Origin of the sequence: Nocardia sp. alder85J, assembly GCF_020176955.2 — a bacterium.
Taxonomy (GTDB): Bacteria; Actinomycetota; Actinomycetes; order Mycobacteriales; family Mycobacteriaceae; genus Nocardia.
This window is the reverse complement of sequence record NZ_JAIUCZ020000001.1, coordinates 1,142,490-1,253,305: the sequence shown is the minus strand read 5'-3', so window position 1 is coordinate 1,253,305 and position 110,816 is coordinate 1,142,490. Positions and strand designations below refer to the sequence as shown.

115 protein-coding genes and 3 pseudogenes (1 of these 118 only partly in view) are annotated in these 110,816 nt (G+C 69.9%); 71 read left to right on the top strand and 47 right to left on the bottom strand.

All coding sequences use genetic code 11. The features are described from left to right. Positions 1-102: 102 nt before the first annotated feature. The 8 genes from LBW94_RS05855 to LBW94_RS05820 all read left to right on the top strand — a co-directional run bounded on the left by LBW94_RS05855 (position 103) and on the right by LBW94_RS05820 (position 8,039). Positions 103-2,751: a nitrate- and nitrite sensing domain-containing protein gene (locus LBW94_RS05855; protein WP_266269989.1), complete on the top strand. Its 2,649-nt coding sequence runs from the start codon at positions 103-105 to the stop codon at positions 2,749-2,751. Beyond that, positions 2,729-3,157, top strand: coding sequence for a roadblock/LC7 domain-containing protein (locus LBW94_RS05850; protein ID WP_225062809.1), 429 nt, complete (start codon positions 2,729-2,731; stop codon positions 3,155-3,157). Before LBW94_RS05855 ends, LBW94_RS05850 begins: the two co-directional genes overlap by 23 nt. A gap of 12 nt (positions 3,158-3,169) precedes the next feature. Then, positions 3,170-3,538: a DUF742 domain-containing protein gene (locus tag LBW94_RS05845; protein ID WP_225062810.1), complete on the top strand. Its 369-nt coding sequence runs from the start codon at positions 3,170-3,172 to the stop codon at positions 3,536-3,538. Beyond that, positions 3,519-4,118 (top strand): GTP-binding protein, encoded by a 600-nt coding sequence (locus tag LBW94_RS05840; protein WP_266269986.1) that lies wholly within the window; start codon positions 3,519-3,521, stop codon positions 4,116-4,118. The genes LBW94_RS05845 and LBW94_RS05840 overlap by 20 nt, the downstream gene beginning before the upstream one ends. A gap of 129 nt (positions 4,119-4,247) precedes the next feature. Next, the gene (locus LBW94_RS05835; RefSeq protein ID WP_225062755.1) at positions 4,248-6,662 is read left to right on the top strand and encodes a sensor histidine kinase; all 2,415 of its coding nucleotides are present in this window, start codon (positions 4,248-4,250) and stop codon (positions 6,660-6,662) included. Further along, entirely contained in the window at positions 6,640-7,065 is a 426-nt protein-coding gene (locus LBW94_RS05830; RefSeq protein ID WP_225062847.1) for a roadblock/LC7 domain-containing protein, read from the top strand. Before LBW94_RS05835 ends, LBW94_RS05830 begins: the two co-directional genes overlap by 23 nt. Beyond that, positions 7,062-7,439, top strand: coding sequence for a DUF742 domain-containing protein (locus tag LBW94_RS05825; RefSeq protein WP_266269984.1), 378 nt, complete (start codon positions 7,062-7,064; stop codon positions 7,437-7,439). Before LBW94_RS05830 ends, LBW94_RS05825 begins: the two co-directional genes overlap by 4 nt. A gap of 60 nt (positions 7,440-7,499) precedes the next feature. Next, on the top strand, positions 7,500-8,039 hold the full coding sequence (locus LBW94_RS05820; RefSeq protein ID WP_225062478.1) for a GTP-binding protein: 540 nt from the start codon (positions 7,500-7,502) through the stop codon (positions 8,037-8,039). Positions 8,040-8,082: 43 nt separating this feature from the next. On the opposite strand, the gene mtnC is transcribed toward LBW94_RS05820, so the two are convergent. The 5 genes from mtnC to LBW94_RS05795 all read right to left on the bottom strand — a co-directional run bounded on the left by mtnC (position 8,083) and on the right by LBW94_RS05795 (position 13,429). Continuing rightward, on the bottom strand, positions 8,083-8,772 hold the full coding sequence (gene mtnC / locus LBW94_RS05815; RefSeq protein WP_225062477.1) for an acireductone synthase: 690 nt from the start codon (positions 8,770-8,772) through the stop codon (positions 8,083-8,085). Beyond that, on the bottom strand, positions 8,769-9,359 hold the full coding sequence (locus tag LBW94_RS05810; protein ID WP_225062476.1) for a 1,2-dihydroxy-3-keto-5-methylthiopentene dioxygenase: 591 nt from the start codon (positions 9,357-9,359) through the stop codon (positions 8,769-8,771). Before LBW94_RS05810 ends, mtnC begins: the two co-directional genes overlap by 4 nt. A gap of 31 nt (positions 9,360-9,390) precedes the next feature. Further along, positions 9,391-11,163, bottom strand: a complete 1,773-nt coding sequence (gene mtnA / locus LBW94_RS05805; protein ID WP_225062475.1) for an S-methyl-5-thioribose-1-phosphate isomerase — start codon at positions 11,161-11,163, stop codon at positions 9,391-9,393. A gap of 105 nt (positions 11,164-11,268) precedes the next feature. After that, positions 11,269-12,510 (bottom strand): KasA/KasB family beta-ketoacyl-ACP synthase, encoded by a 1,242-nt coding sequence (locus LBW94_RS05800; RefSeq protein WP_225062474.1) that lies wholly within the window; start codon positions 12,508-12,510, stop codon positions 11,269-11,271. 64 nt (positions 12,511-12,574) lie between these two features. Continuing rightward, positions 12,575-13,429 carry a glycoside hydrolase domain-containing protein gene (locus tag LBW94_RS05795; RefSeq protein ID WP_225062473.1) on the bottom strand — a complete coding sequence of 285 codons (855 nt, stop codon included), beginning with the start codon at positions 13,427-13,429 and terminating at the stop codon, positions 12,575-12,577. A gap of 300 nt (positions 13,430-13,729) precedes the next feature. Between LBW94_RS05795 and LBW94_RS05790 the strand changes: the two genes are divergently transcribed. Then, positions 13,730-14,320 (top strand): TetR/AcrR family transcriptional regulator, encoded by a 591-nt coding sequence (locus tag LBW94_RS05790; protein WP_225062472.1) that lies wholly within the window; start codon positions 13,730-13,732, stop codon positions 14,318-14,320. A 26-nt stretch (positions 14,321-14,346) separates the two neighbouring features. Beyond that, entirely contained in the window at positions 14,347-14,787 is a 441-nt protein-coding gene (locus LBW94_RS05785) for an SRPBCC domain-containing protein (RefSeq protein WP_225062471.1), read from the top strand. 9 nt (positions 14,788-14,796) lie between these two features. Here the strand turns inward: LBW94_RS05785 and LBW94_RS05780 are convergent, their stop codons facing one another. Beyond that, positions 14,797-15,564: an ArsR/SmtB family transcription factor gene (locus tag LBW94_RS05780; protein WP_225062470.1), complete on the bottom strand. Its 768-nt coding sequence runs from the start codon at positions 15,562-15,564 to the stop codon at positions 14,797-14,799. Positions 15,565-16,061: 497 nt separating this feature from the next. On the opposite strand from LBW94_RS05780, the gene LBW94_RS05775 reads away from it, so the two are divergent. Together LBW94_RS05775 and LBW94_RS05770 are read left to right on the top strand one after the other, a co-directional pair. Beyond that, positions 16,062-17,420 (top strand): MFS transporter, encoded by a 1,359-nt coding sequence (locus LBW94_RS05775; RefSeq protein ID WP_255635297.1) that lies wholly within the window; start codon positions 16,062-16,064, stop codon positions 17,418-17,420. Between the two features lie 326 nt (positions 17,421-17,746). Beyond that, positions 17,747-18,946, top strand: coding sequence for a glycosyltransferase (locus LBW94_RS05770; RefSeq protein ID WP_225062469.1), 1,200 nt, complete (start codon positions 17,747-17,749; stop codon positions 18,944-18,946). Here LBW94_RS05770 and LBW94_RS05765 read toward each other — a convergent pair. Beyond that, the gene (locus LBW94_RS05765; RefSeq protein WP_255635296.1) at positions 18,918-19,043 is read right to left on the bottom strand and encodes a hypothetical protein; all 126 of its coding nucleotides are present in this window, start codon (positions 19,041-19,043) and stop codon (positions 18,918-18,920) included. The two genes, LBW94_RS05770 and LBW94_RS05765, sit on opposite strands and share 29 nt — an antisense overlap. Positions 19,044-19,259: 216 nt before the next feature. Continuing rightward, positions 19,260-20,759, bottom strand: a complete 1,500-nt coding sequence (locus LBW94_RS05760) for an MFS transporter (protein WP_225062468.1) — start codon at positions 20,757-20,759, stop codon at positions 19,260-19,262. Between the two features lie 64 nt (positions 20,760-20,823). Between LBW94_RS05760 and LBW94_RS05755 the strand changes: the two genes are divergently transcribed. After that, on the top strand, positions 20,824-21,264 hold the full coding sequence (locus LBW94_RS05755; protein ID WP_225062467.1) for an NUDIX hydrolase: 441 nt from the start codon (positions 20,824-20,826) through the stop codon (positions 21,262-21,264). Here the strand turns inward: LBW94_RS05755 and dinB are convergent. From dinB to LBW94_RS05735, 4 genes are all read right to left on the bottom strand, one after another. Beyond that, positions 21,250-22,473 (bottom strand): DNA polymerase IV, encoded by a 1,224-nt coding sequence (dinB, locus tag LBW94_RS05750; RefSeq protein ID WP_225062466.1) that lies wholly within the window; start codon positions 22,471-22,473, stop codon positions 21,250-21,252. The two genes, LBW94_RS05755 and dinB, sit on opposite strands and share 15 nt — an antisense overlap. Positions 22,474-22,681: 208 nt before the next feature. Further along, a complete protein-coding gene (locus LBW94_RS05745; protein ID WP_225062465.1) occupies positions 22,682-24,136 on the bottom strand; it encodes an amidase in 1,455 nt (484 codons plus the stop codon). Next, positions 24,133-25,461 (bottom strand): purine-cytosine permease family protein, encoded by a 1,329-nt coding sequence (locus LBW94_RS05740; protein ID WP_225062464.1) that lies wholly within the window; start codon positions 25,459-25,461, stop codon positions 24,133-24,135. Before LBW94_RS05740 ends, LBW94_RS05745 begins: the two co-directional genes overlap by 4 nt. A gap of 38 nt (positions 25,462-25,499) precedes the next feature. After that, positions 25,500-26,039, bottom strand: coding sequence for a GAF domain-containing protein (locus LBW94_RS05735; protein ID WP_225062463.1), 540 nt, complete (start codon positions 26,037-26,039; stop codon positions 25,500-25,502). 214 nt (positions 26,040-26,253) lie between these two features. On the opposite strand from LBW94_RS05735, the gene LBW94_RS05730 reads away from it, so the two are divergent. Beyond that, a complete protein-coding gene (locus LBW94_RS05730) occupies positions 26,254-26,523 on the top strand; it encodes a hypothetical protein (protein ID WP_225062462.1) in 270 nt (89 codons plus the stop codon). Positions 26,524-26,647: 124 nt separating this feature from the next. Next, positions 26,648-27,922 carry a lipoprotein LpqH gene (locus LBW94_RS05725; protein ID WP_225062461.1) on the top strand — a complete coding sequence of 425 codons (1,275 nt, stop codon included), beginning with the start codon at positions 26,648-26,650 and terminating at the stop codon, positions 27,920-27,922. Between the two features lie 142 nt (positions 27,923-28,064). On the opposite strand, the gene LBW94_RS05720 is transcribed toward LBW94_RS05725, so the two are convergent. After that, complete coding sequence (locus tag LBW94_RS05720; protein ID WP_225062460.1) at positions 28,065-28,646, bottom strand: TetR/AcrR family transcriptional regulator; 582 nt, start codon at positions 28,644-28,646, stop codon at positions 28,065-28,067. Positions 28,647-28,740: 94 nt separating this feature from the next. On the opposite strand from LBW94_RS05720, the gene LBW94_RS05715 reads away from it, so the two are divergent. Next, positions 28,741-29,157 carry a nuclear transport factor 2 family protein gene (locus tag LBW94_RS05715; RefSeq protein WP_225062459.1) on the top strand — a complete coding sequence of 139 codons (417 nt, stop codon included), beginning with the start codon at positions 28,741-28,743 and terminating at the stop codon, positions 29,155-29,157. A 207-nt stretch (positions 29,158-29,364) separates the two neighbouring features. On the opposite strand, the gene LBW94_RS05710 is transcribed toward LBW94_RS05715, so the two are convergent. The 3 genes from LBW94_RS05710 to LBW94_RS05700 form a co-directional block, all read right to left on the bottom strand. After that, positions 29,365-29,556, bottom strand: a complete 192-nt coding sequence (locus tag LBW94_RS05710) for a hypothetical protein (protein WP_225062458.1) — start codon at positions 29,554-29,556, stop codon at positions 29,365-29,367. A gap of 57 nt (positions 29,557-29,613) precedes the next feature. Continuing rightward, entirely contained in the window at positions 29,614-30,441 is an 828-nt protein-coding gene (locus LBW94_RS05705; RefSeq protein ID WP_266269969.1) for a transposase family protein, read from the bottom strand. Between the two features lie 1,031 nt (positions 30,442-31,472). Beyond that, positions 31,473-32,186 (bottom strand): recombinase family protein, encoded by a 714-nt coding sequence (locus tag LBW94_RS05700; RefSeq protein WP_225060725.1) that lies wholly within the window; start codon positions 32,184-32,186, stop codon positions 31,473-31,475. Between the two features lie 429 nt (positions 32,187-32,615). Here LBW94_RS05700 and LBW94_RS05695 point away from each other — a divergent pair, with 429 nt between their 5' ends. Beyond that, a complete protein-coding gene (locus tag LBW94_RS05695) occupies positions 32,616-33,338 on the top strand; it encodes an IclR family transcriptional regulator (RefSeq protein ID WP_225060726.1) in 723 nt (240 codons plus the stop codon). Between the two features lie 18 nt (positions 33,339-33,356). Here LBW94_RS05695 and LBW94_RS05690 read toward each other — a convergent pair whose 3' ends face one another. From LBW94_RS05690 to LBW94_RS05665, 6 genes are all read right to left on the bottom strand, one after another. Next, positions 33,357-33,500, bottom strand: coding sequence for a hypothetical protein (locus tag LBW94_RS05690; protein ID WP_225060727.1), 144 nt, complete (start codon positions 33,498-33,500; stop codon positions 33,357-33,359). Between the two features lie 9 nt (positions 33,501-33,509). Continuing rightward, a complete protein-coding gene (locus LBW94_RS05685; protein WP_225060728.1) occupies positions 33,510-33,647 on the bottom strand; it encodes a hypothetical protein in 138 nt (45 codons plus the stop codon). 42 nt (positions 33,648-33,689) lie between these two features. After that, a complete protein-coding gene (locus LBW94_RS05680; protein WP_225060729.1) occupies positions 33,690-34,331 on the bottom strand; it encodes a GntR family transcriptional regulator in 642 nt (213 codons plus the stop codon). 34 nt (positions 34,332-34,365) lie between these two features. Then, a complete protein-coding gene (locus LBW94_RS05675; RefSeq protein WP_225060730.1) occupies positions 34,366-35,274 on the bottom strand; it encodes a hydroxymethylglutaryl-CoA lyase in 909 nt (302 codons plus the stop codon). Beyond that, positions 35,271-36,467 carry a CaiB/BaiF CoA transferase family protein gene (locus LBW94_RS05670; RefSeq protein WP_225060731.1) on the bottom strand — a complete coding sequence of 399 codons (1,197 nt, stop codon included), beginning with the start codon at positions 36,465-36,467 and terminating at the stop codon, positions 35,271-35,273. Before LBW94_RS05670 ends, LBW94_RS05675 begins: the two co-directional genes overlap by 4 nt. Before the next feature lie 524 nt (positions 36,468-36,991). Beyond that, entirely contained in the window at positions 36,992-37,927 is a 936-nt protein-coding gene (locus tag LBW94_RS05665; protein WP_225060811.1) for an aldo/keto reductase, read from the bottom strand. A gap of 102 nt (positions 37,928-38,029) precedes the next feature. Here LBW94_RS05665 and LBW94_RS05660 point away from each other — a divergent pair, with 102 nt between their 5' ends. Further along, positions 38,030-38,608: a TetR/AcrR family transcriptional regulator gene (locus LBW94_RS05660; protein ID WP_225060812.1), complete on the top strand. Its 579-nt coding sequence runs from the start codon at positions 38,030-38,032 to the stop codon at positions 38,606-38,608. A 108-nt stretch (positions 38,609-38,716) separates the two neighbouring features. Here the strand turns inward: LBW94_RS05660 and LBW94_RS44365 are convergent. Continuing rightward, positions 38,717-38,908, bottom strand: a pseudogene (locus LBW94_RS44365) (hypothetical protein); the annotation flags it as partial. A 29-nt stretch (positions 38,909-38,937) separates the two neighbouring features. Here LBW94_RS44365 and LBW94_RS05650 point away from each other — a divergent pair. The 3 genes and pseudogenes from LBW94_RS05650 to LBW94_RS05640 form a co-directional block, all read left to right on the top strand. Next, positions 38,938-39,156, top strand: a pseudogene (locus tag LBW94_RS05650) (MarR family transcriptional regulator); the annotation flags it as partial. 63 nt (positions 39,157-39,219) lie between these two features. Next, positions 39,220-39,729: pseudogene (locus LBW94_RS05645) on the top strand (LLM class flavin-dependent oxidoreductase); the annotation flags it as partial. Positions 39,730-39,803: 74 nt separating this feature from the next. Then, on the top strand, positions 39,804-41,357 hold the full coding sequence (locus tag LBW94_RS05640; RefSeq protein WP_225060733.1) for an MFS transporter: 1,554 nt from the start codon (positions 39,804-39,806) through the stop codon (positions 41,355-41,357). Here the strand turns inward: LBW94_RS05640 and LBW94_RS05635 are convergent. After that, positions 41,336-43,585, bottom strand: a complete 2,250-nt coding sequence (locus LBW94_RS05635) for an MMPL family transporter (RefSeq protein WP_225060734.1) — start codon at positions 43,583-43,585, stop codon at positions 41,336-41,338. The two genes, LBW94_RS05640 and LBW94_RS05635, sit on opposite strands and share 22 nt — an antisense overlap. Positions 43,586-43,664: 79 nt before the next feature. On the opposite strand from LBW94_RS05635, the gene LBW94_RS05630 reads away from it, so the two are divergent. Next, positions 43,665-44,204, top strand: a complete 540-nt coding sequence (locus tag LBW94_RS05630; protein WP_225060735.1) for a MarR family winged helix-turn-helix transcriptional regulator — start codon at positions 43,665-43,667, stop codon at positions 44,202-44,204. Between the two features lie 9 nt (positions 44,205-44,213). Here the strand turns inward: LBW94_RS05630 and LBW94_RS05625 are convergent, their stop codons facing one another. The 3 genes from LBW94_RS05625 to LBW94_RS05615 form a co-directional block, all read right to left on the bottom strand. Then, positions 44,214-45,446 (bottom strand): hypothetical protein, encoded by a 1,233-nt coding sequence (locus LBW94_RS05625; RefSeq protein ID WP_225060736.1) that lies wholly within the window; start codon positions 45,444-45,446, stop codon positions 44,214-44,216. Positions 45,447-45,567: 121 nt separating this feature from the next. Continuing rightward, positions 45,568-46,038, bottom strand: coding sequence for a GNAT family N-acetyltransferase (locus LBW94_RS05620; protein WP_225060737.1), 471 nt, complete (start codon positions 46,036-46,038; stop codon positions 45,568-45,570). Further along, positions 46,028-46,645, bottom strand: coding sequence for a TetR/AcrR family transcriptional regulator (locus tag LBW94_RS05615; RefSeq protein ID WP_225060738.1), 618 nt, complete (start codon positions 46,643-46,645; stop codon positions 46,028-46,030). Before LBW94_RS05615 ends, LBW94_RS05620 begins: the two co-directional genes overlap by 11 nt. Positions 46,646-46,734: 89 nt before the next feature. On the opposite strand from LBW94_RS05615, the gene LBW94_RS05610 reads away from it, so the two are divergent. The 4 genes from LBW94_RS05610 (at position 46,735) to LBW94_RS05595 (ending at position 50,799) form a co-directional block, all read left to right on the top strand. Further along, a complete protein-coding gene (locus LBW94_RS05610) occupies positions 46,735-48,177 on the top strand; it encodes an MDR family MFS transporter (protein WP_225060739.1) in 1,443 nt (480 codons plus the stop codon). Positions 48,178-48,381: 204 nt separating this feature from the next. Then, positions 48,382-48,612 carry an ester cyclase gene (locus tag LBW94_RS05605; protein WP_225060740.1) on the top strand — a complete coding sequence of 77 codons (231 nt, stop codon included), beginning with the start codon at positions 48,382-48,384 and terminating at the stop codon, positions 48,610-48,612. Positions 48,613-48,686: 74 nt separating this feature from the next. After that, a complete protein-coding gene (locus LBW94_RS05600) occupies positions 48,687-50,213 on the top strand; it encodes an MFS transporter (RefSeq protein WP_225060741.1) in 1,527 nt (508 codons plus the stop codon). Beyond that, positions 50,203-50,799, top strand: coding sequence for a TetR family transcriptional regulator (locus LBW94_RS05595; RefSeq protein ID WP_225060742.1), 597 nt, complete (start codon positions 50,203-50,205; stop codon positions 50,797-50,799). Before LBW94_RS05600 ends, LBW94_RS05595 begins: the two co-directional genes overlap by 11 nt. Here LBW94_RS05595 and LBW94_RS05590 read toward each other — a convergent pair. After that, complete coding sequence (locus LBW94_RS05590) at positions 50,789-51,439, bottom strand: hypothetical protein (RefSeq protein ID WP_225060743.1); 651 nt, start codon at positions 51,437-51,439, stop codon at positions 50,789-50,791. The two genes, LBW94_RS05595 and LBW94_RS05590, sit on opposite strands and share 11 nt — an antisense overlap. A 36-nt stretch (positions 51,440-51,475) precedes the next feature. Between LBW94_RS05590 and LBW94_RS05585 the strand changes: the two genes are divergently transcribed. Continuing rightward, on the top strand, positions 51,476-51,751 hold the full coding sequence (locus tag LBW94_RS05585) for a hypothetical protein (protein ID WP_225060744.1): 276 nt from the start codon (positions 51,476-51,478) through the stop codon (positions 51,749-51,751). 211 nt (positions 51,752-51,962) lie between these two features. On the opposite strand, the gene LBW94_RS05580 is transcribed toward LBW94_RS05585, so the two are convergent. After that, positions 51,963-52,619, bottom strand: a complete 657-nt coding sequence (locus tag LBW94_RS05580; RefSeq protein ID WP_225060745.1) for a TetR/AcrR family transcriptional regulator — start codon at positions 52,617-52,619, stop codon at positions 51,963-51,965. A gap of 11 nt (positions 52,620-52,630) precedes the next feature. Then, positions 52,631-53,839, bottom strand: coding sequence for an MFS transporter (locus tag LBW94_RS05575; protein WP_225060746.1), 1,209 nt, complete (start codon positions 53,837-53,839; stop codon positions 52,631-52,633). A 71-nt stretch (positions 53,840-53,910) separates the two neighbouring features. Between LBW94_RS05575 and LBW94_RS05570 the strand changes: the two genes are divergently transcribed. Further along, positions 53,911-54,864: a GlxA family transcriptional regulator gene (locus LBW94_RS05570; RefSeq protein ID WP_225060747.1), complete on the top strand. Its 954-nt coding sequence runs from the start codon at positions 53,911-53,913 to the stop codon at positions 54,862-54,864. Between the two features lie 117 nt (positions 54,865-54,981). Beyond that, positions 54,982-56,103 (top strand): NAD(P)H-dependent flavin oxidoreductase, encoded by a 1,122-nt coding sequence (locus tag LBW94_RS05565; RefSeq protein ID WP_225060748.1) that lies wholly within the window; start codon positions 54,982-54,984, stop codon positions 56,101-56,103. Here the strand turns inward: LBW94_RS05565 and LBW94_RS05560 are convergent. Further along, complete coding sequence (locus tag LBW94_RS05560) at positions 56,090-56,788, bottom strand: carboxymuconolactone decarboxylase family protein (RefSeq protein ID WP_225060749.1); 699 nt, start codon at positions 56,786-56,788, stop codon at positions 56,090-56,092. The genes LBW94_RS05565 and LBW94_RS05560 overlap by 14 nt on opposite strands. A gap of 299 nt (positions 56,789-57,087) precedes the next feature. Between LBW94_RS05560 and LBW94_RS05555 the strand changes: the two genes are divergently transcribed. The 5 genes from LBW94_RS05555 to LBW94_RS05535 all read left to right on the top strand — a co-directional run bounded on the left by LBW94_RS05555 (position 57,088) and on the right by LBW94_RS05535 (position 61,836). Further along, on the top strand, positions 57,088-58,029 hold the full coding sequence (locus tag LBW94_RS05555) for a patatin-like phospholipase family protein (protein ID WP_225060750.1): 942 nt from the start codon (positions 57,088-57,090) through the stop codon (positions 58,027-58,029). 128 nt (positions 58,030-58,157) lie between these two features. Next, a complete protein-coding gene (locus tag LBW94_RS05550; RefSeq protein ID WP_225060751.1) occupies positions 58,158-58,868 on the top strand; it encodes a YoaK family protein in 711 nt (236 codons plus the stop codon). Between the two features lie 200 nt (positions 58,869-59,068). Beyond that, positions 59,069-60,850, top strand: a complete 1,782-nt coding sequence (locus LBW94_RS05545; protein WP_225060813.1) for an MFS transporter — start codon at positions 59,069-59,071, stop codon at positions 60,848-60,850. After that, positions 60,847-61,305 (top strand): MarR family winged helix-turn-helix transcriptional regulator, encoded by a 459-nt coding sequence (locus LBW94_RS05540; RefSeq protein ID WP_225060752.1) that lies wholly within the window; start codon positions 60,847-60,849, stop codon positions 61,303-61,305. The genes LBW94_RS05545 and LBW94_RS05540 overlap by 4 nt, the downstream gene beginning before the upstream one ends. 369 nt (positions 61,306-61,674) lie before the next feature. Further along, the gene (locus tag LBW94_RS05535) at positions 61,675-61,836 is read left to right on the top strand and encodes a hypothetical protein (protein WP_225060753.1); all 162 of its coding nucleotides are present in this window, start codon (positions 61,675-61,677) and stop codon (positions 61,834-61,836) included. A gap of 42 nt (positions 61,837-61,878) precedes the next feature. Here LBW94_RS05535 and LBW94_RS05530 read toward each other — a convergent pair whose 3' ends face one another. Beyond that, positions 61,879-62,391 carry a PASTA domain-containing protein gene (locus LBW94_RS05530; protein WP_225060754.1) on the bottom strand — a complete coding sequence of 171 codons (513 nt, stop codon included), beginning with the start codon at positions 62,389-62,391 and terminating at the stop codon, positions 61,879-61,881. 494 nt (positions 62,392-62,885) lie between these two features. Then, on the bottom strand, positions 62,886-63,314 hold the full coding sequence (locus LBW94_RS05525; RefSeq protein ID WP_225060814.1) for a CBS domain-containing protein: 429 nt from the start codon (positions 63,312-63,314) through the stop codon (positions 62,886-62,888). A gap of 160 nt (positions 63,315-63,474) precedes the next feature. Between LBW94_RS05525 and LBW94_RS05520 the strand changes: the two genes are divergently transcribed. The 14 genes from LBW94_RS05520 to nuoN all read left to right on the top strand — a co-directional run bounded on the left by LBW94_RS05520 (position 63,475) and on the right by nuoN (position 79,804). Further along, on the top strand, positions 63,475-63,894 hold the full coding sequence (locus tag LBW94_RS05520; RefSeq protein WP_225060755.1) for a hypothetical protein: 420 nt from the start codon (positions 63,475-63,477) through the stop codon (positions 63,892-63,894). Positions 63,895-64,229: 335 nt separating this feature from the next. Then, entirely contained in the window at positions 64,230-64,610 is a 381-nt protein-coding gene (locus LBW94_RS05515) for an NADH-quinone oxidoreductase subunit A (RefSeq protein WP_225060756.1), read from the top strand. 28 nt (positions 64,611-64,638) lie between these two features. After that, complete coding sequence (locus LBW94_RS05510; protein WP_225060757.1) at positions 64,639-65,193, top strand: NuoB/complex I 20 kDa subunit family protein; 555 nt, start codon at positions 64,639-64,641, stop codon at positions 65,191-65,193. After that, on the top strand, positions 65,190-65,954 hold the full coding sequence (locus LBW94_RS05505) for an NADH-quinone oxidoreductase subunit C (RefSeq protein WP_225060758.1): 765 nt from the start codon (positions 65,190-65,192) through the stop codon (positions 65,952-65,954). The genes LBW94_RS05510 and LBW94_RS05505 overlap by 4 nt, the downstream gene beginning before the upstream one ends. Then, positions 65,954-67,291: an NADH dehydrogenase (quinone) subunit D gene (gene nuoD, locus LBW94_RS05500; protein ID WP_225060759.1), complete on the top strand. Its 1,338-nt coding sequence runs from the start codon at positions 65,954-65,956 to the stop codon at positions 67,289-67,291. Before LBW94_RS05505 ends, nuoD begins: the two co-directional genes overlap by 1 nt. A gap of 16 nt (positions 67,292-67,307) precedes the next feature. After that, complete coding sequence (nuoE, locus tag LBW94_RS05495) at positions 67,308-68,006, top strand: NADH-quinone oxidoreductase subunit NuoE (protein WP_225060760.1); 699 nt, start codon at positions 67,308-67,310, stop codon at positions 68,004-68,006. After that, positions 68,003-69,343: an NADH-quinone oxidoreductase subunit NuoF gene (nuoF, locus tag LBW94_RS05490; RefSeq protein ID WP_225060761.1), complete on the top strand. Its 1,341-nt coding sequence runs from the start codon at positions 68,003-68,005 to the stop codon at positions 69,341-69,343. Before nuoE ends, nuoF begins: the two co-directional genes overlap by 4 nt. Further along, positions 69,340-71,802 (top strand): NADH-quinone oxidoreductase subunit G, encoded by a 2,463-nt coding sequence (locus tag LBW94_RS05485; protein ID WP_225060762.1) that lies wholly within the window; start codon positions 69,340-69,342, stop codon positions 71,800-71,802. The genes nuoF and LBW94_RS05485 overlap by 4 nt, the downstream gene beginning before the upstream one ends. Continuing rightward, positions 71,795-73,564 (top strand): NADH-quinone oxidoreductase subunit NuoH, encoded by a 1,770-nt coding sequence (nuoH, locus tag LBW94_RS05480; protein WP_225060763.1) that lies wholly within the window; start codon positions 71,795-71,797, stop codon positions 73,562-73,564. The genes LBW94_RS05485 and nuoH overlap by 8 nt, the downstream gene beginning before the upstream one ends. After that, a complete protein-coding gene (locus LBW94_RS05470; RefSeq protein WP_225060764.1) occupies positions 73,561-74,352 on the top strand; it encodes an NADH-quinone oxidoreductase subunit J in 792 nt (263 codons plus the stop codon). The genes nuoH and LBW94_RS05470 overlap by 4 nt, the downstream gene beginning before the upstream one ends. Beyond that, on the top strand, positions 74,349-74,648 hold the full coding sequence (nuoK, locus tag LBW94_RS05465) for an NADH-quinone oxidoreductase subunit NuoK (RefSeq protein ID WP_019926335.1): 300 nt from the start codon (positions 74,349-74,351) through the stop codon (positions 74,646-74,648). Before LBW94_RS05470 ends, nuoK begins: the two co-directional genes overlap by 4 nt. Before the next feature lies 1 nt (position 74,649). Continuing rightward, complete coding sequence (gene nuoL / locus LBW94_RS05460; RefSeq protein ID WP_225060765.1) at positions 74,650-76,539, top strand: NADH-quinone oxidoreductase subunit L; 1,890 nt, start codon at positions 74,650-74,652, stop codon at positions 76,537-76,539. Then, positions 76,536-78,170 carry an NADH-quinone oxidoreductase subunit M gene (locus LBW94_RS05455; protein ID WP_225060766.1) on the top strand — a complete coding sequence of 545 codons (1,635 nt, stop codon included), beginning with the start codon at positions 76,536-76,538 and terminating at the stop codon, positions 78,168-78,170. Before nuoL ends, LBW94_RS05455 begins: the two co-directional genes overlap by 4 nt. Next, a complete protein-coding gene (gene nuoN, locus LBW94_RS05450) occupies positions 78,167-79,804 on the top strand; it encodes an NADH-quinone oxidoreductase subunit NuoN (protein ID WP_225060767.1) in 1,638 nt (545 codons plus the stop codon). The genes LBW94_RS05455 and nuoN overlap by 4 nt, the downstream gene beginning before the upstream one ends. A gap of 233 nt (positions 79,805-80,037) precedes the next feature. On the opposite strand, the gene LBW94_RS05445 is transcribed toward nuoN, so the two are convergent. Then, positions 80,038-80,424 (bottom strand): winged helix-turn-helix transcriptional regulator, encoded by a 387-nt coding sequence (locus LBW94_RS05445; RefSeq protein ID WP_225060768.1) that lies wholly within the window; start codon positions 80,422-80,424, stop codon positions 80,038-80,040. Positions 80,425-80,510: 86 nt separating this feature from the next. Here LBW94_RS05445 and LBW94_RS05440 point away from each other — a divergent pair, with 86 nt between their 5' ends. Both LBW94_RS05440 and LBW94_RS05435 read left to right on the top strand, forming a co-directional pair. Further along, entirely contained in the window at positions 80,511-81,419 is a 909-nt protein-coding gene (locus LBW94_RS05440; RefSeq protein ID WP_225060769.1) for an NAD(P)-dependent oxidoreductase, read from the top strand. Continuing rightward, positions 81,416-82,309 carry an NAD(P)-dependent oxidoreductase gene (locus tag LBW94_RS05435; RefSeq protein WP_225060770.1) on the top strand — a complete coding sequence of 298 codons (894 nt, stop codon included), beginning with the start codon at positions 81,416-81,418 and terminating at the stop codon, positions 82,307-82,309. The genes LBW94_RS05440 and LBW94_RS05435 overlap by 4 nt, the downstream gene beginning before the upstream one ends. Positions 82,310-82,480: 171 nt before the next feature. On the opposite strand, the gene LBW94_RS05430 is transcribed toward LBW94_RS05435, so the two are convergent. Genes LBW94_RS05430 through LBW94_RS05420 form a run of 3 tightly spaced genes read right to left on the bottom strand, consistent with a single transcriptional unit; the run spans position 82,481 to position 84,497 of the window. Then, positions 82,481-82,903, bottom strand: coding sequence for an arsenate reductase ArsC (locus LBW94_RS05430; protein ID WP_225060771.1), 423 nt, complete (start codon positions 82,901-82,903; stop codon positions 82,481-82,483). 41 nt (positions 82,904-82,944) lie between these two features. Then, positions 82,945-84,000 carry an ACR3 family arsenite efflux transporter gene (gene arsB / locus LBW94_RS05425; RefSeq protein ID WP_225060815.1) on the bottom strand — a complete coding sequence of 352 codons (1,056 nt, stop codon included), beginning with the start codon at positions 83,998-84,000 and terminating at the stop codon, positions 82,945-82,947. Between the two features lie 38 nt (positions 84,001-84,038). Then, positions 84,039-84,497 carry an ArsI/CadI family heavy metal resistance metalloenzyme gene (locus LBW94_RS05420; protein ID WP_225060772.1) on the bottom strand — a complete coding sequence of 153 codons (459 nt, stop codon included), beginning with the start codon at positions 84,495-84,497 and terminating at the stop codon, positions 84,039-84,041. Between the two features lie 98 nt (positions 84,498-84,595). On the opposite strand from LBW94_RS05420, the gene LBW94_RS05415 reads away from it, so the two are divergent. Together LBW94_RS05415 and LBW94_RS05410 are read left to right on the top strand one after the other, a co-directional pair. Beyond that, on the top strand, positions 84,596-84,955 hold the full coding sequence (locus tag LBW94_RS05415; RefSeq protein ID WP_225060773.1) for an Rv2640c family ArsR-like transcriptional regulator: 360 nt from the start codon (positions 84,596-84,598) through the stop codon (positions 84,953-84,955). 180 nt (positions 84,956-85,135) lie between these two features. Continuing rightward, the gene (locus tag LBW94_RS05410) at positions 85,136-86,053 is read left to right on the top strand and encodes an SDR family NAD(P)-dependent oxidoreductase (RefSeq protein ID WP_225060774.1); all 918 of its coding nucleotides are present in this window, start codon (positions 85,136-85,138) and stop codon (positions 86,051-86,053) included. Positions 86,054-86,081: 28 nt separating this feature from the next. Here the strand turns inward: LBW94_RS05410 and LBW94_RS05405 are convergent, their stop codons facing one another. Then, positions 86,082-86,630: a TetR/AcrR family transcriptional regulator gene (locus tag LBW94_RS05405; protein ID WP_225060775.1), complete on the bottom strand. Its 549-nt coding sequence runs from the start codon at positions 86,628-86,630 to the stop codon at positions 86,082-86,084. 113 nt (positions 86,631-86,743) lie between these two features. On the opposite strand from LBW94_RS05405, the gene LBW94_RS05400 reads away from it, so the two are divergent. Further along, entirely contained in the window at positions 86,744-87,625 is an 882-nt protein-coding gene (locus LBW94_RS05400) for an esterase/lipase family protein (RefSeq protein ID WP_225060776.1), read from the top strand. Positions 87,626-87,804: 179 nt separating this feature from the next. Here the strand turns inward: LBW94_RS05400 and LBW94_RS05395 are convergent, their stop codons facing one another. Then, on the bottom strand, positions 87,805-88,620 hold the full coding sequence (locus LBW94_RS05395; RefSeq protein WP_225060777.1) for an alpha/beta fold hydrolase: 816 nt from the start codon (positions 88,618-88,620) through the stop codon (positions 87,805-87,807). A gap of 344 nt (positions 88,621-88,964) precedes the next feature. On the opposite strand from LBW94_RS05395, the gene LBW94_RS05390 reads away from it, so the two are divergent. The 4 genes from LBW94_RS05390 to LBW94_RS05375 all read left to right on the top strand — a co-directional run bounded on the left by LBW94_RS05390 (position 88,965) and on the right by LBW94_RS05375 (position 92,467). Beyond that, positions 88,965-89,783 (top strand): SAM-dependent methyltransferase, encoded by an 819-nt coding sequence (locus LBW94_RS05390; RefSeq protein ID WP_225060778.1) that lies wholly within the window; start codon positions 88,965-88,967, stop codon positions 89,781-89,783. Positions 89,784-89,853: 70 nt separating this feature from the next. Then, positions 89,854-90,486: a hypothetical protein gene (locus tag LBW94_RS05385; protein WP_225060779.1), complete on the top strand. Its 633-nt coding sequence runs from the start codon at positions 89,854-89,856 to the stop codon at positions 90,484-90,486. 285 nt (positions 90,487-90,771) lie between these two features. Then, the gene (locus LBW94_RS05380; protein ID WP_225060780.1) at positions 90,772-92,280 is read left to right on the top strand and encodes a glycosyltransferase family 39 protein; all 1,509 of its coding nucleotides are present in this window, start codon (positions 90,772-90,774) and stop codon (positions 92,278-92,280) included. 64 nt (positions 92,281-92,344) lie between these two features. After that, positions 92,345-92,467, top strand: coding sequence for a hypothetical protein (locus tag LBW94_RS05375; RefSeq protein ID WP_255634913.1), 123 nt, complete (start codon positions 92,345-92,347; stop codon positions 92,465-92,467). A gap of 3 nt (positions 92,468-92,470) precedes the next feature. On the opposite strand, the gene LBW94_RS05370 is transcribed toward LBW94_RS05375, so the two are convergent. Beyond that, positions 92,471-93,220, bottom strand: coding sequence for an SDR family NAD(P)-dependent oxidoreductase (locus LBW94_RS05370; protein WP_225060781.1), 750 nt, complete (start codon positions 93,218-93,220; stop codon positions 92,471-92,473). Between the two features lie 91 nt (positions 93,221-93,311). Here LBW94_RS05370 and LBW94_RS05365 point away from each other — a divergent pair, with 91 nt between their 5' ends. After that, positions 93,312-93,920 carry a TetR/AcrR family transcriptional regulator gene (locus LBW94_RS05365; protein ID WP_225060782.1) on the top strand — a complete coding sequence of 203 codons (609 nt, stop codon included), beginning with the start codon at positions 93,312-93,314 and terminating at the stop codon, positions 93,918-93,920. Further along, positions 93,917-94,297 (top strand): nuclear transport factor 2 family protein, encoded by a 381-nt coding sequence (locus LBW94_RS05360; protein ID WP_225060783.1) that lies wholly within the window; start codon positions 93,917-93,919, stop codon positions 94,295-94,297. Before LBW94_RS05365 ends, LBW94_RS05360 begins: the two co-directional genes overlap by 4 nt. Before the next feature lie 137 nt (positions 94,298-94,434). Here the strand turns inward: LBW94_RS05360 and LBW94_RS05355 are convergent, their stop codons facing one another. Then, positions 94,435-95,217, bottom strand: a complete 783-nt coding sequence (locus LBW94_RS05355) for an SDR family NAD(P)-dependent oxidoreductase (RefSeq protein ID WP_225060784.1) — start codon at positions 95,215-95,217, stop codon at positions 94,435-94,437. Between the two features lie 86 nt (positions 95,218-95,303). Between LBW94_RS05355 and LBW94_RS05350 the strand changes: the two genes are divergently transcribed. The 3 genes from LBW94_RS05350 to LBW94_RS05340 all read left to right on the top strand — a co-directional run bounded on the left by LBW94_RS05350 (position 95,304) and on the right by LBW94_RS05340 (position 96,642). Beyond that, entirely contained in the window at positions 95,304-96,155 is an 852-nt protein-coding gene (locus LBW94_RS05350; protein WP_225060785.1) for a helix-turn-helix transcriptional regulator, read from the top strand. Between the two features lie 61 nt (positions 96,156-96,216). Next, positions 96,217-96,435 (top strand): hypothetical protein, encoded by a 219-nt coding sequence (locus tag LBW94_RS05345; RefSeq protein ID WP_225060786.1) that lies wholly within the window; start codon positions 96,217-96,219, stop codon positions 96,433-96,435. Between the two features lie 21 nt (positions 96,436-96,456). After that, on the top strand, positions 96,457-96,642 hold the full coding sequence (locus LBW94_RS05340) for a hypothetical protein (protein ID WP_225060787.1): 186 nt from the start codon (positions 96,457-96,459) through the stop codon (positions 96,640-96,642). 77 nt (positions 96,643-96,719) lie between these two features. On the opposite strand, the gene LBW94_RS05335 is transcribed toward LBW94_RS05340, so the two are convergent. After that, positions 96,720-97,361 carry a DUF4232 domain-containing protein gene (locus tag LBW94_RS05335; RefSeq protein WP_225060788.1) on the bottom strand — a complete coding sequence of 214 codons (642 nt, stop codon included), beginning with the start codon at positions 97,359-97,361 and terminating at the stop codon, positions 96,720-96,722. A 242-nt stretch (positions 97,362-97,603) separates the two neighbouring features. On the opposite strand from LBW94_RS05335, the gene LBW94_RS05330 reads away from it, so the two are divergent. The 8 genes from LBW94_RS05330 to LBW94_RS05295 are packed head-to-tail and all read left to right on the top strand — an operon-like array spanning position 97,604 to position 106,218. After that, positions 97,604-98,470, top strand: a complete 867-nt coding sequence (locus LBW94_RS05330) for an MlaE family ABC transporter permease (RefSeq protein ID WP_225060789.1) — start codon at positions 97,604-97,606, stop codon at positions 98,468-98,470. Further along, entirely contained in the window at positions 98,470-99,324 is an 855-nt protein-coding gene (locus LBW94_RS05325; RefSeq protein ID WP_225060790.1) for an ABC transporter permease, read from the top strand. The genes LBW94_RS05330 and LBW94_RS05325 overlap by 1 nt, the downstream gene beginning before the upstream one ends. A gap of 4 nt (positions 99,325-99,328) precedes the next feature. Next, complete coding sequence (locus LBW94_RS05320; protein WP_225060791.1) at positions 99,329-100,630, top strand: MlaD family protein; 1,302 nt, start codon at positions 99,329-99,331, stop codon at positions 100,628-100,630. Then, complete coding sequence (locus tag LBW94_RS05315; protein ID WP_225060792.1) at positions 100,627-101,664, top strand: MlaD family protein; 1,038 nt, start codon at positions 100,627-100,629, stop codon at positions 101,662-101,664. The genes LBW94_RS05320 and LBW94_RS05315 overlap by 4 nt, the downstream gene beginning before the upstream one ends. A 27-nt stretch (positions 101,665-101,691) precedes the next feature. Further along, positions 101,692-102,738, top strand: a complete 1,047-nt coding sequence (locus tag LBW94_RS05310; protein ID WP_225060793.1) for an MCE family protein — start codon at positions 101,692-101,694, stop codon at positions 102,736-102,738. Then, a complete protein-coding gene (locus tag LBW94_RS05305) occupies positions 102,735-103,841 on the top strand; it encodes an MCE family protein (protein ID WP_225060794.1) in 1,107 nt (368 codons plus the stop codon). Before LBW94_RS05310 ends, LBW94_RS05305 begins: the two co-directional genes overlap by 4 nt. Further along, positions 103,838-104,932 carry an MCE family protein gene (locus tag LBW94_RS05300; RefSeq protein WP_225060795.1) on the top strand — a complete coding sequence of 365 codons (1,095 nt, stop codon included), beginning with the start codon at positions 103,838-103,840 and terminating at the stop codon, positions 104,930-104,932. The genes LBW94_RS05305 and LBW94_RS05300 overlap by 4 nt, the downstream gene beginning before the upstream one ends. After that, positions 104,929-106,218 (top strand): MlaD family protein, encoded by a 1,290-nt coding sequence (locus LBW94_RS05295; RefSeq protein WP_225060796.1) that lies wholly within the window; start codon positions 104,929-104,931, stop codon positions 106,216-106,218. Before LBW94_RS05300 ends, LBW94_RS05295 begins: the two co-directional genes overlap by 4 nt. Here LBW94_RS05295 and LBW94_RS05290 read toward each other — a convergent pair. The 4 genes from LBW94_RS05290 to LBW94_RS05275 form a co-directional block, all read right to left on the bottom strand. Next, positions 106,200-106,862: a DUF308 domain-containing protein gene (locus tag LBW94_RS05290; protein WP_225060797.1), complete on the bottom strand. Its 663-nt coding sequence runs from the start codon at positions 106,860-106,862 to the stop codon at positions 106,200-106,202. The two genes, LBW94_RS05295 and LBW94_RS05290, sit on opposite strands and share 19 nt — an antisense overlap. A 253-nt stretch (positions 106,863-107,115) precedes the next feature. After that, positions 107,116-107,724, bottom strand: a complete 609-nt coding sequence (locus LBW94_RS05285; protein WP_225060798.1) for a hemerythrin domain-containing protein — start codon at positions 107,722-107,724, stop codon at positions 107,116-107,118. 10 nt (positions 107,725-107,734) lie between these two features. Beyond that, positions 107,735-108,577: an NAD(P)H-binding protein gene (locus LBW94_RS05280; protein WP_225060799.1), complete on the bottom strand. Its 843-nt coding sequence runs from the start codon at positions 108,575-108,577 to the stop codon at positions 107,735-107,737. A 276-nt stretch (positions 108,578-108,853) separates the two neighbouring features. Next, positions 108,854-109,540: a TetR/AcrR family transcriptional regulator gene (locus LBW94_RS05275; protein ID WP_225060800.1), complete on the bottom strand. Its 687-nt coding sequence runs from the start codon at positions 109,538-109,540 to the stop codon at positions 108,854-108,856. 143 nt (positions 109,541-109,683) lie between these two features. Between LBW94_RS05275 and LBW94_RS05270 the strand changes: the two genes are divergently transcribed. After that, a complete protein-coding gene (locus LBW94_RS05270) occupies positions 109,684-110,565 on the top strand; it encodes an SDR family oxidoreductase (RefSeq protein WP_225060801.1) in 882 nt (293 codons plus the stop codon). Positions 110,566-110,648: 83 nt separating this feature from the next. Here the strand turns inward: LBW94_RS05270 and LBW94_RS05265 are convergent, their stop codons facing one another. Further along, a protein-coding gene (locus LBW94_RS05265; protein WP_225060802.1) for a hypothetical protein crosses the window boundary here: on the bottom strand, positions 110,649-110,816 show its 3' portion. It continues 705 nt past the right edge of the window; the window shows 168 of its 873 coding nt (coding positions 706-873); its start codon lies off the right edge, out of view; the stop codon is at positions 110,649-110,651.

Sequence of the window (110,816 nt, the reverse complement as noted above, 5' to 3'; positions counted from 1 at the left end):
GCGGGCGTCCATCTCCGCAGAGTGCGGTTTTAATGGACGAAAATGGCATATAACACAACATGCGGTTACACTTCGCCGGTGCAGAGAGTCAGACTATCCGGGGTGCGAACTCGGATTCTCGCCATCGCCTTCGTCCCGAGTCTCGCACTGTTCGGAATCGGCGTCGGCTACACCATCTACCTCGAGGATGAGGCCAGCCACGCCGAGGACTTCTCGCGCTCGATGGCCGGCAGCCTCTCCTTCACCAAGGAGCTGATGGCCTCCGTCGAGGACGAGCGCCTGCTGTCGCTGGCGCAGCTCTCGGGCCAGGACTCCGATCCGCGCGCGCTGGCCGCCGCGCGCGCCCGCGTCGACAAGGCGCTGGGCGGCCTCGGCACCACCGGCCGGTCGATGCAGCGCGTCGGCGGTAGCGGTATGGACGAGAAGGTCGAGGCGTTCAACAAACTGGTGACGGTGCAGTTGCCCGGCCTGCGCGCCGGTGTCGATGCCGGCGCCGTGCAGGCTCCCGATGTGTACGGCTTCTATACCGCACTGCTCGACGGTGTCGACAAGGGCAGCAAGATCGTCGGCCAGAACGCGCCGACCATCGCCGCGGCCATCGGCGAGATGACCTCGCTGAAACTGTTCCAGGCCGTCGAGGCCAGTTCCCGGGCCAACGCGCTGACCGCGCCGGCCAGCGGCGGTGACCTGCCCCCGGCGCTGATGAACGAGTTCCGCAACAACGTCGGCCTCTACCACTCGCTGCTCAACCAGCTGGTGAACGACCTCGACGACGCCGACGCGAAGATCGTCAAGGATCTGCTGGCCAGCCCGGCGCTCGCGCAGGTGTCCGCGATGGAGGACGCGCTGCTGCACCCGGCGCCGACGAAGAACGGCGCCCCGCCGCCGCTGCCGATGTCCCTCGAGGAGTGGCGGACGGCCGCGAACTCGGTGAGCGAGCAGCTGTTCCAGGTCACCATCCAGCAGAACGCCAACTCCATGACCAGCGCCGCCGATCTGGCGCACTCCCGGTCGCGGGCCGTGCTGGTCAGTGGTGGTAGTGCGATCGCGCTGGCGATCGTGGCCTTCGCCATCGCCATCCTGCTCGCCAACCGGATCATCAGCCGGTTGCGCCGGTTGCGGACGGAGACGCTGGCGCTGGCGGAGCAGAAGCTGCCCGAGACCATGCGCAAGATCGACGCCGGCGAGCAGGTCGATCCCGCCGCCGAGGCCGCGCACCTCGACTTCGGTACCGACGAGATCGGTGAGGTGGCACAGGCTTTCAACCGCGCGCACACCGCCGCGGTCTCCGCCGCCATCACCGAGGCCCGCACCCGAGAGGGTGTGCGCGCAGTATTCCTGAACATCGCCCACCGCAGCCAGATCGTGGTGGCCCGGCAGCTGGAACTGCTGGACCAGGCCGAGTCCCGGCAGGAGGATCCGGCGCTGCTGGACACCTTCTTCCGGCTGGACCACCTCGCCACCCGCGAACGCCGCAACGCCGAGAACCTGATCATCCTCGGTGGTGGCAAGCCGGGCCGGCAGTGGCGGCGTCCGGTGCCGCTGATGGAGCTGGTCCGCTCCGCCGTCGCCGAGACCCTCGATTACGCCCGCGTCAACACGCACCGCCTGCCGCGAGTGTTCGTGATGGGCAACGTGGTCGCCGACCTCATGCACCTGCTGGCCGAACTGGTCGACAACGCGACCGCGTTCTCCCCGCCGCAATCGCGGGTGGACGTGACCGGTAACAGTGTCGGCAAGGGTGTGGTCGTCGAGATCAGCGATCAGGGTATGGGCATGCCCGCCGACGAACTCGAGCGCGTCAACGAGATGCTGCGCAACCCACCGGATTTCGGTCTGGCCACGTTGTCGGCGGATTCTCGTTTGGGTTTGTTCGTGGTGGCGCAGCTGGCCACCCGGCACGGGATCTCGGTGCGGCTCACCGATTCCGACTACGGCGGCATCCGTGCCATCGTGCTGATCCCGGTCAGCCTGATCACCACCGACACCCCCGTCGCCGACCACCTGCGCGACCGGGTGCCGGTGCGCTACACCGCGACCCCGCCGGCCGCGGTCACCGGCTCCTATCCGCTGCCGTCGCTCGAATCTGCCAGTGCCGCTCCGGCATACGCTCCGGAGCCGGAACCGTCGGAGGCGCTCGCAGTGCAGGACGATGCCGAATTCGGTTTCGACCGTGCGGTGTTCGATACCGGGCGGCACCGGATCCCCGCCTCCGAGGACACCCGCGACCCCGCGCCCTACGAAACCTCCGCCTACGAACGCCAGACCTACGAGCGCCCGGCGTACGAGCCGCAGGCGTACGAGCGACCGGCGCCCCAGCCGGCCGACACGTCCTATCTGCGGCCGGTCTCGCCGCCCGAGCCACCGCCGTACACTCGGCAGGCGCCGGTCGAGCAGCCCGACACCGCGTATCTGCGGGCGATGTCGCCGCCGCCGCAAGCGGAGCCGGAGGTGCGGCAGACCCGCCCGGCGCCGACCGCCCCGCCCGCGGGCCCCGGCGGCACCCGGCCGCCGCTGCCCCGCCGTCGCCGGCAGGCCAGCCTGGCGCCGGAACTGGCCAACGATCCGGTTGCCGAGGACTACGCCTCGGAACCGTCCCGCTCGGCCGAGCAGGCTCGTGATCTGATGTCGGCCATCGAGAACGGCACCCGGCAGGGGCGGCGCGCTCGTCCCGACCCCTATCCGACCTCCGCGAATCCCGTGCTCCCGAACGAACAGGAAGGCGAAGGTGACTTCTTCTACCGCAGGTGATTTGAACTGGCTGCTCGATGATCTCGTCGACCGTCTCGCCGGTGTCCGCTACGCCGTGGTGCATTCCACCGACGGGTTGCTGCTGGGCCGGTGCACCTCGATGACCCGGGAGGACGCCGAGCATTTCGGTGCGATGTCCTCGACGCTGTACGGTCTGGCGCGCAGTGCCGGAACACGGTTCCGCGGTGGTGCGGTGCGGCAGGCGGTCATCGAGTTGGAGTCGGCGGTGTTGTTCGTGACCGCGGCCGGTGCGAACGCGTGCCTGGCGATCCAGGCCAACGACGACGCGAATCTGGGGATGGTCGCGTACGAGATGAACATCACGGTGCAGCGGTTGGGTAACTATCTGTCGACGGCTCCTCGTTCGCGTGGTCTGGCCGGGCAAGTTCCGCCTCGAATGCCGTGACGGCAGGATGCCATGACGCACTACGACACTTCCTGGTTCGACGAAGACGCTCCGTTGCTGCGTCCCTACGCGGTGACCCGGGGCCGTACCGTCGGTGCTGGTCATGACCTCGACATGCTCACCCTCGTGGTGAGCGCCCCCCGTGCTCCCCGGCTGCGACGCACCGAGCCGGAGTACACGGACATCATGCGCCTGTGCCAGGTGCCGCAATCCGTGGCCGAAGTATCGGCCACGCTGCACCTGCCGCTGGCGGTCACCAAGATCCTCGTCGGCGATCTGATCGGCGAGGGTTTCCTCGATTTCCGGGCGCCGGTGCAGACCGACGGCCCCCACGACGTACATGTATTGCGAGCGGTTCTCGATGGCATTCGTAGACTCTGACCCCGCGGCCGGGCAACAACAGCTGGCCGCTTCCGTGAAGATCCTGATCGCCGGTGGTTTCGGGGTCGGTAAGACCACGATGGTGGCGTCGATCAGTGAGGTGGCGCCTCTGCGTACGGAGGAGTTGATCACCGAGACGTCGGTGGGTGTCGACGATCTCTCCGGTGTGGAGGGTAAGAAGACCACGACTGTCGCGTTGGATTTCGGGCGTATCACGATCGATTCGGGTCTGGTGCTGTATCTGTTCGGTACTCCGGGTCAGGATCGGTTCTGGTTCCTGTGGGATGAATTGGCTCGTGGTGCCCTGGGTGCGGTGGTGATCGCGGATACCCGCCGGTTGGAGAGTTCGTTCGCGGCGATCGATTTCTTCGAGAAGCGGGGGGTGACGTTCACCATCGCGGTGAACTGTTTCGAAGGTGCCCCGGTGTATACCACCGACGAGGTTCGTGACGCTCTGGATCTCGACGGGTACACACCCGTGGTCTTCTGCGACGCCCGCGACCGCAACTCGTGTAAATCGGTGTTGATGACGTTGGTGGAGCATCTGATCGCGCGAGCCACGGCTCAAGCGCTGCCCTGATCGATTCTCGCGCAGCGCAATACATCATCCCGAAGCTTCACTCGGGTATGGATCCGACCGGTTGTTGAGATATGTCTCAAATACCGGGGTTTCGGTCCCACACGGACTGGAACCGGTTACGGTGTGCCGATGTTCAAGCGGACGGTCGGTATTCGCGCCCGAGTGCTCGTCATCGCCTTCGTGCCGAGTGTGGCGCTGTTCGGAATCGGCGTCGGCACAGCGGGTTACCTGCTGAACGAGAGTCACAACTCGCACGACTGGTTGCAGGTGCTGTCCAGCGCCAGCGGTACCAGCCGGGAGATGGTCGCCGCCTTCGAACAGGAGCGGATGCTGTCGCTGTGGCAGTTGGCCGGTGAGCAGCCGGACCCGGTCGGGCTGGCCCAGGCGCGGCAGCGGGTGGATAACGCACTGCGGGCGATAGCGCCCACCCAGAAGGCCATCAACGACAAGTTCGCCAACCGGATGGCTTACGACACAGGCAGTTTCGACACATTGCAGAAGATGCTGCCCAATATCCGGGCCGCCGTGGACGCGGGCGCGATGGCCATCCCGGACGTCTACAGCCTCTACACCCGCATCCTGGACGGCGTGGTGACCGGCAGCCAGGTGGTGATGGAGGGCTCGCCGAGCGTGACCTCGACCCTGGAGACCGACAAGGGCGTGCGGGTGCTGCTGGCGATGGAGTCGATGGCGCGCAGCGCCTCGCTCACCGCCGCCGTGCTCAACGGCCAGACCCTACCGTCGGCGCTGATGGCCGAATACCGGGACAACGTCGGCTTCTACCATGCCGAACTGCCCCGGCTGGTGCACCAACTGGCCGGTTCGGAGAGTCAGGCGGCGGCCGCGATCATCGCCTCCCCGGCCTGGCAGCAGCTGTCGGCCATGGAGGACTACATCATCCACCCGCCGGCCCCGGCCAAGGCGGGCGGACCCACGCCGCCCCCGCCGCTGAGCGTGGCCGACTGGCGCGCGGCCTACGATCAGCTCACCCGGCAGGTGCTGGACCTGTGGCTGAAACAGTCCTCCCGAGGTACCGACGCTGCGCTGGTCGCCGTCAACAAGACCACGCAGAACTCGCTGCTGGCGGGCGGCGGCGCGCTGCTGGTCTCGCTGGCGGCCTTCGTGGTCGCGCTCTGGCTGGCCAACCGGCTCATCCGGCGCCTGAAACGACTACGCACCGAAACACTGTCGCTGGCCGAGGACCGGCTGCCGGAGCTGATGCGCCGGCTCGCCGCGGGCGATGACATCGACGTGGAAGCCGAAGCGGCGCAACTGGATTTCGGCTCCGACGAGGTCGGCGCGGTGGCCCGCGCGTTCAACCGCGCGCACACCGCGGCGGTGTCCGCCGCCATCACCGAGGCCCGCACCCGCGAGGGAGTGCGCGCGGTGTTCCTGAACATCGCCCACCGCAGCCAGGTGGTGGTGCACCGGCTGCTGGAGATCCTCGACGACGCCGAATCGCGGCAGGAGGATCCGGTCATGCTGGACACCCTGTTCCGGATGGATCACCTGGCCACCCGGGAACGCCGCAACGCCGAGAACCTCGTCATCCTCGGCGGTGGCCAGCCCGGCCGGCAGTGGCGGCGGCCGGTGCCGCTGGTCGAGGTGGTGCGCAGCGCCGTCGGCGAGACCCTGGACTACGCGCGGGTGCGCACCTCCCGGATGCCACCGACCCACATCGTCGGCGCGGGCGTGGCCGACCTCATCCACCTGCTCGCGGAACTGATCGACAATGCCTCCGCCTTCTCCCCGCCGGAGTCCCGGGTGGACATCACCGGGGCCGTGGTCGGCAAGGGCGTGGTCATCGAGATCACCGACCAGGGCATGGGCATCCCGTCCGACGCCATGCAGCGGTCCAACGAGATGTTGCGGCAGCCACCGGATTTCGGTGTCGCGACGCTGTCGGCGGACTCCCGGCTGGGTCTGTTCGTGGTCGCGCAGCTGGCCAACCGGCACGGAATCTCGGTGCGGCTCACCGACTCCGACTACGGCGGCGTGCGCGCCATCGTGCTGGTGCCGACCACGTTGATCGCCGCGGAGAGCATGGTGGTCGACCACCTGCCGGATCGTTTCACCCGCATCCCCGATCCACCGATGACCGGCGAGATGCCGGCCGTGGCGGCGCTGACGCCCGTGGCCGCGCCGGTCGCGGCCGGATTCGCGAGTCTGCCGGTCGCCGAACAGTTCTCGCCGCCGCCGCCGGAACCGCCGCGGCGCGCGCCCGCGGGCCCGCACCACGTCCCGCCCGCGCCGCACAGCGCTCCCGCGGCGCCGCACAACCCACCCACGGTGTCGCGCAACGGGTATCCGACCCGGCCGCCGTTGCCGCGGCGGCGCAAGCAGGCCAGCCTGGCCCCCGAACTTGCCGAACAGCGCACCACGGAAGCCGGTTCGCAGCGGCCACGTTCGGCGGAGCAGGCACGAGATCTGATGTCCGCCATCAACAATGGCACGCGTCAGGGCCGTCGAGTCGTCGAGGATGCGACCGCGGCCGTTCGACCGGAAGAACAGGAAGGCGAAGGTGACCTCTTCCCACGCAGGTGATCTGAATTGGCTGCTCGATGATCTGGTGGATCGCCTGGCGGGGGTGCGGTTCGCGGTGGTGCATTCCACCGATGGGTTGCTGCTGGGCCGGTGTACGTCGATGAGCAGGGAGGATGCCGAGCATTTCGGGGCGATGTCGGCGACGTTGTACGGTTTGGCGCGGTCGGCGGGGATGCGGTTCGACGGGGGTGGGGTGCGGCAGGCGGTGATCGAACTGGACCGGGCGGTGTTGTTCGTGACCTCGGCCGGGGATAATGCGTGTATCGCGTTGCAGGCCAGTGAGAACGCGAATGTCGGGATGGTGGCGTACGAGATGAATCTGACGGTGGCGCGGGTGGGCCCGTATCTGGGTACCGAGGCGCGGTCCGGGTTCGGTGAGCATGCGGGGCCGCGGACGTCATGACGCGTTTCGGTCAGTCGTGGTTCGACGACGACGCGGGTCCGCTGGTCCGTCCGTACGCGGTCACGCGTGGCCGGACCCTCGGCTCGGGCCGTGAACTGGACATGCTGACGCTGGTGGTGACCAAGTCGTCGTCGGTGCCGTTGCGGCGTCCCGAGCCGGAGTACCCGGAGATTCTCCGGTTGTGCCATGTTCCGCAGTCGGTCGCCGAGGTGTCGGCGGTGCTGCGGTTGCCGCTGGCGGTGACGAAGATCCTCGTGGGTGATTTGATCAACGACGGGCACCTGAACTTCCGGGCGCCCGCTCGCACCGACGCAGCCGGGGCCGATGAACTGTCCATGCTGCGTGCCGTACTCGACGGAATCCGAAAGCTGTAGAAACACACCGTGCCCGAAGCGTTCTCTAACACCAATGACCCTGCGGCTCTGGCCGCCTCGGTGAAAATCCTGATCGCCGGCGGTTTCGGCGTCGGGAAGACCACGATGGTGGCCTCGGTCAGCGAGGTCACTCCGCTGCGCACCGAGGAACTCATCACCGAACTGTCCTCCGGTGTCGACGACCTGTCCGGTGTCGAAACCAAACGGACCACCACCGTCGCCCTGGACTTCGGGCGCATCACCATCGACAACTCGCTGGTGTTGTACCTGTTCGGCACGCCCGGACAGGACCGGTTCTGGTTCCTCTGGGACGAATTGGCCCGCGGCGCGCTCGGCGCGGTGGTGCTCGCCGACACCCGCCGCCTGGACAACTCCTTCGCCGCGATCGACTTCTTCGAACGCCGCGGGCTGTCGTTCACCGTCGCCGTCAACTGCTTCACCGGCGCCCCGGTCTACACCACCGGTGAGGTCCGCGACGCCCTCGACCTGGACGGCCACGTCCCCGTCGTGCTCTGCGACGCCCGTGACCGCAACTCCAGCAAGACCGTGCTCACCACCCTCATCGAGCATCTGATCCACCAGGCCACCAGCCGCGTCTGAGCGGCCGCCGGTGTGGGACACAAGGAGGTGTCCCGGCGTCCGGTTACGGTGCGGCCGGATCGAGTTCGGCGAAGGAACCGATCCACCGATGCGGTGGCCGTGGCGCATTCGGCTCGCCGGGACGGGTCACGCCGACCGCGTGCCAGCTGGCCGCGGCCGCGGCGTCGATCTCGTCCGGATGGTCGGACAGGAACAGGATCCGGTCGGCGGGCACGCCGACGGCCCCCGCGATCTTCTCGTAGGAGGCGGCCTCGCGCTTCGGCCCGGCATTGTTGAGGTCGAACCAGCCGCTGATCAGTGACGCCAGCTCGCCGCCGCGGGCGTGCGCGAACCAGTCCTGCTGATTGCGCACCGATCCCGAGGAGTAGACGTACAGGGTGATCCCGGCAGCATGCCAGGCGGTGAGCGCCGGCGGCGCGTCCGGGAAGAACTCGCCGTGCAGCGCCCCCTCGCGGAAGCCCTCCGCGCAGATGACGCCCTGCGCGGTCTTCAGCGGTTCGGCCTTCACGTCGGCGTTGAGCCAGCCGACGAGGATGTCGGCGATCTCGGCCGGCTCGGCGTCCGGCCGACCGGCCAGCTCCCGGGTGGCGGCCAGCACCGGACCGGCCGCACCGTCCCGGTTGTCGGCCAGCCACTGCGGAAGTCGTTGCCGGGTATAGCCGTACAGGTCCTCGCGGACCGCGGCCGTCGGGCTGGTGGTGCCCTCGATGTCGACGACGATCGTCGTGATCATCGGCCGGCGGTGGCGTCGGACAGCAGCTCGTCCAGGGTCGGGAACCGCTCACCGATGGTCTCGCCGGTGAAGTCGCCGATCCAGCCGTCCTCCTCCTCGAAGAAGCGGACCGCCACGAACTCCGGCCGGGTGCCCATGTCGAACCAGTGCCGGGTGCCCGCGGGCACCGACACCAGATCACCGGCCGAGCACACGGTGGCCAGCACCTCGTCGCCCAGGTGCAGATAGAAGCAGCCGACACCAGCGGCGAAGAAACGGACCTCGTCCTCGGCGTGCCGATGTTCGGCGAGGAATTTCGCGCGGGCGCCCGCGGCGGTGGCCGACCAGTCCGGATTGCTGTCGTCGGGGTGGATGCGGGCGATATCGATGTGCTTGTACCGGCCGTCGGCGTTGAGTTCGCCCAGACGGTCGGCGTAGTCGGCGAGCAGTTGCTCGTTCGTGGTCGCGGCGGTCACGCTCTCCAGCGCGGGCCAGCGGTCGAAAACGATACCGCGGCTGGTCAATTCGGCGGCGATGACCTCGGCGTCGGTGGTGCGCAGCTTGACGTCGGCAGCGTCGGTGTCGGCCATGATCTGCAACAGCGTCATTGTCGGTTCCTCCTCGGGAACGGCGGGTGGATCAGATCTCGCGGCGGCCGGTGAGCGTCACCAGTTCGCACATCGCCTCCAGGCATTCGGCGCGGTCCCGGGCCTGGGCCAGACTCGCGCCCCACGCGGTGATGCCGTGGCCGACGATGAACAGCACCGGCGGCGCGTCGGGATGCTCGATCAGGTAGCGCTCGATGTCGGCACCGATGCGCGGTACGTCAGGGTGATTGGCGAACACCGGAATGTCAATGGTTTCGCTCGCCCCGAGTCCCTTGATGAGCTCGTAGCCGGTGAACCGCAACGATTCCCCGGCGCCCAGTGACCGCGCGGTGGCGTGCGGCGGGTGCACGTGCACGACCGCCGCGGCGCCGGTCGCCCGGTATACCGCGGTGTGGATGGTGGTCTCCGCCGACGGTTTCCGTGCACCGGACACCTTGGCGGAGTCGGTGATCCGCACCTCGACGGTGTCCGCCGCGGTGAGTTCGCCCTTGGACAGACCACTTCCGGTCACCAGGGCCGAATCCCCCGCCCGCACCGAGATGTTCCCGGCCGTCCCCGGCATCCACCCCGCCGCGTACAACTCCCGGGAGATCACCGCGATCCGCTGCCCGGCCGAATCATGCTCGGCGGCACCGGCATTCGAGGCAAGTGTGCGGCCACTGCCCGGCTCGCGGCCGTTGTCACTGGCGTTCCCCCGGCCGCCGTCACCGGCGGCCCGGTGGCTGCCGTCATTGTCGTCGCGGCGGCCGTTGCCTCCGGTCCTGGGGTCGTCGTCGGCGCGGCCGCCACTACCGGTGTTCCGGTTGCCGCCCTGCGGCGACCGCACGGCGCCGACCGGCCCGTTCTCCGTCACCACGGCGGTGACCAGCTCCGGTGGCGTCACGTCGAAGGCGGGGTTGAAGACCGCGGTGTCCGCCGGTGCGGTGGCGACCCCGGCGACGTGGGTGATCTCGGCCGCGGCCCGCTCCTCCACGACGATCTCGCCGCCGGTGGCGGTCAGCGGGTCGCGGGTGGACTCCGGGGCGACCACCACGAACGGCAGGCCGTGGTGGTGGGCGGCCAGCGCCAGCGCGTAGGTGCCGATCTTGTTGGCCACCGAGCCGTCGGCGGTGACCCGGTCCGCGCCGACGATCACCGCGTCGACCTGTCCGGTCGCCATCGCCCAGGCGGCGGCCGAGTCGATGGTCAGCCGGTGCGGGATGCCGGCCTCGGCCAGCTCCCACGCGGTCAGCCGGGCGCCTTGCAGCAGCGGCCGGGTCTCGTCGACCAGCACCGATTCCAGTGCGCCGCGTTCGTGCAGCACACGCAGCGCGCCCAGGGCGGTGCCGAAGGCGGTGGTGGCCAGCCGCCCGGTGTTGCAATGGGTGAGAACGCGCAGCGGGCGGTCCGGGAGCAGTCGCTGCAACAGGTCGGCGGCGTGGCCGGCCGCGGCGCGGTTGACCCGGCCGTCCTCCTCCAGCATCGCCAGCGCCTCGTCCAGCACGGCCGGAGCGCCCTCGTCCAGCCGGGACAGCGCCCGCTGCACCCCCCAGGCCAGATTCACCGCGGTGGGCCGGGCCGACGCGATGCGCGCGGCCTCGGCCCGGACCCGGTCCGGCTCGTCCGGATGGGTTTGCGCGGCGATCACCACCCCGAACGCGCCGGACACCCCGATCGCCGGGGCGCCCCGGATCGCCAGTGTCTTGATGGCGTCGATGACCTGGTCGACCGTGGTGATCCGCAGTGGCCGCAATTCTCGGGGCAGCGCACGCTGGTCGATGGTTTCCAGGACACCATCCACCCACGCGATCGACACTTCACTCATCGGCAACCTCGGGACCTCGACACAACTACCTCAGGAAACCGTATCGAATCGCACGGTCACGGCCGCCACCAGGTTTATGTTCACCGCGATCGTGACGCCGCCGGATCAGGCGCGGCCGAAAGCCAGCGTGACGTTGTGGCCGCCGAATCCGAACGAGTTGCTCAGCGCGTGCTCGAGCCGTTGCGGCCGGGCCGTGCCGTGCACGATGTCCAGTTCGACCGCCGGATCCGGGCGCTCGAAGTTGAGGGTCGGCGGGACCAGCTGATCGCGCAGCGTGCACAGCGTGAGGATCGCCTCCAGCGCGCCGACCGCGCCGATCGAATGCCCCAGTGCCGATTTCGGCGCGTACACGCTGGCGTCGGGGGTGACGGCGGCGATGGCGTTGGCCTCCGACGCGTCGCCGACCTGGGTGGCGGTGGCGTGCGCGTTCACGTGCCCGATGTCGGCCCGGGTCAGCCCGGCGGTGTCGATCGCCTTCCGCATCGCCCGCGCGGCCCCGGCGCCCGCCGGCTCGGATCCGGTGATGTGATAGCCGTCGGAGGTGATTCCGGCGCCGAGCAACCGGCCGTGCACGGTGGCGCCGCGCGCGGCCGCGAACTCCGCGGACTCCAGCACCAGCAGCGCCCCGGCCTCGCCGAAGACGAAGCCGTCCCGGTCCCGGTCGAAGGGCCGGGAGGCGCGGGCCGGGTCGTCGTTGCGGGTGCTCATCGCGCGCATCATCGCGAAGCTGGCGATGGGCACCGCCTCGATGAATCCCTCGACGCCACCGGCGATCACCACGTCGGCCTCGCCGGTGGCGATCAGCCGCCACGCGTGCGCGAGGGCCTCCGCACCGGAGGAGCACGCGGAGGTCGGCGCGTACACGCCTGCCTTGGCACCGAATTCGAGCCCGACCCGGGCGGCGGGCCCGTTCGGCATGACCATCGGCACCGTCAGCGGTGGCACCGTGCGGTAGCCGCCGGTGCGCATGGCGTCGACCGCCGTGACGAACGCGTCGCCACCGCCGAGCCCGGTGCCGATCGCCACCGCCAGCCGCTCGCCGTCCACCTCGGGGGCGCCGGCGTCGGCCCACACCTGCCGGCCCAGTACCAGCGCCAGTTGCTGGACGAACGAGTGCCGCCGCTGCTCGACCCGGGTGAGCCGATCCCCCGGCGGCTGTTTCAGTTTGCCGCCGATGCGCACCGGCAGATCGTATTCGGCGACGAATTCGTCCTCCAGCACCCCGATTCCGCTCTGCCCGTCGAGCAGCCCCGCCCAGGTCGCGGCGAGATCGGCCGCCAGCGAGGTGGTGGCGGCCATCCCGGTCACGACGACACCGCGCGTTTGTGAAGCAGTCGTTACACCCATGCGGTCCAGGGATACCTGTACCAACCGCTACAGTCAAGCCGCGCGCGGGATCTCGCCGCGCAACCTACATCTCCTGGCTCGGGTCGAAGCCCGGCAGTTTCAGGGCCTGGCCGATCTCCGCGATCGCGCCGACGATGGTGCGGCCGCCGAGGGCGGGGTGGCCGGTCATCTTCTGGTCGGGCGGCAGGCTCGACCGCGAGCCGGGCCCGCCGATCCCGTCGACGGTGAGATCGGCGTGGAAGCTGATCCACTTGAGTATGTCGCCGACCGACACCGGATTGCCGTATGCGTCTGTCAGTGTGTCCGTCAACTGCATGTCGCCTCCCTTGCCGAATACCGACCATTGCCCGAAATCGTCTGTGTGAGCCTCGTTTTCGTCGCACTCCACGCCACCGACCCAGACGAAGCCGATGCGCTGGTACAGATTGACGCGGGAGTCGATGTTGCCACCGGACCAGGCGCCGGTCTGCCATGCCCAGGCCGCCGTGCCGTTGTCCAGCGCCCGTGAGACCGGCCAATAGCCGCCGTAGATACCGACATTCGCGGGCTGCAACACGGTGCCGGCGCCGCGCAGATACGCGTCGATCGGGACCTGTTGCGCGGGTGTGGCGTCGAAGTCGGCGGAGAAGTAGACGGGACGGCCCGCGCTGCCGCCGCACGCGAGTACCTGTGCGAGTGCGGCTTCCGCGTCGTGGGCGCCGGCGTCGTAGCCGTCGAGCATCCGGGTCGCGGTGGTCTCCCAGTTGCCGACGATATCGATGTGGTTGGCGCGCAGATCATCCGCCTCGGCGGGGGTGAGCAGTTTGCCGGGGAGCCCGGGGCCGCCGTCGCTGAGATAGCGGACCACGAACGTGTATCCGGCGGCGGCGATCGCGGCGCCGCCGGGTCGGCCACCGGCATAGTCGAGTCCCAGCCGCATACCGGCCTCCTTCGATGGGGTGGGAGAGGCAGCGGCGGCCGGGGCGCACGCCGGGTGTCCGTCAGCCGACACGGCGTGATCGCGGCAGGATTCGAGAGACGGGTGGCCGCCACTGATGCAGTAGTTCTTTTTTGGTTACCGCAGAGCTGGCCGGCGGACGACGCTGTTGCTGCTGAACCCTACAGCTGTTGATCCCTACAGCGTTGTCGGCGAACCGAAGTCGAGCTGACCCCAGTGTAGCCCATCCGGACCGACCACCGGCGTGTTTCGGCTGGTGACGCGCTTGGTTAGAGTCGACCGGTGCCCCGACCACTCGATCATGCCCGCCGAGCCGAACTGCTGTCCGGCGTCATCGCGTACCTCGCCGAGTACGGTCTCACCGAGTTGTCGTTGCGGCCGCTGGCCGAGTACCTGGGTACGAGTTCCCGCATGCTCATCCACTACTTCGGGACCAAGGAGCAGATGCTGATCGCCGCGCTGGAGACGCAACGGCCCGATATCGCCGGGATGTTCTCCGGCGTACCGGATCTGGACGCGCTCCGGCGAGCGTTGTCCGAATCGTTCTGTGTGAACACCACTTCCGGCTGGATCGCCGGCACCCGGGTGCTGTTGCAGGTGCTCGGCGTCGCCTCGGTGCCGGGCAGCCCGTTCCGCGGATACGCCGAGGACGCGGTGCACGTCCTGGTCGACACGCTCACCGCCACGCTGTCGCGCTTCCACCCCACGGTCGCCGACCCGGAGGCGACCGCCACGGTACTGATCTCCGGCATCCGCGGCCTGCTCCAGGACCGCCTGGTCACCGGGGACGATGCCCGGGTGGACGCCGCGGCCCGGCTGCTGATCGCCCGGGTGCTCACTGCCGACGCGCCGCCGGCCGCGGCGGGCAAATAGAACATGTTTCAGTTAGGGTGACCGGCATGGGATTTGTGATCGACGAGAGCGTCGAGATCGGGGCGAGCGCCGACGTGGTGTGGGGTGTGCTCACCGACTTCGCCGCCTACGGCGAGTGGAATCCGTTCGTCCTGGAGTGCCGGACCACGCTGCGTCCCGGCGAGCCGATCGACATGCTGGTGCAACTGACCGGGCCGCATCCGCGCCGGCAGCGCGAGTTCATCCGATCACACACGCCCGGAACGGAATTCGCCTACACCATGAAGCCGGTCCCGGCCGGCGCGCTGCACAGCCTGCGCACCCAGCGGCTCACCCCGATCGACGACGAACACTGCCGCTACACCTCCCACTTCGAGCTGAACGGCTGGCTGCGCCCGGTGGTGTCCGCGGCCCTGGGCGCGGCGATGCGGCGCGGATTCGCCGGGATGACCGCCGGACTGCGGGAACGAGCCGAGAAACTGGCCTGAGCGCCCCGATCAGGCGGCGAGGTCGACCCCCAGGATCCGATCCAGCGCCCGTGCGCCGCCGTCCGTCAGCCGCAGCGTGCGCCGGGAATCCTGCCGGGTCACCCATCCCGCCGACTCCATCCGGGTCAGCACCGCCGCCCCCAGGGCCCCGCTGAGATGGTGCTGCTGTTCGCTCCAATCCACACAGAAGCGCAGCAGCGGTCGCCGCCGACCGCGCACCTCGGCCAGATCGACCCCGAGTTCCTCGAAGACCGGCCCGGCCGCCGGCCCCAGCCGATAGGGATGCTCGGCCAGCGGTGCCGAGATCGGATCCCCTTCCGCCCGTTCGATTCCCGTCAGCCCGTCGACCCGGACCAGCGCCTGCCTCGCCAGCAATGCGGCCGTCACCGCGACCCCCAGCCGCCCGGCGAGATGGTCGTAACAACTGCGGGCGTGGCGCAGTGCCGCGGCCCGGGTCGACTCGCGCAACGACCGCACCGGCAGCACCGGGGCCAGCACCGCCATCGCCTCGATCACGGTCCCCACCTCCGCACTGGCCAGCCGGTAGTACCGATGCCGCCCCGACCGCTCCACCACCAGCAACCCGCCTCCGACCAGCCGAGTCAGATGTTCGCTCGCCGTCGACGCCGCCACCCCAGCCTCTGCGGCCAGCACCGAGGCGGGCAGCGCCCGCCCGTCGGCCAGCGCCGCCAGTACCCGGGCCCGCGTCGGATCCGCCAGCAGCGACCCGACCGCGGCGATATCGGCATATCCGTGCGGACTTCGATGATCGGACATACTCCGAGTCTGCCCCCGAAACATTTCGGCGCCCACCGAAATGTTGTCGTGGGCTGGATCGGCGGCGGCAACCCGGCCACGGCGGCCGACACCGCTGTCGCGCAGGTGGCTGCTCCGGCGTGGCCCTGATGCGAGGTGGCCCCGGGCCACCGCTGCCGAGGGCCTGCGGGATCCGGAGGAGTCGCGTGCACCGGTCGGTGCGGGGCGGGGTGGCGCAGCGGCGACGCGCGGTCGTCGGCGGGCACCGGCCGACTTCGGGCGATACGGCAGCAGGTGGCGGGGACCGACGGCAGCAGCCCGCCGCCGACTGATCGGCGGCGTGGCGGTCGCCGCACCGATCATCTTGTCCGGCACGGTAATCGGCTGCGACGCGGCATGCGTGCGGTCATGTTTCGGCCGGGGCCGAAGCGTTTCGGGGCAACACTGCGAGCATGATTTCCTCGATTTCACGGAGAACGCCGTCGCGGCATCGCGTGCTGGCGGTGATGTGCGCCGGGATGTTTTTGGTCCTGCTCGATGTCACCATCGTCAATGTCGCGCTGCCCGGGATCGGGCGCGGGCTGCACGCCGGGGTGGCGACGCTGCAATGGGTGGTGGACGGGTATGTGGTGGCCATCGCCGGGCTGCTGCTCGCCGGTGGCACGCTCGGTGACCGGTTCGGGCACCGGCGGGTGTTGCTCGCCGGATTCGCGTTGTTCGGGGTCGCGTCGCTGGCGTGCGCGCTCGCGCCGACGGTGACGGTGCTGGTCGGCGGGCGGGTGGTGCAGGGGGTCGGTGGGGCGCTGCTGCTGCCGAGCACCATGGCGGTGATCGTCGACGTGTTCCCGGAGCGCGGCGAGCAGGCGCGGGCGCTGGGGACCTGGGCCGCCTTCTCCTCGCTGGCGCTGCCCGCGGGGCCGGTGCTGGGTGGGCTGCTGGTGGGGTGGTTCGGCTGGCGGCCGGTGTTCTGGATCAACGTGCCGCTCACCGGGATCGCGATCGCCGCGGCGCTGTGGGCGGTGCCGGATCGGCGCGGGGATCGGCGTGGCCGGCTGGATGTGCTGGGGCTGGCCGGGTTCGTGGCAGGGCTCAGCGGGCTGGTCTGCACCGTGATCGCCGCCGGGCACGGTGCGGGGGCGGGTGTCCTGGCGCCGGTCGGCGGGGGCGCGGTGGCGGCGCTGGCGGTGGCCGGGTGGTCCGCCGGGCGCAGCGAGAATCCGATTCTGCCGCTGGATCTGTTGCGCCGCCGGGCTTTTCTGAGTCCCAATCTGGTGGCGCTGACCGGCAACCTGATCTTCAACGGCATCTTGTTCGTCGGCACGCTGTACCTCCAGGATGTGCGCGGGCTGTCCCCGGCGGCCGCGGGAGTCGCGGTGCTGCCGTTGGCGGTTCCGCTGGTCGTGCTCGCGCCGGTGGCGGGGCGCTGCACCGCCCGCTGGGGTGCGCGCGGGGTGGTGAGCGCCGGATGTGGCTGTGCCGCACTGGGTTCGCTGCTGCTGCTCGGCGCCGCGCGCACGTCCGGATTCGGTTGGCTGCTGGGCGGATTCGTGCTGCTGGGCGTCGGCGCCGGGCTGATCACGGCGTCGGTGGTGGCCGCGGTGGTGGCGGCCGCGCCGCCGGGCCGGTCCGGGCTGGCTACCGGTGTGTCGAACACCGCCCGGCAGATCGGCACCGCCAGCGGCGTCGCGATCTTCGGGGCGGTGGCCGGTGCGCCGTCGGGGCCGCATTTCGTGTCCGGACTGCACCTCCTCGCTCTCGCGGCCGCCGCTGCCTGGCTGGCCGCGCTCGCCGTCACCCGTTACGGCATCGCCGCGCCGGGTGAGGTGCCGCGGGAACCAGTGCGAATGCCGTCCGGAACAGCTGCCGCACCGAAATGAGCGCGATATCCGTATCGGAATTGCCCGGGACTTTCGAGCCCGGGTGATTCGCGGTCGACGACCGGGAATCGAATGGGTGACGGGTGTGCGTCGCGCGGCCGAATGTCCGAATTTCGCACGGCATTCGGAATGCGGCCGGCGGCCGGCGGCGGCACAATTGCCTGGCGCCGAGTGGATATCTGTCCCGTTTCAACATATCGGGTGGGGTGCGCTTGCCACAATCCCCCGTCCATGGTGCAGAATCGCAGGTCGCGAGGTTGTCGGACGCACGGTCTCGCGGACATTCCCGGGCTGCTGCGACCCGGCCGGGATGAGGAGGACATGCGATGCGAACGGTGTTGTCGACGGTGGGCTCGCGCGGTGAGGTGCAGCCGATGCTGGCCCTGGCCACGCGGCTGCGGGATCACGATCATCGGATCCGGGTGTGCGCGCCGCCGGATTTCCGGCAGTTCGTCGAACGGGCCGGATTCGAGTTCGTGCCGCTGGGCCCGGAACTGCGGCCGATCCTCGGCGCTGCCGGCCGGCCGTCGGCCGAGGCGCTGCGCCGGACCATCCCGGACACCGTCGCCGGGCAGTTCGAGACTCTGGAACAGGCCACCGCCGACGCCGACCTGCTCGTCGGCTGCGGCGCATTGCAGATCGCCGCCCCGTCGATCGCCGAGATGCGCCGCATTCCCTACACTTTCGCGTGCTACTGCCCGATCACACTGCCCTCGCCGCAGCACGCGCCGATCCCGATGCCCGGCCCGCCCGCCGACGCCACGGCCGACAATCGCACCCGCTGGACCCGGGACGCGCGGCGCTGGAACGAGATCTGGCGCACTCCGCTGGACTCCCAGCGTGCCGCACGGGGATTGGCGCCGGTGCCGAACGTCCGCGACCACGTCCTCACCGCCCGCCCGCTGCTGGCCGCCGATCCGCTGCTGGGCCCGTGGCCGGCGCCGTCGGAACTGGCCGTGACCGCCACCGGCGCCTGGATCCTGCCCGACGACACCCCGTTACCCGCGGAACTGCTGCGCTTCCTGGACGCGGGCGAGCCACCGGTATTCCTCGGCTTCGGCAGTACCATCGGCACCCGCGCCGACGGCCACACCCTGGCGGCGGCGGTGCGCGCGCTCGGCCGCCGGGCCGTGGTGTCGCGCGGCTGGGCCGACCTCGGCGCAGCGGACGATCCGGACACCCTGCTGATCGGCGAGGTGAACCAGCAGGCGCTGTTCACCCGGGTCGCCGCGGTGCTGCACCACGGCGGCGCCGGCACCACGACGACGGCCGCCCGCGCCGGCGCCCCCCAGGTGGTGGTCCCGCACACCTACGATCAGCCCTACTGGGCCCAACGGGTGCAGGACCTCGGCATCGGCGTCGCCCACCCCGCCGAACCGACCGTCGAATCACTCACCGCGGCCCTGGCCCACGCCCTCTCACCCACCATCACCGCCCGCGCCCGCACCCTCGCCCCACAGATCCACACCGACGGCGCCGAGATCGCCGCCCGCTACCTCACCGACCGAGCGCCGGCGCGGGCCTGAACCCGGCCGCACCCGGTCCCCGCACCACCAGCGCGAACGACTGCCGCTCGAACACCGCGGCCGCCGCCTCGGCGATCTGCGCCCGGTTGGCGCTCACGTCGCGGCTCCGCCGCGGCGTCCCGGTCACCGGATCGGCCGAATTGCTCGCTGCCGCACCGCGACCGGTGATCGGCAATCCACCGCCGGGCCGCCACGCCTGTCGCGGGGCGACACCTGTTCCGCTGGTGCCGAGCCGGTTGCTGCGCGAATGCCTCGCATTGCGAACCGGCCAGCGGGGCCCGGCGAAAGCGGCTGTGGCCGAAACGGTTCGGGCTCAGCTCTCGCCCGGTACCCGGTCCAGCGGCGGCGCCCCCACGGCGCAATGTGTCTTGCATTGCGGGGTGAGGCTTTTCGGCACGGCTCGTAGTGCGTCGTCGGAGACCGTGAATACGGTGAGTACCGCGCCGGCCAGCATCGCCACCGCGCAGAACAGCAGGGATCTGTGCAGGCCGGAGGCGAAGAGGGCGGGGTCGGTATAGGCCTCGCCGCCCAGTCCGGCCAGGGGTGGGATCGCGGCCACCGCGAGCAGGCCGGCGGCGCGGGCGACCGCGTTGTTGACGCCGCTGGCGATGCCTGCGTGGCGGGGGTCCGCCGAGGCCAGCACCGTCGCGGTCAGGGGTGCGACCATCGCCGAGAGGCCGAGGCCGAAGACCGCCACCGCGGGCAGCACCGTGCCGAAGTAGCTCGAAGTCCGGCCGACCCGCAGCATCAGCAGCATTCCGGCGGCGGCGACCACCAGGCCGACGGTCATCGGGATGCGGGGGCCGATCCGCTGGGCCAGCGCGCCGGCGGGTGCGGACAGGGCCAGCATGATCACGGTGACCGGCAACATCGCGGTGCCCGCGACTATCGGCGAGAATCCGGACACCACTTGCAGGGCGAGTACCAGCAGGAAGAACACCACGCCCATGGCCCCGTACACCACGAAGGTCACCGCGTTCACCGCGGTGAACTGCCGCGACCGGAACACCTGAACCGGCAGCATCGCCTGCGGCCCGGCCGCATCGTGCGAGCGACGCCGCTCGACCAGCACGAACCACGCCGCGGCCGCGATCCCCGCCACCGCGGTGGCCACCACCAGCGGCCGGTTCGCATTGTGCGTCGGCGCCTCGGTGAGCGCGTAGGTGACCCCGGCCAGAGCGGCCGCCGCGAGGACCGCGCCGAGCACGTCGAAACGGCCGTGCGCGCTGTCGTCCGAGGTCTCCGGCACGTGCCGCACCGCGACCGCGACCACCAGCACCGCCAGCGGCAGATTCAGCAGGAACACCCAGCGCCACCCGGCCACGTCGACCAGCCAGCCGCCGAGGAACGGCCCCGCCGCCCCCGCGATGCCGCCCAGCCCGGACCAGGCCCCGACCGCGCGCGGCCGGTCGTCCGGGGTGAAGGACGCCTGGATGATAGCCAGCGCACCCGGGGTGAGCAGCGCGCCACCCACCCCCTGGAGCGCCCGCGCCGCCACCAGCATCGAAATGTCCTGCGCCGCCGCGCACAACGCCGACGACAGCGCGAACCACACCACCCCGATCACGAACACCCGACGCCGCCCGTACCGGTCGCCGAGCGACCCGCCCAGCAGCACGAACCCGGCCAGCGTCAGCGTGTAGGCGTTCACCGTCCATTGCAGGCCCGCCATGGACGCGCCGAACTCCCCGGCGATCCGGGGCAGTGCGACGTTCACGACGGTGGAATCCACCATCGCCATCCCGGACCCGAGCACGGTGGCCAGCAGGACCCACCGCCCGGCCGGAGAGGAGAGGCGAAGATCGGCGCTCATGCACGCATCGTCGCATCGGGCGGTGACATGTGGGCGCATTCCGTGGCGAGGGTAGGCTGCTGCGGTGCGCAGCCAACCCGCCGAGCGGCTCCTCGACACACCCGCCGAGCGGCTCATCGATACCGTGGCCTGGGTGCTGATCGCGGAGGGGCGCATCCTCTGCGCCCGCCCGCGCGGCAAGGACGTCTTCTACATCCCCGGCGGCAAACGCGAGGGCGGCGAATCGGATCCGGAGACGCTGCTGCGCGAGATCGACGAGGAGTTGACGGTGGCCCTGCTGCCGGAGACGGTCGCGCACGTCGGCACCTACGCCGCCGCCGTACCCGAGGCACCCGGTACGGTCGTGCGAATGGCCTGCTACACAGCCGATTTCGCCGGAACCCTGGCGCCCAGCAGCGAGATCGACGAGATCGCCTGGTTCACCTACGCCGACCGCGACCGGGTGCCCCCGGTGGACCGCATCCTCTTCGACGATCTGGTCGGCCGCGGCCTACTCCCCCGGTGAGCCGTTCCCGTCCGGCAGCACCGGCACCGACAACCCCTCGCCGCGCCCCAGCAGCGCCGCGCGGATGACGGTGCCCGCACCGTAGCGATCCCGCAATCGGTCCAGGGTGGCGTCGAGGGTGGCCGCCGGCCGCCCGCCCAGCGGCAGCGTGAGCTGTCCGGCGGCGGCAGCCTCCTCCAGATTGGTCAGCGACAGCCCGATCAGGGTCAGGCCACGTTCCCGGATCAGCGGCATCGCCTCGGCCAGCAGCGCGCGGGCCGTCCGCAGCAGCAGCGCGCCGCCGTCGGTGGCCTCGATCATGGTGTGCGAGCGGATCGCTCGGGTGAAATCGCCGAATCGCAAGCGCAGCACCACCGTTCGGCACCTCCGCCCCGCTCCGCGCAGCCGGTGACCGAGCCGATCGCTGAGACCGGCCAGATAGGCGTCGATCTCGCCCGCCGACCGCGGCCGCTGCCCCAGTGCGCGCTGGGCGCCGATCGACCGCCGTCGCCGGCCGGTGTCGACCCGCCGCGGATCCCGGGCCCAGGACAGGGCGTACAGGTGCCGCCCCGCCGCGGGCCCCAGCATCGACGTCAACGACCGTTCGCCCAGCGCGGCGAGTTCCCCGATCCGGGTGATGCCGTATTCGTGCAGCTTCGCGGCCGTGACGTCGCCGACGCCCCAGAGTCGTTCCACCGGGAGCGGGTGCAGGAAGTCCAGCTCCCGATCCGGCGGAACGACAAGCAGCCCATCGGGTTTCGCGACCGCGCTGGCGACCTTTGCGAGAAATTTGGTGCGTGCCACCCCCACCGAGATCGGCAGTCCGGCCTCCGCGCGCACCCGCTCCCGCAGCCCGTGTGCGATCGCCTCCGGCGTCCCCGCCAGCCGCCGCAACCCGTGCACGTCGAGGAACGCCTCGTCGATCGACAGCCCCTCGACCTCGGGCGTGGTGTCGCGGAAGATCTCGAACACCGCTCTGCTGGCCCGCGCGTACGCGGACATCCGCGGCGGCACCACGATCGCCTGCGGGCACAGCCGCAGCGCCTGCCGCGCATTCATCGGCGTCCGCACCCCCAGCGCCTTGGCCTCGTAACTGGCCGCCAGCACGACCCCCGCACCCACGATCACCGGCCGCCCCCGCAGCCGGGGATCGTCGCGCTGCTCCACCGACGCGTAGAACGAATCCAGATCGGCATGCAGGATCGCCGCCTCCGGCACCGCGTCAGTCATAGAACATATGTTCGCATACCCCGGGCATGCGACCTGGGCGACCGACGTGTTCTGGCGCCGGTGTCACATGGGCGGTCCTGCCGCACTGCGGGCACTGCACCAGCATGTCGTCCTCGAAGTCCACCAGCTTGCGGCGGTCGTCGAAGAACCGTTCCGAGTGCATGCGCTGCGTATGCGGCACACCGCCTGGCGTGTCCTCCCCACAGCGTCACGACGATCGCACCCGCCGTTCCCGCGGCAGCCCGGCCGGTTGGGTCCACATGCCCGAGTCGCGTGCCGCGCGTTCGTAGGCCGCGGCGGCGGCCAGTACGGTGGCGTCGCCGAGGTGCGGGCCGATCAGCTGGATCCCCACCGGCAGGCCCGCGGCGGTGGTTCCCGCCGGCAGGCTGACGGCGGGCTGGCCGGTCAGGTTGGCGATGGGGGTGAATCCCTGCCAGGCGGTGGGTGTCACCTCGCGGTCGTCGATGCGGGCCGGGCCCTCGATGCCGAGTTCGAAGGCGGGGACGGCGCTGGTGGGGCTGAGGATCAGGTCGAAACGCCGCATCTGCGTGACCATGTCGTTGACGACCTGCTTGCGCATCAGCAGAGCCTGCGTGAAATCCTCTGCGGTCCAGTCGTGGCGGAGCATTCGGACCAGGTGCCCGGACATCCGGTCACCGAGTTCGGTGGCCATCGCCCGCATTCCGACCAGGTCGGTCTCGGACATGATGAGGGCGGTGAAATGTGGCGCCGGATCCGGCCACGTGGGCACGAAATATTCGACGTGGGCGCCGAGTTCGGCGGCGAACAGGGCGGCGGCGCGGTCGGCGGCGGCCCGCACCTCCGGATCCACGGCCAGGTAGCCGTAGTCGGGGGTGTATCCGATGCGCAGCCCGCGCGGACCGGGATCGGTTGTCGTGGTGAGCCAGTCGACGTCACCGCCCGGGACGGTGTGCCGGTCGCGGGGATCGGGCCCGGCCAGCGCGTGCATCACGAAGGCGATGTCGGCGACGGTGGTCGCCAGCGGGCCGATGTGTTCGATGCTCTCCCAGCCGGATACACCGGGATAGCGGTGATCGCGGCAGCCCGGGTACACCGGCACCCGGCCCATCGACGGTTTGAAACCGACCAGGCCGGTGAGCGCGGCCGGGATCCGGATCGAACCGCCGCCGTCACTGCCCAGGGCGAAGGGAACGATGCCCGCCGCGACCGCCGCCGCCGAACCGGCACTCGACCCGCCGGGGGTGCGGCGGTGATCCCACGGGTTGACGGTCTCGGGGAACAGTGGATTGCGGCCGGAGGCGCTGTAGCCGAATTCGCTGGCGTTGGTCTTGCCGAGGCTGACCGCACCGGCGCCGTCGAGCCGTTCGACCGAGATGTCGTCGGTGTCGGGGACGAAGTCCGCGTAGGCCACCGAGCCCGAGGTGGTGCGAATTCCCTTGGTGCAGAGCAGATCCTTGACGGCATAGGGAATGCCCGCCAGCGGGCCCGCGGTCCCGTCGCGCAGCTGCCGTTCGACCCGGCGCGCCCGTTCCCGGGCGATCTCCGGGGTCGGGGTGCAGAACGCGTGCAGCACCGGATCGGTGTCGGCCAGCCGGGCCAGGGCCGCCTCGACCAGCTCGGTCGGTGTCAGTTCGCCGGCGGCGACCAGCCGGGCCGATTCCACCGCGGTCGGGGCCGTCACGCCGCCACGCTCGAAACGGCCGCGGGCGCCGTCGTCCGCCGCGCCGCGGCGTACCGCCGGGCGGGTTCCAGTACCGCGTAAGCCACTGCGGCCGCGACGATTCCGACCAGCGAGTCGATCGATCCGGTCACCAGGTAGTGCGAGGCGGTGGCCGCCGCCGCGCCGAGCGCCCAGGCGGCGAACGCGGTGGGCCGGTAGGCGAGCGCGGCGATCGAATCGCGGCGCAGGACCAGCTGATCCATGATCAGCACCGCGCCGATCGGCGGCACGAAGATGCCCAGCAGGTTCAGCCAGTCGAGGAAAGAGGACCACACGCCGGTGGCCGCGACGATCAGGCCCACGACGCCGAGCACGATCGCGACCGTGCGCATCCGGAACTTCGTGATGCCCGACCAGCCGACCGCGCCGTTGTAGAGGCAGTGCGACGCCACCGAGCCGAGGTTGATGAAGACGAACACCACCGCGACGGCCGTCAGCGCGACACCGTGACCGGTGAGCAGATCCAGGAAGCCGCCACCGTCGGTGGCCGGGTCCTTGGAGCCGCCGACGGCGACCACCAGGCCGCCGATAGCGTAGGCGAGGAAGTTCGCCACCGGGAACGCGGTGAAGGTCGCCGCCACCGCGGAGCGTCCGCTGCTGGACCAGCGGGTGAAGTCCGCGGTCATGGTGCCGGAATCGGCGAATCCGGCGATCACGATGCTGACCGCCGCGCCGAACGACAATGTCGTCCCGGCCCCGTGATAGGAGACGATGTCGCCGAACGACATCGAGCCGTGCGAGGCCCCGAAGATCAGCGCGACGACGGCCAGCACGAGGAACAGCGGCGCGGCGATCATCCCCAGCCACGACAGCGCGCGGATCCCGACGATGGTGACCGCGGTGTAGAGCACGCCGCCGATGATCGCGGCCGCCACCGCCGACCAGCCCAGCGCGCCGCGCAATGTGGTTCCGGTGAGCCCGATCTGGAAGGAGAACCAGCCGAGCACCACGGTGGCGAGGAAGGCCGCCGCGATGATCCGGCCGCGGTCACCGAAGGTCGCCGCGGCCTGGAGCGAGAAGCTGCGCCCGGTACGGCCGGCGATGAAACTCAGGGCTCCGACATAGCCGAACAGCGCGAGATTGCCCAGCAGGATCGCGCTGAGCCCGGCCACCGTGCCCAGGTTGTAGACGATGACACCGCCGAATACGGTGTTGCCGAGGTTCATCGGGAATCCGAACCACACCGCCGCGATCGAGGAAAGACTGCGACGCGCCTGCATCGGTACCGGTTCGTGCTCGTACTCCTCGGTGAAATCCAGATGTACTTCGTGGGTGTTCGTCGACATGACATATCCTCGGTTACTCGATATTCGATATTCGGGGGTTATTCCGAGTACGAGAGCAGGTCCCCGATCCGCTCCGCGGCCGCGGTCACCGCCGCTCGATCCGCCTCGGACCAGGGACGTTCGGCCATGCTGTGCACCGACAGCCACGCCACCATCACGCCGTCACGAACGATCGGTGCGAGCATCTGCGCGCCGACCCCGTACACCTCGAGCAGCGCCTGCGGCGGATGCGGCGGCACCGAGAAATCCGGCTGCACCAACAGGGTGCGGTGCTGCTCGATCCAGCGCACGGTCTCCAGGTCGCGCTGCGGCAGACTCGCGTCCCGCCGGATGGATCGCACCCCGGCGGCACACGACTCGGCCGCACAGGTGGCCACCGAACAACCCGCCTCGGGCAGGTCGATCCGCAGCGTCGTGCGATCGGCGGCGGTCCCGGCCCGTAGCCCCTCGACCACCGCCTGCATCCGCGACAGCAGCGCACTCGCCCCGGCATCGACGAAATGTGCAGTGCCGCTGTCAGATACGGCCTCCGGTGTAGTCGGCGCCGTGCCCGGTCCCTCCCGGCCCGCTGTACTCATCTCCCACGCCTTCCGTCGGATCCGAACCCGATTTTGGGATCCCGTAATCAGGGTGGATTCGGGTGGCGGCGCTGTCAACAGAGGTGGTTTTGGGATCCCGTGTGTTAACGCGGAAGTATCATCGGATACGGCTGCGAGATACGTTCGAAACGTACCGGTACCATTGCGCGACACCGCGAGCCGTCGGCGGTACGGTCCCGGCTGGTTTCGATCCATGACCGAAACCCCACGCCTGCCCGGACTTTCGCTCGCCGATGCGGATCGGCTGGTGGACGCCGCGCTGGCGGTCGGCGACGAGCGCGGGTTCCCGCCGCTGGCCGTCGCCGTCCTCGATGTCGGCGGCGCGGTGATCGTCGTGCGCCAGGCCGACGACGGAATCGTGCTCGGCGCCATCCGAGCCTCCGGCGCGCACGCCGTCGAGGACGAGGAGGCGGTGCTGACCGCCGTCACGCGATGGCGCGAAGGCCGTTCCGGGACAGCGTGAATCCGCTGTCGGCAGGCCGAACGCGGCCGCCGTGACCCGACGGTGACCTCCGGCGGCGACGATTGTCGTGGACGCGGGCCCGCCGTGGGGTCACTCGTTCGCTGCGCAGAGGAGATTCGCCGCGATGTATTCCATCGGCCGTTCGACGGCGGTGCTCGCCGCCGTCGCGATGATCGCCGCGGTCGCGGCAACCGGTTGCGGGAGCAGGGATTCCGTGAAACCCGCGCTGCGGGCCGGCCCCCTCACCTCCACCGCGGGTGCCCCCGCCGCTACGTCCGCGCAACCGGCCGCGCTGCCGTTCACCGGCCTCACCGACCCGGGCGGAATCGCGGTGGACAAGGACGGCGACGTGTTCGTCAGCGATCGCGGTGGTGCCGCCGGCGGCCGGGTGCTCTGGCTGGCGGCCGGCTCCGGGAGCCCGGACATCCTGCCGTTCACCGGATCCGGGAGCATCGGCCCGATCGCCGCCACCGCGGGCACGCTGTACGTGTCCTACGGCCCGAAGGTGGTGAAGGTGGCCTCGGGCTCGGATGCGCCGACCACCTTGCCGTTCACCGGGATCGGGTCGATCGGCGGTGTGGCCGTCGACGGCGCGGGCACCGTCTACGTCACCGACACGCCCGGCAACCGGGTGCTGAAACTCGCGCCGGGTGCCGCCGCCCCGGCCGTGCTGCCCTTCCCCGGTCTGTCCGCGCCCGAGGGTGTCGCGGTGGACGCCGTCGGCAACGTCTACATCGCCGACCTGCGCCGGGTGCAGAAGCTCACCCCGGGCGCGACGGCCTCGACGGTGCTGCCGTTCCCCGGGCTCGCCGCGGCCCGCGCGGTGGCGGTCGACGCGAAGGGAACCGTCTACGTCGCCGACCGCGACAACGATCGGATACTGCGACTCGCCGCGGGCGCGACCACCGCGACGGTGGTTCCGTTCACCCACCTGTCGAAACCGGACCAGTTGGCCGTGGACACCGCCGGCGACATCTACGTGACCGCCGCCGACGCGGCCGTGCTGGAGCTACCGGCGGCCGCCGCGGCCACCGACGCGACACCGGCCGCCGTTACCACCCCGCAGGGAACCGCTCGGACCGTGGTCACGCTGAACGGTGTCGACCAGCACCCCGACGGCGCGGTCCACTGCGCCACCGCGAACGGCGCCGTCAGCATCCAGATCTCCGGCAGCCCGCTCGCCGCCGAGGTGACCGCCACCGATCCGCCACAGCCCCGGTCGGCGATCCTCGCCGTCCGCGACAGCCGGGGCGAATCATGGTGGTACCAGAAGGATGTCGTGGGCACCGCCGAGGTGGTGAAGACCGGCGACACCTACCGGATGACCGGCACCGCAGGCCTCGACGGCTCCCCTGCCACGACCGAGCCCTTCGAATTCACCGCCACCTGCCCGTCCTGATCGGGCCGCTCACCCGGCGCGGGCAGCGGCATACGCCGCGCGAGGTCACCGTCCCGCCGCCGAGCGGAACCGGCCAGGCTCGAATGCGTAATCTGTTGCCCGTCAACAGAATTCGACATCGCGGTCCGAATCGTGAGCGGGTTCACGCGGCCGGATCCGGGGCGTCACCCGCGGTCAGGGCGATCAGGCAGGGGCGGAGCACGTCGATGATGTGGTCCGGGTCGGCGTCGGCGAGTTCGTCGGATTTGACGAGGTGCCGGGACACCATGACGCCGAGGATGAGGGCGCTCACGACCGCGGCGCGCAGGTCGGCGTCGTCGGCGGGAATGGTGTGGGCGATCTGGTCCCGGTAGCGGGCCATGGCGGCGCCGGCGGCGGTGGCGGCCTCGGGGTTGGTCAGCATGGAGCGGAACATGCTCAAGGAGGCCACCGGTTCGTCGGTCAGCCGTTCGGCGAGGTTGGCGAGGATCTGCTCGGTGGCCTGTCCCGGCGCCGCGGCGACCTCGGGGCTCGGCGCGGCCTCGAGCACCCGCCGGAACAGTTCCTGCTTGGATCCGAAATAGTGCATGACCAGTCCGGCTTCCACACCCGCGGCCGCGGCGACGGCGCGGATGGTGGCGCGCTCGTACCCGTCGGCGAAGAAGACCTCGGCGGCCGCGGCGAGGATGCGCGCCTCGCTGCGTTGTCGCTGTTCGGCTCGTGAACCGGGCCGCGGGGTGGTCATCGGCTCATCCTACGCAGGTTGACCGCGCCTTCCTTTTGGTTGTACCGTCGTTCAATGAACAGTTGTTCAATGAAATTCGAGGGAGATCGCTGACATGTCCGCCATTACCGCTGTCGATGTCCTGGACCGGCGCCGCCAGCTGACCCTGGCCGGAGATGTCGACGGCCTCGCCGAGTTGTATGCCCTCGATGCCGTCATCGAGTCGCCGTTCGCGGGAGTTCCCGTGCGGCTGGAGGGGCGGGAGGCCATTCGCGAGTACACCCGCCGCGTGGTGGATTCGCCGCTGCGGCTGGACGATTACGAGATCGTCGAGCTGTACCGGACCGAGGATCCGGAGGTGGTCGTCGTGGAACTGCGGGCGTCGGGCACGCTGACCACGACGGGCCGGTCGTTCGCGACGACCTCGATCCAGGTCCTGCGGATCCGCGACGGGCACATCGTCCTGTTCCGCGATTACGCGAATCCCCGTGTGCTGGAAGAGTTCGCCGCGGATCCGCCGCCGGAGGGCTGATGCCGGTTCAGCGGGCCGCGGGCTCGGGCCGGGCGGGGTAGGCGGCCTGGGCCCCGGGCTCGTCGCCCGCGGCGTCCAGCGCCTCCACCGAGTCGATCATGCTGACGCATCGGTGAGGCGGTGCGGTCGATCGGTGCCTGCCGATCGCGTTGGAGCCCCGCGCTTGGATGCTTGGTTCAACGATCGCACCGGCATCTTGGATCGACGCTATGGATCTCCGCCGGGCCAGTTCACCTTGACGTTGAACGGCCCGTGTTCCGCGAAGACCTCGTCCATGGGATTTTGATCGAAGATACCTTCGTATTCGCCTACGAAGCGGTCACGGTAGCTACGTCCGTCAGATTGTCGTTCCTCGGCATATTTCTGCCCCATTTCATGAATCGCCGTTTCCTTGGTCATCTCGCCGCGTAGGTGCTGGTCGTAAATATCTAGGTAATGAGGTGATCCCAGCGACTTTCATGAGATCATTTGATGTTCGAATTGTGTGAGTACGAGAGCGGCTTTCACGAGGCCGCCGGCTCGTTCGGGGCTGATGGTGATGCGCTGCAGCGCCCTCCAGCGTTGACTGAGCAGCGCGAACCCGCGTTCGCCGAGGGCACGCATGCCACGGAGCAAGGCGTTGTAGGCGCGGTTGTCGACATGCAGATGTTCTCCGGGCGGCTGTTTGACAGGGGTGTGGACGCCGATGCCGGCGCCTTCGTAGCCGCTGTCGGCGAGGGTGGGCAGGTTCAGATGTGTTGCGGCCCGGTAGAGGTCGGCGAAGACCAGTTCCCGGGCGGCGTTGATGTCGTGGATCGAGCCGGGGTTTTCGTCGCTGACCCACAGCGGGATTCCCTGCGGACTGGATACCGCTTGGATGTTCGCGCCCTGGGTGCGGGCTTTCCCGGAGTACCACAGGTCGATGACCTCGTCTTTCACGCTGACGGTCTTCTCGCCGACGCGGTCGGTCTCGAAGATCTTCCCGTCGAGGATGACGTAGGCCATGCCTTCGGCGGCGGCTCGTTCGAGGGCTTCGCGGAGTTCGGGTGCTTGGGCGGCAAGGACTTTCACGCCTTCGTCGCGGTACCGGTACGCGGTGGAGCGGCCGAGACCGAATCCGGTGCCGAGAATCGCCACGTCGTCGCGTTTGCGCATCCAGGCCAGCACGAACACCGCTTGCTTCCACGGGGTCAGTGCGCGGGTACCGCGGCGGGTGCCGAGTCGGCGGCGTTCACCGGCCAGCAGCCGCGACACGTAGTCGACCAGTTCACGCGGGACGTCGAGCATGGCAGAATAGGCGATCACGTGGAGTCCTCTGAGGGTGTGAATTCTGTGGTAAGAACTCACTTACAGGGGGCTCCACGCCTTTCCCGGCATTGCCCGGTATTCCTCGAATGTGCGTGTCTGATGGGCGATTGCGCCCATTCCATCGCTGGGATCACCTCAATCCTGCGGTTTCGATGACGCGGGCAGTATCCTGGGCCCGCCGTTATCAGCGATTTCGTGTAGACCTTCAACTTCGTGGAAGACAGCCTGTCCCTCATCTCGGAAATGCGGTTGCGCGCATTTTACTGCCCACGCTGCGCGCCCTTCCCCGCTGTAGGTGACAACCGTCGGCGGGCGCTCACTTTTCGGATGCGCGTGCCCCACTTCATGAAGGATCGCGGATGCCCTGTGCTCCGCGCTGGAGTCCTCGGCGATCGTTATCACCCTGCTCGCACGGTGAGTGTGAGTACCCTCGCCGGCCGGACCGAGACGAATAGTCCAGCCGGCGTCTTGGACATCTTTGATCCTCGTCACAGATTTGGGTGACAACGAGACAATTCCGTCAACATCCGCGCCGAGCCCTGTCGTCACCTTCGAACCACCAGGTCCTCCGGACACCACAGCCGAATCTCGCGGGGAAGCGGTGGTATCGCCCGATGGTTTGTCGGCGGTACCGTCCGCTCCGCCACTACGATCAACTGTGTGGGGATTCAGAGTCTCTGCCTGCCTGTGTTGTTCAGGCGCTGTCAACCCCTCCCCTGCCTGTTCGACCCCACGCCCGCCAAGGCGGTCGGCATGCACCTTCACATCGACATCTCGCTCGACAAAGCGAGTTGCGCCTCTGGGCATGTCCGCAGCGCCCTCGGCTCCCCTCCGGGTCAGGCGTTCCAGATCTTCCAAGACTCTGCCCAAGACCCTGGTCACGCCGTTGCTCAACCAGGCCTCACCACTGCGATAGGTGCACGCTCGGGCACGGGAAGCGGCGCCGCGCCGGCGCGACGCATCGTGACTGTTGCCGGATCCACTTCATTGGGGAGGCGGGCCACCTGCGCCGCAACAGCTTCCATGGATTATCCTGTGGCCGCAACGTGAACGTCGACCACTGCGGATCCGAGGTAGCGGTGCAGGGAGGTCTTCGGGATACCGGTTTTTCTTGTGATCTCGGCCAGTGACTTGTGTTCCCGGCGCAGCAGGCGCGCATACTCGATCTTGCCCTCGGGGTGTGCGACCGGACGCCCGACACGGCGACCAGCGGCTGCGGCGACAGCGCGAGCATGAGCGGCCCGCTCGGCGGTAAAGGTGCGCTCCATCTCGGCGAACAACGCCAGCAGCAATACCGTCACCGCGCCCATGCCCTCGTCGGCGGTGTCTATCGGCATCGGATCGGCCAGCGACTTCACCCCGATACCCTGCTCACGCAGCGAGTGGATGAGGTTCAGTACCTCCCGCAGGTTGCGGCCCAACCGGTCCAAAGTGTGCACCACGATTCGATCCCCCGGCCGCGCGTAGGCCAGAAGCCTGATCAGACCGGGCCGATCGACGGCCGCACCCGTCTTCTTGTCGACGTAGATCCGCGGAGCTGGAATCCCGGCGTCGGCGAGCGCGGCCAGTTGGCGGTCGAGGCTTTGTTTGGTCGAGCCGACCAGCGGGTAGCCGAGATCCCAACCATCGGTCGAGTGCTGATCCAACGTCACGGCGAAACCGTAGCGGAAATCGGTTCCGCACACCGGTTTCGGAACGCTTCCCCGTGATGGCCAGTGGAACGACTTCTGGAACGAGGGCAATCGAATTCAGCGCTTGTCATAATTTGTACGAATGTACAATTACCTGCCAATGCGGGGTCGCGTTCGATCCGTTCCACTTCCAAGGAACCAGAACGGATAGTTGAAGGAATGCTCCCGCCGAACGCACTCGCTGCATTGCGGCTCGTCAGCTCAGGGCCATCGAGCCGCTCTCTGGTAGCGGAGTGATCATCGGATCTCTCTCGAAGGTTCGGATATAGAACCAGTGGCGAATCGGTGCGCTGCTCGCCAGTGCGCTCGCGGTGATCCGGGAATCGTCCGGTGACACGGTCCGGAACAAGCAGTTCCGGACCAGTGACGCTCGAGGAAAGACGGTTTCGGCGTGATTGCGCCAGGTGGCGGATGGGAAGAGCCGTCCGGATTCGCCTCGATCATGAGTTCGATATCGGAACCATGTGGCATGCTGGGGACGTGGAAGGCTCCAAGACCGTGGACCAGGCGCTGCGGCTACTGTTCGAACTGCATCGCCGAGGCGAGCAGACTCCGGTGGAATTGGCCCGCGCGCTGGACTGCAATCGCACGGTGGCGCATCGTCTGCTCGCCAGCTTGCAGAATGCGGGCTTCGTGCAGCGCGACAACGACCGGGCCCGCTATGCGATCGGTCCCGCGCTGGCGCAGCTGGCCGCCCCGGCGACCACCTCGCTGCGCGATCTGGTCCGCCCGGTGACCGATCAGCTGTCCGCGAAAACCGGTGAGACCGTGCTGTTCTGCCTGCGCGAGGGCAGCCGTGCGGTGGTGGCCGAACAGTCGGTGGGCGTGCGGCATCCGGTGCGGGTGCAATGGGAGGTGGGCCGCACCCTGGGCCTGGAGCAGGGCGCGTCCGGTCGCGCGGTCCTGCTCGGCAGCCCACAGAGTTTCGTGCGCGCGGTGGCGGCCATGACCAGTGACCCGGCCACGCTGATCCGCCAGGTGGCGCAGGCGCGTGAGCGCGGTTACGCGGTGTCGCGGGACGAGGCCATGCCGGAGGTGGGCGGTATCGCGGTGCCGATCGCGGGCGCGGACCGCCGCGCCACCGGCAGCCTGATGCTGGCCGTGCCGGTATCTCGCGGAGCGGCGCTCACCTCTCATCTCCCGGAACTGCGGGCCGCCGCGGCCCTGATCGAGGAGGCGCTGGCCGAGCGCCGACCCGCCTGAACGGGCCGGCGCCGCGGCTCAGGGTCGCAGTTCGTGCTTGTCGAGCCAGGTGACCAGCGTGTCGATGACAAACCCGATATGCTCCGGCTGCCCCTGCAGGTAGTGTGTGCCGCCCCGCACCGGGACGAGCTCTTTGTCCTCGTGCGGGACGGCGGCATACATCGAGGTGGCCTAGCTCGGGAAGCACACCTGGTCGGCGGTGCCGTACACGATCAGCGCCGGCACCGAGATGCGGCGCAGGTGACCCGGTCCGTCGCAATGGGATTCGTCGGCACTCCACTGGCTCGGCAACGACTGCGGATTTCGCATGGAACTTTTATCCGGATCTCGAGGGCGGTGGGTCGCCGCTGTTCAGGTGTCGGTCGTGGGCACCATCACCGACCGCGCGGCCAGGATGTGCGCCTGCATGAGCGCGTCGGCCCAGTCGCCGTCGCGGGCCCGGATCGCCGCGACCAGCTCGAGATGCTGGGCACTGCTGACGCGGATCCGCTCGGGCGCGTATTTGTGAAAGGTGCGGGCGATCAACGGGATATCGATGATCCCGCGCAGTTGGGTGGCCAGATGCCGGCTGCGGGCGGCCAGCACGATCGCGCGGTGGAAATGGTTGTTGAGTTCGGTCAGCTCGTCGCGATCGGCGTGGGGATCGGCGGCCAGTTCGTCCATCCGGCGGGCGGTGCCCTCCAGCTCGCGCAGGTCCTCCGGTTCGCGGCGGACCGCGGCCAGCCGGGCCGCGAGACTCTCCAGCCGGGCCCGGATGTGGTACAGGTCCTCGAGCCCGAGGGCCGACCACGCGGTCACCCGGACCCCGCGGTTGGGTGCGAACTCGACCAGGCCCTCGGCCTCCAAGCGGCGCAACGCCTCTCGCACCGGGGTGCGCGACACCCCGAGCTCCTGCGCGAGTTTGCCCTCGCGCAGCCATTCGCCGCGGGTCAGCTTGCCGGCCACGATGTCGTCCCGGATCGACGTGTACGCGTTGGCCGCCGCATCCGCCATGATCGTCTCCTCGCTGTGGTCTGGTCGCCCGAACCTAGCCGACAGCGGCCGGGAAGCCGCCCGCCCGCGGCAGCAGCGCGGGGAGTTCCTTGCCGAGCAGCGCGCCCATCTCGGCGCTGGTGGCGATGAGCGCGTCCAGGTCGAGACCGGTCGGGTGCCCGCCGCGTTCGAGCAGGTACACCAGGTCCTCGGTCGCGATGTTGCCCGTGGCGCGCGGCGCGAACGGGCAGCCGCCGATACCGCCGATGCCGGCGTCGAGGGTGTCCGCGCCCGCCGCGAGCGCGGCCCAGGCGTTGGCGTAGCCGGTGTTCCGCGTGTTGTGGAAGTGGAACCGCAGCCCGGCCCCGGCGCCGGTGATGTCCCGGGTGCCCTCGGCCAACAACGAAACCTGCGGCGGCACACCGACTCCGATGGTGTCGGCCAGGCAGATCTCCTGCGCGCCCGCGGCGTACGCGGCGGACACGATGCGCAGCACCGCCGCGGGGTCCACCTCGCCCTCGAATGGGCAGCCGAATGCGGTGCCCACCGTCAGGGTCGCGAAAATACCTGCGGTGCGCGCCCTTTCGATGATCCCGGCGGCGATGCGGGTCGATTCCTCGGTGGACATGTTCTGGTTGCGACGGCTGAAGGTGTCGCTGGCGCAGACCACCACGTTGATCTCGTCTACCGTGGCGGCCAGCGCGCGGTCCAGGCCGCGATCGTTGAGCACCAGCGCCGAATAGCTCACGCCCTCGACGCGGTGCAGGCCGGACAGTACCGCCTCGGCATCGGCCATGGCGGGCACCAGCTTCGGATGCACGAACGACGCCACCTCGATGCGGCGCGCACCGGCGTCGGCGAGCAGGTCGGCGATGCGGAGCTTGTCGGCGGTGGCCACCAGCACGGATTCGTTCTGCAATCCGTCGCGCAGCGACACGTCGACGATACTCACGGCAGTGCTCATCGCGTCCCCACTTCGATTGTGCCATCGGCGTTCTCGGCGACCATCTCGCGCACCTCGGCATCGTGCTCGCCGTGCCGGGCGCCACCCCAGCGGACCCGGCCGGGCGTACGGCTCAGTCGCGGGGCGACCGCCTGCATCGGCACCGCACCCAATTCGGCGTCGGGCACCTCGACGATGCTGCCGCGCGCGGCGAACTGCGGGTCGGCGAGCATGTCGGCGGCCACATAGATGCTGCCGACCGGCACCCCGTGCTCGTTCAGCACGGCCAGCAGGTCGTCCGCGGCCAGCCCGCGGGTCCAGTCGGCGACCAGGTCGTCGAGTTCGGCCTGCCGGGCGCCGCGGGCGCGGTGGGTGGCGTACTCCTCGGACTCGGCCAGTTCGGGCCGGCCCATGGCGGCGGCCAGCCGCCGGAACACCGTGTCCTGATTGGCCGCGATGAGCAGCATCTTGCCGTCGGCGGTCGGGTACACGTTGCTGGGCGCGATACCCGGCAGCACCGATCCGGACCGTTCGCGGGTGACCCCGGCGACGGCATAGTCCGACACCAGCGATTCGGTCATCGCCAGCACCGATTCGTAGATCGACACGTCGACCACCTGGCCCTGGCCCGAGCGGTGCCGCTCCTGGAGGGCGAACATGGTGCCGAGCGTCGCGTGCAGCCCGGCCAGCAGATCGCCCAGCGAGACGCCGAACCGGCTCGGCGCGTGCGCCGGATCGCCGACCAGGTATCGCAGCCCGCCCATGGCCTCGCCGATGGAGCCGTATCCGGCCCGGCCGGAATACGGGCCGTCCTGTCCGTAGCCGCTGACCCGGGTCAGGATCAGGCCCGGGTTGAGTGCGCTGAGCACGTCGAAGCCGAGACCGAAGCGCTCCAGGGTGCCGGGGCGGAAGTTCTCGATCACCGCATCGGCGCCGGCGGCCAGCCCGAGCACGAACTCGCGGCCCGCCTCGGTGTGCAGATCGGCGGTGACGCAACGCTTTCCGCGTCCGATCACATTCCAGGACAGTGATCTGCCCTCGTGCACCACCCCCCATTCGCGCATCGGGTCGCCGCGGTCGGGCTGCTCGATCTTGATGACGTCGGCGCCGAAATCGGCCAGCAGCTGACCGCAGAACGGCCCCGCGATGAGCTGACCGAGTTCGATGACCCGCAGTCCGGCGAGTGGTCCGTCGGGGCCGGGCGGAGGAGTCATGCGGGCTTTCCCTTCTTCGGGCAGGCGTGGCTCGGGCCACAGGTATTGCATACAATACTCGGCATCCGAGACCGGATATGTCAAGCGTAGTGCAACCCGCTACAGAAATTGCATACGTCTTGCGGTCGTGCCTCCTCGGCGGAGATTCGGATCGAGCATTGACTCGCGCGCAAGCAAGGACACATACCCGTCCCGACTTTCCGGCGACCGCCGTGCTGCCTCCGGTACGCCGCACCCCGACCTCCGGGCCGGGCCGACTGCCCGCCCGCCTCCGCTGCTTTCTCGGACAGCGGAGTCACCGTGAACGACACGTCCCCCGGCGACCCGGCCGCCGCCGGCCTGCACCGTCCCGGCGTGCGTCCCGGCGACACCGTCGCGCTGACAACGCATCGCGAGCGCGCTGCTGGGAAGTCCCGCCTTCGCGCTCGGCGGCGGCACCGACGAGATCCAGCTCAGCACCCTCGGCGAACGGGTACTGAACCTGCCGCCGGAGCCCAGGCCGACTGTTGCGCAATCACAGTGAGCTACGTGTCCAGGCCCAGCCGCTTCCGGGCCTCGGTGTAGACGTCGGCCGGCAGCGGCCCGCGGGCGACGATCCCGACATTGGCCCGGAGGTGCTCGAGGTTGGCGGTGCCGACGATCGTGCTGGCCACATCGGGATGGCTGATGGTGAAGCGCAGCACGAACTCGTGGCGCGACATGCCGTCGAGCAGTTCGTCCAGCCGCGCGGCCTGCCAGCGATCCAGGGCCGTCGGGCCCGAGGGGTTCATGCTCAACGGCTGCACGGTGAAGTTCTTGTCCGCCGCCGCGGCGCCGCGGGCGGTGCCGCCGCGCACGATCACTCCGGCACCGCTGCGGGCGGCGTCGGAGATCAGCGCGTCGTGCTCGGGTTGCAGTGCCGAATAAGGGATCTGGAATTCGTCGAAGACGTCCATCGCGATGTGGTCTGGCAGATGCGGCAACGTGCCGGACATGCCGAGGAAGCGCACCTTGCCCTCGGCGCGCAGGGCCGCGAGGGTGTCGAGGGTCCGGCCGGTCTCCAGCTCGTCCCGCGAGGGCGACAGGTGCACCTGGACGAGGTCGAGATGGTCGGTGCGCAGCCGCGTGAGGCTCTGCTCGACCCCGGCACGGACATTGGCGGGGCCGAAGTCGTGGGTGTCGGGCATCGGCATCACGCCCGGCGGAAGTGCCGGCGCGCAGCCGCATTTGGAGGCGAGGAAGTATTCGCCGCGGCGAGCGCCGAGGTGCTTGCCGATGAGTTCCTCGCTGTGGCCGTAGTCGATCGAGGTGTCGATCAGGGTGACGCCCGCGTCGAGCAGTTCGTTCAGCAACCGTCCGGCGTCCGCGTCGGAGACGGCCGGGCCGCCCATGTACTCGGCGCCGCGCAGCTCCATCGCGCCGTAGCCCAATACCGAGACCTCGGCTCCGGTGCGCCCGAGAATCCTGCTCGGAAGAGTCATTGTTTGCTCCGTTCGATCCTGGTGACGACATCCCCCACAATTACGGTACTGATCAGTTTCGGAACCGGCAAGTACTATCCAGACAGGAATCGGAGGTGTGAGGTGTCGGAGCAACCAGGTCGTCCCGGCCGGAAGCGGGATTCGTCGCGCGACGCCGCGATCCTCGGGGCGACTCTCGATGTGCTGGCCGAGACCGGATACGAGCGGATGACCACCGACATGGTGGCGGCCCGAGCGAGCGCCAGTAAGGCCACGCTCTATCGGCGATGGCCCTCGAAGGCCGACCTCGTCGTCGAGGCCGTGGAGAGCCTGCGCGCGGAGCCCATCGCCGACACGCCCGACACCGGCAGTCTCGCAGGTGATCTCGCCGCGATGCTGGACACCTCCGGCAATGCCGCCGAATCCCGGAAGTTCAAGGTCGTGGTGGGCCTGCTCTCGCTGTTGCCGCAGGACGCGGACCTCGCGAACGCCGTCCAGCGCCGGATTCTGGGTCCGCGCTCCGCGTCGATCCGGGTCGCCGTGGCGCGGGAGCAGGCGCGCGGGGGCATCGGCGCCGAACGCGACCCGGATCTGATCGCCCTGGTCGTCATGGCGACGATCACGTATCGGCTGATCATGACCGGCGAACCCGTGGATCGCCGATTCCTGGCGACACTCGCCGACGGTGTGCTGAAGGGCTGACGCTGCGAAAATCCTTGCAGCGCCGGCAGTTCGGTCCCGGTGCAACGTACCGGACACTGCGGTGCGGGCCGTGTGGCCGGCGACCTGGTCGATGGTGAGCTGCGAGCTGTCGCGATACCACTCGCCGGTCCAGTTGCACATGCCGGTAATCAGCATCGCCTGTGCGGTCAGGGGCATGTCGACGAAATGTCCGTCCTGCCGGCCGGCCTCGATCACCTGGGCGACCTGGCGGATGTAGCGGGAGCGGGAACGGCGCAGTTCCTCGCCGCGCTCGCCGGGCAGCTTGCCGATCTCGGACATCTGGACTCGGAAGGTGTCCGGATTGGTCAGCGTTGGAGGCGCGCGGCCTGATCGTGCGGGCTCCCGATCCCGACGACGGCCGTCGTCAGGTGCTGACGGTGACGGCGGCGGGTCGCCGTCGCGGTGAGAGCGGCAGGCAGGCCCGTGGGGAGTGGCTGGCTCGTGCCCTCCAGGAGCGGTACACCGAATCCGAGCGAGCGGCGATCCTGATCGCACTCGATCTCCTCGAAAGACTCGTCGATCAGTAAGGAGCGCAATGCAATTCGGAATCCACCACATCGACTTCCCACCCGGTGACGCGACCGCGCTCGGGGGTGCCGTATCCACCGGTGCGGGAGCGGTTCGAGATGCTGGAGGAGACGCTGCGGATCTGCGCGCAGATGTGGAGCGCCGACGACGGGCCGTTCGAGGGCGAGCACTATCGGCTGGCCGAGACGATCTGCCGACCGCGGCCGATCCGCCGACCGCCGATCCTGTTGGGCGGCAGCGGTGAGAAGAAGACGCTGCGCCTGGTCGCGCGGTACGCCGACGTCTGGAACACCACCTCGCCGCTGGAGCAGTTGCCGCACAAACTCGGGGTGCTGCACCGGCACTGCGCCGACGTCGGCCGGGATCCGACCGAGATCCGTTTGTCCGCAGGATTTTTCGCCGATCCGTTCGCGGATCCGGCCGAGTACCCGAAGACCGCGCGCGGCTACGCGGAACTCGGATTCGACCTGCTCAATGTGGGGCCGGTGCCCGGCGATCCGGACCCGGCGGGCTGGGTCGAACGCTACGGCGAGCAGATCGCGCCGCGGCTGGCCGAGATCGAATCCGCGTGAGCCGCCGCCCGGTCGACACCGCCCGTTTCCGTCACCTTCGCCGAACCGCTGACCTGCGGCGGTAGCCTGTGGCGGTGAGGTCAACGGGCGACACACGAGGCACCGCGGCACGGCCGGGTATCGCATTGGCGGCGGTGACCGCCGTCCTGTTCGTCACCTTCCTCGACACCACCGTGGTGAGTGTCGCGCTCGGCGACATCCGCCGGGAGCTGAGCACCGACATCATGCTGTTGCAGTGGGTGGTCAACGCCTACACGCTGGTGTTCGCCGGGCTGATGCTGGCCGGCGGCTCGCTCGGCGACCGGTGGGGGCGCAAGCGGGTGATGATCGCCGGACTGGTCGTGTTCTGCGTGGGTTCGGTGGTCGCGGCGCTGGCGGCCAGTGTGCCGGTGCTGATCGCCGGCCGGGCGATCATGGGCCTGGGCGCGGCGGCCTCGGAGCCGGGCACCCTGTCGGTGCTGCGGCACATCTTCCCCGAGGAGCGGGCGCGGGCCCGTGCGCTGGGGGTGTGGGCGGCGGTGTCGGGGCTGGCGCTGGCGGCCGGGCCGGTGCTGGGCGGGGTGCTGGTGCACGCCTACGGGTGGCGGTCGATCTTCTGGTTCAACCTGGTGATCGGGGCGATGGCGCTGCTGGCCGCGCTGTGGTCGGTGCCGGAGAGCGCCGATCCGCGCCCCGGGCCGGTCGATGTGGCCGGAATCGTGCTCGGCGCAGTGTTTCTCGGATCGGTGATCTACGCCGCGACGACCGGTGAGGACCATGGTTACGGCGCGGGCTCGGTGGTCGCGCTGTTCGCGGTGGGAGCGGTGGCGTTCATCGCCTTCGTGGTGGTGGAGAGCCGGGCCCGCGCACCGATGTTCGACTTCCGATATCTGCGCCTGCCGGCGGTGCGCGACGCGCTGGTGGTCGCGTTCGCCGTCTATTTCGGGGTCTTCTCGCTGTTCTTCTTCACCGCGCTGTATCTGCAAGTGACGCAGTCGTATTCGGCCTCGCACACGGCGTGGGTGTTCGCGCCGATGGCGGGCGGGATCGTGCTCGGCGCGCTGCTCGCCGGTATCTGGGTGGCCCGCTGGGGCTCCCGGACACCGATGATCGCGGGCTGCCTGACGGGCGCCGCGGGTATCCTGCTGACCCGGCACGTGCTCGTCGGGGCGGTACACGATGTGCCGCTGGCGATCGTGATGGCCGTCGCCGGGCTGGGTTTCGGCATCGCGGTGGTGCCGCTGACCTCCGCTGTGCTGTCCGGGGTGCCCGCCGAACATTCGGGAATGGCTGCGGCGGTGACCAACACGATGCGCCAGGTCGGTTCGGCGGTCGGGGTGGCGGTGCTCGGCGCGCTGGTGAACTCGTTCCTCACCGCGGATCTGAAGGACCGGATGACCGCGCTCGGCCTGCCGCCCGGACTCCAGCCCGCCGCCGTGGACGCCGTGCAGCGCGGTCGTATCCCGAAGGGTGTCGACACCACCCCGTACCTGAAATACCTGTCGAAGGTGAATCAGGTGCTCGAGACCGGGAAGTCGGCGTTCCACCACGGACTCGATGTGGCACTACTGGTTTCGGCGGTGCTGATCCTGGCGGCGGCCGCGTTCACCGCGATCGACGCGGCCCTTCACCGGGACACGGTCGCGTAGTCCGGCTCGTGGCGCCGCGCCGGGAGCGCGGGCCACCAGATCCGCGGGCCGATCAGGCGGAACAGCGCCGGGATGACGACCGTCCGGACCACGAAGGTGTCCAGCAGGATGCCCAGCCCGACCACGATGCCCAACTGGGTCAAGGTGATCAGCGGCAGCACGCCGAGCACGCAGAACACCGCGGCCAGCACGATGCCCGCGCTGGTGATCACCGCGCCCGTCGCCGACACCGCGCGCACGATACCGCCGGTGGTGCCGTGCGCCGCGGTCTCCTCACGGGCCCGGGTGACCAGGAAGATCGTGTAGTCGACCCCGAGTGCCACCAGGAACAGGAACGCGAACAGCGGCACATCGACATCCAGCGCCGGGAAGCCGAAAACATGGGCGCTGAGCCAACTTCCGAGCCCGAGCGCCGCCAGCGCGCTGAGCACGGTGACCGCCACCAGCAGCACCGCCGCCGGTACCGCGCGCAACACGGCCAGCAGCACCAGCAGCACGACGGCCAGGATGAACGGGATCACCACCGACCGGTCCCGTCCGGCGGCGTCGCGCGTGTCCAGCGCCTGCGCGTCGCTGCCGCCGACCAGCGCCGCCGCGTCCGGGACCCCGGCCAGTCCGGAGCGCAACTGCCGGATGGTGCTGAACGCGGCGGCCGAGGACGGGGGCGCGTCCAGGGTGACCGTCCACCGGGCCGTGCCCGCCGCGGACACCCCGGTGGGCACGGCCCGGGTCACCCCGGGGGTACGGGCCAGTACCGCCGACACCGCGTCGGCCGCCTCGGGCCGCGCCAGCACGATGGTGGGATCCGAAGCGCCGGAAGGGAAATGGGCCGCGAGCGTATCCAGCCCCGTGATCGATTCGGCCCGCACCCGGAACCGGTCGGCCTGCGCGAGCCCGATGTGCGCGAACGGCAGCGCCGCGGCGCAGACGAGCAGTGCCAGCAGGGTGCCCGCGGCCACCGGCGCCGCGCGCCGCACCACCGCCTGCGCGACCCGATGCCACGGCCCGATCTCCGCGGCATCGCGGCCGTCGACCTCGGGAACCAAGGGCCAGAACGCTTTCCGGCCCACCAGCGCCAGCGCGGGCGGCAACCCGAACAGGACGAACACCAGGGCGACCACCAGCCCCGCCGCGGCGAGCAGGCCCAGGCTGCGGGTATTGGGCAGAGTTGCGAGCAACAGCGTCAGCAGGGCGAGCACCACGGTGACATTGCTGGCCAGCACGGCCGGACCGGCCCGGCGCACCGCCTGTCGCAGCGCCCGGCGATGATCGGCCTCCCGATGCAGTTCGTCGCGATACCGCGACACCAGCAGCAACGCGTAATTCGTGCCGGCCCCGAACACCAGCACACTGGTGATCCCGGACGTGGACCCGTCGAAGCTCAGCCCGGTGAGCCCGGCCAGCCCGGTACCGACCACTCCCGCCACCCGATCCGCCACCGCGACCACCACCAGTGGGATCAGCCACAGCACCGGCGAGCGATAGGTGGCGATCAGCAGCACCGCCACCACCAGCGCCGTGATCGACAACAGCAGCACATTGGCCCCCGAGAACGAGTCGGCGATATCCGCCCCGAACGCCGGCCCGCCGGTCACCTCCAGCCGCAACCCCGCCGGCAACCCGTCCCGCCCGGCGGCCCGCACCTCCCGAATCCGGTCCGTGAGCGCGAATCCGTCGAGATCAGCGGGTATCGGAATCGGCCCGACCACCGCCCGCTGATCAGGAGCGAGTGCCAGGTCTGTTCCGAAGGCCGGTGTAGGTGGCGCACCCTGTGCCGAGCCGGGCTCCCGCGTCGGACCGGGCTGGATCCCCGCTGAAGGCGCAGATTGTGTTCCCGTCGACAGATCGGCCGGGCTGCCCGCCGCTGGACCGGAATGCGGCTCCGCGGCGGGGGCGGGTTGCGGGCGCTTCGGCGAATCAGCGGTCGCGCCGCGCATCCGGTGCAACGCCGCGGCGGCCGCCGAGTGGTCGGCGGCGTCGAGGATGCCGCCGTCGGTGCGGGTCAGTACGGCGACGGCGGTGGTGGTGCCGCCGTCGGGGAATTGACGTAGCAGTGTCTTCACCGTGGCCGAATCCGCCGACGGCGGAAGGGAATCCGGTGCCCGGCCCGCCGAGCCGTTGCCGCCGACCAGACCCATCAGTGCGGCCGCGGCGACGAGAAGGACCACCAGCAGGGTCCACGACCGCCGGCCGGAGACCAGGGCCGCGTACCTGTCCCAGAGACGCATGCGCCAACTATTTCAGATACTGAAATAAATGACAAGGTCGGCGGACCGCTAGGGTGACAGCACACGGAAGGGGCAGGGCATGACGCACGGCGGAGCATCGGCCGGTCCGGACGGGCGCGACGATCGTGATCGGATGCAGATCGAGATCGCCCGCGACATCCGGGCGCTCACCGCGGTGTCGGAGCAGATCGGGCATCGGTTCGCCCGGTCGAACGAGTTGCGCGCCACCGACTTCCGGGCCCTCATGCACATCGCCACCGCCGATACCGAGGGGACGCCGCTGACCGCCGGTGGGCTGCGCGCGAAGATGGGCCTGTCGCCCGCGGCCGTCACCTATCTCGTCGAGCGGCTGATCGAATCCGGCCACGTCCGGCGCTCGACCGATCCCGCCGACCGCCGCCGGGTGTTGTTGCACCACAGCGAGCACGGCATGGCGGTGGCGAGCGAATTCTTCACCCCACTGGGCGCGCGCACCCGGGAAGGCACCGCGGAGCTGCCGGACGCGGATCTGGCCGCCGCCCATCGGGTGCTGACCGCGATCGTCGCGGCCATGCGGCGGTACCACGCCGAGCCGACCCCCGCCGGCGGTGCGGCGGAGCCGGATACCGAGCCGGTCTGAGCACGGTCGTCAGGCCGGACCGCCGCCGATCCGGTTCAGCTGCACCTGGATTCGCAGCCAGGTCGGGTCCGCGTCGGTGACGGTGTCCACCGTAGCCGGATCGCCCGGCTCCCAGGATCGGGCGCCGTCGGTGAGCACGAGTTGCGAATCGAGATCCGTCCCGGGATCGACCTCGGTGGTCCCGGTCAGGAAGGCCGCCACCGGTTCCGGGGCCGCGGCGGGCGTCGCGCCGTCCGCGGCGACCAGGATCAGTGCACCGTCGGCGTCCGCCACCACCAGGTTGCCGGCCGCGGTGACACCCAGCGCGGTCACGGCGGCTCCGGTCGGGGTGTCGTGCCGGGCCGACCGCTGATTGTCCAGATCGGCCTCGACGAGCGCGCCTTCCGGCGTCCCGATCCAGAGCACCCCGGGTCGCGCGCCGAACGCGATGTTGTGCCGCGACCAGGCCCGCATCCGGTCCAGCCACTCCTGCGGATAGGGATATCCCGGACTGGGATCGCCGAGCGTCATGGACAGCACGTTGTCCAGCGACGGGAATTCGAACACGTCCAGCGAATTGCCGTAGGCATTGCCCCGGATCGCCAGGTAACGGCCGTCCGGGCTGAAGATCGGCGTCTCGTAGCCGTCGACGTCCAGGATCAGCGCCCGGCGCAGCACCCGCAGCCCGGCCGGGGCGGCCCGCTCGTCGACGCGCGCGAACAACCCGAGCGTCGCCCCCTGATTGCTGCGCAGGGTGAGCGCCAGGCCACCGGCCGGATGTGACGCGACCCCGGTGTCCCAGCCGGGTCCGGCGCCGATATCGCCGGTCTCCAGATCGATCACGTCCGAGCGCTCCCAGCTGTCGGCGGCGGTCGCGGCCGGGGTGGCCCAGAGGGTGCGACCGCCGGGGCCGAACGCCAGGCCGCGATAGGCGGCCGTCGGCGGCAGGCCCGCCAGCGCGAATTCGCCGGACGGGGTCCAGCGCAGCACGGTGCCCGCGACCGACACCATCAGCACCGGCTCGCCCGGATGCCAGGCCGTCGCGGGCGCGCGCAGCACCCGCTCCCACGCGTTGTCCTGCTCGTATCCGGCCGCGTCGGCGCCGACGGTGCCGAGTGCGCGCAGGTCCCGGGCGTCCCAGATGTGCACCGCCGGGCGCGCGGAATCCAGCCCGGCGATCAGGGGCAGTCGCGGATGACAGATCAACCGCTCGACCGCGACTCCCCCACCGACCCGGACACGCGCAACGGTCTCTACGGTCATTCCGATACGGTAGTCGCCGCGCCAGGCGGCCATGTCCTCGAGGCCGGGAATATCTGCGCGCCTGCACTTTTGCGCCACCGGCCCGAAGGCCGCCGGCCCCGCGCACGAGGCCGATCGGCGCTCAGTCGCCGAGATCGCGATAGTAGAAGTACATCGGTTCGGTCCGGTCCGGCTCGATGTGCCGGAAGCCGTGGGTCTCGTAGAAGCGGCGGGCATCGGTGTCGACGCCGTCGACGTTGATCTGCATCTCCGCCGCGCCCCGGGCGCGGGCCGTGTCGCAGGCGGCCGCCAGCAGGGCGTGGCCGAGCCGGCGGCGGCGCAGGTCCGGTTGCACGTAGAGCTCCTCCAGCAGCGCTGTCGGCCCGTCGGCCCAGACCGAGGGCCGCAACGACACCACCGCGACGCCGGAGGCCGGTTCGCCACCGAGCAGGGCGATCAGGTCGCCACCGGTCAGCGTGCGGCGCAGGCGGGCCGTGAGCACCTCGACTCCCGGCGTGGGCGTGTCGAATTCGCGGTTGAAGGCGTCCAGTAGCGCGGCGACGGTGACGGCGTCGGCGGCCGTGGCGGTGCGGATCCGCGGCTCATCCACCACGGCTGTACCGTTCGGCCAGGGGCCAGAAGATGTCGTCGACGATCGTCGCGATCCGTTCCGGCGCAACGGGTTCGAGGGTCATGAAGATCTCGTGCCGGATCAGGTCGAACGGGACGGTGAGAATCTCCCGCGGTATCCGGTCGAGGTCGATCTCGCCGCGCTCGTGCGCGCGCTCGAAGACGATGTTCGACCGGCCCAGCCGGTTCCGGCCGAGCAACTCGTGCCGGATACCGGCCGGGGTCAGCCCGGTGCTGTCGTGCAGTCCGGCGAAGATCGCGCCGACCAGGGTGATCAACTCGGCGCGGGTGTCGCTGCTGTCGGTGAGGAGCACACGCAGATCCTCGCGCAGGTTGCCGGTGTCGGGGATGGTGACCGGATGGGTCTCGAGATAGTGGCGTATCGCGTCGACGACCAGGTCCTCCTTGTTGGGCCAGCGCCGATACAGCACGGCCACACCGGTTCTCGCGCGCACCGCGACGGATTCCATGGTCAGTCTGGCCAGGCCCGCGTCGGCGAGTTCCGCCCACGCGGCCTCGAGCAGCGCATGCTCCAGTTCCCGGCCGCGGCGGCGCCGGGGCGCGTCGGTCACCGCATCCTCTGTCGTCACCCCACCGATTATAAGGATGGTTTGCATTCCTTACCGCGGCCTCGTACCGTCGTTAGGAGACGAATACCTCTCTTATAGATGGAGTCGGGATGACCACGACCGCTACCACCGACACCGGCCCGGCCGATCCGGGCAAAGTCGATCCGGCGGTACTGAAGACCGCGTTCGTCCTGATCGTGGGCGCCCTGGCGGTGGTGTTCGACACCACCATCGTCAGCGTCGCACTGCACGAACTGGCCGGCGACCTGCATACCTCCGTGGCCACCATCCAGTGGGTGATGACCGGCTACCTGCTCGCGCTCGCGGTCGCCGTACCGCTGAGCACCTGGGCGCTCGGGCGTTTCGGCGGCAAACGGGTCTGGATGTTCTCGCTGGTCGTCTTCCTGGTGGGGTCGATCGGCTCGAGCCTGGCGTGGAATGCGGGGTCGCTGATCGGCTGGCGGGTCGTCCAGGGGCTCGGCGGCGGGCTGATGTTGCCGGTCATGACGACGCTGATCATGCAGGCCGCCGCGGGCCGCGCGCTGGGGCGCACCACCACCTGGGTGGCGCTGCCCGCGCTGCTCGGGCCCATCTGCGGGCCCCTGGTCGGCGGCGCCATCATCACGCATCTGAGCTGGCGGTACATGTTCTGGGTGAACGTGCCGTTCTGCCTGGTCGGGCTGGCGCTCGCCGCCGTCTTCCTCACCACGGACACACCGCCGGCCACGCCGCCGCGTCTCGACCGCTGGGGGCTGGTCCTGTTCGCCCCCGCCATCGTCGCGCTCATCCTGGCCCTGTCCGACGCCGGCGCGCATGCCGGCTTCGCGCGCACCGATGTGACCGTGCCGCTCGCGATCGGCCTGGTGTGCCTGGCCGCCTTCACATTCCATGCGCTGCGCCGGCCCGAACCGCTGATCGATATTCGGCTGCTCAGGAGCCGCTCGGTGGGATCCTCGTCGGCGGTGCTGTTCCTCTCCGGGTTCGCGCTCTACGGCGCGATGCTGCTGCTGCCGCTGTACTACCAGCAGGTACGCGGCGTCACCGCGCTCACCGCCGGAGTCATGCTGGTCCCGCAGGGCATCGGCACCCTGCTGAGCCGGCAGATCGCCGGACCGCTCACCGACCGGATCGGCGCGCGCTCGATCGCGGTCGTCGGCTTCCTGGTCACCGCGGTCGCGACGGTGCCGTTCTGTTTCGCGGACGCGCGCGGCGACTCCTGGATTCTCGCCCTGTGGCTGGTGATTCGCGGCATGGGCCTCGGCGCCATCACCATGCCGGTGATGACCGCGTCCTATGTCGGCTTGAATCGGGGACAGATCGCCCATTCGAGCGTGCTGACCCGGACGACCCAGCAGGTCGGCGGTTCGTTCGGCACGGCGGTACTCGCCGTGGTCCTCGAGGCCGCACTCGCCTCGCGCAGCGCCGGACACGCCGCGGGCGCCTTCCACGTGGCCTTCTGGTGGGCAACGGGTTTCGCGCTGCTCGCAATCGTGCCCTGTGCCTGGCTACCCGGCCGCAAGCAGGTGCGAGCGGCGGCCGCCGCCGCGCGCTGACGCCTTTCGGCACCGCCGGCGCCGGATCCGGACCCGGACCCGGCGGGCAGTATTGCTCCGCGGCGTTCTCAGGGGGCGTCGCGGAGGGCGTCGAACCCGTGAATCAGTGCGGCGACGGCGAATTCGAAGCGGGCGTGGTCGTCGGTACCCGCGGCGGGGCGGGACTCCCACGCGGCACGGGCCACCACGAACACCGTCAGCGTGTTGATCGCGTCGAGGGCGCGGCCGAGGCCGAATCCGGCCGCGCACCGCGGTGTGGAGGGTGCGCGGCGTCACCGCCGGGCGGGTGGCGGCCAGCCGACCGGCCGGGCCCGCGATATCGAGCAGATCTGGATCTTCACCCCGGCCGACGGCGTCATCACCGAGATCCGGGCCGTCAGCGACCGGCTGGGCATGTTCATCCAGCTGGGCTGGGACCGGCCGGCGGAGGACTGAGAAGTCGCCCGGGACATCCGCGCTTTATGGAGGTAACATTCAAAAGAAGGTTACCTTCTATTGGAGGAGTCCCCATGTTTTCGAGTGGCACAGCGCGCTGGTGGGCTCTCGGCGCGGTCAGCCTGAACGTGCTGGCCGTGAGCCTGGACGGCACCGTGCTCTCGGTGGCGTTGCCCACGCTGGCACGCTCGCTGCATGCCACGGAATCCGATCTGGAGTGGTTCTCCGCCGGATATCTGCTGGTGCTCGCGGCGGCGGTGCTGCCCGCCGGGCTGATCGGGGATCGGTTCGGCCGCAAGGGCACCATGCTGATCTCGCTGGGGCTGTTCGGAATCGGCTCGGTGTGCTGCGCGTGCGCGCCCTCGCCGGGGTGGTTCCTGGCGGCCCGGCTGCTGATGGGCGTGGCGGGTGCGGGCATCACCGTGATGGCGATGTCGGCGCTGACCGTGCTGTTCGAGGAGGACCAGCGCGCCCGCGCGGTCGGCATCTACCAGTCCGCGAACTTCCTGGCGTTGCCGCTCGGCCCGATCCTGGGCGGCTGGCTGCTGTCGCACTTCTGGTGGGGCCTGCTGTTCCTGCTCAACGGGCCGATCGTGGGGCTGGGCCTGGTGGTCGGTGGCCTGCTGATCCCGAGGTCACGCGCGGAGCAGCGGCCCGGTCTCGATCCGGTCGGCACCGCGGCCGCCACGATCGGGCTGGTCGCGCTGACCTACGGGCTGATCGAGGCGGGACAGCGCGGCTGGACCGACCCGGTCGCGGTCTCGGCGATGGTGGCCGGTGGCCTCGCGCTGACCGGATTCTTCCGGTGGGAGCGGCAACTCGCGCGTCGCGGCGGCCGGCCACTGATCGATCCGGCGCTGTTCCGGTCCCGCGCGTTCACCGCGGCCGCCGGGCTGGGCGGACTGATCGGCATGGGCATGGTCGGGCTGCTGTTCACGATGCCGCAGTACTTCCAGGCCGTGCGCGGCACCGATGCCCTCGGTTCCGGGCTGCGGATGCTGCCGCTGGTCGGCGGGCTGGTCGCCGGGGCGCTGCCCGCGGCCTGGTGCACCCGCGTGCTCGGCGCGAAATATACTGTGGCGCTGGGCTTCACGCTCAACGCCGCCGGCGCCGGGCTCGGCGCGACCACCGGAAGCGGGTCGGGCACGGTCTTCGTCGCGGCCTGGATGGCACTGATGTGCGCGGGCACCGGACTGGCGCTGAGCGCGGTCACGGCCCTCGCGGTCACCACCCTGACGCCGGAACGCAGCGGGATCGGCTCCGCGGTGGTGCAGGCCTTCCAGAAGACCAGCGCGCCGCTGGGCACCGCCGTGCTGGGCAGTGTGCTCGCCGCCGACTACCGGGCCCGGCTCGACCCGGCCGGGCCGGCCCCGGCAGCCGCCGAGGCCGCGCGCAGCGGCGTCACCGGCGGTGCGGCCGTGGCCGAGCGGACACCCGTACCCGGCTTCGCGGCGATGGTGCAGGATGCTTTCGTGCACGGAATGGATATGTCGATGCTGGTGGCCGCCGCGATCGCGGCGGCCGGCGCGGTGGCGGCACTGGCCCTGCTGCCGGTCCGGCAGCCCGCCACACCCGTCCGAGCGGCGGCGCATGCCGTCTGATCCCGCGAAACCCGGTCTGCGCGAACGCAAGAAGGCGCTGACCCGGGCCACGATCCTGGACCACGCGCTGCGCCTGTTCGGCGAACAGGGCTACGACGCCACCACGATCGAGCAGATCATCGACGCCGCCGCGGTGTCCGAGAGCACCTTCTACCGGTACTTCCCCACCAAGGAGGATCTCGTCCTCCAGGACGAATACGACCCGCGGATCATCGCCGCGCTGCGCGCCCAGCCCGCCGACCTGCCGCCGATCACCGCACTGCGCCGGGCGTTCGTCGCGGTCTTCGGCGACCTCTCCGACACCCGGCGGGCCGAGTTGCGGGAGCGGACCGGCCTGATTCTCACGGTGCCGGCGCTGCGGGCCACCATGCTCGACCAATTGCTCCAGACCATGCGGCAATTGGCGGTTCCGCTGGCCGAGCGCGCCGGGCGCGATCCGGACGATTTCGAGGTGCGCACGGTCGCGGGGGCGGTGGTCGGCGCACTGACCGCGGTGCTGGCCGAATTGGCCGACGACCCGGAGGCGGATGTCGTCGCGCTGGTCGACCGCGCGATCGCGCGGCTGGAATCCGGCCTCAGTCTGTGACGTCCGGGTCCGGCACCTCGACCGCGATTTCGCCGCCGAGCCGGTAGCCGCCGATCAGCCGCAGATGGTCGCCGCTCCAGAACTTGCCCGGGTCGTACCAGTTCGGCCGCTTCGCCGGCAGCAGGCCCATCGCCTGGTACGTCATGCCGACGATCTCCGCGCAGTACGCGTTCTCCAGCCCCGCGGTCTCGGTGTCGTTGCGCCGCGGGCGTTTCGGCATCGGCACCCGGCCGAGGAACCAGCGGCCCGCCAGCGCGCTGGTGGACGGGAAGGGCATGCCGTCCAGCCGGGCGACCACCCGCAGCGCCGCATCCTCCATCGCGGCGGTCACCGGCCGATCCAGCTGACGCATCCACGCCTGCTGCCCGTATTCGTGGGTCCAGCGCACGACCGCGGCCCGCAGATCGTGCAACTGGGCGCCGCGGTGATGGGTGCCCGACCAGGCATCCGGCAGCGACCGGCCCAGTTCCGCATGCCAGATCAACGGCGGCAGATCATCGAGGGCCACCACCATGCCGACATGGTTCACCGGGCTGTTGGTGAGGCCGCGGATCGCGCGGTCGGCGGTGGTGTGACCCCGGAACAACCAGAGATCTCCGGTGCGGGCGAGCTCCGCCGCGTGATCCAGGTCGATGCTCATGGGCGCTTCGCGTGGCACGGCGACTAGCCTAGACGCATGCGCTGGTGGAAAGTATTGGGTCTCGCGGGGGCGGCCGGGGTCGCGGCCACCGGAGTGGTCATCGTGCAGGCAGAACGCAAGCGCCGCGCATACACCCCGGAGCAGGTCCGCGAGCAGCTGCACGCCCGCTTGGCCGAGCGTGCCGACCAGCCGCCGTCCGCACCGGCCCTCGGCAACGGGGCCGCGACACCCCGAATCAGCGTGCCGTTGCTCGCGATTCGGGAACAGGTCGGCCGTGTGCGGCGCCTGCTGGCGGGCCGCCGCAAGCAATAGCGTCCGGGCTCGACGAGTGTCGGAGCCCGTCGTGGTCCCGGCACTCGAACCGAATCCGGCGACGGCTCGACCGCCCCGGGCGAGGGCCGGTTCGGGCGAATCCGGCTGTGACACACCGTCTTACCGTCGGAGGTGGTCACGGTGTCGGCCGGTGGTCCCCCGGCGATCCGCATCGTGATCGGATTTCCGCCACGGCGGACCGGGCCGGTGTTCATCGGTCGCCGGAATCTCCCGTGGCCGGGCCGACGGTGGCGTCGGTGAGCACCGTGCGCAGTCCGGCGGTGAAACGTTCGTCGCGGTCGCCGGTCATGAGGGCGATCTGGTCGCCGGACTCGTCGACGCGGGCGGGGCCGTCGGCGAGCAGGGTCGCCACCAGCGGCTGCCATTCGCCGGTGCTCTCCAGTTCCAGGTAGGACTGTTCCTCGATGACGAAACCGACTGTGTAGGAACGGAGTACCGAGGCCAGATCGCCCGGCCGATACGGCGGGCGGGTGACGGCCGCGAGCAGGGTGCGCAGGACTGCGGACAGGTGTGAGGCCGCGCCGAACGGGGAATAGGAGCCCGCGACGATCCGGCCGCCGTCGCGGAAGCTCAGCATCGCCGCGCGCATCCGCTCGCAGCAGTCGATCACCTGGTCGACGGTCGGGTGGCCGGTGTCGATATCGGCGAGGTCGATGGTCCGGTAGATCGCGTCGGTCATCGCGCGTTGCAGGTCCTTGCGGTCGCGCAGATGTTTGTACAGCGCACCGGGTGTCACCTCGGCCGCCACCGCCAGCCGGCGCATGGTGAGGGCATCCAGTCCGTGTGCGGCGACGTACTCGTGGGCGATCTCCACCAGCCGGTCCCGGCTCAATCCGCGTTTGACCATCGGCGACGAGCCTAGCCGCGGGCTGTTCGCTCCCGGCCACGGCTGGTGGCCAGCCAGCCCGTGCACACCACGGCCACGGCGAGCAGCATCAGCAGCAGCGCCGACGGGGTCAGGTGCAGGCGCTCGTGGGCCACCGCCAGCAGGAACGGGACGGCGAAGCCGAGGTAGCTGAGCATCTGGTAGACGGCGGTCGCCGTGCCGAGCGACCGTGGATCGGCGATCTGCTGGATGTCGGCCAGCCCGCAGAACTGGGTGATGCCGTAGGTGAATCCGAGGAACAGCGAGGCGAACAGCACCGCCGCCGGAGCCAGGCTCGACGCCGCCCAGGCCGCGATCGCGATGCCCGCCAGCACCGGCAGCATCGCCACCGGCAGCACGCGGCCGGGGCGCAGCCGCCGCAGCGCACCGGCCAGTGGCACCGCCGCGATGCCCGCCGCCGCACCCACACCCGTGGTGATCGCGGTGAACAGCAGCGGCCGGTCCACCCGCGACGCGACCAGGGTCGGCAGATAGGCCAGCGCGATCGCCGCGCTGCCGAACACCCAGGGCGCGAACGGCAGCAGCACCAGCAGGAAGTGCCGGGTGAGTCGTTGCGGCGCAAGAGTTTCCATCGTCGCCGTCGGCGGTGCGGCGCGCAGTTCCTCCGGGGTGCGCAGCGCGGCGGGCACCGCGATCGCGACCAGCACCAGATGCGGCAGGTAGGCGGTCACGGTCGGAGCCGGAAGCCATTGCGCCGCAATGCCCGCCACGAACGGCCCGGCGGCGAATCCGGCGGTCATCGCCACCGTCGACCGCCGCGGCCCGGCGGCGGCCACGCCCGCGGCGGCGGACAACTCCCGTACCCAGGCCGCGCCGGTGCCGAAGGCGGCGCCGCTGGCGATCCCGGCGAGCAGGCGGCCGGCGAACAGCCAGCCGACGCCGCCGGCCATCAGCAGGCAGGAGGCGACGAACGACAACGCCAGTGCGGGCACCAGCACCGGGCGGCGGCCGAACCGGTCCGACAGCCGCCCGCCGGCCACCAGCGCCGGCACCAGGCCCAGGGCGTAGAGTCCGAACATCGCGTCCACCGTGGCCGTCGAAAGCCCCAGTCGCTGTTGATACATGACGATCAACGGGGAGAACTGATTGGCGCCCCAGCCGATCGCCGCCAGCGCCACTCCGGCGCCGAGCCAGTCGCGCCGGGACACCGCCGGGGCGCTCTCATCTCGTGTAATCAGCATGTCGTCCACCCTGCGCCGCGGTCGAATCCGGCAACAGTGTCCGATCCGACAACCGGCGTACAGTTTCGGACATGAGCGTTGTCGCCGTCGCCCTGTCCGAGGGCGTGCCGTTGTTCGAACTCGCGGCCCCCTGTGCCGTTTTCGGCACCGACCGCACCGGAATCACCGGCACCGACTGGTACGAGCTGCGGGTCTGCGGCCCGGCGGAGGCCCGGGTCGACCGCTGGTTCCGGTTCATCGCGGAGTACGACTACGCCGATCTGGCCCGCGCCGACACCGTGATCGTCCCGGCCTGTCACGACGAGGCGCTGCGCCCGCCGCCGGATCTGGTGGGTGCGGTACGCGCCGCCTACGAGCGCGGCGCGCGAGTGATGTCGATCTGCACCGGCGCGTTCGTGCTCGCCGAGGCCGGATTGCTGGACGGCCGCCGGGCCACCACGCACTGGCTCCACGCCCCGCTGCTGGCCCGCCGCTACCCCGCGATCACCGTCGACGCCGACGTGCTCTACGTCGACGAGGGGCGGGTGCTCACCTCGGCGGGTAAGGCCGCGGGCATGGATCTGTGCCTGCACGTGGTGCGGCGGGACTACGGCGCCGCGGTCGTCAACGAGCTGGCCCGGCGGCTGGTCACCCCGCCGCACCGGGAGGGCGGCCAGGCCCAGTACATCACCACCCGGGTGCCGAAATCGGAGCGCGACCCGCTGACGCCCGTCCTGGACTGGGCGCTGGCACATCTGGGCGAGCCGATCACCGTGGACGACATGGCCGCGCGGGCCCACCTGACGCCGCGCTCACTGCACCGGCACTTCCAGGACCGGGTCGGTACCAATCCGTCCACGTGGCTGCAACAGCAACGGCTGCGGCGGGCGCAGGAACTGCTGGAACACACCGACCACACCATCGATCTGGTCGCCGAGCGCTCGGGCTTCGCCACCGCCGCGACGCTGCGCCGGCATTTCCGCCGCGCCCTCGGCACCAGCCCCGACAGTTACCGGCGCACCTTCACCGGACACCCCGTCGGCTGATCCGGTCGCGCCGGAATCCGCACGGCCGCAACGTATGGCGTGGCGCCCTGGCCGCCAGGCTGGAACATGTTCTAGGCTGATAATGAAACATGTTCTAGAAAAGGAGTCCACTGCGCCATGCGTACCGAGATCTGTGAACGGCTGGGCATCGACGTCCCCATTTTCGCCTTCACCCACTGCCGCGATGTCGCCGCTGCGGTGAGCAACGCAGGCGGGCTCGGCGTCCTGGGCGCGGTCGGATTCACCGCCGAACAGCTCGAGATCGAGCTGACCTGGCTGGACGAGCACGTGCACGGCGTGTACGGCGTCGACCTGGTGATCCCCTCCAAGTACGAGGGCAAGGGTATAGACGGACTGAGCCCGGAGGAACTGGAAGACAAACTCGCCGAACTGGTTCCGCAGGGCCACCGCGATTTCGCGGAGAAGATCCTCGCCGATCACGGCGTGCCGCGCCTGCCCGAGGACGAGCACCACAATCAACTGCTGGGCTGGACCGCCACCACCGCCGCCCCGCAGGTGGCGGTGATCCTGCGGCATCCGAAGGCGAAGCTGGTCGCCAACGCCCTGGGCACCCCGCCGGACGACGTGATCAAGCAGGTGCAGGACTCCGGTCGGCTGATCGGCGCGCTGTGCGGCTCGGTGAAGCACGCGCTCAACCACCAGCGCGCGGGCCTGGACTTCGTGGTCTGCCAGGGCACCGAGGGCGGCGGCCACTGCGGCGAGGTCTCCTCGCTGGTGCTGTGGCCGCAGGTGATCGACGCGGTCGGCGATCTGCCGGTGCTGGCCGCCGGTGGCATCGGTGACGGCCGCCAGGTGGCCGCCGCGATGGCCATGGGCGCGGCCGGTGCGTGGACCGGCTCGCTGTGGCTGACCGTCGAGGAATCCAATGTGCCGCCGGCGCAGATGCAGACCTACATCGACGCCACCAGCCACGACACCGTGCGCTCGCGAGCGTGGACCGGTAAACCGGCGCGCATGCTGCGCAACGACTGGACCGAGGCATGGGAGCGTTCCGACACCCCGGACCCGCTGCCGATGCCGTTGCAGATGATGGTCGCCCTGGACGGTGTGAAGCGCGGCCACCGCTATCCGGAGGCCGCCAAGGACGTGAACTTCAACCCGGTGGGCCAGGTGGTCGGGCAGCTGACCAGGGTGGAGCGCACCGCCGACGTGATCCAGCGGCTGATCGAGGAGTACCTGACCGCCTGCGAGCGGCTGAACAAGCTCAACAACGGCTAGCCAGCACGTCCTTGACGATCGGCATGGCCGCGAACACATTCGGCCAGCCGACGTAGAAGGCCAGATGGGTGAGCACCTCGGCGGCCTCGGCCTCGGTCAGCCCGGAGTCCAGCGCGCGGTCGAGGTGGTAGGTGATCTGCTCGACGTGCCCGGTGGCCACCAGCGCGGCGATGGTGACGAGGCTGCGGTCGCGCGGCGCCAGCCCCGGCCGCAGCCACAGGTCGCCGAACACCAGCTCGGTGGTGTACTGCACGACGCCCGGTGCGACCTCGCCGAAATTCCGTGCCACCTCGTCGGCCCGGCGCGCCTCGGCGGCCGTGTCCTGCGGCAGCGGGTCCTCGTCGACCGGCGGCAGCTGTTCGCGGCCGATCCCCCGATGGTCGAACACCTTCTTGATGGTCGGCACCGCGGCCAGCGCATCCGCCCACCCGGCGTAGAACGCCAGGTGGGTGACCATCTCCGACAGTTCGGCCGGGGTGATGCCGTTGTCGAGCGCCCAGTACAGGTGATACGACAGGTCGGACAGGTGATTGCGGGCGATCAGCGCCGACACCGTGATGAGGCTGCGGTCGCGTGGCGACAGGTCGGGACGTTTCCACACCTCGCCCAGCAGCACCGATTGCGAGTACCTGTCCAGGACCGGTGCGACCGCGCGCACCTCCGCAGTGGGTAACCAGTCGACCATGTCCGTCCCCTGTCCGTTTCGATGACGCACTCTCACGGCAGCACAGCGAATTCTCGGCAGAACGAGTCGGCGCGTTACGGTGGGCCGGCTCACGGCAGAACAGCAGTTCGGGTCACATGCTTCGGGGCAATCATCGCACATCGCTACGACTCCGCCGCCGTCCGAACCGCGCGGTCCGATCGCCGCACCGAGTGCCGGACCGCACCGGCTGCCACATCGATGCCGGCGGCCCTGTGTTAGACACGAGACCGAGGACCCGGGTGGTTCGGGCGAATTCGGTGCTACGGGAGGTCGACGCGGTGTCGCGGAGTGTGGGCGAACTGATCGCGGCGCGGCAGGCGGCGGGCAGCACGCCCGGCGCGCGCACCGACGCGGCGCGGCTGGCGCTGGTCGTGGAGGGCGGTTCGGCACGCGGCGCCTATTCGCACGGCATGGTCATGGCGCTGGAGGAACTGGGCCTGCTGTCCTGTTTCGACGCCGTGTACGGCTCGTCGGCCGGGGCCCTGAACGGGGCCTGGCTGCTGTGCGGCCGGGCCCGTGGCTCCGAGCGGGCCTGGCATGCGGACGTGGTGCGGCGGGTGATCTCGCCGGCCCGGTTGCTGTGGGGTGGCCGGGTCGTCGATACCCCGTTCCTGGTGCACTCGGTGTACGGGCACATCGTGCCGATGGACTTCCCGGCGATCCTGGCCAATCCGGTGACCTTCCACCCGATCGGCACCGACGCCGCCTCCGGCGCCGCGGTCGACCTGCACCCGTATCTCACCGATGTGGCCGCGTTGCAGCGGGCGCTGCGGGCCACCACCTGCCTGCCGATCCTGGCCGAACATCCGGTCGAGCTCGGCGGCCGCCGCTTCGTCGACGCGGGCCTCGCCGAGCCGGTGCCGATCCGTACCGCTCTGGCCCAGGGCGCCACCCACGTGCTGGTGCTGCGCACCCGCCGGGCCGACGAGCGAGCCGGCGCGCCCTCGGGCCTGGAGAACCGGATCGTGACCCGATTCCTGTCCCGGCACGCCCCCGGCGTCGTGGACACCTGGCTGACCCGCGTCGAGGTACACGCCCGCGACGAGGAACTGCTGGCCGGTCATCCCGCGGTGTGGCAGGTGCGGCCGCCGCTGGGCGCACCCACCATCGGCCGCGTCGCGCGCGACTCCCGGACCCTGCTGCGGGCGCTCGCGCTGGGCCGGGCCGCGACCACCGACGCCCTCGCCCCCTACCTGCCCGCGGTGGCACCGGCGAGCTGAACGGGATTCGCGCACTGGCTGCCATCGTGCAGCCAGTGCGCGATGGCAGCCAGTGCCGATCGCGGCGGCGATCCGCGTGCCGTATTCGACACGCCCGCAACGCCGAGCATGGTTGCTAGCCTGTTGCCGTGACCCCGACGCCGGATCCGCCCGAGCCGTTCTGGAATCTGGAGACCGAGCTGTCCTCGGTGCTGCTGGTGCTGGCCGGATTCGTCGGCGCAGCGGCCTACACGCACTCCGACGGGTATTTCGTCACCTTCATGACCGGCAACACCGAGCGCGCGGTGATCGGCGGATTCCTCGGCGACCGCAATCTGGCACTGGGTGCGGCGGGCCTGATCGCCTGCTTCCTGGCGGGGGTGTTCGTCGGTTCGGTGTTCCGGCGCTGGCGCTGGTCGAGCAACCATCCACACGGGTCCACCGTGCTGGCCACGGCCGTGCTGGCGGCCGCGGCCCTGCTGGATTGGAGCCTGTACGCGCACGAGCGCGACCTGGGCCTGGTGCCGATCCTGTTCGTATCGTTCGCGATGGGCAATCTGAACACCTCGTTCGTCCGCAACGGCGAGGTGTCGATCCCGGTCACCTACGTCACCGGAACACTGGTGAAGTTCGCCCAGGGGCTGGAGCGGCACCTGGTCGGCGGGGGCACGCACCGGGAGTGGCTGGGCTACGCGGTGCAGTATCTGTCGTTCGCGCTGGGCGCGCTGCTGGGCGGCCTGGTCTCGCTGATCATCGACGGCCGCGACATGTTGAACGCGGCCGTGATCGCCTCCGCGCTGGTGGCCGCCTACACCTGGCGGGCCGATCTGCGCTGGGTGCGCCGCCACGATCGAGCCTGAGCGGCCGACCCCCGCGACGGCTGTCGATTCGTCCTGTGACGCATCTCGCGTCGCCAGGATTTAGTTAGTTAGCCTTACGCAACTACATTAAGTGGAGGCCCTGTCCGAATCTTCTCCGGAGGGAAACTCCCTTGGCTTCCGCCACACCACCCGGTGGTCTCGACGTCGGCGACGTGCAGACCATCCAGCGCCGGCGGCGCATGGACCGCGACCACCCGAACTACAAGTGGGTCGCGCTGTCCAATACGACGCTCGGCATGCTGATCGTCACCATCAACTCGTCGATCGTGCTGATCTCGCTGCCGGCGATCTTCCGCGGCATCGACCTCAATCCGCTGTCGGCGAGCAATGTCAGCTACCTGCTGTGGATGATGATGGGCTTCCTGCTCGCCTCCGCGGTGCTGGTGGTGATGTTCGGTCGGCTCGGCGACATGTTCGGCCGGGTGCGGATCTACAACCTGGGCTTCGTCGTCTTCGCGATCTCGGCGATCGCGACGTCGCTGGACCCGTTCATTCACGGCGGCGGCGCCATCTGGCTGATCGCGTGGCGCGTGATCCAGGGCGTCGGCGGCGCGATGCTGATGGCCAACTCGGCGGCCATCCTGACCGACGCCTTCCCCGCCAACCAGCGCGGTATGGCGCTGGGCATCAACCAGGTCGCGGCCATCGCGGGTTCGTTCCTGGGCCTGCTGATCGGCGGCGTGCTGTCCGAATGGGACTGGAAGGCGGTGTTCTGGGTCAGCGTGCCGTTCTCGGTGATCGGCACCGTCTGGTCGTACCGCTCGTTGCAGGACTTCGGCCAGCGCAGCTCCGGATCCCTGGACCTACCGGGCACGGTGACCTTCGCGGTGGGCCTCACCGCGCTGCTGACCGGCATCACGTACGGCATCCAGCCCTATGGCGGCTCCAACACCGGCTGGACCAACCCGTGGGTGCTCGGCGCCATCGCCGGCGGCATCCTGCTGCTGATCGCGTTCTGCGTGATCGAGTCCACGGTGGCGCAGCCGATGTTCAACCTGTCGCTGTTCCGCAATCCCGCGTTCAGCCTGGCGAACCTGGCCGGGCTGATGGCCTCGGTGGGCCGCGGCGGTATGCAGTTCATGCTGATCATCTGGCTACAGGGCATCTGGCTGCCGTTGCACGGCTTCAGTTACGAGTCCACGCCGCTGTGGGCGGGCATCTACATGCTGCCGACCACGATCGGCTTCCTCGCCGCGGGCCCGATCTCGGGCTTCCTGTCCGACAAGTTCGGCGTCCGGCCGTTCGCCGTCGGTGGCCTGGTGATCGTCGCGGCCAGTTTCGTCGGGCTGATCCTGATCCCGGTCGATTTCAACTACTGGCTGTTCGCGGCGCTGATCTTCGTCAACGGCGTCGGCTCGGGTGTGTTCGCCTCGCCCAATACCGCGGCCGTGATGTCCAGCGCGCCGGCCGCCCAGCGCGGCGCCGCCTCCGGCATGCGCGGCACGCTGTTCAACGGCGGTTCGGCGCTGTCGATCGGCCTGTTCTTCTCGCTGATGATCGTGGGCCTGTCCAGTACGCTGCCCGGCGCTCTCAGTTCCGGATTGCGCGGGCAGGGCGTCTCGCCGCAACTGGCCGACCAGCTGTCGAACACGCCGCCGGTGGGCAGCCTGTTCGCGGCCTTCCTGGGCTACAACCCGATCAAGGAGATGCTGGCGCCGACCGGTGCGCTGAATCAGCCGGGCGTGCACGGTGACGTGCTCACCGGGCAGGAGTTCTTCCCGCGCCTGATCTCCGGGCCGTTCCACTCCGGACTGGTGGTCGTGTTCCTCGCCGCCGCGGCGATGATGCTGATCGGAGCCGTCGCCTCCTGGTTCGCCGGCAACGGCGAGGCCGTGGACGAGCAGGCCGAACTCGCGGAAGCCGTTCGAGAGGGCATACTTTCGGAAACGGACAGCACCACCGGCGGCGTCGGCACCGACGAGGGCGTCGGCGACGACCGGGTAGGAGCGGCCAACCGATGATCCAGCAGGAGCGTTCGCGCAGCACCGAGGAACTGGCCGAGGCGGCGGATCTGTACCTCGCCATCGGGCGGATCACCCGCGTGCTGCGCCGCTCCGGGGACCTGGGATCGCTGAGCCAGGGGTCCGCCGGCGCACTGGGCACCCTGGTGCGCTCGGGCCCGATGCGGCTCAGCGATCTGGCCGCCGTCGAACACGTCACCGCCCCGACCATGTCGCGGATGGTGTCCGGCCTGGAGAAGCTCGGCTACGTCGAGCGCACCGCGGACCCCGGCGACGGCCGCGCGCAGTTGCTCAGCGCCACCGAACAGGCCCACGGGCTGGTCAACGGGCTCACCTCCGCCCGCATCCAGCGCTTCGCCGCCACGCTGGAACAGCTCGAGCCGGGCGAGCGCGGCACGCTGATCGCGGGTCTCACCAAACTCGTCACCCTTCTGGACGATCGATCGGCCGACTGATCCGCCGCGCACTGTCACATTTGCGCCATTTGCCACTACCTGCCGGTCGGTATTCATTTTCCGGAGATGTTTACCGGAACTTTTGCGCGGGAACACTGTTGATTGCCATGCCCTCGGCAACTCGACGCCGTCGAGCGCACAAAGGTGATCACGGGAATCAGCAAACACCCGGCCCGATCGATGTTCACATCGAAAAGAATCGCCGTCATATCAACGATCCTTGATCGAAATTACGGTTCCTGGTATACAGAGCGGAATTCTACCGACAAGATCTGGATCACTCACAGCGTTGTGAGCCGGAGGCACCAGCCCCGGAACACGTATGATCGCTGCGGGTTTCGGGGTCCACACGGATTCCGGAGGAGATTCGTGATGATTTCCCGCCCGCAGACCACGCCGGTGACGTCACGGGAGAGCGACGATTCGCTCACCGACACTGTCGTCTGGCCCGATCCCAGCCCGCTGACCGCCTGGTGGCAGCAGATCATGCAGACCCCCGCCGAGCACCCCGTCCCGCCCGTCGCCGGCTAGATAACCGGCGGATATCCAGCGGCCCACCGGATTCCGGCGGGCCTAGCCCTGCGGCGCTGCCGCCACGGTCAAGGTGACGGGGGTGTTCGCGGCCACCGCCGTGCCCGGATCCGGTGTTTGCCCGGTGATCGTCCACGGCGTGGTGAAACTTCTCGGATCGTGCATCACGTCGTGTCCGTCGGCGGTGGCCACGCCGGTGATGGCGTAGCACAGTCCCGCACCCACGACGGTGGCCGCCAGCGGCTGCCCGCGGAAGTCCGGGATCGGCTGCGGCCAGCCCTGTGCGGCACAGCGGACGGCCGCCTTCACGGCGGTCGTCGTGGGTGTGGCGCTGCTCGACGACGGCTCGGTGGTGGACGAATCGGGCGCTGCCGCAACCGAACTCGGGGCCGCCGCCACGGTGGCCGGAACCTGTGCGGGCGAACCCGCGGCGACCGGCGGCCGGGAGGTTGCCGAGACACTGTGGGCCGCACCGGAATCGCCGCATCCGGCGACGGCGGCGAGGACGGTCACGAAAACGACCGAGACGGGCACGATCACGGCGGGGCGGCGCATGGAAGTCCTTGTCGTGGTGGGTGGGCGGCACGCTGCGCCACGCACCCTATAGCCGCAGCGGCGCGCCCGTGCGCCGGGGTCCCCCGCTCACCGTCGCGGCAACCTCGGAGGACACCGCGCGCCGGCGATTGCCCGGCGACATACCGGCCGCGGCGCCGGTCGGAGGAGAGTCGGCGACCGCCGACCGGAAATACACCGGCCGCCTCGCGGCCGGAAAATCCGCCGCGGCCTGCGGCGAATTTTCCGGATGCGGGCGGCGGTGTTTTCCGGCTCGCCCGCCGGAACTTTTCACACGTGGTCGGCGGAGGTCCGCACACGGTACGACGACCAAATCGGGCGGTGAGGTCCGAGGGACAATGCACATCCCGGACCCCACCCGATCTGCGGTGTCGTCCACCGCGAGCCTGCGAATCGAACGTCCGCCCATCGAAATAATGCGCTCACCGACGGCCTCACCATTGATTATCGGTGTTACGAGCTGATGAAATTCGCGCTCAGCCCTGGAGGTAGTGCACGAGCTGCTCGCGCTCGGTCTGCAATTCCGAGATCGCGCTCTTCACCACATCGCCGATGCTGACGATGCCGACCATCCGGCCGTCGCGCAGCACCGGCAGATGCCGGATGCGGTGCTCGGTCATCGTCGGCCGCAGGCTCTCCACGTGGTCGTCCGGCGAGCAGGTGTGCACTACCGCGGTCATGATGTCGGCGACCGGGCGGTCCAGCAGGGCCGCGCCGACCTTGTGCAGCCGCCGCACGATGTCGCGTTCGGACACGATGCCGTCGAGCGTGCCGCCGCCCCGGGACACCACCACCGCTCCCACATTGCGCTCGGCCAGCAGTCCGAGCAGTTCGCGTACCGTCGCCTCCGGCACGATGGTCACGACATCCGCGCCCTTCCGGCGCAGGATCTCCGAGATACGCATCGTCATCGCCCTTCCTCGTCGCCCCTTCGCGTATGTACAAATATCTCGCGTTCCGAGCCCGCTGAACAGGCCCGATTCCACTCCGGCGGGGTCGCGGGCGGCCCTCGGCGCGCGGCGCGCTGGGCGAACCTGACCCCGCGCGGGCCGCCGCGGACGTAGCATGCGAAAGGTGGCCGATGCGAACCGTTCCGCCGCGGTGCGGGTGCTGGTGTATTCGAGCGACGCCGATACGCGCCGCCAGGTGACGACCGCCCTGGGCCCGCGCCCACGGGCCGATCTACCACCGTTCGACTATCTGGAAGTGGCCACCGCCGCGGTGGTGCTCGAGCAGCTCGACGCCGGTGGCATCGACCTGATCGTGCTCGACGGTGAGGCCGCGCCCACCGGCGGGCTCGGGCTGGCCAAACAGCTCAAGGACGAAATCGCTTCCTGCCCACCGATTCTGGTGATCACCGCGCGGCCCGACGACGCCTGGCTGGCGAACTGGTCGCGCGCGGAGGCGGTGGCCTCGCACCCGATCGATCCGTTCCGGCTGGCCGAGGCGGCCGCCACCGCGCTGCACAGCCGCTCCGCCGCCTGAGATTCCCCGTTCGACACCGCCGCCACGCTCGTGGCGGCGGCGCCCGCGCGCGTACCACCGCGAACCGTCCGGCCGTCCGGTTCGCGCCGATTGCGCCGTTTTCGTCATAAGTGACTGTCCGGTATTCGATCAAATGCCGGGGCGAAAGCACAGGTATCCATAACGATCGGCTGTAGGCTGTGCCGTAGCTCACATGAGAGCATCCGGTGATATGAATCCCCGCACCCTCTGCTGAGCACACCTCGAGGCGCGACTGGCCCCGGCAGACGACGACGTCAGCCCGCCTCGGCAGCTGCTGCCGTCACACCGCCGTCGAGGAGAGAGGTAACGCAGTTGTGAATACCGAGGTGCCCACGCTCGTGCTCGGCGCCGTCGCCGCGGCGTTCGGACTGGGATCCCTGGTCCTGGCCACCGTCATCGGCCCCCGCCGCCACAACCGGGCCAAACTCGAACCCTACGAATGCGGTATCGAGCCCACCCCGCACGCCATCGGTGGCGGTCCGGGAAATGCTGCGGGACAACGCTTTCCGGTGAAGTACTACCTCACCGCGATGCTCTTCATCATCTTCGACATCGAGATCGTGTTCCTGTACCCGTGGGCGGTACACCTCGACGCGCTCGGCGTGTTCGGGCTCGTCGCGATGGCGCTGTTCCTCTTCAACGTCTCGGTGGCGTACGCCTACGAATGGCGGCGCGGCGGATTGAGCTGGGACTGATCACGACAGGGAAGTGGGTGGGTTCGGCATGGGTCTCGAGGAGAAACTGCCCAGTGGTTTCCTGCTGAGCACGGTCGAACAGTTCGCCGGCTATCTACGCAAGGGCTCGCTGTGGCCCGCGACGTTCGGGCTGGCCTGCTGTGCGATCGAGATGATGGCCACCGGCGCCGGGCGATACGACCTCGCCCGGTTCGGTATGGAGGCGTTCCGCGCCTCGCCGCGGCAGGCGGATCTGATGATCGTCGCCGGCCGGGTGAGCCAGAAGATGGCGCCGGTGCTGCGCCAGGTGTACGACCAGATGACCGAGCCGAAATGGGTGCTGGCCATGGGGGTCTGCGCCTCGTCGGGCGGGATGTTCAACAACTACGCGATCGTGCAGGGCGTCGACCATGTGGTGCCGGTCGACATCTATCTGCCCGGCTGCCCGCCGCGGCCGGAGATGTTGCTGCACGCGATCCTGAAGCTGCACGAGAAGATCCAGCAGATGCCGCTGGGCGTGAACCGCGAGGAGGCGGTGCGGGCCGCCGAGGCGGCCGCGCTGGCCTCCACCCCGACCATCCAGATGAGGGGGCTGCTGCGATGACCTTCGACACTCCGGACCGGACCGGCGATTCCGGTGGCGGTGCCGCTCAGGCCGCGGAAGAGCCTGCGGGCCAGGCGAATTCGGCCGCCGGACCGGCCGAGGGCGGCGACGAGGTGATCGGCCTGCGGCACGGCATGTTCGGCGTCAGCGGCAGCGGCGACACCTCCGGTTACGGCGGCCTGATCCGCACCGTGAACCTGCCCGGCGGCACCGCGCCGCCGTACGGCGGATACTTCGACGAACTGGTCGACCTGCTGCGGAAGGCATTGCCGGAGAAGGAGTTCGGTCTCGCCATCGAGAAGGTCGTGGTGTTCCGCGACGAGCTGACCCTGCACGTGCACCGCGATCGTCTGGTCGCGGTGGCCCGGGCGCTGCGCGACGATCCGGCGCTGCGGTTCGAGCTGTGCCTCGGCGTCAGCGGCGTGCACTATCCCGACGACGCCGGCCGGGAACTGCACGCGGTGTACCCGCTGTTGTCGATCACGCACAACCGGCGGGTGCGGCTCGAGGTGTCGGCGCCCGACGCCGATCCGCGGATCCCGTCGCTGTACGCGGTGTATCCCACCACGGACTGGCACGAGCGCGAGACCTACGACTTCTTCGGCATCCTGTTCGACGGTCATCCCGCCCTGACGCGGATCACGATGCCCGACGACTGGCGTGGCCATCCCCAGCGCAAGGACTATCCGCTCGGCGGGATCCCGGTCGAGTACAAGGGCGCGCGTATCCCGCCGCCCGACCAGCGGAGGGCGTACAGCTGATGAGCGACATCGATACCCGGGGTGACCAGCGCAACCCCGCGGACGCGACGCCGGAGCGTACCGTGACCGTCGTCGGCCAGGACTGGGACGATGTGCGACAGTCCCTCGACGGGGTCGCCGAGGAGCGCATCGTCGTCAACATGGGCCCGCAGCATCCGTCGACACACGGGGTGCTGCGGCTGATCCTGGAGATCGAGGGCGAGACCGTCACCGAGGCCCGCTGCGGCATCGGCTATCTGCACACCGGCATCGAGAAGAATCTCGAATTCCGCAACTGGGTGCAGGGTGTCACCTTCGTGACCCGGATGGACTACCTGTCGCCGTTCTTCAACGAGACGGCGTACTGCCTGGCGGTGGAGAAGCTGCTCGGCATCACCGACGCTGTTCCCGAGCGCGCCACCGTGATCCGGGTGCTGCTGATGGAACTCAACCGCATCTCCTCCCATCTGGTGGCGCTGGCCACCGGCGGGATGGAACTGGGCGCGCTGACGCCGATGCTGTTCGGGTTCCGGGAGCGGGAACTGGTGCTCGACGTGTTCGAGACGATCACCGGCCTGCGGATGAACCACGCCTTCATCCGGCCCGGCGGCATTGCCCAGGACCTGCCCGGCAACGCGGTGAGCGAGATCCGGGACCTGTTGCAGCTCATGCCGAAACGGCTGCGCGACCTGGAACGGCTGCTCAACGAGAATCCGATCTGGAAGGCCCGCACCCGCGGCGTCGGCTACCTGGACCTCACCGGCTGCATCGCCCTGGGCATCACCGGCCCGATGCTGCGCTCGGCCGGGTTACCGCACGATCTGCGCAAGTCCCAACCCTATTGCGGCTACCAGGATTACGAGTTCGACGTGATCACCGACACCGGATGCGACTGCTACGGCCGCTACCTCATCCGGGTGGAGGAGATGAAGCAGTCGCTGCGCATCGTCGAACAGTGCCTGGACCGGCTGCGGCCGGGCCCGGTCATGGTGGACGACAAGAAGATCGGCTGGCCCGCGGATCTGCAACTGGGTCCCGACGGGCTGGGCAACTCCCCCGCGCACATCGGCCGCATCATGGGCACCTCGATGGAGGCGCTGATCCACCACTTCAAGCTGGTCACCGAGGGGATGCGGGTGCCGGCGGGCCAGGTGTACGCGGCGGTGGAATCGCCGCGCGGGGAACTCGGGGTGCACATGGTGTCCGACGGCGGCACCCGCCCGTACCGGGTGCACTACCGGGACCCGTCGTTCACGAATCTGCAAGCGGTGGCGGCGATGTGCGAGGGCGGCATGGTCGCCGACGTGATCGCGGCGGTGGCCAGTATCGACCCGGTGATGGGCGGAGTCGACCGATGACGAGCGGAGCGCAGCGATGAGTTCGGAGATCTTCGTACCCTTGACCCCGCGGACGCAGCCGTACCCGAAAGCGGTGAGCGACCGGCTCGCCCTGGACGCCAAGCAGATCGTCGACTGCTATCCGCAGCCGCGCTCGGCGCTGCTGCCGCTGCTGCACCTGGTGCAGGCCGAGGACGGGTACGTCACCGGCGCCGGAATCCGGTTCTGCGCCGACCGATTGGGCCTGACCGAGGCCGAGGTGGCCGCCGTCGCCACCTTCTACACCATGTACCGCCGCACCCCGACCGGCGAATTCCATGTCGGCGTCTGCACCAACACGCTGTGCGCGGTGCTCGGCGGCGACGAGATCTACGCCGCCCTGAAGCGGCATCTGGGTGTCGAACACGGCCAGACCACCGACGACGGCAGCATCTCCCTCGAGCACATCGAGTGCAACGCGGCCTGCGACGCCGCCCCCGTGGTGATGGTGAACTGGGAGTTCTTCGACAACCAGACCCCTGCCACCGCCACGGAACTCGTCGACGCGCTGCGCGCGGGCCGCCCGGTGACCAGCAGCCGCAGCGCCGCCCCGCTGTGCACCTTCCGGGAGACCGAGCGCATTCTGGCCGGATTCCCGGACGAGCGACCGCAGGCCAACGACGGACCGCTGGGCCCGGAGTCGCTGGCCGGGCTGGCCGCCGCCGACGCCGCACCGGACCAGGGCGGCCCGCGATGACGCTCACCCCGGTCCTGAGCCGGCACTGGGCCGAACCGCAGCCGTGGACGCTGGAATCCTATCGGCGCCACCAGGGTTACCGGGCCCTGCCGAAGGCGCTGCGGATGAGCCCGGACGAGGTCATCGCCACGGTGAAGGACGCCGGGCTGCGCGGCCGCGGCGGCGCCGGCTTCCCGACCGGCATGAAATGGGGCTTCATCCCGCAGGGCGACGGCAAACCGCACTACCTGGTGGTCAACGCCGACGAGTCGGAACCCGGTACCTGCAAGGACATTCCGCTGCTGCTGGCCACCCCGCACACCCTGGTCGAGGGCGTGATCATCGCCGCCTACGCCATCCGCGCCGCGCACGCGTTCATCTACGTGCGCGGCGAGGTGGTGCCCGTGCTGCGGCGGTTGCAGACCGCGGTCCGGGAGGCCTACGACGCCGGCTATCTCGGCCGCGACATCCTCGGCTCCGGTTTCGATCTGGAGCTGATCGTGCACGCCGGGGCCGGCGCGTACATCTGCGGGGAGGAGACGGCGCTGCTGGACTCGCTGGAGGGCCGCCGCGGCCAGCCCCGGCTGCGGCCGCCGTTTCCGGCCGTCGCGGGCCTGTACGCCTGCCCGACCGTGGTCAACAACGTGGAGTCCATCGCCAGTGTGCCGTCGATCCTCGCCGAGGGGGTGGACTGGTTCCGCTCCTTCGGCACCGAGAAATCGCCGGGCTTCACCCTCTATTCGCTGTCCGGGCACGTGACCCGGCCCGGCCAGTACGAGGCCCCGCTGGGAATCACGTTGCGCGAGTTGCTCACCCACGCCGGTGGGGTGCGCGCCGGGCACGAGCTGAAGTTCTGGACCCCCGGTGGCTCCTCGACGCCGATCTTCACCGACGAACATCTGGACGTGCCACTGGATTACGAGAACGTGGCCGCGCACGGCTCGATGCTGGGCACCAAGGCGTTGCAGATCTTCGACGACACCACCTGCGTGGTGCGAGCGGTGTTGCGCTGGACGGAGTTCTACGCGCACGAGTCCTGCGGTAAGTGCACGCCCTGCCGGGAGGGCACCTACTGGCTGGTCCAGCTGCTGGAACGGCTGGAGGCCGGACAGGGTAGCGAGGCCGATCTCGACACGCTCACCGACATCGCCGACAACATCAACGGCAAGTCGTTCTGCGCGCTCGGCGACGGCGCGGCCAGCCCGATCTTCTCCTCGCTGAAGTACTTCCGCGGGGAGTACCTCCAGCATCTGGCCAGTGGGCACTGCCCCTTCGATCCGGCCCGGTCCACGGCCTGGGCCGGGACCGGCAGTACCGCACCGGAATCCGCCGCCACGACCGAAGGGATCGCCGGATGACCGCGACCGTGAGCACCGGCGCAGGCGGCGGGGTGACCCCCGCCGAGCTGGTGAGCGTGACCATCGACGGCACCACCGTCAGTGTGCCGCCGGGCACCCTGCTGATCCGGGCCGCCGAGCTGATCGGCGTGCAGATCCCCCGGTTCTGCGACCATCCTCTGCTCGACCCGGTCGGCGCCTGCCGGCAGTGCCTGGTCGAGGTGGAGGGGCAGCGGAAACCGGTGGCGTCCTGCACGATTCCCGTCACCGAGGGAATGATCGCGCACACCCAGCTCACCTCGCCCGTCGCCGGGAAGGCGCAGGCGGGGGTGATGGAACTGCTGCTGATCAACCATCCGCTGGACTGCCCGGTCTGCGACAAGGGCGGCGAATGCCCGTTGCAGAATCAGGCCATGTCGGCCGGTCGCGCCGAATCCCGCTTCGAGGGCGAGAAACGCACCTACCCCAAGCCGATTCCGCTGTCGTCCGCGGTCCTGCTGGACCGGGAACGTTGCGTGCTGTGCGCGCGCTGTACCCGGTTCTCGGAGCAGGTCGCCGGTGATCCGTTCATCGAACTGATGGATCGCGGTGCGCTGCAACAGGTCGGCACCCCGTCGTCGATGGGCCTGGCCGCGCCGGGCGAGGAGATGTTCGACTCCTACTTCTCCGGCAACACCGTGCAGATCTGCCCGGTCGGCGCGCTGACCGGCAGCGCCTACCGGTTCCGGGCCCGCCCGTTCGATCTGGTGTCCAGCCCCGCGGTGTGCGAGCACTGCGCCTCCGGCTGCGCCCAGCGCACCGACCATCGGCGTGGAAAGGTGTTGCGCCGCTTGGCCGGTGACGATCCGGCGGTCAACGAGGAATGGAACTGTGACAAGGGCCGCTGGGCCTTCGCCTACGCCTCCGAGCCGGATCGGCTGACCACCCCGCTGATCCGGGACTGGGACGGCGAACTGGTCCCGGTCTCCTGGCCGGAGGCGCTGGCCCGTGCCGCGGAGGGACTGGCCGCGGCACACGGCGACGCGGGTGTGCTGGTCGGCGGGCGGGCCACGGTCGAGGATGCCTACGCGTATACCAAGCTCGCGCGAATCGCGTTGCACACCAACGATATCGACTTCCGGTCCCGGCTGCACTCGGCGGAGGAGGCCGACTTCCTGGCGGCCCGGATCGCGGGCCAGGGCCAACTGATCGCCTACGCCGATCTGGAATCCGCGCCGGTGGTGCTGCTGGTGGGCTTCGAGCCGGAGGAGGAGTCGCCGATCGTGCACCTGCGGCTGCGCAAGGCCGCCCGCAAGCGCGGCCTGCCGATCCACGCGCTGGCCCCGTTCGCCACCCGTGGCCTGCGCAACCTCTCCGGGCGCCTGCTCGCCACCGCCCCCGGCGGCGAGGCCGCGCGACTGGACGCGCTGCGCACCGACGACCTCTCGGATCTGGGCCGGTTACTGCGGGAACCGGGTGCGGTGATCCTGGCCGGGGAGCGGCTGGCCGGAATCCCCGGCGCGCTGTCGGCGGCGGCCCGGCTGGCCGACGACACCGGCGCGGCGCTGGCCTGGATCCCGCGCCGGGCCGGGGAACGCGGCGCACTGGAGGCCGGCGCGCTGCCGGACCTGCTGCCCGGCGGGCGGCCGCTGGCCGATCCCCGTGCCCGCCAGCAGGTGAAGAACGCCTGGAACATCGACGAACTGCCGGTGACCCCGGGCCGCGACACCACCGCGATCCTCGCCGCCGCAGCGCATCTGGGCGCACTGGTGATCGGCGGTGTGGAACTCGGCGATCTGCCCGACACCGCCGCCGCGCTCGCCGCCGTCGACGCCGCCCGCTTCGTCGTCAGCCTGGAACTGCGCCGCACCGCGATCACCGACCGCGCCGACGTGGTACTCCCGGTGGCCTCGGCGATGGAGAAGGCCGGCACCTTCCTCACCTGGGAGGGCCGGCCCCGCCCGTTCGAGCCCGCGCTCGCCGACGCGACGGTGCGCCGCACGGCCGCGCCGCTGGCCGACCACCGGGTGCTGCACGCGCTGGCCGCCGAACTCGGCATCGATCTCGGTGTGCCCGATATCGCCTCGGCCCGAACCGAACTCGCCGAGCTGGGGGTCTGGGACGGGCTGCCGATCGCGACGCCGTCGGTGCCGCCGCCGGCCGCCGCGGATCCGGCGGCGGGCACCGCGGTGCTGGCGGGCTGGCGCATGCTGCTCGACCGCGGCCTGCTCCAGGACGGCGAACCCGGCCTGGCCGGCACCGCCCGCCCGGCCACGGTCCGGCTGTCACCGGCCACCGCCGCCGAAATCGGCGCTGCCGCAGGCGATCCGGTGCGGGTGAGCACCGACCGCGGCGCGATCGTGCTGCCGCTGACGGTCACCGACATGCCCGACCGGGTGGTGTGGCTGCCACTGAATTCACCCGGGTCGGTGGTGTACGAGCAACTCGCCGCCGCCCCCGGTCATCTGGTGCGCATCGGACGGGAGGACGACGGTGAGTGAGGTCTTCGGCCACGATCCGTGGTGGCTGGTGGTGGTGAAGTCGGTCGCGGTGTTCGTGTACCTGCTGCTCATCCCGCTGCTGGCGGTGCTGATCGAACGCAAGATCGTCGCCTACATGCAGATGCGGGTGGGGCCCAACCGGGTCGGGCCGCGCGGCAGCCTGCAATCGCTGGCCGACGGCGTGAAGATGTTGCTCAAGGAGGACATCGTCCCGGCGATCGTCGACAAGCCGATCTTCGTCCTGGCCCCGGTGATCGCGCTGATCCCGGCGGTGATGGCGTTCGCGGTGATCCCGCTGGGCCCGGAGGTGTCGGTGTTCGGCACCCACACCCCGCTGCAACTGACCGATATGCCCGTCGCGGTGCTGTACATCCTCGCCATGGCCTCGGTCGGCGTGTACGGCATCGTGCTGGCGGGCTGGGCCTCCGGGTCGACGTATCCGCTGCTGGGCGGGCTGCGGTCGACGGCGCAGGTGATCTCCTACGAGATCGCGATGGCGGCCTGTTTCGCGGCGGTGTTCCTGCTGTCGGGCACCATGTCCACCTCCGGGATCGTCGCCCACCAGTGGGGCACCTGGAACGTCTTCCTGCTGCTGCCGTCGTTCCTGATCTACGCGGTGTCGATGGTCGGCGAGACCAATCGGGCCCCGTTCGACCTGCCCGAGGCCGAGGGCGAACTGGTCGGCGGCTTCCACACCGAGTACTCGTCGCTGAAGTTCGCGATGTTCATGATGGCCGAGTACATCAACATGGGCACGGTGTCGGCGCTGGCCAGCACGCTGTTCTTCGGTGGCTGGCACGCGCCGTTCCCGATCAACCTGTGGCACGGCGCGAATGCGGGCTGGTGGCCGGTGCTGTGGATCACGCTGAAGATCTGGACCTTCCTGTTCGTGTTCATCTGGCTGCGCGGCACCCTCCCGCGACTGCGCTACGACCAGTTCATGAATCTCGGCTGGAAGCTGCTGATTCCGGTGTCGTTGCTCTGGGCGATGATCGTGGCGACGCTGAAGGTGTTGCAGGACAACGGATATCACGTGCAGACCGCCGGTCTGGTGGGTGGCGGGATCGTGGTCTCGCTGCTGCTGATCGGGGTCGCGCTGCGTGCCGGTAAGGCCCGTGGCGTCACGGAACCGCCTGCTGCCGAGTCGGTGTCACCCTATCCGGTGCCGGAGCTGCCGGACACCCCGGCCCCGGAACCCGCGAAATCCGGGCTGCTGGATCCGCTGGCCGGTTTCGCGGTCACCGCGGCCACCATGTTCAAGAAGCCCAACACCGAGTTCTATCCCGAGGTGAAGACGCCGACCGCACCGCGCTATCACGGCCGCCACCAGCTCAACCGGCATCCCGACGGGCTGGAGAAGTGCATCGGCTGCGAACTGTGCGCCTGGGCCTGCCCCGCCGACGCCATCTACGTCGAAGGCGCCGACAACACCGAAGAACAGCGATTCTCCCCCGGCGAGCGCTACGGGCAGGTCTACCAGATCAACTACCTGCGCTGCATCGGCTGCGGCCTGTGCATCGAGGCGTGCCCGACCCGAGCGCTGACCATGACCAACGAATACGAACTGGCCGACGACAATCGCGGCGACCTCATCTACGAGAAGGACCGGCTGCTGGCGCCGCTGGCCCCGGGCATGACACCGCCGCCGCACGCGATGGCTCCCGGCGCCACCGAGGCCGACTACTACCTCGGCACGGTCCCGGATGCGGAACAGCCTGCGCCCGAGGAGAATCCGGCCCCGGCTGGTGGAGGTGTGCGATGACGACGGAGCTGGCGGAGAACGCGGCCCGGACCTCCGGCGGGGAGGCGGTGCTGTTCTGGGTGCTCGCGGTGGTCGCCGTGACCGGGGCGCTGGGCACGGTCTGGTCGCGCAAGGCGGTGCATTCGGCGCTGTGCCTGGCCGGCACCATGATCTCGCTGTCGGTGTTCTACATCGCCGAGGACGCGTTGTTCCTGGGCATCGTGCAGATCGTCGTGTACACCGGCGCGGTCATGATGCTGTTCCTGTTCGTGCTGATGCTGGTGGGTGTCGATTCGGCGGAATCGTTGCGGGAGACGTTGCGCGGGCACCGGATCGCGGTGCTGCTGGTCTCCGTCGGCTTCGGATTGCTGCTGATCTCGGCGATCTCGCGCGGGGTCCGCGACGACTCGGTGGCGCAGACCGGTCCGGGATTCACCGCCGATCCGATCGGTGCGCTGGCCGAACTGCTGTTCATCCGCTACGTGTGGGCCTTCGAACTGACCGGGGCGCTGCTGATCACCGCCACCCTCGGCGCGATGGTGCTCGCGCACCGGGAACGGTTCGGGCCGCGCACCGATCAGCGGGAACTGTCGCAGCGCCGGTTCCGGGAGGGGCATCGGGTCACGCCGCTGCCGACGCCGGGGGTGTACGCCCGGCACAACGCCGTCGACTCGCCGGCCCGGCTGCCGGACGGCTCGTTCGCCGAACTGTCGGTCAGTTCGATTCTGCGGCAACGCAAACATCGCGCCCATACCGAGGCCGCGGTCGCCGGTGTCGGTACCGCCCCTGACGAGGAAGGCTCACGGTGAATCCGGACAACTATCTGTATCTGTCCGCCCTGCTGTTCACCATCGGCGCCGCCGGTGTGCTGGTGCGGCGCAACGCGATCGTGGTGTTCATGTGCATCGAGTTGATGCTGAACGCGGTGAACCTGGCGTTCGTCACCTTCGCCCGGGAACACCACAACCTGGACGGTCAGGTGTTCGCGTTCTTCACGATGGTCGTGGCCGCCGCCGAGGTCGTGGTGGGGCTGGCGATCATCATGACCATCTTCCGCGCCCGTCGGTCGACCTCGGTCGACGACGCCAACCTGCTGAAGTACTGACATGGGTAGCGCGGATCAACTCTGGTTGCTGCCGGCCCTGCCGCTGGCCGGCGCGATGCTGCTGTTGTGCACCGGGCGGGTCACCGACCGGTGGGGTCACTGGCTGGGCTGCCTGACGGCGCTGGCGTCGTTCGGGGTCGGGGTGTGGGCGTTCACGGACATGCTCGGCCGCGACGCCGCCGATCGGGGCTTCTACCACAGCTTCTTCAGCTGGGTGCCGGTCGCCGGGCTGCACGCGGACTTCGCGTTGCAACTGGATCAGCTGTCGATGTGCTTCGTACTCTTGATCACCGGGGTCGGATCGCTGATCCACCTGTACTCGGTCGGGTACATGAAGCACGATCCCGGGCGGCGGCGGTTCTTCGGATTCCTGAACCTGTTCCTCGCGGCCATGCTGGTGCTGGTGCTCGCCGACAACTACCTGGTGCTGTATCTGGGCTGGGAGGGCGTCGGTCTCGCCTCGTATCTGCTGATCGGGTTCTGGTTCCACAAGCCGTCCGCGGCGGCGGCCGCGAAGAAGGCGTTCGTGGTGAACCGGGTCGGCGACATGGGCCTGGCGATCGCGCTGTTCGTCATGTTCGCGACCTTCGGATCGGTCGACTTCCACGGCGTCTTCGCCGGAGCGCCGCACGCGGGCACCGGCACGCTGACCGCGATCGGACTGCTGTTGCTGCTCGGCGCCTGTGGCAAATCCGCGCAGGTGCCGTTGCAGTCCTGGCTCGGGGACGCGATGGAGGGCCCGACCCCGGTGTCGGCGCTGATCCACGCGGCCACCATGGTCACCGCCGGGGTCTATCTGATCGCCCGCTCGAATCCGATCTTCGATCTCGCGCCCGGGGCTCGCGCGGGCGTACTGGTGGTCGGCGCGGTCACCCTGCTGTTCGGCGCGGTGATCGGCTGCGCCAAGGACGACATCAAGAAGGCGCTGGCGGCGTCCACCATGAGCCAGATCGGCTACATGGTGCTCGCCGCCGGGCTGGGACCGGCCGGGTACGCGGTGGCGATCATGCACCTGCTGACCCACGGCTTCTTCAAGGCCGGACTGTTCCTCGGCGCGGGCTCGGTGATGCACGCGATGGACGAGGAAACCGATATGCGCCGCTACGGCGGCCTGCGCAAGGTCATGCCGATCACGTTCGTCACCTTCGGACTCGGTTACCTGGCGATCATCGGGGTGCCGCCGTTCGCGGGCTTCTTCTCCAAGGACCGCATCATCGAGGCGGCGTTCGGCTACGGCGGGCCCGCCGGGACCACGCTCGGGGTGGCGGCACTGCTCGGCGCCGGGATCACCGCGTTCTACATGACCCGGGTGATGCTGCTGACCTTCTTCGGGCCGCGACGCTGGGCCGAGGACGCGCATCCGCACGAGGCGCCGGTGAGCATGACCGGGCCGATGATCCTGCTGGCGCTCGGCTCGGTCTGCTCCGGTGGCCTGCTGGTCTACGGTTCGTCGCTGGTGAACTGGCTGAAACCGGTTGTCGGCGAAGAACATCCGGAGGGCAGCCTGCCGTCCTGGGCGGTGACCACGCTGGCGCTGGTGGTGGTGGCCGCCGGCGTCGCGGTGGCCTACCGGCAGTACGGGCGGCGCGAGGTGCCGGTGGCGGCTCCGGAGAACGTGTCGGCGCTGACGGTCGCCGCCCGCCGGGATCTCTATGGCGACGCCGTCAACGAGGCGGCGTTCATGCGGCCCGGACAGTATCTGACCCGGTCGCTGGTATTCGTCGACACCCGCGGCATCGACGGCCTGGTGAACAGCACCGCCGCCCTGATCGGCGGCTTGTCGGCCCGGATCCGCCACGTGCAGACCGGTTTCGTGCGCTCGTACGCCCTGTCCATGTTGACCGGCGCGGCCCTGGTGGTCGCCGCCCTGCTGGCGGTGAGGTTGCTGTGAACGAGTTTCCTTGGCTGACGACGCTGTGGGTGCTGCCGCTGGCCGGTGCGGTCGTGGTGGCGGCGCTGCCGGCGGGCCGGCGGACCGCGGCGCGCTGGACGGGGCTGGCGTTCGCGCTGGCCACGCTGGCGATCGGGATCGTGGTCGCGGTGCGGTTCGAACCGGGCGGGGCGCAGTACCAGCTGGTCGAATCACACCGGTGGATACCGGCTTTCGGAGCCGGGTACCTGCTCGGCGTGGACGGCATCGCGCTGGTGCTGGTGCTGCTGACGGCCGGTCTGATGCCGTTGCTGCTGCTGGCCGGGTGGAACGACGACGTGAGCGGTGCGGCCGGCGGCGGGGCCCGGGTGTCGCACATCTACGTGGCGCTGATGCTGGTGGTCGAGTCGATGGTGCTGATCTCGTTCACCTCGCTGGACATCCTGCTGTTCTACGTGTTCTTCGAGGTCATGCTGATCCCGATGTACTTCCTGATCGGCGGGTTCGGACCGCGCGGGGACAATGTGGCGCTGCGGCAGCAGCGGGCCCGCGCGGCGGTGAAGTTCCTGCTGTACAACCTGTTCGGCGGGCTGATCATGCTGGCGGCGGTGATCGGGTTGTACGTGGTCACCGCCCGGCAGCACCTCGGCGGCGGCATGGCCGGCGGGGCCGGCAGCGGCACCTTCGATTTCCGGGCGGTGGTGGCCGCGGCCAACTCCGGTCAGCTGGGCGCCGGGCCCGCGGTGCTGAACGCGCTGTTCCTCGGCTTCATGTTCGCCTTCGCGGTGAAGGCGCCGCTGTGGCCGCTGCACACCTGGCTGCCCGATGCCGCGGTGTCGGCGACCCCCGCCGGGGCGGTGCTGATGATGGCGGTGGTCGACAAGGTCGGCACCTTCGGCATGTTGCGCTACTGCCTGCTGCTGTTCCCTGCTGCCGCTTCGACCTACGCGCCGCTGATCAGCGCGCTGGCGGTGATCGGCATCGGGTACGGCGCACTGCTGGCGATCGGGCAGACCGATGTGATGCGGCTGATCGCCTACACCTCGATCTCGCATTTCGGCTTCATCATCCTGGGCATCTTCGCGATGACGAATCAGGGTGGGGCCGGGGCGACGCTGTACATGGTCAATCACGGCATCTCCACCGCGGCGCTGTTCCTGGTCGCGGGATTCCTGGTGTCGCGCCGGGGAACTCGCGCGATCGCGGCGTTCGGCGGGGTGCAGAAGGTGGCGCCGGTGCTGGCCGGTTCCTTCCTGATCGCCGGGCTGGCCACGCTGTCGCTGCCCGGTCTGGCGCCGTTCGTCAGCGAATTCCTGGTGCTGGTGGGCACTTTCACCCGCTATCCGGTGGCCGCGGTCTGCGCGACCAGCGCGCTGGTGCTGGCGGCGCTGTACGTGCTGTGGCTGTACCAGCGGATGATGACCGGGCCGGTGCGCGCGGGCAACGAGAAGTTGCGGGATCTGCTGCCGCGGGAACTGGTCGTGGTGGTGCCCTTGCTGGCGGCGTTGCTGGTGCTGGGCGCCTATCCGAAACCGGTGCTGGATCGCATCGATCCGGCGGTGGCGTCGACGCTCACCACCATCGGTAAACACGATCCGGCACCGGCGGTCCCGCAACCGGAGGCCGTGGCGAACCAGGGAGGTGTGCGATGACCGGCCAGCTGCTCGCCGCGGTGGTGCCCGCCCCGTCGATCCAATATCGGGATCTGTCACCGATGCTCATCGTGTTCGGCGTGGCCGTCGCGGGGGTGCTGGTGGAGGCGTTCCTGCCGCGCGCGTGGCGTTACTCGCTGCACCTGCTGCTCGGGCTCGCGGGACTGGCGGTCGCGTTCGGCGCGGTGATCGGGCTCGCCGGCACCCGGACCACCGCGATGGCCGGTGCGGTCGCGATCGACGACGTGACGCTGTTCCTCCAGGGCACCATCCTGGTGGTGGCGGCGCTGAGCCTGCCGCTGATCGCCGAACGCGGGATCGCACCCCGGCTGGCGCGGGTGCGGCGCGACGGTCCGGGCGCGTGGAGCCGGGCGGCCGCGGGCGGCGCCGCGGTGATCGACCCGTTCACCGCGCAGGCCGCAGCGGTGCCGGGCAGCACCGACGAGGTGGCCGCCGAGCGCGCGGGTTTCGCCACCACCGAGGTGTTCCCGCTGGCGCTGTTCGCGGTCGCCGGGCTGCTGCTGTTCCCGGCCGCGAACGATCTGCTGACCATGTTCGTGGCACTGGAGGTGCTGTCGCTGCCGTTGTACCTGCTGTGCGGGCTGGCCCGGCGGCAGCGGTTGCAGTCGCAGGAGGCGGCGCTGAAGTACTTCCTGCTGGGCGCGTTCTCGTCGGCGTTCTTCCTCTACGGCATGGCGCTGCTCTACGGCTACGCGGGCACCGTGCGGTTCGACGGCATTGCGGATGCGGTGGCGCGGGACTCGAATTCGAAGACGCTGGCGGTGCTGGGCCTGGCGATGCTCGCCGTCGGGCTGCTGTTCAAGATCGGCGCGGTACCGTTCCAGGCGTGGGTCCCGGACGTGTACCAGGGCGCGCCGACCCCGATCACCGGCTTCATGGCCGCCGCCACGAAGATCGCCGCAGTCGGTGCGTTGTTGCGCGTGCTGCAAATAGCGGTGCCGGGCATCCGCGACGACTGGCGGCCGATCGTGGCGGCGGTCGCGATCGCGACCATGGCGGTCGGCGCGGTCATGGCCGTCACCCAGACCGATGTGAAGCGGATGCTGGCGTATTCGTCGGTGGCCCACGCCGGTTTCATCCTCACCGCCCTGGCCGGGATCAGCACCGGCGGCACCGGCTATTCGCGCCCCGCGTCGGCGGTGCTGTTCTACCTGGCCGCCTACGGCATCAGCACGGTCGGCGCCTTCGCCGTGGTGACCCTGGTCCGCGACCGGGCCGGTGCGGAGGCCACCGCGCTGCAAGCCTGGGCCGGGCTCGGCCGCCGCTCCCCCTGGCCGGCAACGATATTCGCACTGTTCCTGCTGTCCTTCGCGGGCATCCCGCTGACCAGCGGCTTCGTCGGCAAGTTCGCGGTGTTCTCGGCCGCCTCCGCCGGTGGCGCGTCCGCCCTGGTGATCGTCGGCGTCATCTGTAGCGCGATCGCCGCGTTCTTCTACATCCGGGTGATCGTGCTGATGTTCTTCACCGACGCCCCGGCGGACGCACCCGTGGTGGTGACCCCGCCCATCTCGACGGCCGTGGTCGTCGTGACGGCGGCGGCCACCCTGCTGCTGGGCATCACGCCCCAGCCGCTGCTGGACCTGGCCGACAAGGCCGCGGTTTTCGTGCGCTGAGTGCCGGTCGACACGGTGTGCCCCGGGCGAATGCGTCCGGGGCACACCGCTGTCCACCGTCATCGGAGACGGGCACAATCAGGGGTCCGGGAACATCGACGAGAAAAGTCACGCTGGGGAGTTACCGCATAGAGCAGCTCGCTATGTGCGGTGACCTTCGAGTCGTCCTGGCGCGACGCCTGGTCGAACAGCGCCTCAGCGCCGGACCCCCGCGCAACTGTGTCGACCCCGGGTCAGGACGTTGTTGGCGCCACGGTCTGCGGGGTGTCGATATCGGTGACCTCGAGACGTTCTCGGCGGAGTCGTTCCCGACCCCACTCGCCGAGTGGGCGGAGGGCCTCGTTGAGGGAGGTACCTGCGTCGGTGAGGGAGTATTCGACCTTCGGTGGCACTTCCGCATAGACCTTGCGGTGGACGAGACCGTCTTCCTCCATCTGGCGCAGATGCTGGGTGAGCATCTTCTCGCTGACCCCCGGCAGCGCGCGGCGCAGTTCGGCGAAGCGACGGGTGCCGTGAGCGTGGAGCTCCCACAGGACCAGGCCTTTCCACTTGCCGCTCACGACGTCCAGCGCGGCGTCGATGCCACAGATGTACGGTCCCGACCTCGGTCCCTTTGCCACGACTGCCTCCTCACTAACCAAACAGTAAGTACCGAAGTAAATAGTGGGTACTTTCCAATACCGGTGTCGCTGTCCAGCATGGACGCATGACTTCACCGACCACAACCCCGCTAGCCACAGGCGTGGCGATGCTCGGGCTCGGGGCGATGGGCAGCTCCCTCGCCGCCCGGCTCCTCGACGCCGACCACCCGGTGACCGTATGGAACCGAAGCGCCGGCCGCGACGCCGACCTGGTCGACCGCGGCGCACGGCCCGGCGCGACCGTCGCCGACGCCGTCACCGCGCACCCACTGATCGTCACGTGCCTGCTCCGACACCCCTCGGTGCACGAAACACTCGACCCCGTCGTCGATCAGCTGCGCGGCAAGACACTGGTCAACCTCACCACGACCACCCCGAACGAGGCGCGCGAGACGGCTGCCTGGGCCGCCGGGCACGGGATCGACTATCTCGACGGCGCGATCCTGGCCGTGCCCGCCATGATCGGATCACCCGGCGCGCAGGTCTTCTACAGCGGCTCGCGGACTGCCTTCGACCAGCACCGTGACGTCCTCGACACGTGGGCAACCAGCATCTTCGACGGTTCGGATGCGGGTAGGGCGTCGCTGATCGACCTTGCCCTGCTGTCCGGGATGTACCAGATGTTCGCCGGTTTCCTCCACGGTGCCGCGATGGTCGGTTCGGAAGGTATGACCGCGACGGACTTCGCTGCTCGCGCGATCCCGTTCATCAGTGCCATGACCGGCGGTTTCACCGGCTTCGCGCAGGTCGTCGACGGCGGCGACTACACCGTTGCCGGCCAGCAGAGCCTGGACTTCTCCGATCTGTCCTACATCGTGCGCGCCAGCGACGAGCAGGGCGTGAACCCGGCGCCCCTCGCCGCGGTACAGGCGCTGATCACCCGGCAGATCGCCGCCGGACATGGCTCCGAAGGATTCGCGCGGATCTACGAGAGCTTCCGCGCGTCCGAGGTGACAGTCGGTGGTGGCCGATGAGCGCCGCACCGGTCACCGTGATCGGCCTCGGTCCGATGGGCCAGGCGATGTCCAGGACCCTGCTGCGAGCCGGGCACCAGGTCACCGTGTGGAACCGCACGCCGAGCCGCGCCGACGACCTTGTGGCGGCCGGAGCGCGGTTGGCGGCATCACCTGCCGAGGCGGTAGCGGCCAGCGAACTCATCATCCTCAGCTTGACCGATTACCAAGCGATGTGGGACGTCTTGGCCGACGTCGGCGCCTCGCTGACTGGACGCACGCTCACCAACCTCAGCTCGGACACACCGGACAAGACCCGCGAGGCGGCAAACTGGGCATCTTCACACGGTGCATCGTTCGTGACAGGCGGCGTCATGGTGCCCGCCCCGATGGTGGGTACCGACCTCGCGTACATCTACTACAGCGGCGACCAGCGCGGCTTCGAAGCGCATCGCAACACCCTCGCCCACCTCGGAGATCCACGATTCCTCGGCGATGACCCGGGCCTTGCCCAGTTGATGTACCAGGCGAACCTCGACGTCTTTCTGACCACGCTCGCCGGATGCGCACACGCCATAGCGCTGGCGGGCTCGGCGGGCATCGCAGCCGAGATGTTCCTGCCTGGGGTCATGCAACTGATCGCCGCGATCCCCGACATGATCGCCCCCGGCGGCACCGTTGCTCTCGGTGCTCGAATCGACGCCGGCGAACATCCCGGCACGGGCAGCAACAACATCATGATGGGCGCCACCGCCGATCACATCCTCGCCACCACCGAGTCGGCCGACATCGACACCGCACTCCCCAAGGTGGTGCAAACGCTCTACCGCCGTGCCATCGACGACGGACACGGCACCGACGGCTGGACCCGCACCATCGACGCAATTCGAGCCCGCAAGGCAAGTACATGAGCGCCGCACACAGGAATGCACCGCTCCGACGGTGCCAACACCGTCCGATCGCACGCCGGACCACCGCACCCTCGAAGATCGCCTGCGAGCCGTCACCGGCGATCCACGCCTGATCAGCGATCCACGCCACCAACTCCGGCTCCGCGTCAGCGAACGGCACGGGCCGAGACGTTACCGAACGTTGCCGGGCAGTAATTCGGTGATCAAGTCCTGCACGAGTTTCCGGATGTCGTCGCGGATGCGGCGGACCGCGTCGAGGTCCTGTCCGGCCGGGTCGTCGAGTTTCCAGTCCCGGTAGTCGACGCCGGGGAAATAAGGGCAGGCGTCACCGCAGCCCATGGTGATCACGACATCCGAGGTCTGCACGGTGTCACCGGTGAGGACTTTCGGTGTGCCGGTGGTGATGTCGATGCCGATCTCGGCCATGGCCTCGATCGCGATCGGGTTGATCCGGTCGGCCGGAGCGGTGCCGGCGGAGCGGACCTCGATGGCATCGCCGGCGAGGGCGGTGAGGAAGCCGTGGGCCATCTGGGAGCGTCCGGCGTTGTGGACGCACACGAACAGCACGCTCGGGCGGGTGGGCACGGAAGTCATCGGTTCGGTGGCACTTTCGGTCGGCGCGGCAGGACGCGGGGTCACGACGGGATTCCGGACGATGCCGTCGGGACGGCTCCGGCGTTGTGCGGGAAGCGTTTCCGCAGGGCGAGGGAGACGTGGACCAGGCCGACCAGGACGGGAACCTCGATCAGCGGGCCGACGACCCCGGCCAGGGCCTGGCCGGAGGTGGCGCCGTAGGTGGCGATCGCCACGGCGATGGCGAGTTCGAAGTTGTTGCCCGCGGCGGTGAATGCCATCGTCGTGGTCCGTGCGTACCCGAGGCGCAGAGCGGCGCCGAGGGCGTAGCCGCCGCCCCACATGACCGCGAAATACACCAGCAGCGGGACGGCGATCCGGGCGACATCGCCGGGGTGAGCGGTGATCTGGTGGCCCTGGAGGGCGAACAGGATCACGATCGTGAACAGCAGCCCGTACAACGCCCACGGCCCCAGCCGGGGCAGCAGCCGATTCTCGTACCAGGCACGGCCTTTCGCGCGCTCCCCGGCTCGGCGGGTCGTATACCCCGCCAGCAACGGGATACCGAGGAAGATCAGCACCGATTTCGCGATCTGCCACGGCGACGTGGTGATGGTGGTGCGGGCCAGGTGCAGCAGGCCCGGCAGCACCGACAGGTAGAACCAGCCCAGCACCGCGAACATGACCACCTGGAACACCGAGTTGATCGCGACCAGCACCGCGGCGGCCTCGCGGTCGCCGCAGGCCAAGTCGTTCCAGATGATCACCATCGCGATACAGCGGGCGAGCCCGACGATGATCAGCCCGGTGCGGTACTCGGGCAGGTCCGGTAGCAGCAGCCAGGCCAGCGCGAACATCAGCGCGGGCCCGATGACCCAGTTCAGGATCAGTGAACCGGCCAGCAGCCTGCGATCGCCGGTGACGCTGCCGAGCCGGTCGTAGCGGACCTTCGCCAGCACCGGGTACATCATGATCAGGAGCCCGGCCGCGATCGGCAGTGAGATCCCGTCCACGGCAACCGAACTCAGCCGGTCGCCGAGTCCGGGAATCGCGCGGCCGAGCAGCAGCCCGGCGGCCATCGCGACGCCGATCCATACCGGCAGCAACCGGTCCAGCATCGGCAATCGGACCGCCGCCACCGGTTCGGTGGTGCTCGTCACGCGGTCTGTCCGGCGCAGCAGGACTGCTCGGGCCCGCAGCAGGTCTGCACGGCGTCGATCTCCAGGAATTCCGGTGCGGCGCCGAAGGTCTCGCTGTCGGCGAGCACGGTGTAGACCTCCCAGCGCTCGGCGCCGGGCCCGGTCACCCACACCTTGTCCTGCGTGGCGAAGCAACACGTGGTGGCCATCTGCTCCTCGGTGAACAACCCCGCCTCCGACAACCGGGCGATCTCACCGTGTACCTGCCGTGAGGTCTCCACCTCGACACCGAGATGATTCAGCGTGCCACCCTGACCGGGATTCTCCAGCAGCACCAGCTTCAGCGGCGGCTCGGCGACGGCGAAGTTCGCGTAACCGGGCTTGCGCTTGGCGGGCTCGACGCCGAACAGCGCGGTGTAGAAGGTGACGGCCCGATCGAGGTCGTCGACATTGAGGGCGAGTTGCACACGCGACATTGGTCAACCTCCGGTTGTGAGACATATGTCGAAATACTGACGGTGTCGAGTGTGCCACCTTTTCGACATAAGTCAACGCTGCGGGTAGGGTCGGAACCATGCCCAAGGCGCTCCCGGTGATCGACATGTCCACCCCCGTGTGCTGCGCGCCCGTCGCCGCCGGTCCGGTGGACGACGACGCGGCGCTGGAGGTCGCGCTGCGCCTGAAGGCGCTGGCCGACCCGGTCCGGGTGAAACTCATGTCCCTGCTGCTGGCCAGCCCGCTGGGCGCCGAGAACGGCGGCGACCTGGCCGCCGCGGTCGGCCTGTCGGAGTCCACGATCTCCCATCACCTGAAGGTGCTGCGCGAGGCCGGGCTCACCGACTCCGAACGTCACGGCATGAACACCCTGCACCGCCCCCGCCGCGACGCACTCACCGCCCTCTGCCGCGTCCTGGACCCCAACTGCTGCCCCTGAATACGCCCGGCGCACACCAGGATCCGCCGGCCCCGGCGATCGTCTCCCTGCCGAACTCGCACGGTGCCGACAGTTGGTGGTCGCCCACATGTGCAACGATCCCTACAGTGACCCGGCGCTCCGGTCGCGATTCGCTCGGGTGCGGCGGCCGGTGACCGTTGGCGACAAGGAGGGACGACCGTGACCGGCGAACGTACGGTACTGATCACCGGGGGGACCGGCAGTCTCGGGTATCGCGCCGCCGAGGCGATTCTCGCCGCCGATACCGGGTCGCGGGTGGTCGTCACCGGTCGCGGACCGGACGGGGTTCGGGAGGCGGCGCGGCGGCTGGGTGAGCGCGCCGTCGGGGTGCCGCTGGAGTTGGCTTCGCTCGCGGAGGTCCGGCGGTTCGCGCGGGGGTTCGGGGCGCTGCGGCTGCCGCCGTTGCGGGCGATCGTGTGCAATGCCGGTGTGCAGATCGTGTCCGGGACGGTACTGACCGTAGACGGATTCGAGCAGACCTTCGCGGTCAATCACCTCGCGCATGTCCTGCTGGTGCGCGAGCTGTTGCCGGAGCTGGGTACGCCGGGCCGGATCGTCTTCGTGGCCAGCGACACCCACGATCCCGCCAAGCCGACCGGAATGCCGGCGCCGGCCTACACCACTGCCCGGGAGCTGGCCCGTCCGAGCGAGACCGGCGGTTCGCCCGGCGCGGTCGGGCGGCGGCGGTACACCACGTCCAAACTCTGCAATGTGCTGACCACGTACGCGCTGGCCCGGCAACTCGACACCGGTGCCGTACCGCCGCCGATCACCGTGAACGCCTTCGATCCCGGGCTGATGCCGGGCACCGGGCTCGGTCGTGACTACGGCGGGATTCAGGGTCTGGCATGGCGGTATCTGCTCCCGGCGCTCACCGTGGTGCCGGGTATCAATGTGCACACACCGCGCCGGTCGGGGCAGGCGCTGGCGCGGCTGGTCCTCGATCCCGAGTTGGCCGGCGTCACCGGCAGTTACTTCTCCGGGTTCCGGCGGATTCGCTCGTCCGCCGAATCCTATCAGGTGGCCACGGCCGAGGAGCTCTGGGCCACCAGTGTGGAGCTCACCGAAACCGCCTGAGCGACAGGCTGTTACGATGCCCGCGGAATCAGGCGGGGCTGTTCTCGATCATGGTGAGCGCGGCGGCCCGGAGCTCGGGCCGTTCGGCGGCGGCGTAGAGCTCGAGCAGGGCGATCTCGGCGATCATGGCGACGTACATCGTGGCGGTCGCGTGCGGGTCGGGCCAGCCCAGGACGGTCAGATCCGGCTCCAGTCGCACGGCGACCCTCTCGTTGCGTTCCTGCATGGCCTCGATGAGATCGACATCGGTTCTGGACTGCGCCAGAAAGGCTTTCGTCCCCCGGGTGTGGCGGCAGGCATCCAGGTAGGCGGTGGTGGCGACCCGAATCCTGGCCGCGCCCACCGGCATTCCGGCGACCGCCGCCAGCACCAACTCGGTCAGCTCGTCGTGGTAGCGACGGTGCAGGGCCAGCACGTACTCTCGCCGACTCGGAAAGTGATGGTAGAAGCTGCCTTTGGCCATTCCGGCCGCCTCGACGACGGCGTTCACCGACAGTCCGCGCAACCCGGAGCGCTCCGCCGTCTCCGCGCCCGCGGTGAGCAGGGCGTTGCGGCCGGGGTCTGCGGGACGGGGCATGGCTGTCAGTCTGCCAAACCGGTGGCGTGCGCGCGGTGCGCCCCCTAAGCTATGACCGACCGGTCGGTCATAGCCGGTCGGGCGCAGGGAACGTATCGACGGGGAGGCTGTCCGTGCGGCGAGCAACGACGATTCTGCTGACTGTTTCGGCCCTGAGCGGCCTGTTCGCGTGCGGGCCCGCACAGGCGCGGCCGGAGTATCCGGTGCCCTACGGCTACGCGGCGGGAGTGGCGGCGCAGCTGGCACATCCGGGGACCGCCCCGCCGGGCGCCGACGACTGGTCGTGTGCCCCCTCGGCCGCGCACCCGAACCCCGTCGTGCTGCTGCACGGCTTCTTCTCCTCCGACACCGTCACGTGGCAGTCGGTGGCGCCCGCGCTGGCCGATGCGGGCTACTGCGTGTTCACCACCACCTACGGGCGCACCGTATCCGGTGATTTCGGTGGCATGGCCCGGGTCGAGGACAGCGCCGCCGAGATCGCCGGCTTCATCGATCGGGTGCGGGCGGCCACCGGGGCGGAAAAGGTGGATCTGGTGGGCCATTCCGCCGGGGCCGCCATCCCGTTCTACTACGTCAACCACCTCGGCGGGGCGGCGGCGATCGACCACTACGTCGGACTGGCCGCGCCCTATCACGGGTCCACCCTGAGCGGACTCCAGGAGGTCGCGCGGCACGCCCCGGACCTCCCGTGGACCGCCGCGGCGTGCGGAAACTGCGCGCAATTGGTCACCGGCGCACCGTTTCTCGCCGAATTGCACGCCGATGCCGCGGCGGCCCCGGACATCCGGTTCACCGATATCATCACCCGCGACGACGAGGTCGCCACCCCGTACACGACCGGCCTGCTGACCGGACCCAATGTCCGCAACATCGTGGTGCAGGACCAGTGCCCGGGAGATGTCAGCGATCATTTCCAGCTCCCGGGCGATCCCGCGGTGGTGGAGGATGTGCTCGAGGCTCTCGACGAGACCCGTCCCCACGCCACGATCTGCTGAACCTGGGCAGGTTCAGCAGAAGGCGCCGTTGGGCAGGGGCGTGCCGTCGATCTCGTCCGCGCCGATGGCCCGCGCCTGGTAGGGTGCGGACGCCGTCCGCCGCGGCGGCCACATCCCGGTGCACCGGCTCCACACCATATGGGGCGCGGCAGGTGGCCGGCGGGCGAGGCGCGGTGGCGTCAGGTGAGCAGTTCGCGCAGGCGGTCGGCGAACTTCACCGGGTCCTCGGTGAATCCGCCGTGGCCGCCGGGGAACAGCACCGGGTCGATACCCAGTTCGGCGCCCAGGGCGCGGGTGGCGCGGTCGCAGAACAGGCCGCCGGAGGTGTCGCCGATGCCGAGGATCAGCCGGGTTCCGGTGGCGCGCAGGGCGTCCAGGTCGGGCTGCCAGCCCGCGGTGCCCTGGAACTCGTGCAGGTAGAAGTAGCGGTCGTTGGCGATCTCGGCCTCGGTGCGCTCGCCGCCGAAGACCTGCTGGAAGATCGGCTCGGGCATGTGCATTCCGGCGAAGGCGAAGAATTTGCGGACGGCGCCCAGGGTGTCGCCGCTACGGAAGGTGTCGATGACATCCGCCTGGACGGCCCGCTGCTGCTCACGGTCGTCGAGCAGTTCCGCCAGCGGGGGCTCGTGTGCGACGGCGGTGTGCACCAGCTCCGGATTTGCTTGCAGCAGAGCAAGAGTCGTGATCGCGCCACCGGAGGAACCGAAGACCGTCGCGGGGCCGGTAGCGAGGTGGCGCAGCAGGGCGGCCAGGTCGCCGGCGCGCAGTTCCGGGGTGGAGTCGCTGTCGGGATCGTGCAGCACGCTGCCGAAATGGCCGCGCGGGTCGGTGGTCAGCACGGTGTGGCTCTCGGCGAGGGCGTCCGCCACCGGCGCGAACGCCGCCGCGTGCATCGGCGAGCCGACCAGCGCGACGAGCGGGCCGCTGCCGCGTAGTTCGTAGTAGAGACTGCCGTCCGGGACGGCGAGCGTGCCGGTGGTGACGGATACGGTCATGGGTCCTCCGGGAGATAGATCGAACATCTTCACGACAATCGACGCCGCCGGAGCGCGGAACTCATCGGCGGCCGCCGAGTCCAGCATGCCTCGGCGGCACTGCGGGCTGTCGGGCGGAATCTCCCGCGGGCGGTCGGGGGCCACCGGCGCAGGCGGTCCGGGATGCGCCACAGGCGGTTCGAGGGACTGCCGTGGCGAGCGCATCGCCGCAGGCAGTCGGAGGTATTGCCGCGCAGCCCGATTCGGCCGGCGGTGTGCTGTCGTCGCGAACCGGGCACCCCGCGGCGCCGATTCTCCTAGGATCGATTACACAACAAGATCTTCGAGTACAAGGGGTGATTCCCGTGTCGGACAGCGCGGCGATCGATCAATCGAAGCCGAGCATCGCCCGCGTCTACGACTACCTGCTGGGTGGCAAGGACAATTACGCCGTCGATCGCCAGGTCGGTGACTTCTTCGTCAAGGATCTGCCCGGTTCGGTGGGCATCGCGTACGCCAACCGGCAGGCGTTGATCCGGGTGGTCGGCAACCTCGCCCGCGACGGCGTGCGGCAGTTCGTCGACATCGGCAGCGGGCTGCCCACCGCCGACAATGTTCATCAAGTGGCGCAACGGAATTCGTCCGACGCGCACGTGGTGTACGTGGACAACGATCCGATCGTGCTCGCGCACGGTCACGCGCTGCTGGCCACCGACGACGACACCACCGTGATCCAGGCGGACCTGCGCAGGCCGCAGGAGATCTACGACAATCCCGAGGTGAAGCGGCTGATCGACTTCTCCCAGCCGGTGGCCGTGATCTTCAGCGCGATCCTGCACCACCTCAACGACGACGAGGAACCGGCCGCGCTCGTGCGCTGGTGGGTGGATCGGATCCCCTCCGGCAGTTACGTCTACATCTCACACTTCCGATCCGGGCACAACGAGGAGACCGCCGCCGCCGAGGAGAAGTTGCAGGCCAGCTTCGGCCGCGGCCGCTGGCGTACCGACGACGAATTGACGGCCCTGTTCGGCGATCTGGAGATCCTCGAGCCCGGCCTCACGGCCTGCTCGCATTGGCGGCCCGAGCCCAGCCCGGACGGGATCGACAAGATCGGCCCCGACGACCGGGATCTGACGCTGTGGGAGACCCTCATCGCCTGCGCACTGGCCCGCAAACCGTAACTCGCTTGCCGCACAGTCGTTCTCCGCGACCTCTACCATCGGAGAGATCCCCCAGCGAGGAGCCGTGCCGATGGTCTACCCGTATCCGCCAGGGCCGCCCCACAATCCGGGGCAGCCGTGGTCGTCGACACCCGGATATCCGATGCCGGGACATCCGGTCCCGGGTGCGAACCCGGGGGATCCCCGCGCCGTGCTGGGTGCGATCACGGTCGGCCTGGCCGCGGTGCTCTATGCCGTGCAGGCGATCTGGTACCTGATCGGCGCCCACAACGTCGACTGGTACCTGCTGCCGGTCGCCCTCACCGTCGCGTTCGGCCTGATCGGCGCGGTGTTGGTGGCGGTCCGGCCCGCGGCCGCCACCGGGCGCACGCTCGCCGCGGTCGGCGCCGGCGCGGTATTCCTGCAATCGGGTTCGAGTGTGATCAACACGCTGCAATATCCGGAGTACCAGGCGTTCTCGCGCGACGGGCAGTGGCTGTTCATCCCCGCGACGATCGTCGGCCTGGTCGCCGTCGTGGTGCTGGCCCTGCCCGCGGCGAAGCCCCCTTCGGCGCCCGCGCCCGCCCCGCTGTGGCAGCAGGCGCCCAGCTATCCATCGAATTACGCTGCCCCGCAACCGTATCCGGCACCACAGCAGTTTCCGCAGCCCGGCTATCAGCCGCCGGGGACACCGCCCCCACCGCAGTGGCCGCCCCAGCTGTAGGGCATTCCGGGAGCGCTGCCCGCCGAGCAACCGCAGGTCATGGCAGCCGGCCGAGGCGATGGCGGTGGCGGCCATCGCAGCCCGGACCGCCCGCGAGCGACCCTCGTCGCAGGCTCGCCGGGCGAGCCGGGCAGCGCGGCCCGATGTTCCCACGGCCGGACCGGCTTCCCGATTGACCTGCCCGCCCCGGCGGATCTACGGTCGGATCATGCACGGGCGGGTAGTGGCCCGCTCCACAGCGGCGTCGGAATGCGCGGCGAATCGCCGCCGCGGGGTGTCGGCTCGATGACGAAACCCGAACTCCCGGAAACTGATACGGAACGGCGCGAGCGGCAGGAGCGCATCCCCGCACCGCTGCACTGGCGAGCGGTGGCGCTGGTGGCCGCGGTGGTGGGTGTCGTCCATCTGGCGGTGGCCACCCGATTCGGCTGGCACCGGGACGAGTTCTACTACGTGATCTGCGGACGGCATCCCGATTGGGGCTATGTCGATCAGCCGCCGCTGGCCCCGCTGCTGGCCCGTGCGGCGGCCGCACTGCCCGGCGGCATGCTGCCGCTACGGGTGCTCGCCATCGCGGCGCAGGTCGGATGTGTGCTGCTGGCGGCGGTCCTGGCCGCGGAGTTCGGCGGCCGGCGGCGGGCGCAGGTACTGGCCGCCGGGGCGGTCGCGGCCTCGCCGGTGTTCGTCGCGGCCTCACTGCTGTTCGGCACCACGGTGCTGGACCAGCTGGCCTGGGCGGCGGTGCTGGTACTGGTCGCAAGGGCGCTGCGCCGGGGCACGGTCGGAGCATGGCTGGCCGCCGGGGTGGTCGCGGGGATCGGTCTCCAGAACAAGAGCACGCTGGCGGTGCTGCTGCTGGGGGTGCTCGCCGGACTGGCGATCTATCGGCGCGAGGTGTTGCGGACGCCGGGGCCGTGGCTGGCCGGTGGGCTCGCAGCGCTGATCCTCGCGCCGAATCTGGTGTGGGACGCCCGGCACCAGTGGGCGAATCTGCACATGGCACAGGTGTTGTCCGCGCAGCAGGGCGGCGTGCCCGGCGCGCTGGCCCAGCTGCCGCTGACGCTGTTGCTGCTGGCCGGACCGCCGCTGGTGGTGCTGTGGGTGGCCGGGGTGCGCCGGCTCGGCTCGGCGGCCGGGCGAGAACATCGCTGGCTGCTGGTGGTCGCGGTGGTGGCGGTGGTCCTCTTCACCGCCGGGGGCGGGAAGAGCTACTACGTCGCACCGGTGCTGATCGGGCTGTTCGCGGCCGGGGCCGTGCGGGCGGAGGAGCACGCGGACAACCGGGTCGCGTGGCCGGTGGCGATGGTGGCGTGCGGTCTGGCCGCGGTACTGATCGGCCTGCCGACGCTCACCCCGGCGGTGTCGAGTGCCCTGCGCGCGGTCGATCCGGAGCCGATGGAGACCTACGGCTGGCCCGGATACACCGATCAGGTGATCCGCGCCGCGGCCGGATTCCCTTCCGGGACACCGATCTTCACCAGCAACTACGGGGAGGCCGGGGCGCTGACCATCCTCGGTCCCGGTCGCGGGCTGCACAATCCGGTGTACAGCGCGCACAACAACTACCTGCTGTGGGGACCCCCGCCGGGCACCCCGGACACGGTGCTGTGTGTGGGCCAGTGGAATACCGCGTACCTGCACCGTTTCTGGTCGGATGTCACGACGGTCGCGCCGATCACGTTGCCGCACGGGCTGACCGACCAGGAAACCTCCCGGCACGCCGCGATCTACCTGTGCCGCGCACCGCACGGCACCTGGGCCCAGCTCTGGCCGGATCTACGTCACCTCGGCTGAGCTGCTCCGCAGTCCACTCACCGGCGAGAAGCCGCACGGAAAGTCGATCGACTACGGCCTGACCGTGCTGTCCGATGCCTGCGCCGACCCGGATCCGGAATTGCACCACCTGCTGACCACCCGGACCTCCGCCCGTCGCGGCGACGTGCTCACCGGCGCCGAATGGGCCGCCGGCCTCGGCGTCTGACGATCACACCTGCGCCTGCCCGCCGTCGGCGAAGAGTTCGGTGCCGTTCACGAAGCTGGCATCGGGCGAGACGAGAAACAGTGCGGCACCGGCGATTTCGGCCGGGTCGGCGACCCGGCCGAGCGGCACGTCACCGGCCAGGGAATCCAGCAGCCCCGAGTGCTGATCGTCCGGGACGAGGCCGAGCAGGCCCGGTGTCCGCGTCGGTCCCGGCGACAGCGCGTTGACGCGGATGTGGCGGTCGGCGAGATCCAGCGCCCAGCTGCGGGCGAAGTTGCGGACGGCGGCCTTGGATGCGGCGTAGACGCTGAAGGCCTTGCCGCCCAGCACCGAGGTCGTGGAACTCATCAGCACCACCGAGGCGCCGTCGGTGAGCAGCGGCAGCGCGCCCTGCACGGTGAACAGCGTGCCCTTGACGTTGGCGTCGAAGGTCTCGTCGTAGTGCTTCTCGGTGATCTGCCCCAGCGGCAGGAAGGACCCGCCGCCCGCGTTGGCGACCAGCGCGTCGATGCGGCCGGCGCGCTCGCGCACGGTCGCGAAGAGGGTGTCGAGATCGGCCACGCTCGCGGCGTCCGCGCGCACGCCGATCACCTCGCCCTCGATCTGCGCGACCGCGGCCTCCAGTGCGTCCGGCCGTCGGCCGGTGATGAACAAGGTCGCGCCCTCGGCGGCGAACCGCTGCGCGATGGCGAGGCCGATCCCGCTGGTCGCGCCGGTGACGACGGCGACCTTCCCGTCGAGCGTTCCGCTCATGATGCACTCCTCGCCGATTACGGAATGATTGTTCCCGAACTCGGCCCAGAGTATCAGAACGATCATTCCGAAACTGTGTATGCTCGACCACGTGGCCAGACCGAGAACCTTCGACGAAGCGCTGGTGGCGCGGCGCGCCCGCGAGGCGTTCCACGATCACGGATATACGGCGACCTCCGTCGAACAGCTCACCGCCGCGACCGGACTGCGCCGCAGCAGCCTCTACGGTGCGTTCGGCGACAAACACGGTCTGTTCCTGAGTGCCTTCGGCCAGTATTGCGACGAGGAGATGGCCGCGGTCCGCGACCAGTTGGCCGGTGCCGACGACGAGGCGTACGAGCGGCTGGGCCGCCACCTGCGGTCGAAGACCGCCGATCCCGCCGCCTCCCGCCGCGGCTGCCTGCTGGCCAAGGCCACCGCGGAACTCGCCGACCAGGATCCGGACGTGGCCCGGATCTCGGCTGCCGCCTACGACACCTACGAACAGGCCCTGACCGGCTGCTTCCGTGCCGCCCAGACCGCCGGGGACGCGCGCGGCGACCTCGATCCGCAGGAGGGTGGCGCGCTGTTGCTCACCGTCCTGCGCGGGATCGAGGCGCTCGGCCGCGCCGGCCGATCCGAACCCGCGCTGCGGGCGATCGCCGAGACGGCGATCACAGTGCTCGCCGCCGACCACCCGAAACCGGAGGAATGCCCGTGACCACGGACGGCACGCTGATCGGCGACCTGCTGCACCGCAATCTGCTCGACGTGTTCGATCAGCGCGACCGCAGCACCCGGCGCGCGGTGATCGCCGAGCTGTTCGCCCCGGACGCACGGTTCGTCGACCACGACGGGTCGGTCGTCGGCCACGTCGCCATCGATGCCGCCGCCGAACGGGTGCTCACCGCATTTCCGCAACTGCACTTCGCGGCGGCGGGCGCACCCTCGTCCGTCGGCGATCTCGGCCGCCTGGACTGGGAACTGCGGACCGCCGACGACGTGGCGCGGGTGCGCGGCACCGATGTCGCCACCGTCGCCGACGGCCGGATCACCCGATTGTGGACCTTCGTCGAACCGGTCGCCGCCGAGTCCTGACCCGGCAGTGGGTAACGACCGCGGCGTTGCACTGTACGCATGGCCGACGACCGGACGGCATCGCCCGCCGGGCCGTCGATCACCTCACCGGGCCCGAACGCGCCGACCTGGCGAACAGTACTGCGGCACAGCATGTTTCAGGCTCCGGCGCCGCCGTCGACCGGTATGATGGCGCCGGTGACCATCGAGGCGCGATCGCTGAGCAGCCAGGCGGCCGCCTCGGCGACCTCGCGCGGTTCGGCCATCCGGCCCAGCGGGATCAACGTCGTCAGATGGGCGACGATGCCGGGAGTCGCCGCCTCCCATTCCTCGATCATCTCGGTGGCGGTACCGCCCGGGGTGATCCCGTTCACCCGGATACGGTCGGCGGCCCAGCTCACCGCCGCGGTTTCGGTGATGCTGTTCAGCGCGCGCTTCATCGCACCGTAGGCGGGCAGCCGCGGATTCGCGCGGCGGCTGCCGATGCTCGAGGTGTTGACGATCGCTCCGCCGCCGTGCCGCCGCATGAGGGCGGCCTCGGCAGTCATGGCGGTCCAGTGCGCGCGGAAGTTCACGGCGAACTGCCGGTCGATATCCTCGTCGCTGGTGGTGTCGAGCGGGCCGGGCTGCTGGATCACCGCACCGTTGTTGAAGGCGCCGTCGAGCCGTCCGTGCACCTGCTCGACGCGGTCGACGGCCGCGCGGATGTCCGCGCGCTCGGCCAGGTCCAAGGTGACGGCGTCGGCCACGCCGCCGGCGGCACGGATCTCGCTCACCAGGTGGTCCAGCGCGTCTCTGCCGCGGGCGGCGAGCACGACGGCCGCGCCCTCCCGGGCGAACAGCCGCGCCGCGGCCGCCCCGATCCCCCGGCTGGCTCCGGTGACGAGCACGACCTTGCCGGTGAGCAGGCCGATGGACGGATATTCGATGGTCTGGGTCATGACGCCAGTGTCGGGCGGATCGCCGCACCGGATTCAGGCACAACCGGTACCAGGATCCGGGCCCACCCGAGGGGCACACTCGGAGTATGGACAAGCAGGAACTGGGAGCGTTCCTCCGCAACCGCCGCGAACGGCTCCGGCCCGAGGACGTCGGCCTCCCCTCGGGCCCACGCCGCCGGACACCCGGGCTGCGCCGCGAGGAGGTCGCGGTGCTCGCACACATCTCCACGGAGTACTACGTGCGACTCGAACAGGGCCGCGCCCCACGGCCGTCAGCCGAGGTCCTCGCCGGGATCGCGGGTGCGCTGCGGCTCACCGACGCCGAATCCGACCACCTGCACGTCCTGGCGGGCACCGCGCCGAGCCGCACCGGATCGCACCCGCGCGAGGTCCGGCCCAGCATCCTGGCACTGCTCGAGCGGCTGCCGCAGACGGCCGCCATGGTGACCTCCGCGATCTTCGAGGTGCTCGCCTGGAACGATCTGGCGGCCGCGCTCATGGAGAATTTCGCCGAGATCGCCCCGGCGGACCGCAATCTCGCCCGCCGGGCCTTCCTCGGCCCGGCCCGGCTCGGCTCCACCCTGTACGGGGTCTCCGACGTCGCGGCGTTCCGGCAGCACGTGGTGATGCAGCTGCGTTCGGCCCTGGCACGCTATCCGGCCGACTCCGAAGTGACCGGTCTGATCGGCGAACTGCGCACCGGCAGTGCCGAATTCGCCGAGCTCTGGGAACGGCACGACGTACAGCCCGCGGCGGTGCTCACGAAAACCTTCCAGCACCCGGTGATCGGACCGATCACCGTCGACTGCGATGCCCTCACCCTCCCGGACCGCGACCAGCACCTCGTCCTCTACAGCGCCCCGCCGGGCTCCCCCGACGCCGAGGCGCTGGCGCTGCTGAACGTCCTCGGCGCCGACGCTGGGGCATATCGGCGATGAGTACTCGGTCGTTCACCGTCGGCTCCAGCACGGCGGCGTGCGACCACGCGATCACCGCGAAGTGGTCGAACATGTTCGCGTAGTGGTCTTCCGGCGCCGCCTCGACCGGCGCGTACTGGCGGCCGCCGCTGCCACCGGCGTGCCGATCGGCATCCATCCGGAGGCCGGTACGGCGGCGCTGGACGTGCTGGAGGTGTTGTGCGCGGAGCACGGGGTGCCGCCGGGCAGTGTCGTGCTCGGACATCTGCATCGGTTCCCGGACAGCCGAATTCACCAGTAGGTTGCCGCAGCGGGTGCGTACGTGCAATTCGACGGGCCGGCGCGGGTCCACCACGGCACCGATCGGCGGCTGCCGGACAGCATCGCGGCGCTGGCCGACAGCGGTCACGCCGATCGCATCCTGTCCGGCGCCGACACGGTCACCACGGGAGTCGCCGCACGAATACCGCTCCGGCCACCGCCGCCGTGGCGGACGTCGGCGAGGTGACCGGTAGCGGGACCGGTGCCATGCCCACTCCGTGGCGGGACCGCTTCCGGCCACGGCACGGCTCGCCGCCGCGGAAATCAGCCGGTGACCGGGTGGACCTGGAGTGCGCAGGTGTCGATCGGCACGGTGAGGGTGCTGGTCTCGGTGCTGTCGGGCGGGGTGACCAGCAGGCTGGTGTACTGCGGGCAGCCGTTGCCGGCGGCGTCGACGGCGACGCCCTCGACGATCGCGTGGGCGAGATGGCCGGAATCCAGCCGGACCGGCGGCGCGGTGTCGTCACCGGCGGGCAGGCCACCCATGAAACCGCGCGGGGTGCGGGTGGCGTGCAGCAGCGGACCACCGGCACCGCTGTCGACGCCCGGATAGCCGGTCAGCGCGCACGGCGCGGCGGCCCCGACGAGCGAGAAGGTCAGCCGGACGCCGCGATGCAGAGTGGCCGGGGACATCTGCTCGGCGCCGATGATCACCGCGCCGGTGCCGCACGGGCCGAGCGACTGCGCGACCGAGGTGGCGACCGGTGTCGAACCCGCCGCGCTCGGTGCCGAACCCGCCGATCCCGGCGCGGCCGGTGGCGCCGACACCGGCGCTCCCGCGGTCGCCGCCGGCACCGAGCCCGGGGAACCGGCCTGTGGTGCGGCCGGACCGGGGCTACAGCCGATCAGCGCGACCGCCAGGCCACACAGAGCCAGTGCCGACCGGGTGTGCGAACCGATGCGCATGGCGTTCCGCCTCTCGCTGCGGTGAATGATTTTCACACTGTCTCATCGCGATTCGGCAGCCGGGCGTTTACGGATAAAGGACGGGTTGCGTATTGATTGCACATGTCATGTAAACGGTGATTGCCAGTGACCCGCACCACTCCGAGGGCTCCAAGTGACCTTGACCACATCTCCGCGCGTGTGCTTTCATGAGCACGACGCACTGTGCTGAACAGCTGTTCAGCAGGGGTGAGGAGTGTGGCATGAGCACATCCGAAGAGATCACCGACGGCAGCGAGGAACGCTCGGCGGGCGCCGAGATCAGGGGTTGGGTTCGCGGATATCTGGGCCGGCATCCGCTGGCGGCGCTGGACACCGTGGGTGGTCAGGTCGTGATGGGCGTGTACGCCGTCCGCTATCTGGTCGCCGACATCGTCACCGGGCAGTTCCCGTTCCGGGAGTTCCTGCGGCAGGCCGCATTCATGGCGAAGACCTCCTATGTGCCGACGCTGGCGGTCGCGCTGCCGATCAGCGCCACGCTCTCGATCCAGTTCGGGCTCTTGGCAGGTCAGGTCGGGGCGACCGCATTGGCCGGCGCCGCAAGCGGTTTGGCGGTGATCCGGCAGGCCGCGCCGCTGGTGACGGCCATGCTGCTGGCGGCGGCGGTGGGTTCGGCGATCTGCGCCGATCTCGGCTCGCGGGCGATCCGCGAGGAGATCGACGCCATGGAGGTCATGGGCGTCTCGCCGCTGCGGCGGCTGGTGGTGCCGCGGCTGGCCGCGGGCATCATGGTGGCGATGGGGCTCACCGGCGCCAGCTGTTTCGTCGGATTTCTCGCCGGATACCTGTTCAACGTCTACGTGCAGAACGGCACGCCGGGTAGCTTCCTGGCCACCTTCTCCTCGTTCGCGACGGTCGGCGACCTGTATCTGGCGATGGTGAAATCCGCGGTGTTCGGCGCGATCGTCACCGTGGTCGCCTGTCAGAAGGGGTTGAGCACCAAGGGCGGTCCGGGCGGGGTGGCCAATTCGGTGAACGCCGCGGTGGTCGCGTCGATCATGCTGCTGATGGTGGTCAACGTCGGCTTCACCCAGCTGTACACGATGCTGTTCCCGAGGACGACGCTGTAATGGCCACCCGCTATCGCCCGCCGCTGCTGCGGCCGCTGGCCGGGGTCGCCGGGATGCCGGCCGGACCGGTGATGCGGCTGGGTCACCTGGCCTCCTTCTTCGTCCGCGCGGTCCTCGCGATTCCGGTGGCGCTGCGCCACTATCGCAAGGAGTGCCTGCGCATCCTGTCCGATGTGACCTGGGGCAACGGCTCACTGGTGGTGGGTGGCGGCACGGCCGGGGTGGTGCTGGTGCTCGGTGCCGCCGCGGGCGGCATCGTCGGCATCGAGGGCTACAGCGCGCTGAAACTGCTCGGCATGGGCCCGGCCACCGGCATGATCGCCTCCACGGCCGCCACCCGGGAACTGGCGCCGATCATGGCGGCCATCGCCTTCGCCGCCCAGGCCGGGTGCCGCTTCACCGCGCAACTGGGGTCGATGCGGATCGCGGAGGAGATCGATGCGCTCGACTCGATCGCCATCCGGCCGATCCCCTACCTGGTGACCACCCGGCTGCTGGCCGCGGCGGTGGCGGCGGTGCCGCTGTATCTGGCCGGGCTGGCGATCGACTATCTCGCGGTGGAGGCGTTCGTGGCCATCGCCGGCGGGCAGTCCACCGGTACCTACGAACATTATTTCCGGTTGGTGCTGGCCGGACGGGACGTGCTGTATTCGCTGGCGAAGGCGGTCGTGTTCGTCGTCATCACCTCGACCATCCAGTGCTACTACGGGTTCTACGCCTCGGGCGGACCGCAGGGCGTCGGGGTCGCCGCCGGGCGCGCGATGCGCGCCGCGATCACGGTGATGATCTGCGTGAACCTGCTGATGACGATGGCGCTCTGGGGTTTCGATTCCGGCTCGAGAATCAGCGGGTGAGACGATGCCGATCGCATTCGAATCCGACGGACGACCCACCTCCGACCTCCGATTGTTCTGGCGCGGCATCATTTTCCTGGTGGTGGCCGGGGTCGTGGCGGCCGCGATGATCGCCCGCTCCGAAGGAGTGTTCCAGCGGCCGGTGCGGGTGACCGCGGACCTGGTCGACGTCGGTGACGGCCTGCCCGTGAAATCGGATGTGAAATACCGTGGCGTACTGGTCGGATTGGTGCGATCGGTGACCGCGTCCACCGGCGGCGGCCCGAATCAGGTTCGGATCGACCTGTTCCCGCAGTTCGCCGCGGGCATCCCCGGCACCGTGACCGCACGGGTGGTGCCCAGCAACGTGTTCGCGGTGCCCTCGGTGCAACTGGTCGACAACGGGCCGGGCCCGGCGCTGGCCGCGGGTGCGCGCATCCCGCAGGACCACGGCCTGGAGACGGTGCGGTTGCAGACCTCGCTGACGGCACTGAGCCGGATCGTCGCCGCGGTCGGCCGCTCCCCGGCCGATCCGACCCTCGGCATCCTCGCCACCGTCGAACAGGCCACCAGCGGCCGCGGCGCCGACGCGCTGCGCGCCGGCGCCCAGCTCGACCGCATCGCCCGCGGCCTCGACGCCGCCATGGCCCCCGACGGCAACCCGTCGCTGCTGGTCGCCCTGTCCGACGCGCTGAGCGGATTGCAGTCCGCCGCACCGGATCTGCTCGACGCCGTGCATCAGGCGGTGGTCCCCATGCAGACCGTGGCCGCCGATCGGATCCAGTTGGCGGACCTGCTCTCCGGCGGGCTGACCACCACGACCACGGTCGCGGCGGCGCTGCAACACAACACCGACACCCTCACCGGAATCACCGGCCGGATGTCGCCGGTGCTGGACGTACTGGCCCAGGGCGGCCGGAACTTCACCCAGATGGCGATCTCCGAGACCCGGATCTCGACGACCTTCCGCACCGGCTTCTGGCACGCCGACACCCAGAGCGCCACCGCGAAGGTCATCGTCGAGCTGACCCCGCACAAGCAGTACACCCGCGCGGACTGCCCGCGCTACGGCAATCTCGCCGGGCCCAGTTGCGAGACCGCGCCGGTGGGCGGGCCCGCCATCGTCGGCCCCGGCGGCAATCCGAACGACGACGACAGCGCCCTGGGCGGCATGGTCGGCCCGGTCGGCAGCCCGGCCGAACAGCAGCGCATCGCCGCCGCGTTCGGCGGCCCGCCGAACGCGGCCTCCGACCTGCTGCTGGGACCGCTGGTGCGCGGCAACGACATTCGGATCACCCCCGCGCCCCCGGACGGAGGATCGAAATGAGTGTGCGCGGACCGTTGTTCGGCGTGATCCTGTTCCTGGTGGCCTCGATCGCCGCGACCTGGACCGTGTACGCCACCCTGCAACGCGGCGTCCCCGGCCGCGCGGACCGCTATTCGGCGATGTTCACCGACGTGTCGGGCCTGCGCACCGGCGACGACGTCCGGATGGCCGGGGTGCGGGTGGGCCGGGTCGACGGCATCGACCTCGACGGCACCTTCGCGCGGGTGACCTTCGAGGTGCAGCACGGCCAGCCGATGTACACCGACACTGTCGCCTCGGTCACCTACCAGAATCTGATCGGCCAGCGGTACATCGGATTGTCGTTGCGCGGCGACGGAACCCACACCCCGCTGCGGCCCGGCGCGCAACTGCCGCCGGAGCGCACCGAGGCCTCCTTCGATCTGTCCACGCTGCTCAACGGTTTCGAACCGCTGTTCAGCGTGCTGCAACCGAAAGACGTCGACAACATCACCGCCGCGGTGATCCGGGCATTGCAGGGCGACAACGGCTCGGTCGCCGCGCTGATCGCCGAGACGTCGCGGCTGGCCGAGACGCTCACCGGGCCCGACGAAGTACTCGGCCGGCTCATCGACAATCTGGCCCGGGTGCTTACCGACCTCGCCGGGCAGCGCGGCGACCTGCAAACGGTCATCACGCAGACCGGCAAGATCTTCGAGGGGCTGTCCGCGCAGCGGGACACGCTGTTCGCCCAGGTCGATTCGCTGTCGGCGGTGCTGGATCGGGCGGCGCGGGTGGTGCAGGGCGCGCAACCGCAGATGTCCGCCTTCCTGACCCGCGAACCGGGTTTCAGCAAGCACTTCCTCGACAACCGGTACAAGTTCGCCTATCTGGGCTACAACCTGCCGTTGATGTTGCAGGGCATGGCCCGCATCGTCGACAACGGCGCCTATCTGAACGCCTATGTGTGCAACCTCCGGTTCAGCATCACGCCGGGGGTGGATCCGGTCGTCGCGAACCTGCTCGCCCTCGCGGCGCCGAGCGGAAAAGTCGAGAACTCAGCCATCTGCAGGTGAACGACCCTGCGCGCGAAGGGGATGCCGATGTCGGTGCGGACATGGTGGAAGTCGGTGCGGCGCCGTCCGCTCGACAGCTACGACCGGGTGCGGCTGGGCGCGGCGGCGATCGTGGTGCTGCTGGTGGCGGTGGGGGCCACGGTGTACGTGAATTCGCTGCACCTCGGCGAGCGGACCTATCACGCCGATTTCGCCCAGGCCGCGGGAATCGGCGCCGGCGACGCGGTGACCGACGCGGGTATCCAGGTCGGCACGGTGACCGGTACCCGGCTCGCCGGTGACCATGTGGTCGTCACCATGAAGATCCGCTCGGGCGTGGCGCTCGGCGCCGACACCCGCGCGGCGATCAAACTCACCACACTGCTCGGCTCGCGCTACCTCGAACTGCGCCCGGCCGGGTCCGGAACACTGCCCGGCCGCTCGATCGCGCTGTCGCACACCGAGGTTCCCTACGATCTGGAGCAGGCGCTGCAAGCGGCGACCACCACCTTCTCCCAGGTCGACGCGGACAGCATCGCCACCTCGATGACCACCCTGTCGCAGCAGTTGCGGAATGTGCCGACGCTGGTCCCCGAGGTGTTGCGCAATGTGCGGGAACTGTCGGCGGTGATCGCGGCGCGCCGCGGCCAGATCGCCGCGCTGCTGACCAGCACCGCGCAGGTGACCGAGGTGATCCGCACCCAGCAGGCCGATCTGGCCGGGCTGATCGGGCAGGGCACCGCGGTGTTGCAGCAGATCGGCTCCCGCCATGCCGCGCTGCAACGGATGATCGCCGCCGCCACCGTGCTGGTGCACGAACTGGCACCGATCGCGGTCGGCGACCGGCCGCAGATCCAGCAGCTGCTGGACAATCTCGGCGCGATGACGCAGCTGATCGCGGCGCACGACGATCTGCTGCGCAACATCCTGCAGATCCTGCCGGTGCCCTGGCGCTATTTCTCCGACGCCACCGGCACCGGCGCCGAACTGATCGGCAACGCCCCCGACGGCGCCTTCCTCGATTCCTGGATGTGCGCACTGAGTGCCAAGGCACAGCAGGCGAATCTCACGCCCTACCTGAAGGACTGCAAATGAGCGGACCCCTGCGCGCGGTGCAATGGCCGGCGCTGCTGGCACTGGGCGTGCTGGTCGCGGCGGGCTGCGGCGGCGACGGCCTGACCCACCACACCCGGACCGTGATCGCGCAATTCGACAACGGGAAGGGCCTCTACACCGGCAACAAGGTGTCGGTGCTGGGCATGCCGGTCGGGAAGGTCACCGCGATCCACCCGCACGGCACCGGTGTGGACGTGACGATGTCGGTGGACGCGGCGGTCCGGATACCGGCCGACGTGCAGGCGGTCACGGTGTCGGATTCGCTGCTCACCGACCGGCACATCGAACTGACCCCGCCCTATCGCGGCGGCCCGACGCTGCCGGATCGGGCCGTCCTCGACGGCGCGCACACCAAGACGCCGGTGGAGTTCGAGAGCCTGCTGGCGATGGCCGACAAGCTGTCGACCTCGCTGGGCGGGGACGGCAAGGGCGGCGGACCGGTCGCGGACCTGCTGACCGCCGGCGCGAACGCCACCGCAGGAAACGGCGCCGACCTGCGGGATGCGTTGAGCGCCCTGGCGCAGGCGCTGCAACTGGGCCCCGACAACGGCGCCGCCACCCGCGCGGCGATCACCACGGGCGTCACCGATCTGGACGAGCTCACCGCGGCGGCGGCCCGCAACGACCGGACGCTGCGCGACTTCGGTTCGGGCGTCCACCAATTGAGCGATCTGCTGGCGGAGGAGAATTTCGGCGCCGGCGACACCGGCTCCCAGCTGAACCGGATCATCACCCAGGTCGGTGAGCTGTTGCAGCAGAACCGCGGCGCGGTCGCGGGCCTGGTGGGCAATTCGGCGACGATGACGAAGTCGATGGCCGACTATCAGAGCAGCCTCGCCGAATTCCTCGACGTGTTCCCGCTGGTCACCGACAACACCTACAACGCGATCGATCACGATGTCGGTGCGCTGCGCGCCTCGGTCGACCTGAACCGGGTGCTGCTGGACGGGCAGATGGTGAAGGAGATCTGCAACCTGCTCGGCCTGAAGGAATTGGGCTGTGCCACCGGATCGATGAAGGATATGGGCCCCGATTTCGGCCTCACCACGATCCTGCTCGCCGCCGCCGGGATCCCGCGATGACCGCCCGACGGTGTGCGAGCGCGGCGCTGGTGCTGCTGACCGCGGCCGCCGCGGGCTGCGCGGTGTCGGTGGACCGGCTGCCGGCCCCCGGCCCGGCCGGGGGCACCTACACGGTGACCGCCACCTTCGCCAACGCGCTGAACCTGCCGACCAAGGCCAAGGTGAAACTCGAGGGCGCCGACGTCGGCGAGGTGACGACGATGACCGCGAAGGACTACACGGCCGTGGTCACGATGCGGATCGGCTCCGGGGTGCTGCTGCCGGTCGGCACCACCGCCGAACTGCGTTCGGCCACACCGCTCGGCGACGTGTTCGTCGCGGTGACCCCGCCCGAACATCCGGATCCCGGCGCGGGGGTGCTGCACGACGGCGCGAACATCCCGCTGGCCGCGACCACCGCCGCGTCCACCATCGAGGAGGTGCTGGCCCGCGCGGCGCTGCTGGTCAACGGCGGCACCATCGAGAACGTCACCCGGGTGCTCAACGCCCTCGGCGAGGATGTCGGCGGCCGCGGCGACAAACTCGAGGCACTGATCACCCGCACCCGCGATCTGCTGGACGGGCTGGCCGCCCGCTCCGACCGGATCCGGGCGGTGGTGGCCGCCGCCGCACAGCTCGGCGCGACGGTGGCACAACAGCAACCGTCGCTCGATGCGGCGCTGGCCGCGGCCGGACCGGCCAGCGCCGCGCTGGCCGACAACACCCGCGGTCTTATCGATCTGGTCGACCGGCTCGCCGCCATCGCCACCCAGCTGTCGCGATTCCCCTCGGTGCAGGGCACCAACGATCGCAGCCTGATGGCCGAGGTGAACCAGCTCGCCGGTGAACTCGACGACGCAGCGGAGAGTCCGCAGGTGAATCTGGATTCGCTGAACAGCATCATCGCGCCGATCCTGAAGATTCTCGACGGCTCCTCCGCACACGCCGATATCGATGTCGCACAGGTCGCGATCGGACCGGTGCCGGATCCGAACTTCCCGGGCGATCCGGGCGCCCGGCCGCCGGACCAGACCGACTGGGTGAATTTCGTCGGTTCCCTGGAATACAACCTGGGCCGGCTGCACGACCGGATCGCGGGACCGGGCCGATGACAGGGGAACAGAGTATGCGGATCAGCGCCGGGGAACGGGCGGCGCGGGGACTCGTCGACACCGTGCGCGCGCTGACCCGGCGCCGGACGCTGTTGTCCGCGCTGGGCCTGCTGGCGATCCTGGTCTTCGCCGCGGGCTATCTCTCGGTGGGTGCGCTGCAGCTGGATCCGTGGCGCTCGCACTACCGGGTGACCGTCGAATTGACGGAATCCGGCGGGCTGCTGCCCAATCAGGACGTCACCCTGCGCGGGGTGCGCGTCGGCCGGGTGACCTCCGTGCGGGTGCACGGCGAGACCGTCCTCGCGGACGCCGAGATCGACGGCGGCGTCCGCATTCCGGCCAGTGGGACCGTCCGGGTGTCGGCGCTGTCGGCGGCCGGCGAGCAATATCTGGATTTCGTGCCGACCGCCGACGGCGGGCCGTACCTGTCGGACGGGTCGGTGGTGACCGCCGACCGCACCTCCACCCCGGTCGCCCTGAGCACCGTACTGGGTGATTTCAACGGCACGCTGGCCCAGATCGATCCGGCGAAACTCCAGGCGATCACCCGGGAACTCGGTGCGGGGCCGGACGGGCCGCGCAAGTTGCAGTCGATCGTCGACGGCGGCATGTTCCTGGTGTCGACGCTGGATTCGGTGCTGCCGCAGACGCTGAGCCTGCTGCACAACAGCACACTGGTGCTCACCACCATGGCCGATGTGGCGCCCGGATTACGGGCCACCGCCGCGAACCTGGCCGGCACGGCGGGTGGTATCGCACGGATGACCGGGGGCTTCGACACCCTGGTCGCGCAGACGCCGGGGCTGACCGCCACCCTGGACGCGATCATCGCCGACAATTCGCCGACCATGGTGCAATTGCTGGGCAATCTCGTGACGGTCTCGCAGATGTCGTATGTGCACATTCCCGCGCTCCAGGAATTCTTCTTCCCGCAGCAGCGCGCCGGTTCCGCCCTGGACGCGGTGAATTCCGCATTCCACGACGGGGTGGTGTGGGCGCTGGTGAGCGTATATCCGCGGCGGGCCTGTGATTACGAGGTGCCGCGCCGCGCGGCCACGGTCCCGGATTTCCCGCCGCCGTACGTGAATGCGCACTGCACCGATCCGGACCCGACCCTGCTGACCCGGGGCGCCCGCAACGCGCCGCGTCCGCCCGGCGACGACACCGCTTATGCCGCACCGGGTTCCGATCCGCTGGCGACCGCGGATCCGACCCCGGCCGGGCCCCTGTCGATCCCCACCCCGTACGGCGGATCCTGGGCCCCGAGCTATGTGCCGCCGCGCTGAGCCACCGGCCCGCCGCGCGATGGGCCGGGCCGCGGCATCGCGGGCCGCGGCGACCGCGGCGGTTCCCGTACCGCCGCCCCGCTGCTCGCCGCCGTGGCCCGCTCGAACCGGGCGGCCAGGTGGATCTGGCTCGCCCCCAGCCCGATCACGCACAGTCCGACCAGCAGCGACAGCGCGGTGAGGGTCCGGGTCTGCCACACCAGCACGGCCACCCCGGCCGCCAGGGTCAGCAGCCCGAACACCTCGCTCCGCCCGCTGTCGGGCACGTCCTCGGCCCAGGCGCCGACCATTGCCTGCGCGATGCCGTGCGCGGTGAACGCCATCGCGATCCACACCGCCAGCAGGGTCGCCCACTCGCTGCTGCGCAGACACGAAACACCGAGCAGCGCAACGAATATCGCGATAGCGTAGAGCAGCACCCGCAGGCCCCGGCCGATCCGGGCGCGCGCGGCGACCACCGCGTCCCACCCGGCCAGCAGGAACAGCGCCAGCGCGAACAGGATCTCCGACACCTGCCCCGGTTTACCGGGCCACACCATGATCACCAGCCCGAGCGTCAGGGTGACCCATCCGATGACGAACGCCGCCTGCCAGGCCCCACCGTCGAATACCTCGGTGCGCCCGGTGACTCGCAATATGGGCATACCTCGATGGTATGACCACCGCTCGCGATAACTGCCGATGTGCAATATCGGCATGAAACACCGCACTGCCGGAACAATTTCCTTTATGTGACAGGTGAGCGGGCGATCACTGTGGATAACCACCGAATTGCACGCTGTTCGTGAAATATCCGTTTCGATTGTTTCGGGCTTTCGGAACCCTTTTCGTACGCATTCGGCGACGCAATCGTGACCGGTGTGTGACTGCCCTGACCCTCCCCGATGCGGATCGGGGTCAGTATGCCCACAGCTTCCGGTTGCGGTATCGGCGCTCCCAGAGCGCCTTGTTGATCGCCGCGACCGGGCCGGGCATGGCGGCCAGGAACCGCTCGCGCTGTTCGGGTGTGGTCGAGTCGAGGACCCAGGGGACGTAGGCCGCCGCCCCGGAGGGGCCCTGTTTGCGGGCCATCGCGCCGCGAAATGTCTTCCAGTCGCCGGGGGTCAGCACATCGTCGATGACCGGCAGAGCGGCGGTCTCCTCGTGGGCCATGTGGTCGGTGAGGATGCGTGTCAGTGTGTGGACACGGTCGGCGAGATCCGCGGATCGGGTGCGCATGGCCTCGTCGACGGCATGCAGGGCAGGGTCGAGGGCGGCATGTTCGGCCTCCATCTCCCCCACGAGGGCCGCATCGGAGGGACGGCCGGTCAGGCGCCCCAGCACCGGAGGCCACAGGGCGGCGTCCTCGACGGTGTGGTGGACATGGAGTTGACGGGTGAAATTGGCCCAGCCGGCCCGGACGCCGGGGGCATCGGCCCTGCCGGCCGTCGCCGCGGCGGCCAGGTGCTCCAGGTCGCGGCGGAAGGCGTCGTGAGTGGCGTACATGATGGTGAAGTCGATGGACATGAAGGCTCTTTCAGTGAGTGAAGGCGGCGACGTGATCCGCGGCCCAGGCGGCGAAGTCGAGGGCGGGGCGGCCGAGCAGTTCGGCGACGGTATCGGTGGTGGGACCGGGAACGCGGGCGTAGTCGGACAGTGAACCGAGCAGCCGGTCCGGGACTTCGTCGGGCAGCCCCTGAGCCGTCATCGCGGCGCGCACCTGCTCCGGAGCGAGCTCGAGGAACGACAGGTCACGGCCGATGACTTCGCCCAGGATGCGGGCCTTGTCGTACTGGGTCAGCGAGTGCGGGCCGGTCAGCACATAGCGACGGCCATGGTCGTCATCCCCGGTGAGCGCGCGGACCACGACCGCGGCGATGTCGCGCTCGTGGATCGGCGAGGTGGCTGCCGTGCCGTACGCGCCACGAACCACGTCCCCGCCGCGCAGTTGCGGCACCCAGGCCAGGGCGTTGGCGTCGAAGTCCGCGCAGCGCAAGATGGTCCAGCCCAGGCCCGAGGCTTCGGCCGCGGCTTCCAGCGCCCGGAATCCCGCCGTGAACCGTGGTTCCCCGGCCGGATATTCGACGGTCGACGCCGAGACCACGACCACGCGCCGAACCCCGTGATCGGCAGCGGCGGAAAGGATTTCAGGTGACGAGGCAACGGCGGCGCGGGAAGTGAGCAGTACGGCCTCGGCGCCGTCCCAGGTGTGCTCGGGAAGTGAGGGCACCGACGGATCACCCTGCACCACAACAGTTCCCGGCGGCAATTTCGCGGTGGCGGGCTCGCGGGTCACGGCGGTGACCCGCGAGCCGCGCGCACGCAACTGTGTGACCGCTTCCCGGCCGACCGTTCCGGTGGCTCCGATGACGACGAACATGACCGAACCTCCTCCTGCTCCCGGTGGACCGCAGGCACGGCCTCACTGGATGTCGTAATATACGAGACTCATATTATATATCCAGACTCGTAGATCATATGAATCTCGTAGTAAATGGAGGTGATGCTCGTCACCGGCTGCGGGCCACGACGTCGCCGCAGCACTCGGAAAGGATGGGGGCATCGAGATATTCGCTCGCACTGCCCCGAGCTGTGAGCTGTACGGTGGCGCGGTCAGCGACCGCCGGCGCGTCCTACTTTGCGCGCCATGACAGCGTCAGGAGTCTCCGGCCCCGGAGTCGAGTTCGGCTGCGCGAACCTGGAGTTCCTCCAGCGCCGCGGCGGCGAGCCGCCCGAATGACTCAGGGGCGAGCCGCCCGAACGACTCAGGGGCGAGCTGTCCGAACGACTCAGGGGCGAGCCGCCCGGACGATGCTGTCGCGTCCGGTCCGACTGCGTCGTCGTTTCCCGCCGCCATCCAGCGCTCGACGGCGATGCGGAAGGCGAGCACCCCCACTTCCGCGCCCAGCCGGGCGGTCAGATCGTCGATCCCCCGGGCACGCAGCGCGGCGGCGATCGACCCCGCGATCCTGGCATGCTTGAGCAGTCCGCGCTCCTGCACCTCGGCGTTCGCCGCGATCACCCGCACCCGCTGGTGGGCCTTGATCCGCTGCTGCGGGGTCATCACGGCATCGGCCGCCGCGAGCGCGGCGTGCAGGCAGCCGGTGAGCGTGGTCTCCGGCGGGGCCGCCGCGATGGCGTCGGCGAACAGTCCGGCGAACAAATCCTCACCGCCGAAGAGCACCTCCCGCTTGTCGGCGAAGTGCCGGAAGAAGGTGGCGCGGTTCAGGCCGGCGCGATCGGCGATCTGTGCGACGGTCGTCTGCTCGTACCCGTTCTCCAGGAACAGGTCCAGCGCGGCCGCCTCCAGGCGCTCGCGCGCGTCCGGCGCCCATCTGCTCACCCGGACAGCATAAGCGAGGCGACCGGATCGCATCACAATGCGACGCAGTCGCATCACTGTGTTAGCGTTGACACGACCGGATCGCATCACTGATCCGGGAAGCGGCGTCCGCAGCGCGGGCGCCCACGATCGAGGAGAATTCCATGCGCATCTTCGTCACCGGCGCCTCCGGCTGGATCGGCTCGGCCGTCGTCCCCGAACTGCTGGAAGCCGGCCACGAGGTCCTCGGGCTGGCACGCTCGGACACCGCCGCCACCACCGTCACCGGGATGGGCGCCGAGGCGCTCCGCGGCGACCTGACCGATCTCGACGTGCTGCGGGCCGCCGCCCTCGACAGCGACGGTGTCATCCACCTGGCCTTCCTGGTACCCAGCGTGAGCGAGGCCGCCACCCGGGCCGACGCCCGGGCGATCGAGACGTTCGCCGCCGCCCTGGCCGGCACCGGCAAACCGCTCGTGGTCTCCGGCGGCACCCTCGTGACCCCCGGGCGGCCGGTGACCGAACGCGACGAACTCGTCGCCGCCGGACCCATCGCGGCCCGCATCACGAATATGCGGGCCGCCCTCGCGACCGCCGCCACCGGCGTGCGCTCCTGCCTGGTCATGCTGCCCCGCTCGGTACACGGCCGCGGCGACCGGCACGGCTTCGTCCCCCAGCTCATCGCCGCCGCGCGCGCGAAGGGCGCGTCCGGTTACCTCGGCGACGGCGCGAGCCGCTGGCCCGCCGTCCACGTGCGGGACGCCGCGAGCCTGTACCGGCTGGCCGTCGAGCAGGCGCCCGCGGGCACGGTGCTGCACGCCGTCGGCGACGAGGGTGTGCCCGTCCGCGCGATCGCCGAGGCCATCGGCCGGCACCTGAACGTACCCGCCGAGTCCCGGCCCGCCACCGAGTTCCCGGGCATGTTCGCCCACCTGCTCGGCACCGACATGCCGGCCTCGAGTGCGCTCACCCGGGAACTGCTGAACTGGAAACCCACCCACCCCGGACTTCTCGAGGACATCGACGAGGGCCACTATTTCGACTGAACCGCGGGCTGATCGAGTTCGCCGATATCGAGGGTGAGCCGGTGGCGTGGATCGCCGATTGCCCATACCCCACATGGTCTTCGTTACGGCCCGGTTGGGCTGTTCGGGGCCCGGATGACGACGATGACATCCGAGGGTGTGGTGCCGTTCGGCACTTCCACACCCACTTCCGCTGTGCCTCGTGTTTCACTCCAGCGCGCGACGTTGACACCGACCGTGGCGTAGACGTCATGGTTCATGCCGGCGCGGTG

What these genes read in the sequence shown, in the direction of transcription:
- LBW94_RS05845 (WP_225062810.1), top strand. Translation starts at nt 3,170, where the DNA reads ATGACGCACTACGACACTTCCTGGTTCGACGAAGACGCTCCGTTGCTG.
- LBW94_RS05840 (WP_266269986.1), top strand. Translation starts at nt 3,519, where the DNA reads ATGGCATTCGTAGACTCTGACCCCGCGGCCGGGCAACAACAGCTGGCC.
- LBW94_RS05835 (WP_225062755.1), top strand. Translation starts at nt 4,248, where the DNA reads ATGTTCAAGCGGACGGTCGGTATTCGCGCCCGAGTGCTCGTCATCGCC.
- LBW94_RS05825 (WP_266269984.1), top strand. Translation starts at nt 7,062, where the DNA reads ATGACGCGTTTCGGTCAGTCGTGGTTCGACGACGACGCGGGTCCGCTG.
- mtnC (WP_225062477.1), bottom strand. Translation starts at nt 8,772, where the DNA reads ATGATCACGACGATCGTCGTCGACATCGAGGGCACCACCAGCCCGACG.
- LBW94_RS05810 (WP_225062476.1), bottom strand. Translation starts at nt 9,359, where the DNA reads ATGACGCTGTTGCAGATCATGGCCGACACCGACGCTGCCGACGTCAAG.
- mtnA (WP_225062475.1), bottom strand. Translation starts at nt 11,163, where the DNA reads ATGAGTGAAGTGTCGATCGCGTGGGTGGATGGTGTCCTGGAAACCATC.
- LBW94_RS05800 (WP_225062474.1), bottom strand. Translation starts at nt 12,510, where the DNA reads ATGGGTGTAACGACTGCTTCACAAACGCGCGGTGTCGTCGTGACCGGG.
- LBW94_RS05795 (WP_225062473.1), bottom strand. Translation starts at nt 13,429, where the DNA reads ATGCGGCTGGGACTCGACTATGCCGGTGGCCGACCCGGCGGCGCCGCG.
- LBW94_RS05785 (WP_225062471.1), top strand. Translation starts at nt 14,347, where the DNA reads ATGGGATTTGTGATCGACGAGAGCGTCGAGATCGGGGCGAGCGCCGAC.
- LBW94_RS05780 (WP_225062470.1), bottom strand. Translation starts at nt 15,564, where the DNA reads ATGTCCGATCATCGAAGTCCGCACGGATATGCCGATATCGCCGCGGTC.
- LBW94_RS05775 (WP_255635297.1), top strand. Translation starts at nt 16,062, where the DNA reads ATGTTTTTGGTCCTGCTCGATGTCACCATCGTCAATGTCGCGCTGCCC.
- LBW94_RS05770 (WP_225062469.1), top strand. Translation starts at nt 17,747, where the DNA reads ATGCGAACGGTGTTGTCGACGGTGGGCTCGCGCGGTGAGGTGCAGCCG.
- LBW94_RS05760 (WP_225062468.1), bottom strand. Translation starts at nt 20,759, where the DNA reads ATGAGCGCCGATCTTCGCCTCTCCTCTCCGGCCGGGCGGTGGGTCCTG.
- dinB (WP_225062466.1), bottom strand. Translation starts at nt 22,473, where the DNA reads ATGACTGACGCGGTGCCGGAGGCGGCGATCCTGCATGCCGATCTGGAT.
- LBW94_RS05740 (WP_225062464.1), bottom strand. Translation starts at nt 25,461, where the DNA reads ATGTCGACGAACACCCACGAAGTACATCTGGATTTCACCGAGGAGTAC.
- LBW94_RS05735 (WP_225062463.1), bottom strand. Translation starts at nt 26,039, where the DNA reads ATGAGTACAGCGGGCCGGGAGGGACCGGGCACGGCGCCGACTACACCG.
- LBW94_RS05730 (WP_225062462.1), top strand. Translation starts at nt 26,254, where the DNA reads ATGACCGAAACCCCACGCCTGCCCGGACTTTCGCTCGCCGATGCGGAT.
- LBW94_RS05725 (WP_225062461.1), top strand. Translation starts at nt 26,648, where the DNA reads ATGTATTCCATCGGCCGTTCGACGGCGGTGCTCGCCGCCGTCGCGATG.
- LBW94_RS05720 (WP_225062460.1), bottom strand. Translation starts at nt 28,646, where the DNA reads ATGACCACCCCGCGGCCCGGTTCACGAGCCGAACAGCGACAACGCAGC.
- LBW94_RS05715 (WP_225062459.1), top strand. Translation starts at nt 28,741, where the DNA reads ATGTCCGCCATTACCGCTGTCGATGTCCTGGACCGGCGCCGCCAGCTG.
- LBW94_RS05710 (WP_225062458.1), bottom strand. Translation starts at nt 29,556, where the DNA reads ATGACCAAGGAAACGGCGATTCATGAAATGGGGCAGAAATATGCCGAG.
- LBW94_RS05690 (WP_225060727.1), bottom strand. Translation starts at nt 33,500, where the DNA reads ATGTATGCCGCCGTCCCGCACGAGGACAAAGAGCTCGTCCCGGTGCGG.
- LBW94_RS05685 (WP_225060728.1), bottom strand. Translation starts at nt 33,647, where the DNA reads ATGCGAAATCCGCAGTCGTTGCCGAGCCAGTGGAGTGCCGACGAATCC.
- LBW94_RS05680 (WP_225060729.1), bottom strand. Translation starts at nt 34,331, where the DNA reads ATGGCGGATGCGGCGGCCAACGCGTACACGTCGATCCGGGACGACATC.
- LBW94_RS05675 (WP_225060730.1), bottom strand. Translation starts at nt 35,274, where the DNA reads ATGAGCACTGCCGTGAGTATCGTCGACGTGTCGCTGCGCGACGGATTG.
- LBW94_RS05670 (WP_225060731.1), bottom strand. Translation starts at nt 36,467, where the DNA reads ATGACTCCTCCGCCCGGCCCCGACGGACCACTCGCCGGACTGCGGGTC.
- LBW94_RS05665 (WP_225060811.1), bottom strand. Translation starts at nt 37,927, where the DNA reads ATGACTCTTCCGAGCAGGATTCTCGGGCGCACCGGAGCCGAGGTCTCG.
- LBW94_RS05635 (WP_225060734.1), bottom strand. Translation starts at nt 43,585, where the DNA reads ATGCGTCTCTGGGACAGGTACGCGGCCCTGGTCTCCGGCCGGCGGTCG.
- LBW94_RS05630 (WP_225060735.1), top strand. Translation starts at nt 43,665, where the DNA reads ATGACGCACGGCGGAGCATCGGCCGGTCCGGACGGGCGCGACGATCGT.
- LBW94_RS05625 (WP_225060736.1), bottom strand. Translation starts at nt 45,446, where the DNA reads ATGACCGTAGAGACCGTTGCGCGTGTCCGGGTCGGTGGGGGAGTCGCG.
- LBW94_RS05610 (WP_225060739.1), top strand. Translation starts at nt 46,735, where the DNA reads ATGACCACGACCGCTACCACCGACACCGGCCCGGCCGATCCGGGCAAA.
- LBW94_RS05600 (WP_225060741.1), top strand. Translation starts at nt 48,687, where the DNA reads ATGTTTTCGAGTGGCACAGCGCGCTGGTGGGCTCTCGGCGCGGTCAGC.
- LBW94_RS05595 (WP_225060742.1), top strand. Translation starts at nt 50,203, where the DNA reads ATGCCGTCTGATCCCGCGAAACCCGGTCTGCGCGAACGCAAGAAGGCG.
- LBW94_RS05590 (WP_225060743.1), bottom strand. Translation starts at nt 51,439, where the DNA reads ATGAGCATCGACCTGGATCACGCGGCGGAGCTCGCCCGCACCGGAGAT.
- LBW94_RS05585 (WP_225060744.1), top strand. Translation starts at nt 51,476, where the DNA reads ATGCGCTGGTGGAAAGTATTGGGTCTCGCGGGGGCGGCCGGGGTCGCG.
- LBW94_RS05580 (WP_225060745.1), bottom strand. Translation starts at nt 52,619, where the DNA reads ATGGTCAAACGCGGATTGAGCCGGGACCGGCTGGTGGAGATCGCCCAC.
- LBW94_RS05575 (WP_225060746.1), bottom strand. Translation starts at nt 53,839, where the DNA reads ATGCTGATTACACGAGATGAGAGCGCCCCGGCGGTGTCCCGGCGCGAC.
- LBW94_RS05570 (WP_225060747.1), top strand. Translation starts at nt 53,911, where the DNA reads ATGAGCGTTGTCGCCGTCGCCCTGTCCGAGGGCGTGCCGTTGTTCGAA.
- LBW94_RS05565 (WP_225060748.1), top strand. Translation starts at nt 54,982, where the DNA reads ATGCGTACCGAGATCTGTGAACGGCTGGGCATCGACGTCCCCATTTTC.
- LBW94_RS05560 (WP_225060749.1), bottom strand. Translation starts at nt 56,788, where the DNA reads ATGGTCGACTGGTTACCCACTGCGGAGGTGCGCGCGGTCGCACCGGTC.
- LBW94_RS05545 (WP_225060813.1), top strand. Translation starts at nt 59,069, where the DNA reads ATGGACCGCGACCACCCGAACTACAAGTGGGTCGCGCTGTCCAATACG.
- LBW94_RS05540 (WP_225060752.1), top strand. Translation starts at nt 60,847, where the DNA reads ATGATCCAGCAGGAGCGTTCGCGCAGCACCGAGGAACTGGCCGAGGCG.
- LBW94_RS05530 (WP_225060754.1), bottom strand. Translation starts at nt 62,391, where the DNA reads ATGCGCCGCCCCGCCGTGATCGTGCCCGTCTCGGTCGTTTTCGTGACC.
- LBW94_RS05525 (WP_225060814.1), bottom strand. Translation starts at nt 63,314, where the DNA reads ATGCGTATCTCGGAGATCCTGCGCCGGAAGGGCGCGGATGTCGTGACC.
- LBW94_RS05520 (WP_225060755.1), top strand. Translation starts at nt 63,475, where the DNA reads ATGCGAAAGGTGGCCGATGCGAACCGTTCCGCCGCGGTGCGGGTGCTG.
- LBW94_RS05510 (WP_225060757.1), top strand. Translation starts at nt 64,639, where the DNA reads ATGGGTCTCGAGGAGAAACTGCCCAGTGGTTTCCTGCTGAGCACGGTC.
- LBW94_RS05505 (WP_225060758.1), top strand. Translation starts at nt 65,190, where the DNA reads ATGACCTTCGACACTCCGGACCGGACCGGCGATTCCGGTGGCGGTGCC.
- nuoD (WP_225060759.1), top strand. Translation starts at nt 65,954, where the DNA reads ATGAGCGACATCGATACCCGGGGTGACCAGCGCAACCCCGCGGACGCG.
- nuoE (WP_225060760.1), top strand. Translation starts at nt 67,308, where the DNA reads ATGAGTTCGGAGATCTTCGTACCCTTGACCCCGCGGACGCAGCCGTAC.
- nuoF (WP_225060761.1), top strand. Translation starts at nt 68,003, where the DNA reads ATGACGCTCACCCCGGTCCTGAGCCGGCACTGGGCCGAACCGCAGCCG.
- LBW94_RS05485 (WP_225060762.1), top strand. Translation starts at nt 69,340, where the DNA reads ATGACCGCGACCGTGAGCACCGGCGCAGGCGGCGGGGTGACCCCCGCC.
- LBW94_RS05470 (WP_225060764.1), top strand. Translation starts at nt 73,561, where the DNA reads ATGACGACGGAGCTGGCGGAGAACGCGGCCCGGACCTCCGGCGGGGAG.
- nuoL (WP_225060765.1), top strand. Translation starts at nt 74,650, where the DNA reads ATGGGTAGCGCGGATCAACTCTGGTTGCTGCCGGCCCTGCCGCTGGCC.
- nuoN (WP_225060767.1), top strand. Translation starts at nt 78,167, where the DNA reads ATGACCGGCCAGCTGCTCGCCGCGGTGGTGCCCGCCCCGTCGATCCAA.
- LBW94_RS05440 (WP_225060769.1), top strand. Translation starts at nt 80,511, where the DNA reads ATGACTTCACCGACCACAACCCCGCTAGCCACAGGCGTGGCGATGCTC.
- LBW94_RS05435 (WP_225060770.1), top strand. Translation starts at nt 81,416, where the DNA reads ATGAGCGCCGCACCGGTCACCGTGATCGGCCTCGGTCCGATGGGCCAG.
- LBW94_RS05430 (WP_225060771.1), bottom strand. Translation starts at nt 82,903, where the DNA reads ATGACTTCCGTGCCCACCCGCCCGAGCGTGCTGTTCGTGTGCGTCCAC.
- arsB (WP_225060815.1), bottom strand. Translation starts at nt 84,000, where the DNA reads ATGCTGGACCGGTTGCTGCCGGTATGGATCGGCGTCGCGATGGCCGCC.
- LBW94_RS05420 (WP_225060772.1), bottom strand. Translation starts at nt 84,497, where the DNA reads ATGTCGCGTGTGCAACTCGCCCTCAATGTCGACGACCTCGATCGGGCC.
- LBW94_RS05415 (WP_225060773.1), top strand. Translation starts at nt 84,596, where the DNA reads ATGCCCAAGGCGCTCCCGGTGATCGACATGTCCACCCCCGTGTGCTGC.
- LBW94_RS05405 (WP_225060775.1), bottom strand. Translation starts at nt 86,630, where the DNA reads ATGCCCCGTCCCGCAGACCCCGGCCGCAACGCCCTGCTCACCGCGGGC.
- LBW94_RS05395 (WP_225060777.1), bottom strand. Translation starts at nt 88,620, where the DNA reads ATGACCGTATCCGTCACCACCGGCACGCTCGCCGTCCCGGACGGCAGT.
- LBW94_RS05385 (WP_225060779.1), top strand. Translation starts at nt 89,854, where the DNA reads ATGGTCTACCCGTATCCGCCAGGGCCGCCCCACAATCCGGGGCAGCCG.
- LBW94_RS05380 (WP_225060780.1), top strand. Translation starts at nt 90,772, where the DNA reads ATGACGAAACCCGAACTCCCGGAAACTGATACGGAACGGCGCGAGCGG.
- LBW94_RS05370 (WP_225060781.1), bottom strand. Translation starts at nt 93,220, where the DNA reads ATGAGCGGAACGCTCGACGGGAAGGTCGCCGTCGTCACCGGCGCGACC.
- LBW94_RS05355 (WP_225060784.1), bottom strand. Translation starts at nt 95,217, where the DNA reads ATGACCCAGACCATCGAATATCCGTCCATCGGCCTGCTCACCGGCAAG.
- LBW94_RS05350 (WP_225060785.1), top strand. Translation starts at nt 95,304, where the DNA reads ATGGACAAGCAGGAACTGGGAGCGTTCCTCCGCAACCGCCGCGAACGG.
- LBW94_RS05335 (WP_225060788.1), bottom strand. Translation starts at nt 97,361, where the DNA reads ATGCGCATCGGTTCGCACACCCGGTCGGCACTGGCTCTGTGTGGCCTG.
- LBW94_RS05330 (WP_225060789.1), top strand. Translation starts at nt 97,604, where the DNA reads ATGAGCACATCCGAAGAGATCACCGACGGCAGCGAGGAACGCTCGGCG.
- LBW94_RS05325 (WP_225060790.1), top strand. Translation starts at nt 98,470, where the DNA reads ATGGCCACCCGCTATCGCCCGCCGCTGCTGCGGCCGCTGGCCGGGGTC.
- LBW94_RS05320 (WP_225060791.1), top strand. Translation starts at nt 99,329, where the DNA reads ATGCCGATCGCATTCGAATCCGACGGACGACCCACCTCCGACCTCCGA.
- LBW94_RS05315 (WP_225060792.1), top strand. Translation starts at nt 100,627, where the DNA reads ATGAGTGTGCGCGGACCGTTGTTCGGCGTGATCCTGTTCCTGGTGGCC.
- LBW94_RS05310 (WP_225060793.1), top strand. Translation starts at nt 101,692, where the DNA reads ATGTCGGTGCGGACATGGTGGAAGTCGGTGCGGCGCCGTCCGCTCGAC.
- LBW94_RS05305 (WP_225060794.1), top strand. Translation starts at nt 102,735, where the DNA reads ATGAGCGGACCCCTGCGCGCGGTGCAATGGCCGGCGCTGCTGGCACTG.
- LBW94_RS05300 (WP_225060795.1), top strand. Translation starts at nt 103,838, where the DNA reads ATGACCGCCCGACGGTGTGCGAGCGCGGCGCTGGTGCTGCTGACCGCG.
- LBW94_RS05295 (WP_225060796.1), top strand. Translation starts at nt 104,929, where the DNA reads ATGACAGGGGAACAGAGTATGCGGATCAGCGCCGGGGAACGGGCGGCG.
- LBW94_RS05290 (WP_225060797.1), bottom strand. Translation starts at nt 106,862, where the DNA reads ATGCCCATATTGCGAGTCACCGGGCGCACCGAGGTATTCGACGGTGGG.
- LBW94_RS05285 (WP_225060798.1), bottom strand. Translation starts at nt 107,724, where the DNA reads ATGTCCATCGACTTCACCATCATGTACGCCACTCACGACGCCTTCCGC.
- LBW94_RS05280 (WP_225060799.1), bottom strand. Translation starts at nt 108,577, where the DNA reads ATGTTCGTCGTCATCGGAGCCACCGGAACGGTCGGCCGGGAAGCGGTC.
- LBW94_RS05270 (WP_225060801.1), top strand. Translation starts at nt 109,684, where the DNA reads ATGCGCATCTTCGTCACCGGCGCCTCCGGCTGGATCGGCTCGGCCGTC.